Origin of the sequence: Leifsonia sp. NCR5, from assembly GCF_002105485.1 — a bacterium.
Classification (GTDB): Bacteria; Actinomycetota; Actinomycetes; order Actinomycetales; family Microbacteriaceae; genus Leifsonia.
Genome location: NZ_NCSR01000017.1, coordinates 1 through 96,504, shown reverse-complemented (window position 1 = coordinate 96,504; position 96,504 = coordinate 1). Strand labels below are relative to the sequence as shown.

The window sequence follows — 96,504 nt, the reverse complement described above, 5'->3', positions numbered from 1 at the left end:
GGGCAGAAGTGGGAGGAGCGGTTCATGAACTGCTCGCGCACGATCGGCGTGCCGCAGCGCGGGCACGGCTTGCCCTGCTGGCCGTACGCGTTGAGGCTGTGCGAGAAGTAGCCGGAGGCGCCGTTGACGTTGACGTACTGGGCGTCGAAGCTGGTGCCGCCCTCCGCCAGCGCCTTCTGCAGCACCAGGCGCACCTCCGCCAACAGGCCCCGGATGCGCGCCCGCGAGAGCGACGACGCCGGCTGCGCGTAGTGCAGCTTCGCCGCCCAGAGGGCCTCGTCCGCGTAGATGTTGCCGATGCCGCTGATCAGGGTCTGGTCGAGCAGCGCGCGCTTGATGCCGGTATTCTTCCGGGACAGGGCGGCGGCGAACGCCGCATCCGAGAAGGCGGGGTCGAGCGGGTCGCGGGCGATGTGGGCGACCTGCGACGGCACGAGCGGCTCGTCCGTGCCCAGGCCGCCTGGCGCGCCGTCTGCGGTGGGGATGAGCGCATCCACCGCCATCGAGCCGAAGATGCGCTGATCGACGAAGTGCACCCACAGCTCGCCGTACCCGGGCTGCTCGATGTGCATCCGGATGCGCAGCAGCCCGTTCTCGACGGCGCCAGGCTCCCGCAGGAGGATCTGCCCGCTCATGCCCAGGTGCGCGACGATCGCCGAGCGAGACTCAGAAGCCGAGGCCGCAGCGAGCGGGATCCACAAGAACTTGCCGCGCCGCGCCGGGGTCTCCATCACCCGGCCGGTGAGCAGCGCGTCGAACGCACCGGCGACCGGGTCGTGGCGTTTCAGAGACCGCGGCTCGAAGACTTCGACGCCGAGGATGGTCGCTCCGGTGACGGCGGGCGCCAGGCCCGCCCGGACGACCTCAACCTCGGGAAGCTCTGGCACGTCGCTGCGTGAGGGTGGTCCAGGCGCTGAGCGCCGCGGCCATCTCGGCCTGCTTCTTGCTCGTGCCGTCGCCGCTCGCCGTGACGAGGCTGCCGACGGCGACCGTGGCGTGGAAGGTCTTGGAGTGGTCCGGCCCGCTGTTGGTCACCGTGTAGACCGGGATGCCGGCTCCGCGGTGGGCTGCCGCCTCCTGCAGGCTGGTCTTGGGGTCCATCGCCGCGCCGAAGCGGGCGGGGTCGTCGAGCAGCGGCTCGATCAGGCGCAGCACGAGTGCCGTCGCCGCCTCGCCACCCGCGTGCAGGTATGCGGCGCCGATGATCGCCTCGACCGTGTCGGCCAGGATGGAGGCCTTCTCGCGGCCGCCGCTCTGGTTCTCGCCGCGGCCGAGCAGCAGGTACTCGCCGAGACCGATGCTGCGCGCCACCTCTGCGAGGGCGACGGAGCTGACGAGGCTGGCGCGCCGCTTCGCGAGGTCGCCCTCGTCGAGCTGCGGGTTCTCCACGAACAGCTTGACCGTCACGGCCTGCCCGAGGATCGAGTCCCCGAGGAACTCGAGACGCTCGTTGTTCGGGATGCCGCCGTGCTCGTACGCGTACGAGCGGTGCGTCAGCGCAAGCTCGAGAAGCTCGGGGCCGATATCGACTCCGAGCTTCTCGATGAGTTCTGTACGCGCGACCGAATCCTCGGTCATCGCACGACTCCGTCCGTCATACGACGATCAGACGTCGGCGACCTTGCGGCCCTTGTACTCCATGAACAGGGCGGTGCCTGCGGAGTCCTCGACGACCTTGGCGCGGTGCGGCAGGCTGTACGTGACCTTGCCGCCCTCGACGGTCTTGACGAGCGTGGGGACCTCGGCCTTCCACTGCGAACGACGGGCGTGCGTGTTGGCGCGTGACTTCTTCCGCTTCGGAACAGCCATGGTTATCTCTCTTCTCTGTTACTGCTGCTGGTGGATTCAGTGGTGTCGGAAGCCTGGAAGGCCGCGAGCGCAGACCATCGAGGATCGACAATCGCTGTGGCTTCGCGGTCCGGCACATCCGCCAGCCGCTCCCCTGACTCGGGGTCGAGTCCTGGGCAGTCTGGCCGGCACACCGGCTGAAACGGCAGTGACAGCACTACCGCGTCCCTGATCAGAGGTTCAAGATCCACGTGGTCGTCGTGAACCTCAAAATCAAAAGCTTCGTCAGAAGAATACGCGAAAAGTTCCTGGATATCGACTTTGACAGGCTGCTCGATGTCGATGAGGCAGCGTCCGCAGACCCCGACGGCCGTCGATTCGGCCTCCGCGGTCACCAGAATGCCCTCGTGCATCGACTCGAGCCGGAGGTCGAGGTCGATGGTCGAGCCCTCGGGGACGCTCACCAGCCCTTCGCCCATCTTCTCCGCGACCGGCAGCTGGATGCGCTGCTCGCGCATCTCGCCTGGGCGGTGGATGATGTCGTACACATTGACGGTGTACGGCGTGGTTCTGAACTTGGTCACGAGCGACTATTTTACGCGGGTCTTCCCTGGTTAGGGGCCGGAGACCACGCGGCTGGGATGAGAGACACAGGAATGAGCGCCGCCTTGAGCCGCAGCGCTGCCCCGGCCTGCGCCTCCAGGGCGGCAAGAACGCGCGTCAGATCGTCGCCGAGGCCCACGGCGGTCGCCCGGGTGGGCGGCCCGTACGCATCCCGTTCTCTGACGGCCAGCAGCCTGCGCACAGCGTCCTCCCCCGGCGTTCCGGCCACGGCGGACGCCACCCGCACGGCGAAGGCGCGCGGGGTCTCGGTCGCCGGGACGATCCAGCCCAGATCCCTCGCCGTGTCCCGCAGCTCGTCCCAGGCCGTGGATGCGCCGCCCCACTGGTCGGTCAGCCTCCTCAGCCTGTTCCTGCGTCTCACCCTGCGCAGCACGGCCGGGGTGAGCAGCAGCGCCACGATGAGGAGCGCGACGCCGACGCCTGAGATCACCGGCTGCAGGGTGGACGGCGCCGTGGCCCCCGTCGGGCTGCCGAGGTTCGCCGGGTCGGTCGGCACGATGGCCTTGGAGCCGGCCGTCGAGGTCGAGGTGGAGCCGGGCACGACGGCGGTCGGCGTACTGTCCGGCCGGGTGTAGCTCGGGATGGTGCCGCGGCCGACGGTCGGCTCGAACGCCACCCAGCCGACTCCGGCGAAGTACAGCTCCGGCCAGGCGTGCAGGTCGTCGCTGGTCACCGTGTACTGGCCGGGGTTGTTGGCCGTTCCTCCGCTGGTCGCGCCGGGCAGGTAGCCCTCCGCGACCCTCGACGGGATGCCGAGCGCCCTGGACATCAGCGCCATCGCCGAGGCGAAGTGCACGCAGTATCCGCTCTTGACCTGCAGGAACTTGGCGATCACGCGCCCGCCGTCTCCGTCGAAGCCCTGCTTGAGCGGGGTCTGCGTCGAATACGTGAAGCCGTTGTCGCGGAAGTAGTCCTGCAACGCGACCGCCTTGTCGTACTCGGACACCGCGCCCTTGGTGGCGGAGATGGCGGTGCTGGCGATGATCGACGGCAGATCCGGAGGGAGGAACAGGTCGCGCTCGACCGAGGCCGGCACGAATCCGCCCGCCGCCTGCAGCTGGTCGGCCGTCGGCTGCAGCACGAGGCTGGTCGCCGTGTACTTCTGGCCCTGCGTCGTGGTGTTGATCGCGCCGACGGTGAGGTCGTCGGGATCCCACGACCAGGTGCCGCTCAGCCCGGAGACGCCCTGCACCGGATACGGCACGGGCAGCCAGCGGCTCTGCATGTTGTCGATCTCGACCTTCGTGGTGATCTTGGTGGTCGCGACCGTGTCGGAGAGCCCGAACACCGGCCCGATCGTGTTGCCGCTCGGCAGCCGTTTGGTGTCGCGCTCCCTGTGCTTCCAGACCGACCCGGTGAACTGGTCGAGCGACGCCAGCTTGAGGTACTGCCCGGACGATGCCGTCGTCGTGTACGTGAGCGCTCGCACGGCCGCCGGCCTGCGCAGATCCTTGCCGAGGTCGATCAGCGGCGTCACCGTGCCGCCGATCGAGATGCCCCCCGCCGTGAACGAGGTCGCGCCGCCCCTGTCGAAGCCCGGAGCCGTGCCGCCCAGGATGAGCGCGACCACCACCGCGGCCGCCGAGATCGAGAGGGAGGCCGTCGGCCGGGGCGTCCCCGGCCGCCTGGTGCGCACGTCGCAGCGCAGCAGCCAGAGGAACGCGGCGGCGGACGCCGCGAGCGCGAACGGGTCGAGCCCGTCGCCGAGCAGCGCGCCGGGCACCACGAGCACGATCCCCACCCCGAGCGCCGTGAACGCGGGCACCCGGAACGCGATGGCGAGGGTGTCGAGCAGGATGGCGAGGACGCATCCGCCGCCGACCACCAGGAACATGAACTCCGGCAGGCTCTCCGCCGGGGTGCCCTGCTGGTAGATCGACAGCATGGCCTGGTCGATGAAGTCGCCCCACGCCGCGAAGGTGCGCGGCGTCGGGAGGATGCCGAGCAGGCCGGTTCCCCTTCCGAAGGCCACGGTCATCACCACCGCCGCCTCGGCCAGCAGCAGGAGCGGCACGATGCGCCGGTGCACGCCGGCCGTGCGCAGCGCCGCTCCGGTGACCAGGAGCAGGGCGGCAGAGAACACCAGAGCGAACCACCAGCCCGCGCCCTGGATGAGGCCGACCAGCGCGAAGCTGACGGCGACCACCTGGATGAGCAGCGCCGTCGTCAGCCGCCAGTACCCCTGCCGTCGCTCCCGCACCAGCGGCACGGCGCCGGCGAACGCCTGCTCGCTAGCCACGGTTCACCGCCGCCCTGCGCCGCCCGAGGGCGCGCTGCCAGCTGTCGGCCGGGTCGTCCCCTCCCGAGAACGGCACGCAGAGCCATCCGGCGTCCGCCAGGACGTCCTCGACCTCCTGGGGCGCGGACGCCCCGATGAACGCGACGGCCGGGTCGCACATCGAGCGGACGGCGGCCAGCGCCCCGAGCTCGTTGAGGGAGCCGCCGAGGAGCACGGCGAACACCGGGACGGCGCGGCCGGAGCGGCGGAGCCCCGCCGCGAGTTCGGCGACCGCGTCGTCGCGGGGCACGTCGCTCGGTTCGATGCCGGCGAGGTCGGCGAGCAGCAGCCGGTCGGCGCTGCCGACGTCGTAGGTCGGCGTCGCTGCTCCCAGCGTTCCGGTCCTGCCCGCCCCGCTCCTGCCGGAGAGCTGGCGCGGCCCCGTCTCGACGACGCTGACCACGAAGCCCTCGTCGAGGAGGTGGACGCCGATCGAGGCGACCAGCTCCACCAGGGTCTCGAACTCCGCATCCGGTGCCGAGACGTCCCTGGTGTCCGCGATCAGCCACGCCTCCGGATTGCTGCGGCGCTCCTCCTGCCGCACCATGAGTTTGTCGTGGCGTGCCGTCGCTCGCCAGTGCACGCGGCGCAGCGGGTCTCCCGGCCGGTACTCACGCGCGATCAGCTCGTCGGCGCTCGGGATGCTGTGGCGCAGCAGCTCGTGCTCCGTGCCCTCGCTGCGCGCCACATCCAGGTCGCCGCCCGGCAGGGCCGTCACCCGCGGGGTGACCACGAACTGTTTCGGCTGCCCGAGGGCGTACTCGGCGTACGCCAGCCCGAACGGGTCTGTGCGGCTGACGATGAGCGGGCCGACCGGATGCGATCCCCGGTGTTTGGCGCGCACCTCCTGCCGCAGCACGATGGTGTCCCTGCCGTGGCTCACGTTCTGCTGGTGGGCGCCGAGCCGCGGGAACGGGGCCTGGCCCTGCACCCCGACCGCCGGAGGGGCCGACTCGCGCCAGTTCGCGGCCGGGCTCGGTCGGGGAGACTCGTTGCGGGCCGTCGTCACGACGGTCGCGGTCTCCCCCGCCGCCACGATGTCCGGGTGGAAGCTGCGGGTGACGGTCAGTCTCGGGCGGTCGACGGTCACCGAGATCATCGCCGCCAGCGGCAGGACAGTGAGGAACACGCCGACGAACAGCACGTCGGTGCGCCCGAGCGCGACCGAGGCGACGAGCGCGACGACACCGACGGCGAACAGCGCCCAGCCGCGGACGGTCGGCCGGGGTTTTCTGACCGGCGACGACGTTCGGGCGCGCCGCGGCATGGCTCAGCCCGCCTGCCCTGCCCTGGTCGGGCGGTTCGCACCGTCCGGACGGCCGGAACCCCCCGCTGCCCCGATCGCGCCGGAGCCGACGGGCACGGGGGTCGCCGCGACGATCCTGCGGACGATGTCCGCGATCACCGGCGCGCTCTCGTGGTGGTGGCCGAGCGCGCGGCTGGTCGGCAGCAGCCGATGCCCGAGCACGGGGACGGCGAGCGTGTCGATGTCGTCGGGGAGCACGAAGTCGCGGCCGTCGAGCGCCGCCATCGCCTTCGCCGCCCGCACCAGCTGCAGCGTGGCCCTGGGGCTGCCGCCGAGGCGCAGGTCCCTGTCCTCCCTGGTGGCGCGCACGATGTCGACCGCGTACTGCTTGACCGGTGTGGAGGCGAACACGCTGCGGGCGGTGGTCATCATGGCCCGCAGCTCGTCCGAGGTGACGACCGGCCCGATCCGGGAGAGCGGGCTGGAGGTGTCCCTGGTGGTGAGCATGGCGAGCTCGGAGGCGTCGTCGGGGTAACCCATCGCGATGCGCGCCATGAACCGGTCGCGCTGCGCCTCCGGCAGCGCGTACGTGCCCTCCATCTCGACCGGGTTCTGCGTGGCGACGACGATGAACGGCGCGCTCAGCGGGTAAGTGGAGCCGTCGACCGTGACCTGCCGCTCCTCCATGCACTCGAGCAGCGCAGACTGGGTCTTGGGGCTCGCGCGGTTGATCTCGTCGCCGATGACGATGTTCGCGAACACCGCTCCCGGCTTGAACTCGAACCGCCGCTCCGCCTGGTTGTAGACGGACACGCCGGTGACGTCGCTCGGCAGCAGGTCCGGCGTGAACTGGATGCGGCTCACCGTGCAGTCGACCGACTTCGCCAGCGACTTCGCGAGCATCGTCTTCCCGACGCCCGGCACATCCTCGATCAGCAGGTGCCCTTCGGCGAGCAGCACGGTGAGCGCGGTCTGGACGGCGTCGTGCTTGCCGTCGATGACCGACTCGACGTTGGCGGTGATCTGGGCCGCGGCGCGCCTCAGCTCATCGAGGTCCATCCCGGTGGCGTGGTCCGTCTCATCGGGGGCGACCGACGATTCGGTCGGCTGGCGCGTCGCGTAACTGTTCATGTCTCCTGCAAATACTCGTAGACGGCGGTGGGGACGTATGGACTCACGTCACCCCCGAGCGCGGAGACCTGGCGCACGAGGGAACTGGAGACGTGGGCGTTGGCTGGGTTGGGCAGGATGAACACGGTCTCGACCGCTGCGAGGTGGCGGTTGACGATGGCCATCGGCGTCTCGTACGCCACGTCCACCTGCGACCGGATGCCCTTGACGAGCACGTGCGCCCCGACATCGGTGCAGTAGTCGACCAGCAGGCCGACACTCCAGGATGCGACGACGATGTTCCCGGGGATCCCGGCGTCCGCGATCGAGCGCTCGATCAGGGCGACCCGCTGAGCGATGGGCAGGAGGGCGCTCTTGTCCGGGTTGTGCACGACGAGCACGTGGACCTCGTCGAACAGGCCTGCGGCACGTTCGATGACGTCGAGATGCCCGAGGGTGACCGGGTCGAACGATCCAGGGACAACGGCGATCCTGTTCATAGACCTTCAGACTATCCCGCTGTACCCGGCATTTCGTTGTGAATCCGTTACCAAAGTATGGCCGTGGCGCCGCCCCCTTCCAGGGGCCACCGAGCGGTCAGGATTTGCCGAGGAAGGCCCGTTCGCTCTCGTCCAGTCGCCGTGCGAGGGCGGCGGCCAGTGCGGGGTGCGCGGAGAGCCCTCCGTCGTCGTCCAGCGTCTCCTGCGCCGCCGTCCTCGCCTCCGCGATCAGTTCCCCGTCGGAGGCCACGCGCAGCAGCCGCAGCGACGACCGGCCGCCGGACTGCCTGCTGCCGAGCACGTCGCCCTCGCGGCGCAGCTCCAGGTCGATGTTCGCCAGCTCGAAGCCGTCGAGCGTCGCGGCCACCGCCTCGACCCGCTCCCTGGCGAGCGTCTCCTGCTCGGCGGAGGTGACCATCAGGCAGAGCCCTGGCACCCCGCCGCGGCCGACCCGGCCGCGCAGCTGGTGCAGCTGCGAGACGCCGAACCTGTCCGCGTCGAGGATGACCATCGCCGACGCGTTCGGCACGTCCACTCCGACCTCGATCACGGTGGTGGCGACGATCAGGTCGAGGTCGCCCGCGGCGAACGCGCGCATGATCTCATCTTTGGCGTCGCTGCTGAGCTTGCCGTGCAGCATCCCGATGCGCGCATCCCGGAACAGCGGGTCGGCGCGCACCTGCGCCGTGACGGACTCGACATTGGCGATCGGGCGCACAGGGGCGCCGTCCTCGTCCTGCTCCGCCTCTTCTCCGTCGTCCTCCCTGTCTTTGCCGGTGATCGCCGGGCAGACCACGAAGACCTGTCTGCCTTTGGCGATCTCCTCCGCCGCGCGCTCCCAGATGCGCCGCTCCCAGCCCGGCCGGTCGGCCAGCGGCACGACGAAGCTCTCGATGCCCTGGCGGCCCGCCGGCAGCTGGGCGATGGTCGACACGTCCAGGTCGCCGAACACCGTCATCGCGACCGTGCGCGGGATGGGCGTCGCCGTGAGCACGAGCACGTGCGGAGGCGTGCCGCCCTTCGCCCGCAGCGCCTCGCGCTGCTCCACGCCGAACCGGTGCTGCTCGTCCACCACCACGAGCCCCAGGTCGAAGAACGTCACGGCGTCGCCGAGCAGCGCGTGCGTGCCGACCACGATGCGGGCCTGGCCGGACACCGTGCGCAGCAGCGCCTTCTTGCGCTCGGCGGTGGACAGCTGCCCGGTGAGCAGGGTCGGCATCAGGTCGGCGGCGAGGTCCGGCCCGAGCATCTTCACGATCGAGCGCAGATGCTGTCCGGCGAGCACCTCGGTCGGCGCGAGCAGTGCGGCCTGGCCGCCGGAGTCCGCGACGGCGAGCATCGCCCTCAGCGCCACCAGGGTCTTGCCGGAGCCGACCTCGCCCTGCACCAGCCGGTGCATCGGGGCGGTGTCCGCCAAGTCGCGCGCGATCTCTGCCCCGACCGTGGCCTGGTCGGCGGTGAGCTCGAACGGGAGCACGGCATCCAGCCTGTCGAGGAAGCCGCCCGTCTTCGCCGTGCGCGGGGTCGCGGCGATCGCCCGGGAGGCCGCGCGCTGCTGCAGCAGGGCGGCCTGCAGCACGAACGCCTCGTGAAAGCGCAGCGTGTCGCGCGCCCGCTGCCACTGCGCGTCCTTCTCCGGACGGTGCATGTACTCGTACGCGGTCCGCAGGGCGAGCAGGCCGCGCTCGGCCACGATCCGCTGCGGCACCGGGTCCGAAACGTCGGTCAGCGCCTCCAGGGCGAGCGCGACGGCCTTCTGCACCTGCCAGCTGGCGACGGTGCCGGTCGCCGGGTAGATCGGGATGGGGGTCTGCGCCCAGTTCTTGGCGGCGGCGCTGCCGGGGACGACGGCGTTCTCCGCATCCGGCTCGAACAGTTCGTAGTCCGGATGCGCCAGCTGCAGGGCGCCGCGGTAGTCGGACACCTTGCCGGCGAAGATGCCGCGGACACCGGGGACGAGCTCTTTCGCCCGCCACGCCTGGTTGAAGAAGGTGAGGGTCAGGATGCCCTCTCCGTCGGTGATCTTCACCTCGAGGATGGAGCCGCGGCGGGCGCGCATCGGGCGCTCCTGCACGCGGATGACCTCGGCCACGATGGTCACGTTCTCGTCCAGCGGCAGGTTCGCCAGCGCCGTCAGCTCGCCGCGCTTGGCGTAGCGGCGCGGATAGTGGCTCAGCAGGTCGGAGACGGTGCGCATCCCGAATGCCTTCTCGAACGCGGAAGACGTGCGCCCGCCGAGGACCCCGCTCAGCCGGGAGTCGAGACTGATCGCACCATCGACGGCCGGTGCGGAAACGGAACTCATGGTTCGATCGTATGCGCCGCGTCCGTCAGTGCCGCCAGTTCGGCCGCGACGGCCTCGTCCTCCGGCTGCTCGGCGGCGAGCCGCTGCTGGATGCGCCTGGCCTCCTGGATGCGCCCGAGCTCACGCAGGCAGCGTGCGACGGTCCACGCCGCCGCGAAGCGCTGCTCCGGCGTGCCGTAGCGCTCTGCCGCCTCCTCCGCCGCCTCGAACTCGGCGAGCGCCGACACCGGGGTGCCCTCCTCGAACAGCCGCCAGCCGCGGTTGTTGTGCAGGGCGACCGCCCAGCGCAGTGTGCGCGGGTCGTGGCTGGATGCGAGGTCGGAGAGTCCCTCCGCGGTCCAGTGCTCCGAGCGCTCCGGATCGGAGATGGCGAGCATGTGGGCCGCATCGACGGCGAGGAAGGTCTCTCCCTGGCGCCGGGCAGCACTGAGGGCCTCCTCGAACAGCGCGGTGGCCTCCGCGGTTCGTCCCGCGGAGTTGCGGAGTCGTCCGCGTTCGAGCAGCACGCGCACGGCGAGCGTGTCCGTGGCGGGGATCAGCAGGTCGAGCAGGGCGTCCGCCTCGTCGAAGCGGCGCAGCAGCCCGAGCGCGCGGGCGCGCTGGGTCTCGAGCTCTGCCCTGACCAGTTCGGGCCGGTCGGGCTCTGCCGCCGCTGCGGCGAACCGGTCGGCAGAGGCGACAGGGTCGTCGAAGTTCCAGATGGCGTCGAGTTCTGCCTGTTCCAGGCGATCTACCATCCCTCCATCTTGGCCGCCCTGCCGTCGCTGACGCTAGGCTCGAATTGCCATGACACGTATCGTCGCCGGATTCGCCGGCTCGCTCAGCCTGCAGGTGCCGAAGAGCGGAACCCGCCCGACGAGCGACAGGGTGCGCGAGGCGATCTTCTCCGCGCTCGACGCGCGCGACGCCGTGCACGGCGCCCGGGTGCTCGACCTGTACGCCGGATCGGGCGCGCTCGGCCTGGAGGCCGCGAGCAGAGGCGCGACGCACGTCACGCTGGTGGAGAGGAACGCGGACGCCGCCCAGGTCTGCCGCAGGAACGCGCAGTCGGTCGCGAAGGCCGCGCCGCGTTATGCGGTCCCCGTCATCGAGGTGCGCGGCGCGGCCGTGCAGAGCTACCTCGCCGGGGCCGGCTCGACCTACGACCTCGTGTTCATCGACCCTCCATACGAGGTGGACGACGCCGAGCTGCTCGCCGTGCTCACCGCTCTCGTGCCGCGCCTCGCCCCGCACGCCACGGTGTGCGTCGAGCGCAGCACCCGCACGCCGGAGCCGACCATGCCGGACGGCCTCGTGATCGAGCGCCGCAAGGACTACGGCGACACGGCGCTGTACTGGCTCGAACGCGACTGACGCTACAGACGCCGGTCGTGACCGACCTCGATCTCGCGCCGCTCAGCCCGCGTTGCCGTCCCAGCCCTCGTACGGGTCCCAGCCGCCGCGCGCGTCGAACGGCCGGCCGCCCACCAGCAGGCCGTCGCCCTCCCGCACCGTGCCGATCGCGCGGAAACCGCCCGGCAGCTCCGTCCCGGCCGGGAACGTCGCGAGGAGCCCGTGGTCCTCTCCCCCGGTGAGCGCGGCCTGCACATCGCCGCCGAGCGCTGCAGGGTCGATGTCGAGCGCCACGCCGCTCGCCAGTGCGACTCTGCGGGCGTCGAGCGCCAGCCCGTCGCTCAGGTCGAGCATGGCGGTGGCGCCCGCGACGGCGGCGAGCGGCCCATCCTGGATCGGCGGCTCCGGACGCAGCTGGGCGGCCACCGCATCCGGATGCTCGCGCAGCACCTCATCGAAGCGCGCCCTGTCCGGCTCCCCCGTCTCGTCGACCGCCCGCTCGAACAAGAGGCGCAGCCCGGTCCCTGCACGCCCGAGCGCTCCGGACACCGCCAGCACGTCGCCGGCGCGCGCTCCGCTGCGCAGCACGGGGTCCCGGCCCTCCAGGTCGCCGAACGCGGTCACGGCGATGGTGAACGTGTCCGAGGCGGACAGATCCCCGCCGACCACGCCGCATCCGGGGGCGAGGGAAGCGCAGGCGTCGCGGAACCCGTCGGCGACGCGTTCCAGGTCGTGGACGGGCGTTGCGGACGGCGCGGCGATGGCGACGACCATCGCGGTGGGCACGGCCCCCATCGCCGCTACGTCGGAGAGGTTGGTCGCCGCGGCCTTCCAGCCGAGGTCGTACGGCGTCGACCAGGCCAGCCGGAAGTCCGGGCCGTGCACCATCATGTCCGTCGTCACCACGTACCGGCCGTCCGGAGCCGCGATCACGGCGGCGTCGTCGCCGGGCCCGACGATGGTGGCCGCGGACTCCGGCAGCCGGGGGAAGATCCGCTTCAGAGTCTCCACCTCGGACACCTCGCCGATGGTCGCTCCCGCGGTTCCGCTCCCAGACATCGTCATGCATCAAACGGTAGCCTGAAACCGATGTCCACCCGTCACCGCGCCCAGCGTCGCACAGCAGCCATTCTCACCATCGTCCTCGGCGCAGGCATCGCCCTCGCCGGGTGCGCGCCGATCGTCTCGCTCCAGCCGGCGGCCGACGCCAACGATCCTGGATGCGCGGAGGTCAGCGTCCGCCTGCCCGACAGCGTGGGCGGCAAGGCAGAGCGTCAGACCGACGCCCAGGCGACCGGCGCGTGGGGCGACCCGACCGCGGTGCTGCTGCGCTGCGGCGTGCCGCCGATCGGCCCGACCACCAAGCCGTGCGTCTCGGTGAACGGCGTCGACTGGGTGCTGATGACCGAACCGGATGCGAAGACAATCGTCTACCAGACGTTCGGCCGCACCCCGGCCACGGAGGTCGTCATCGACCACGTCGCCGGCGTCTCGGACGCGTCGGTGCTCCCCGAGTTCGCCAGCGCCATCCAGACCATCAAGCAGACCAGCAAGTGCCTGTCGACGCTCGACACGTCGCTCACCCCGGCGCCGACCCCGACCCCGACGCCGACTCCGACGCGCTAGACGACGGCTCTCGGCTGAGCGCAGTCTGCCCGTCGGCGTGGATGCACCTCGCACAATCGACGGCGGGCTCGACGCGGCGAATGCGCCAGTCCAGACTCATGATGTCCAGTTCCCGGACGTGGTCGGCGAGACCGAGCGGGAGGCCGAGCAGCACCCGCAACGCCTCCCAGGCCGTCAGGTTCCCCACCAGACCGGACACCGGCGCGATGCTCCCGCCGGCGTCGCTCCTCCCCTTGAGCGTCGTCATCGAGAGCCGACGGTGGTCGTCTCGTGTCGCGTCCCGGATACAGCTCCAGCAGACTGTCTTGCCCGGCACGACCGTCACGCCCGGAGAACCGAGGTTTCCTCCGTACGCTCCGCCGACGATGTGAGGGATGCCGGACACCTGCGCGCACTCGGCGACGATGTCGGACAGTGCGAACGGATCGGGCTCGTCTCCGCAGCTGATGACGAGGTCGGCGCCATCGACGAGGTCGGCGAGATGGGACGTCGACTCGACCGACCGCCGGTGCCCAGACACCACGATGCCGTCGGTGATGTCGCCGAGGCGATCGCGCGCGGCGTCGATCTTCGCTGTACCGACCTGCACGGTCGAATACAGCGGCTGTCGGTTGAGGTTCGACAGCTCGACGACATCGGGGTCCACGATGTCGAGCCGACCGACCCCGGCCATCGCCAACGACTGGAGCACCCACGATCCGACACCACCGATACCGACGATGACCACCCTCGCATCGCCGAGTCTGTCCTGCAGGGCTCGCGGCGATGCGGGGAGCTGCGGGAAGGTCGCGATCATCTCCTCGAAAAGCAGTCCCTGGCGGGAGTGGCGGGCATCGCCCGCCCACCGCTCACCACGGCTGAGGAGTCGCTCGTCTCTCAGCACGTCGAGACATGCATCGACCGCGTTCGCGCTGTCGGGGAATTCCGCGACGGCTGTCCGAAGCTCGGCGATGGAACGCGTGCCGTCGATCAGCGGGATCAGCGCGATGACCGCATCCGTTGCCTGGAACTCCTTGACGCGCAGATCGCTCACTGAGATGAACTGAACCGTCTGGTCACGACGGAAGGCGAGGACGCTGCTCCGGAGCCGAGGGTGACTGTGCGATTCATCCATGACAACCTCCTGCATCTGTCGACGACCTACTGCGCGGCCAGAGCGACGACGGTGTCGACCGCACTCGCCCTTCTGGCCGGGCCGATCGAGGCCGTCACGAGGAAGACGACGGTGACCACAGCGATCGCCAGCCAGGCGCCCGGCTCGAACGCCGGGGCAAGACTCACCCCGAGAGAACCCGCGATGACCTTGGTCAAGAGCACACCTGCGAGCTGACCGAGGCAGAGACCGATGGCAAGAGAGGCGAGCGACACACCGATCGCGTCCCACAGCACGAGCCCGGCGACCCCGCGCCGTGTCGCCCCGACAGCGCGAAGGGCACCGAACTCGGCCTGCCTCTGATAGACGGAGAAGGCCATGACACCGGCGATTCCGATGGACCCGAGGCCGAAGGCGATGAGGACGACCGCGAAGGCGGACGCCGAATACGCACCGAGTTCGCTGGTCGCCCGCTCCCGCATCGCGGCCGCCGTGATGACCGTGAGCCCAGGGACGTCGCCGAGCTCGTCCGCGACTGCATCCCGTACCTCCACGGGATGGGCACCCTCGGCGACCGAGGCGTTCCAGCCCGTCTGACCTGACATCCCCAGTGCTCGGGCGATCGGGAGCGGAACGACCACCTGCGTCCCCGTGACCAGCGAATCGAACGTCCCGACGACAGCCAGGCGTTCGGACGCCGTTCCTCGCGTCAGTGTGACTTCGGAACCGACGCCGGCACCGCTGGATGCCGCCAGCGCAGCAGGCAGGACGATCCCGCCCGACTTCTCCAGGGCGGCCGGCGTGGTGTGGTCGTCTCCGGCGTTCCACGGGAGCTGCGCCGTCTGGAAATAGGTGGCCGGATCCACTCCGAGCACGCTGACCGCCGCGGTCTCGCCGTCCGGGCCGGAGAAGGCCCCCCGGTCGGCGATGGTGCCGGAGACGATTCGCACGCCGCTGACGCCCGCGATCCTCTCCGTCGCCTGCGCATCCAGGGGCACCGTGGACGTGACCTGCACGTCGGCCCCGAACTGGCGGGAGATCTGCACAGACATCGCCGTGCTGATTGCCGAGACCCCGATCACAAGCGCGAGGCCGAGACACGCGATGGAGGCGGTCATCGCCGAGATCATGCCCAATGGGTTCGTCCGTTGCAGGCGTCGCGCGGACGCCCGCGCCGACCAGGTCGGCAGCCCGGGCATCCTGGCCAGCAGACGTAGAGCGACCGGCGCCAGGAGCATGGATGCGGCGATCAGGCCCACGAGCGAGGCGATGGTGAGCGCGTCGTGATCGACGAACAGCGTCGCCACCGTCGGTGCCAGCACCGCGACCACGACAAGGAATCGACTCCAGCCGGTCATGCGGCGCCCACGATCCTGCGTGATCGTGGAGATCGGCGGGCGGCGCACCACCGACACGATTGACCTGCACGCCCCGGCCAGACCGGCAATGAGTCCTGTCGCGAACGCGATCGCGACCTGCCAGGGACGCACCTCCATCGGTGGAATCGGCAAGCCGTTGCTGGAGGTCAGGAGCAGGTTGAGCACCGCGCTCACTCCGAACCCCGCACCGATTCCGACGATGGAGCACACCACGCTGAGCATGGTCGCCTCAGCAAGCACGCGTCGCCCAAGCCACGCGCCCGAAGCGCCGACGGTGCGCATGACCGCGTATGTGCTGTCCCGTGCACGGATCGCTGCTCCGAGCGCGACGGCGATCAGGATCGCGGCAACGCCCATCGTCACGGCGGACGCCAGCACGAGGACCAGCGTGATCGTCGACAGGAGGGGTCCGAAAGCAGACGTGACGGCCGAGGTGTCCTGGAGCACCAGCCCGGGCGGGAGCTTCGCCGCGTTCGTCGCTTTCCAGTCGTCGGCAGAGCCAGAGAACGTGAGGTCCACTCTCGTGACCTGCGCCGGGAGGTCGAAGATATCCTGAGCCGTCGGCAGGCTGACGAAGATGTTCTCGTAGGCGAGCACTCCGAGGCTTCGGGGGTCGGCGATCCCGACCACCTCCAGGGCGCGCCGTCCTGTCGTGGCCGCGAGCGCGATGTCGTCTCCGACCGTGACGCCGAGGCGCTCCGCAATATCCGACGGGAGCAGTACTTCTTCGCTTCCCTCCCGTGGGAGCCTGCCCTGGGAGGCGAGCCGGCTGATCGCCTCGTTGAGATCGGTCGAATATCCCGTGACTGTCAGATCGCTGCGCGACCCCCTCGCTCCCTCGACGGACGACCCCCGGCTGAGCGTGGTGACCGCCAGTCCGACTCCTGGCAGCTCCGCGACGGCGGCGGCGTCCTCTTCAGGGATGGCCGCCCCCGGCGTGCTCGACACGATTCCGGCTTGCCCGATTCCGCCGAGCGCGTCGACGCCCGCCGAGAGGGTCGCTCCGACGGACAAGGAGGTGAGGAGGGTACCGAAGAGCAGCGCAACGCCTGCCGTCAGCGCCGACGCTGCGACTGCGTACCGGCGCCCCTCAGCGAAGAGCTGACGCAAGCCACGAGCGAACATGTTCACCCCGCTCGACGTCGGAACGGCCGGCAGTGGCCCTGTCATGGCTCAGCTCGTCGACGATGACGCCGTCTCTGAGCGCGATGACACGATCGGCGAACCCCGCCGCCCGCAGGTCGTGGGTCACCAGGACGCCGCAGCGGACCTCGGAGGCATCGAGTCCGGTACGAAGGAGATTCAGGATGATGTCGCTGTTCTTCGTGTCGAGGTTTCCTGTCGGCTCGTCGGCGAGGAGGACGTCCGGTCGTCCGAAGATCGCCCGGCCGAACGCGACCCGCTGACGCTGCCCTCCGGAGAGCAGGTTCGGCATGCGCTCGGCGTGGTCGACGAGATCGAGTTCCGCGAGCACATCGAGCGCGCGCGGGAACCACTCCGCCCGCTTCGCGTTCGCGACGATCGCCGTGAGCGCCACGTTCTCAACGACGGTCATGGTGGGGACGAGGTGGAACGACTGGAACACGAAGCCGACATGGTCGCGGCGGAACACCGTCCTCTGCCGTTCGGTCTGCGCCGTCACGTCACGTCCAGCGAACGAGATCGTTCCGCTCGTCGCAGTGTCGAGGCCGCCGATGAGCTGGAGAAGCGTGGACTTGCCCGACCCGGACGGGCCGACGATGGCAACGAGTTCGCGTTCATGGACCGTGAGGTCCACTCCGCGGAGCGCCGCGATCTCGTTTCCGCCGGAGTCCGTATACACCCGGGTGAGCCCCCGCACGGCGAGAATCTCCTGCGCACCTGCGATCACGACGCCACCGCCGGACGTTCCGGCTGCATCCGATCGAACTCGTACCACATCTCCCACTCGCCGAATTCGCCATCGAGCAGCGTCGACTCGATGACCGTCCACAGCCTGGCGAGCGCGCTCGCGTCGTCCGTGCTCGTCCGAGGTGCGGGAATCGGCTCGTGATACTCGAGTTGGTAGTGCCCGTCGGCGGAGGAGCGCAGAGTGATGGGCACCATGGGCGCCCCCGCTGCGCGGCTGATGAGAACGGGTCCGAGCGGAGCGTTCACCGTTGTTCCGAGGAAAGGCACCCGCCGATGGTGTTTGTCCACCCCGCGAGGGTCCAGCTCCGGGAAGAGGGAGAAGGCCCGACCGGACCGGAGAACGGCCAGGGCTCGCCGGAAGGTGGACTCGGATCCCAGCTGATGCGCGTCGATGTCGAGTGAGGGGAAGGCGAACCGGTGGAGCGCGTCGAAGTTCATCCGGTTGAACACGAGGCTGACCGGCATATGGTGCGCCATCAACGGACCGATCGGATAGGACGGCCCGACGTGGAGCGGAAGCGCCAGCACGCCGTGACCAAGGCTCTGGGCACGGCGGAGATTGTCCAGGCCCGTAACCGTCACGACCCGATCGAAGAGGGCGTCCGGCTCATTCAGCCAGAGACAGAGGAACGTCGAGTCGAATTGCAGCCGCGGCCCGTAGACGGAGAAACGCCGCGCCTGTTCCGCCTTGTCGAGGCTGTCGAGAGCCGGCGCCTGATCCATGAACGCCACCGTGCGCTCGTAGATGGCGTCCGGGTGTTCCGCAGGAGGGACGTCCTCCAGGTAGGAAGCCTGGGCGTAGTCCGAGAGCTCGGACATCAATGCCCACGCCCGTTCGGGTCCGGCTGCCTTCAGCGAAGCGAAGAGAGCCGGATGGTCCGGAAGCTCGAAGATGTTGAAAAGCGGCATGGCCATGCTGGCGGGATCCCTTCATCGACGCCGATTGTCAGAGAGCGGGCGGCGTGAGTGCGGCGGCGATCACCGCCGCACTCAGACGAGTCAGCTGCACATGCACTGGCTGCCACAGGCGAGCGTCGCTCCGGCCTGCAGGTCGATGTCCTTGACCTTCTCCACGGGAATCACCTCCTCACTGAATCGATGCCCACGACTGGGCGTTGATTCAGTGTTCCGAGGTTAGGTCTGCAATGTCAATCAATGCATTTCTTAGTCTGACATTACATACAGGTATTTATGTTGCGCGCGCGTCGCTCAGGCTGCGGCGCGCGCCAGCGCTACGTCGATGAGCTCGGTGATCAGCGCCGGGTATGCGAGGCCGGACTCCTGCCAGCAGCGCGGGAACATCGAGATCGGCGTGAAGCCGGGCATGGTGTTGATCTCGTTGATGACGAAACCGTCCGCGGTGAGGAAGAAGTCGACGCGGGCGAGGCCCTCTCCCCCGATGGCGTCGAACGCCTTCGCCCCGAGCGCCTGCATCGTGGCGAGCTCGTCGGCGGTCAGGTCGGCCGGGCACACCAGGTCGATGCCGGGCGCATCCAGGTATTTGGCTTCGAAGTCGTAGAAGTCGCGGCCGGTGACCACGATCTCGCCGGCGACGGAGGCGCGGGTCGCCTGTCCGGGGCGGCCGCCGAGCACCGCGATCTCCACCTCGCGGCCGACCAGGCCGGACTCGATGAGCACGCGGTCGTCCTCGGCCAATGCCGTCTCGATCGCCGCGTCGAGCTGCGACCAGTCGGAGACCTTGCTGACGCCGACGCTCGAACCGGCGCGCGCCGGCTTCACGAACGCGGGGAGACCCAGCTCCTCCGCCGTCCTGCGCACCGCATCCTTGTCGGTGCGCCACTCGTACGCGGAGACCGTGCGCCACGGCGCCACGGGGATGCCCGCCTGCTGCAGCACGGTCTTCGTGAAGTGCTTGTCCATCCCGAGCGAGCTGGCCAGCACGCCGCTGCCGACGTACGGCAGGTCGACGAGCTCCAACATCCCCTGGATGGTGCCGTCCTCTCCCCACGGGCCGTGCAGGATCGGGAACACCAGGTCGATGTCGCCGAGCGACCGCGTCTGGCCACCCTCCGTCACCGTGAGTTCGCGCGTAACGGCGCTCTCCGGCCAATGGATGCGCGTGCCGTTGTCCTCGACGGCCGGCAGCTTCTCGGCGTTCAGCGCGAACAGCGCCGCGTCGTCCGGCTGCAGGGTGAACGCACCGTCGCGGGTGATGCCGACGGGGATGACCTCGTAGCGGTCGCGGTCAATCGCGCCGAGCACTCCCGCGGCCGTTGCGCAGCTGATCGAATGCTCGCTTGAACGCCCCCCGAAGAGAAGCACGACCGCGATTCGGTCCGTCATCCGTTGTCCTTTCACCCTGGGGTTCGTCCGAATCGGTGGTGAGATGCGGCGCGATGTCTTTCGGATCGAGCGTACCGGCAAGCACCTGGCTCACCTGGCGCACGATGGGCATGTCCACGCCGCGGGCCTCTGCCAGCGTCAGGATGGGGGCGACGGACGCCAGACCCTCCGCGGTCTGGTTCATCTGCTTCACGACGTCGTTGAAGCTGTAGCCCTGGCCGAGCAGGCGGCCGGCGGTGTTGTTGCGGCTGAGCGACGACTCGCAGGTGGCGATGAGGTCGCCGAGACCGGCGAGGCCGGACAGCGTGACAGCCTCCGCGCCGTATGCCACGGCGAAGTCCGTCATCTCCACCAGCCCGCGGGTGATGATCGACGCCTTGGTGTTCTCGCCGTAGCCGACACCGTCGACGATGCCGATGGCGACGGCGATCAGGTTCTTGAGCACGCCGCCGAACTCGGTGCCGATCACGTCGGTGTTCACGAAGCTGCGGAAGTAGCGGTTGGTGGCGGCCATCGCCACCGCCTGCGCCGTCTCGAGGCTCACCGACGACACGACAGCGGCGGTCGGCTGCTCGCGCGCGATCTCGAGCGCGAGGTTGGGACCGGAGGCCACGGCGATGCGCTCCTGCTCGATCGGCAGCCCCTGGGCGATCACCTCGCTCATCCGGAGGCCTGTGCCCTTCTCGACGCCCTTCATCAGGCTGACGACGATGGTCGACGGGCCGAGGTACGGCGCGATGGCCTCCAGGTTGGAGCGCAGGGTCTGGCTCGGGATGGAGACGAAGACGAGTTCCGCATCCCGCATCGCATCGGACAGCTTGGACGTGGCCTTGAGGTTGCGCGGAAGGTTGATGCCCTCGAGGTAGTCGCTGTTGCGCTTCACCTCGTTGATCTCGCGCGCCAACTCCGGACGGCGCGCCCAGAGGGTCACGTCGGAGCCGCCGTCCGCGAGGATCTTCGCGAACGTCGTCCCCCAGCTGCCTGCGCCGAGGACGGCGATCCTGCGGGGGGCGACGACGGGGCGTCTGCCAGCGCTAGCCTTCAAAACGGCCGGTCTCCTTCTGGTCGTGCTCGGCGGGGTTCCACCGGACTGCAGGCGCCTTCTCGCCGCGGAGGTCTTCCAGCAGCGCAGTGATGGCGTCCATGATGACGGCGGTCGCTTCGTTCAGCGTCGCCGCGTCGAGGTTGCGGCCTCGGAAAGCGGACAGGTCGACGGGGTCGCCGATCTTGACCTCGATGGTCTTGCGCGGGAAGAAGCTGATCTTCTTGCCGTAGCGCGCCATCACGTGCTGGGTCCCCCAGTGCGCGACGGGGATCACCGGCAGGTCGTTCTCGAGCGCCATCCGCGCAGCGCCCGTCTTGCCGCGCATCGGCCACAGGTCGGGATCGCGGGTGAGCGAGCCCTCCGGGTAGATGATGACGATGCGGCCGTCCCGCACGATCTCCTTGGCCGCCGTGAGCGGCGCTGAGCCGCGGGTCGACCCGGCGCGCTCGACCGGCACCTGACCGGACTTGCGCAGGAACCAGCCGACCACCGGGATGCGGAACAGGCTCCCCTTGGCGAGGAACCGCGGCATCCTGCCGAGCTTCCAGGAGACCATCCCGACCATCACCGGGTCGATCTCGCTGTAGTGGTTCGGCGCGACGACGTACGCACCGCGGCGCGGCAGCTTGTCGCCGTCCTGGATGCGGAACCGCACCGCGATGCTCATGATCGGGATGACGATCCCCGCGAGCACCCAGAAGATCGAGGGCCTGCTCGTCTCCTTGCGCGGGAGCTTCACGGGTGTGCTCGGTCGATCGGTTGCCGGGTTCTGCTCTGAAGAGGGTCGGGACACCCCTCCATTATCCTTCGAGAACGAAGTCGGCTCCCAGCAGCTGCAGCTTGGTGATGAAGTTCTCGTAGCCGCGGCTGATGATCCCGACGTTGCTGACGGTCGAGCGTCCCTCGGCCGTGAGCGCGGCGATCAGGTGGCTGAAGCCTCCGCGCAGGTCGGGAACCTCGATGTCCGCACCCTTCAGGTCGGTTGGTCCCATGATGACCGCCGAGTGGTTGAAGTTGCGCTGACCGAAGCGGCACGGGTGCCCGCCGAGGCACTCCTTGTGGATCTGGATCTTCGCACCCATGTCGATCAGGGCGTCGACGAAGCCGAAGCGCTGCTCGTACACGGTCTCGTGGACGATCGAGACGCCCTTCGCCTTGGTGAGGGCGATGACGAGCGGCTGCTGCCAGTCGGTCATGAAGCCGGGGTGCACGTCCGTCTCGATGACGACGGGCTTGAGCTCGCCTCCCGGGTGGAAGAACCGGATGCCGTCGTCGTGGATCTCGAACGCGCCGCCGACCTTGCGGAAGACGTTGAGGAAGGTGAGCATCTCCGGCTGGCGGGCTCCGCCGACGTAGATGTCCCCGCCAGTGGCGAGCGCCGCGGCGGCCCAGCTGGCTGCCTCGTTGCGGTCGAACAGCGCGGTGTGGCTGTATCCGACGAGCTTCTTGACGCCCTCGATGCGGATGACGCGGTCGGTGTCGACCGTGATGATCGCACCCATCTTCTGCAGGATGTTGATGAGATCCATGATCTCCGGCTCGATCGCAGCACCCTTGAGCTCGGTGATGCCCTCGGCGCGGACGGCCGTGAGCAGCACCTGCTCCGTGGCGCCGACGCTCGGGTACGGCAGCTCGAGCTTGGCTCCGTGCAGGCCGTTCGGGGCGGTCATCCTGATGCCGGTGGGCAGCTTGTCGACGATGGCGCCGAACTTGCGCAGCACTTCGAGGTGGTAGTCGATCGGGCGGTCGCCGATGCGGCAGCCGCCGAGGTCGGGGATGAACGCCTCGCCGAGGCGGTGCAGCAGCGGCCCGCAGAACAGGATCGGGATGCGGCTGGAGCCGGCGTGCGCGTCGATGTCCGCCATGTGGGCGGACTCGACGGCGCTCGGGTCGAGGAGCAGTTCGCCCTCGTCCGTTCCGTCGGTGACCTTGACGCCGTGGATCTCGAGCAGGCCGCGCACGACCCGGACATCGCTGATGTCCGGGACGTCGCGCAGCACGCTCGGACCCTCACCCAGGAGGGCGGCGACCATCGCCTTGGTGACGAGGTTCTTCGCGCCCTTCAGCTCGATCCTGCCGCGGAGCGGGATGCCCCCGTTGATCGTGATGCGGTCGCCCTTGAGGCCGACGCGCGCTCCTGCTGCCTGAGCGTCCTGAAGAAGTGAGTTCAAAGTTTCACCGGTAACGTTTTGGGCCGCCAGCTCTCGCGGCGGGCTTCGTATTCTGAAATGCGCGCCTCGTCGCGCAGGGTCAGAGCGATGTCGTCCAACCCTTCGAGCAAACGCCACCTAGTGTAATCGTCGATGTCGAAAGACACCTGGACTTCACCGACGCTCGCAGTCTTGGCAACCAGATCCACCGTCGCGGCTATTCCCGGCTGGGCCTCGATGGCCTGCCAGAGACGCTCGGCGTCCTCCTCCGTGATCTGCCCGGCGAGCAGTCCCTGCTTGCCGGCGTTGCCACGGAAGATGTCGGCGAACCGGGGGCTGAGCACGGCCGCGAAGCCGTAGTCGCGCAGCGCCCAGACGGCGTGCTCGCGCGACGAGCCCGTGCCGAAGTCGGCCCCGGCGATCAGGACGCGCGCGCCCTGGTATGCGGGCTGGTTGAGAATGAACTCAGGATCCTGCCGCCAGGCGTGGAACAGCGCGTCGTCGAAGCCCGTCTTGGTGACGCGCTTGAGGAACACCGCGGGGATGATCTGGTCGGTGTCGACGTTGGAGCGGCGGAACGGGACGGCGACGCCCTCGATCGTTGAGATCTTTTCCATCAGGCGCCCACCTTCTCTCCTGCGCGCGTATCCGAGCCGTCACGGCCCGGCGTGTCGTCACCATCGTCGTGCTCGAGGTCCCACGGGCTGGACAGCGTCCCGCGGATCGCGGTCGCTGCGGCGACCAGCGGGGACACCAGGTGGGTGCGCCCTCCCTTGCCCTGCCTGCCCTCGAAGTTGCGGTTCGAGGTGGATGCGCAGCGCTCGCCGGGAGCGAGCTGGTCCGGGTTCATGCCGAGGCACATCGAGCACCCGGCGAACCGCCACTCCGCGCCGAACTCCTCGACGATCTTGTCGATGCCCTCCGCCTCGGCCTCGATGCGCACGCGGGCGCTGCCAGGCACGACCATGACGCGCACGCCGTCGGCCTTCTTGCGACCCTTGATGACGGAGGCGAAGGCGCGCAGGTCTTCGATGCGGCTGTTGGTGCAGGAGCCCATGAAGACCGCATCCACCGGGATGCTCTTCATCGGCGTGCCCGCTGCGAGGTCCATATACTCCAGGGCCCGCTCGGCCGCAGCACGCTGGTTGGCGTCCTCGATGGTCGCGGGGTCTGGCACGTTCTGGCTGAGCGAGACACCCTGGCCCGGGTTGGTGCCCCAGGTGACGAACGGCTCGATCTCCGCGGCGTCGAGGTAGACCTCGGCGTCGAAGACGGCGTCGTCGTCGGTGGCGAGCGTCTCCCAGTACGCGACGGCGTCGTCCCAGTCCTGGCCGGACGGCGCGTGCGGACGGCCCGTGAGGTAGGCGTACGTCGTCTCGTCCGGCGCGACCATCCCTGCCCGGGCGCCGGCCTCGATCGACATGTTGCAGATGGTCATCCTGCCCTCCATCGAGAGCGCGCGGATGGCACTGCCGCGGTATTCGAGCACGTAGCCCTGCCCGCCGCCGGTGCCGATCTTGGCGATGACCGCCAGGATGATGTCTTTGGCTGTCACGCCGGGGCGCAGCTCGCCCTCGACGGTGATCGCCATCGTCTTGAACGCCTTCAGCGGCAGCGTCTGCGTCGCCATGACGTGCTCGACCTCGCTGGTGCCGATGCCGAACGCCATCGCTCCGAAGGCGCCGTGCGTCGAGGTGTGCGAGTCTCCGCAGACCACGGTGATGCCCGGCATGGTGAGCCCGAGCTGCGGTCCGACGACGTGCACGATGCCCTGCTCCAGGTCGCCGAGCGAGTGCAGCCGGACGCCGAACTCCTCGGCGTTCCTGCGGAGCGTCTCGATCTGGGTGCGGCTGGTGAGGTCGGCGATCGGCTTGTCGATGCCGATGGTCGGGGTGTTGTGGTCTTCCGTGGCGATGGTGAGATCGGGCCGGCGCACCGGGCGCCCGGCCATCCGGAGGCCGTCGAAGGCCTGCGGGCTGGTCACCTCGTGCACGAGGTGCAGGTCGATGTAGATCAGGTCGGGCGAACCGTCTTCGCCCTTGACGACCAGGTGGTCACGCCAGACCTTCTCTGCGAGAGTCAGTCCACGTTCGGAATCGGTACTCATGATGCTCAAGAACTCCTTAGCTTGCTTCCGGATCAGCCGACGACGAACTCCGCGACGAGGGAGGCCTGAAGGATCTAGGACTCGTCGCGGCAGCTAAGGAGGAGCAGACCGTGAAACACGTTGTCAGGTTATCACCGGATGGCGGGTGCTTCCGTCAGGCGAGCTCGACGTGCACCGCGAACCGGCCGAGGTGCACGGTCTCGCCGTGCGCGAGCGGCGCAGGCTCCCCCGGCGTCAGCTCGCGTTCCCGCTGACCCTCTGCCACGACGACGACGCCGTTGGTCGAGTGCGCGTCCGTCACCGTCAGCGTGTCGCCGTGCGCCTCGAAGGCGGCGTGCGTCTTCGAGACGCTCGCGGCCGGGTCGTCGACGGCGACCAGTTCGGCGTCCGTCCACGCCCCGAACGTCACCGGGTTCCTGCCGACCAGCACGGTGCCTGTGACCGGCACGGCGCGACCGCCCGGCAGAAGCAGCCGCCACTGGCGGGCAGGCGCCGCCGCGGTCGGAGCCTGGGCGGCGGCGGGCGGAGCGAACACCGGGAGCGAACGCTCGCGCGACGGCACCCGCACCGTCTCCGTCCCCGTGTCGTGACGGGGAGGGATGAGGTGCGGCGGCGGCACGATGAAGTCGGGCGAATCCACGCAGCCACTATAGGGGAGCTACGCGCTGCCCTTCTTCCCTCTGCTGCCCTTCCCCCTGCCGTCCTTCGCCGCGCGGCGGTAGCGGAACGCGGCCAGGCGCGACCGCAGCCCGCCCGCGGAGGAGCGCGCGTCGCCGATGGCGGCATCGGAGGCGCGCCAGACCGCATCCACTCTGTCCGCGCTGACCTCCGAGCCGTCGAAGACGGCGGCGTCGACGTCGCGGGCGAGCGTGGCGAGGCCGCCCTGCGGCACGCGCAGGTTCTGCTCGCCGCTCTGCGCTTCGAGCGCGGCGGCGGCCTGCAGCCTGGTCGCGTTGCGCGGCACGCTGAGGCCGAGCTCGTCGTAGCCGTCGGCGAGCTCGTCCCACGCGCCCGCCGCCCGGCGGTCGGGCGGTCCGGTCGTCAGCCTGCGCCTGCGCCTCCGCCGTTTGAGGGCGGCGACGATGAGCAGCGGCACGAAGTACAGCACGAGCGGGATGACCACGATGCCGCCGACCACCCACGCCCACGCGGGGATGGCGAAGCCGGTCGCCGACTTCTTGCGCTCGTTGTCCTTCGTCTTCACCGGGGTGAGCAGGTCCTGTGCCTTCGGATCGGCGGGCGGAGGCTGGCGCACCTGCGGCTGCGGTTCGAGCTTCGGCTTGGTGGTCTGGTTCTTGGGGGCGTCCGTCTTGGTGGGCGTCGGGAAGAACGGCACCCAGCCGACGCCGTCGAACGCGACCTCGTCCCACGCCGTCACATCGTTGCCGGTCACCGTCGTCGGCTTCCCGTCGACCACCTTCGGGGCGAAGCCCATCACGACCCTCGTCGGGTAGCCGAGGCGCCTGGCCATCAGGGCGAACGCGCTGGAGTACTGCTCCTGGTCGCCGACCATCGGCGATTTGGCGAACAGGTCGGTCATCCTGTCCGCGCCCTCCCCTGCCCGCGACGGAACAGGATCGGAGGCGCGGCCGTGGCTGAGGTAGCCGAGCGTCTTGAGCGAGCGCTCCAGGTTGCGCAGCTTCTGGATGGCCGTGGTCGCCGAGCCCGCGTACTCCTCCGCCTTCGCGGACACGATGTCCGGGACGTTGGTGACGGGAGGCAGTTCGAGCCTGGCCGGGGCGACCTTGGCGAGCGCCTTGTCGCTCGGGATCTTCTGCGCGGTGGCGTCGACGCTGTAGCGGAGGCCGTCCTTCACCCCGCTGGTCACGGCGGTCGTGCCGGTCGCGGTGTTGACGCGGACCGTCGTGGACGGGTCCGTGCCCTGATACGCGTCGAAGCCGAGCTTGGTCAGGTAGCCGACCGTCGGCAGCCAGACGTCCGAGTACTCCTGGATGTCGATGGTCGCGGTGCTCGTCGAGCCCGGCGTGAATAGCCGGGGTTCCGGGATGGTGCTGCCGAGGAGTTCGAAGCTGCCGGACGCATCCGGGCTGTCCTTCGGGTCGGTGAGCGTCCAGACCACGCCGTCGTAGCTGTCCATCGTGGCGAGCCGGATGACCTGGCCGGAGGTCAGGCCGTCGACCGTGAACAGCTCGGTCTTCTGCAGATCCTTCGTGTACTGGCGGAACCCGGCGAGCGGGCTCGGGTAGTCGAGGGGGTCGAACGGCGGCGTGACCTCCTGGCGCAGCACGAACCGGGATGCGGGAGGCGGCGCGAGCGCCGAGCCGGCCAGCGCGCCGACCACCACGGCTCCGAGCGCCACGGACCCGACCCCGACGATCCTGCGGCGGCGCAGTCCGGGGTCGGCGACGACCTCGACGGCGGCGGAGCGTGCCCGCCGCCAGGCGAGCCAGAGGAGCGTGATGGCCGCGAACGCGACGCCGCGAACGGCGGCGAGGTACGCATCCACGGTCCCCAGCAGGATGCCGGCGACGAACAGGGCGAGCGGGCCGGCCACGAGCACGGCGGCGCGGCCGACGCCGCGTCCCCCGCGCGCCCTGGCGCGCGGCAGCCAGCGCACGGCGAGCGAGACGGACACCAGGGTCACCAGCCAGCCGGCGACGTACGGCACGACGGCGACGTACGGCGGCGCCTCCAGCGGTGCCTGCAGGGTGACGGCGTCGCTCCAGCCGAACACCGCGCCGATGACGAGGCCGGACAGGCTGTCGAGCGACGGGAGGACGCCCAGGGTGGCGGAGCCCGGCATCGCGAGCGGCGTGCCGAACAGGAAGTACGCAGCGAGAGCGACGGCGACGGTGAGCGGCACGGACAGCCGGAAGAGCCGGCAGAGCACCGCGGCGGCTGTTCCGACGACCAGGCCGCCGAACGCCGCGGTGACGAAGGAGAAGTGGCCGAAGGCCGGCTCGAAGCCGAGTATGGCGATGGCGCTCAGCACCACGACGACGGCGACGTCGATCCAGGTCGTCGCCGAAAGCCGGTCGATGGTCGTCGTGCGCGTCATCGGCCAGCCCTCTTCAGCAGGGCGGGAAGCTCGCTCAGGGTCGAGACGGTCGCGAGCATCATGCCGCCGAGCCTGCTCAGCCGCGGCTCGCCAGCGACGTCGACGCGCACGCCGACGGTCTCGGTGTCCGTGCCGTAGAGGCTCGCCGCCGCCCGGATCTGCGCGGGGTCGAGCTGCGAGCCGACCACCATGACGACGAGGCTCGGGGAGGCCAGGCGCATGGTCGACCGGCGGACGAAGTCGCGCAGGCTGTCGTGCATCCCGTCGACGGGCTGGATGCGGCACGAGTCGTCGAGCAGGGCCGTCGGCGTCTCGACGCGCATCGCCTTCTGCTGCCACACAGCGTCGATCTCCGTCTCCTCGCGGATCACCTGGCAGCCGATGGAGGCGAGCACGGAGACGCCCAGCTCGAACTCGTCGTCGTCGGCGAAGTGCGAGCGCTCGGCGTCGAACACCAGCAGGAGCTGCGACCGGCGCGTCTCCTGATACTGCCGCACCATCAGCTGTCCGGTGCGCGCCGACGTGCGCCAGTGCACGTTGCGGATGTCGTCGCCCGGCTCGTACGTGCGCAGCGCGTGGAACGCGAGGTCGCTGTCGGTGATGACCTTGGTGGTCTGGCCCTCCAGGTCGCGCACCAGCCCGCGGGCGGTGGCGGCGAGCCTGGTGGTCTTCGGGTGCACGAACAGCTCGACCTGCTCCGTCCACTCCGTGGTGCGGCGCAGCAACCCGAGCTGGTCGCCGCGGACGGAGAGCGCAGGGCCGGCGAGGATCAGCGCGCGGCGCGCCGTCGGCACGGCGAACAGCTCCTCGCTCTCCTCCCCAGCGGCGAGCCTCGGCACCATGAACTCGGCGACGCCGGCCCCGACGGGCAGCTCCATCCTGGTCGGCAGCACCGGCTTCGATCCCGAGTTCCGCACGACCATGCGGCCGAGTGCTCTGTCGCCCGCCACCACGCGGCGCGGGTTCAGCTCGATCGCCACGTCGTAGGTGGAGCGGCCGAACACGAAGCCGACCGCGATCAGAAAGGCCGCGAACAGCGTCGCCCCGAGGAAGGCGAACTCCGCCCAGCCGAGCAGCAGGAGCAGCAGCAGGGAGACCGCGGCTCCCCCGAGCACGATCCAGCCGAACGTGCTCACCACCCCGAGCACCGGTGCCAGCCATCCGGTGACGGCCCGCCAGGCCGGATGGATGCGGCGGCCGAGCGCACCGAACGTGCCGCGCACGGCGTCGCCCAGCTGCCCGGCCGCGATACCGGCCTGGGACAGCGGGCGCGCCCGTCTGCGGCGCCCGGTGGGTGCTGGGGTGTCCGTCGTCATCAGGCCGCTCGGTAGGCGGGCGGGGTGGCTTCGGCGATGGCGCGCGACACGATGTCCTCGGCCGTCACGCCGGCGAACTCGGACTCCGGGTCGACGATCACGCGGTGCGCGAGCACAGGGAGGGCGAGCTCCCGGACGTCGTCGGGCGTCACGTACGTGCGCCCGGCCGAGATCGCCCAGGTCTTGGCCGCACGGGCGAGCGCGAGGGCGCCGCGGATGCTGACGCCGAGGGCGGAGTCCTTGTCTGCGCGGGTCGCCGAGACGATCTCGCTCAGGTAGCCCATCACCGCCGCGTCGGTGTGCACGTCGGAGGCGAGCTGCGCGAGCGCCGTCACGGAGTCCGAGGCGATGATCGGCCGCACGCCCGCCGCGCGCGAGCGGTTCGAGGAGTCGAGCAGCAGGTTCACGGTGGTCTCGTGGTCCGGGTAGCCGAGCGACGTCTTGATCAGGAAGCGGTCGAGCTGCGCCTCCGGCAGCGAGTACGTTCCCGCCTGCTCCACCGGGTTCTGCGTGGCGATGACCACGAACGGCGCGCCGACGGGATGCCCGACGCCGTCGACCGTGACGACGCCCTCCTCCATCACCTCGAGCAGCGCGGACTGGGTCTTCGGGCTCGCCCTGTTGATCTCGTCCGCGAGCACGACCGAGGCGAAGATCGGGCCGGGGTGGAACTCGAACCGGCCGTTGCTCTGGTCGTAGATGGTCACGCCCGTCACGTCGGACGGCAGCAGGTCCGGCGTGAACTGGATGCGCGACTGCGTCCCCTCGATGGTGTTCGCGAGCGCCTTCGCCAGCACGGTCTTCCCCGTGCCTGGCACGTCCTCGAGCAGCACGTGCCCTCCGGAGAGCATCGCCGTGATGACGAGCCGGATGCTGTGCTCCTTGCCGAGGATCGCCTTGTCGACGTTCGCCACCAGCTGGGAGAAGGCGCCGGCGAACCAGTCTGCCTGTTCCTGCGTTACTGCCACGGTGTTCCATCCATTCTTTACGGGGACCAGTCCTGAACGCTGCTCTGCACGCCGCCTGCCGTCACGTACGCACCCTTGTATCCGCAGTACGCGTGCAGCCCGTTCGGCGCACCTCGGTAGTGCGCGTATCCACTGCCGTTGGTGGTGATCGACTCACTGGTGAGCTTTCCGCCGTTGCAGTAGAAGTTCATCGTGTACCGCGTGTTCGCGCCGAAGTGGTTGAGCGTCACGTCGTAGGTGAAGCTGTGCGCATATCCGGGTTCCAGGTCGCCCTGGGAGAGGTCGATCGACGGCTGGGGGTCCGGCTTCTTCGCCACGGAGACCGTGTTGGAGGTGTCAGCGCCACCGGTCTTGTTGCTGTGGTCGTTGACGGCGCGCACCTGGAACGAGTAGTCGCCGACGCCCTGGTTCGACACCGTCGCGGTCGTTCCCGAGGTGTTGTTCCACGCTCCGCCGTTGAGCCGCCACTGGTACGTCACCGAACCGCCGCCCGTGCCGGAGGGGTCGGACAGACCGTTCCAGCTCAGCCGCAGGTCGCTCGGCGCATACTGGTCGGCGCTGATCGTCGCGCCGCTGACCGCCTGCGGGGTCCCGTACGGCGTGACGGACGCGCTCGGCGCCGACTGCTGGCTCCACCCGTCCGCGTTGTGCGCCCTCACGGTGAACGAGTACGCCGTGCCGTTGGTCAGCCCGCCGATGGTCACCTGGCCGATCGAGCTCGTGGTCACGGCCTTCGGGCCGCCGCGCACCTCGTACTGGTCGATCGGCTTCCCGTTGTTCGCTGGGGCGGCGATGTCGACCGTCGCCTGCCCGTCGCTCGCCTTGGCGTTGCTGGGGGCACCCGGCTTGTCCGGAACGTCGTGGACGGTCACGCGGTACTGCCCGACGGCCGCGGCCGTGCGCTTCGGGTCCTTCGTCGCATCCTGCACGTGGTAGACGATGTTGACGGCGCCGATCGCCGCACCGGAGGCCGCGCTCACCGTGATCGACGACCCGGTGTACGTCACCGTCACCCCGGACGGAGCGCTGCCGGCCTTGGCATCGGTGATGGTGAGCGGATGCCCGGGGAACGGGTTCACCCAGGCCGAGTCGCTCGCGGCGCCGCTCAAGGTCACCGACTTCCCGCGCTGCAGCTCTTGAGTCTGCGGCGGGTTCTTCTGGCTGGCGACCGGCCGGTTGGAGCTCACCACCTGCACGTTGACGGTGCCCGCGATCGTGTGCGTCCCCGAACTGATCGTCACTGCGACCGTCGTCGACTGCCCGGGCTGCACGCCGAGGGGCGCGGACAGGGACAGCGACGAGCCGTTCAGCCCCACCTGGATCTGCTTGTTCGCCCACTGCGGGTTCGAGTACGTGAGCTTCGCCAGGATCGCCGGGTTCGGGTGGAAGCTCGACGCGCGGAGGTCGATCGTCAGCGGAGCCTCCCCCGGTTCGATCTTCTCGCTCGGCGACGTGAAGGTCGGCGCGACATCCGACTGGTCGGGACTGCCGACGGTGATCGGCAGCACCAGCGTCGTGATGCGGTCGGTCGTCTGGCCAGCATCCCGTCCGTCGTTGACCTTGAACGTGATCGCCGCCGGACCCCGGTAGTCCTTCGCCGCGGTGAAGCGGAGCGTCTGCTCGTCGCCGTACGACGAGGCGCCCGTGCTGTTGGTCGCGCTGACCCCGCTCGCTCCGGTGAGCTTGACCGCCCTGCCGGACGGCACATCCAGGATGTCCGACAGCTTCCAGGTCTTGCTCCCGCCCATCTCGACGATCTGCTGCGGCAGCGACTTCGCGATGCTCGGAGGGGCCGTGGCGTCGCCCTTCGGCGGCACGATGATAAACGCGTCGCCGGTGAGGCCGGTCACCGGATCCTTCACCTGGTAGGCGATGGCGAGCCGCTTGGCCGCGGGATGCACGGTGATCGCGCCGCCGGCACCCACCTCGGCCGCTCCCGCGTTCGGGCCGGTGACCGCGACCGTGAGGTCTTCGACGAGGCCGGACGGGTTCGTCGCCCCGGCCAGCGCATCCACCTTCACGCTGTCTTTGTTGGCGACAGCATCCGGTTCGATCAGATGGTCGACCGCGGACGGGTACTGCTCCTTGGCGTTCGGGGTGACGGTCACCTGGATGAAGGCGCTCGCGACACCGCCCTGGCCGTTGCTGATCTGGTAGCGGACGACGTACGCGCCCTCGGTCTTCGGGGCGGTGACGAGGACGACCTTGCCGTGCACGGAGGCCTTGAGGCCGGCATCCACCTGCAGCAGCTTCTTCTGCACGGCGATGGTGTACCCGTTGGGGTCGGAGTCGTTGTCGAGCACCGGGACGGAGACGGTGCGTCCCGGCTTGACCTGCACCGGGTCGTTCCCGGCGATCGGCGGCTGCACGGAGGTCGGCCTCGGGATGACGCCGATGCTGACCGTGCCGGTCGCCGTCTTCCCGTAGGTGTCCTTGACCTGGTAGGTGAACGTGTCCGTGCCCGCCGAATCCGGGTACGCCTCGTAGGTGAACGACGTGCTCGAGCTGTCGGAGATGCGGCCGAGGGTCGGCTGCGTGCCGAGCCCGGCGAGCGTGACCGAGTCGCCGTCCGGGTCGATGCCGTCGAGCGGCACGTCCACCGGCACGGTCGATCCGGCGAACGCCCTGATCGTGAGCGGCTGCGGGCGCGGCGCCTTGTCGGAGCCCTTGTCCGGGGCCGTGACCACGAAGCTCACCGTGGCCTGCGCCTTCTGGCCGAGCTTGTCCGTCACGCCGTAGACGACGCTGTACTGGCCGGGCTGGGTCGGCGCCTGGTATCGCACGGTCTTGCCGCTGACGAACGCGGTGGCGCCCTTGCCCGCCGCCGCGTCGTCGCGGAGGGCCGGGTCGAGCGAGAACGGAGCGTTGTCCGGCGAGTAGTCGTTGTCCATCACCGGGACGGTCGCGATGTCTCCGGCGCGCACCGTCACCGTGTCGTCGACGGCGATCGGCGGCTGGTGGGTGACCAGCGGAGGAACCGGGACGACGGTGATGCCCGCCTTCGCCTCGTGGATGCCGTCCGAGACGGTGTAGACCAGCTGCACCTGCTCGGCGAGCACGGTCGGCGCCGTGATCTTGACGATCGCGTTGTCGAGCACCTCGACGTTGAGGTCGCCTGCTCCCTTGGCCGCGGTGACCGACCGGACGACGAGCACCCGGCCGGACGGGGACACGTCGTTGTCGAGCACGCTGACCGAGGTCGGCTCGCCCGGGCGCACGTATGCGGTGTCCGTGACGGCGACGGGCGGGGCGTCCGAGCCGCCGTCGGCGACCACGTTGACCCGGATCAGCCCGGTGGTCGACTTCGGCCCGGCCCCCAGGGTGTACGTCACGTAGAACTCACCGGGCGCGTTGCTGAGCAGGGTAACGGTGCCGCGCGCGGCGTCCGTGGTCACGTCGGCGGCCGCCTGGCCGTCGATCGAGGCGCCCACCAGGCTGAGCGGCTGCCCGGACGGCGACTGGTCGTTGTCCAGTGGATGCACGACCACCGGCTTCCCGGTGAACCCACCGCCGAAGTCGGGCACGGCGACCGGGTCGAGCGACCCGGCGGGCTTGACCGTGATGAGCAGGCTGCCCGTCGTGCTCTTCTTGCCGTCCGAGACGGTGACCTTGACCTCCTTCGAGCCGGTCTGCCCGGTCTTGCTGGTGAAGGTCACCTCGCCGTTCGGCTTGAACTGGACGTCGTCCTCGGTCGTCGCCGCCGCGGACACGAGAGAGAGGTCGTCGCCGTCCGGGTCGAGCCAGTCGTTGAGGACGTCGTACTTCACGGACTGGCCGACCTCGGCCTGCGCCGTGCTCGCCCTCGTGGAGGCGGGGGCGGCGTTCTGCGCCGGCTGGTGCAGGGTCGCATCCACCTGCGTCGAGGAGGTGCCCCCTCGCCCGTCGTCGACCGTGTACCGGAACGAGATGGTGCCGCTCAGCCCGTCGCCGGGGGTGAACTGGATGGCGCGCCCGCCCTCCACAAGTTCGAGGGTGCCTTGCGCGGCCGGGATGGCGGACACGTCCGAGATCGTGAGCACGTCCCCATCCGGGTCCGTGTCGTTGGCGAGCACGGGAAGCACGGTGGAGCGGCCGGGGCGCACGCCGAACGCATCCGGAACAGCCGTCGGCGGCCTGTTCACCTTCGTGCGCTGCGCGAGGGTGTCGGAGAACGATTGCAGCACCGGCTTCTCCTCGCCGGTGTCGCCCTGCACGGTGGTCTCGTTCGGTTTCAGCTGCGCCCAGTTCTGCACGAGGCGCATGTTCGAGGAGACCACCCAGGCGTTGCCGTCCCGCAGGTTGTTGAGGGCGATCACGCCGTGGTTGACCCGGAACTCGAGGTCGTCACCCTTCACCGGCTGGTCGATGTCGACGCCGATGTCCTTCTTCCCGTCGCAGGCGTACAGATAGCGGGCGGACCCCGCCCACGCGCCGTACGAGCAGCTGCCGAGGCGCACGGGCGCGGAGACCGCGGCCGCTCCCCCGGCGGCCGTCGCACCGGCGGGATGCGCGACGACGGTTCCGCCGCCGAGCGGGACGCTGAGAAGGCTCGACGCCGTCGCGACCAGCGCAGACGGGTCGTCGGCGCTCGGCTGCTGCAGCTTCAGGCCCTTGGCGGGCAGGTCGACCGTCTTCCCGTCTGCCGTGACGATGCGGTTGCCCTGCGTGTCGAGCACGACGGGCCGGTCGCCGACGGCGGAGAGCTGGAACCGTCCGGGAACAGGGAATGACGCCGTCGTCGGCTCCGCCCCGGGATGCTCGACGGTGTAGAGCTTCTTGCCGCTCGGCGCCACCACGAAGGTGGTGCCCGACTTGGTCACGACGAGCTGCGCATCCTGGCCGACCTTGGCCGTCGGCCTGGTCTTCGTCTTGTCGAAGTCGAGCCGGCCGCTCGCGTCGAGCACCCAGAGCTGCCCGGCCGGCGAGAGCACGGAGAGCGTGTTCCCTCCGTAGCCGAGCTGGGACTTCTCCGGGATCTGGATGCGGCCGCCGAGCGAGACGAACGCCGGGTCGATCTTGTCCACGGTCCCGTGCGGTGCGTCGGTGAGGAAGTACGCGGAGCCGTCCTGGAGCACGTCGAGGTCGGAGCTCGCCCCGGTGACCGCGGCATCCAGTTCGTTGATCTGGTGGTTGAGACGGCCGCCCATCAGCTTGTCGCCGTTGGTCACCCAGACGTCGCGGGTGTCGAGGTCGACGGCGTTCACCGGGAAGCCGTTGTGGAGCACGGCAATGGTCAGCGGGACTCCCGCGACCACGGCGAGAGCGGTGACGGATGCGAGCGTCTTACGCTTCCGTATCCATGCGCTCAGCGATACCAAAACTCTAAAATCCCCCCGGGTACGAGACGACGACTACGCTAACACGGCGCAGCGCGCACGCCGATGGGCAGCGCTGCCCATCGGGCGCCGAGGAGGATCAGTCGTCGGCGTCCGGCGCCGAGCCCTGCTCCTTCTCCGCGTCGAGCAGCGCCAGATCGTCGAGCCCGACCAGGCGGGTGGTGACCGCGTACTCCACCAGCCGCGCCCTGCGATTGGTGGCCAGCTTGCCCTTGCCGCCGCGCAGCCCGGCGACGCCGAGCTTGTCGAGCTTGTCGCAGACGTTGTCGAGCTTGCGGTTGAACGTGGTCATGCTCCAGCCCAGGCGTGCAGCGGCCTCCGCCGAGGTCGGGATGGTGCCGCGGCCGGGCACGGCCTGGGTCAGCACGCCCTCCGAGAGGGCGACGATCAGCTGGCGCTGGCTGGTGGTGAGCGTCACCGGCAGGATCGTGGTCGACCCGCCGGAGTCGTTCACGGTCACGGCCGTGTTGAAGAAGTCGTCCTCGCTGCTGATCGTGAAGTCGTACGTCGTGGCCCCAGCGCTGAACATGACGTGCATGGTCTGGAACACGATCGGCAGCTTCGCCCCCGGAGCGAGCCACGCCTGCACGGTGCCGGTGGAGTCGCTGACCGTGGCGGTGAGGAGCGTTCCGACGTTGGAGAGCCACCACATCCCGAAGTCGCTGCTGATGGTGAGGAAGCGGCGGTGCAGGTACGGGTTGTCGTCGATGCTCAGGTCGGCCTCGCGCCCGATGCCGAACTCGTCCGGTCCCGTGACCGTGTACAGCTCTCCGCAGTAGTCGACCGTCAGCGGTTTCATTTGGCGCACGCCTTCAGCGGTTCGGAGGTGCGGCCGGAGCGCACCGTGGCGACATCGATGCAGACGGGGACGCCCGCGGTCAGCCCGGTCAGCTGCGCCTTCGGGGCGGCGGTGACGGTGGGAGGGTCCGTCGTGCCCTCGCGCACCCACTGGTACTGGTCGCCCTTCTCGGGCTTGGCCGTCTTCCAGACGATCGTCGCCGTCGTGCCCGACGCGTCCCTGGTGGCGGAGACGAGGGTGGGCGGGGGCACCACGGTGACGGCGATCGTCCCGTCCTGATCCGTGCCGGCCCGCTGCGTCGGAGAGGCGGCAGGGCTCAGCGACGGGACGAGCACGGCCGCGAGCACTCCGCCGGCGACCACGAGGACGGCGGCGGCCGCGATCACCGGAAGCAACCAGCGGGGACGGGAGGTGCCGGGACGGGATGCGCGGGGCTCGTGCTCCGCATCCGGCGCATCGGTATCCGTCCCCTCCGCTTCGCCGGACGCCGTCGCCGCGGCGCCGCGTGGCCGCAGCATCGTGTGCTCGACGGGCGCTGACTCGCTCTGCTGCTCGGGATGCACGGTCGGCATGGCGCCGCGCACCACGGTCGGACCGGCCAGAAGCTCGGGAGGGACCTCCACCAGCCCCGGTCGCGTCTCCGTGCGCTCGTTCGCCGTCGGGGAGGGAGAGGGTCGCGTGGCGGGGCGGAGCCCCTGTGCGTCCACGGTCTGCACCGACCGGGCGCGCGTCTCGTCCTCTCCGGACGCCGGAGGCGACTCGTCGAGCACGCGCAGGTTGGGCACGTCGATGCTGGTCGGGGCGAACCCGAGTTCCAGCTCCACCCGCTGCAGCGCCCTGGCGAAGTCGACCGCCGTGGCGAACCGGTCGTCGCGCTTGGTGGCCATGCCCTTGCGCAGCACGGCGACCAGCGACGGGGGCAGGTCGTCCCTGTCGATCGGGGTGATCATCCCGCGCTCGATCCTGCCGATCAGGTCGAGGGTGCCGTTGGCGCGGCCCGGCACCTCGAACGGCGTGCGCCCGGCGAGGATGGTGTGGATGGTCGCGGCCAGCGAGAACACGTCGCTGCGCACATCCGGTTGGGGGTCGTCGTCGAACATCTCGGCGGGCGACCACGGAACGCTGAGCCCGACGGATCGGCTGCCGCTCGTCCCGGTGTCCGCGTCCCCGCCGCGCAGCGAGCCGAGCGACGCGGTGTGCACGGGAAGCTCTTCGAGCGCGGAGGCGATGCCGAAGTCGGTGAGCGCCGGCCAGCCGAAGTCGGTGGTGAGCACGTTCGCCGGCTTGATGTCCCTGTGCAGGATGCCGACGCTGTGCGCGGTCGCGATGGCGCTCGACAGCCGCACGCCGGTGCGCAGGGCGTCCTCGACGGTGAAGCGCTCCCGCTTGAACCGGTCGCCGAGCGACGGGCCGGAACAGTACTCCATCACCAGGTACGGACGTTCGTCCGCCGACACGTCCGCGTGGTGGATCGTGACGATGTACGGATGCGCGGACAGCTGCGCCATCACGTTCGCCTCCGCCACGAACCGGGCGCGGGCGGCGTCGTCGACGCTGTCGGTCAGCAGCACCTTGACGGCGACGCTGCGCTTCGGGAGCTCCTGCTCGTACAGGAACACGTCGGAGAACCCTCCGGAGCCGAGCAGCCGGATGAAGTGGAAGCCCGGCAGCGCGGGCGGCTGGGAGGCGAGACGCCTCATGCGTCCTCACCGACCGTGAGCGTCACACCGCTGCCCAGATCGACGACGGTGCCCGCGATGACAGCGGTCGGCTCGCCGCTGCGCAGCTTCTGCGGCGGCTTGCCCGGCAGGACGATCATGGTGCCGTTGCGCGAGTGCAGGTCGGTGACCACGACCGTGTCCCCCTCGACCGCGATGGTGGTGTGCGACCGGGAGATGTCGCGCTCCGCACTGTCGACGGTCACCGGCCGCGGAGCAGGACCGCGCGCGGTGGTGGAGGCGACGGGAGCGCGGCCGACGACGATGGGCGGCTCCAGGTATTCGCGCCTGCCGTCGGCGAGGTCGACGAAGAAGCGCGGGGAGGGAGCGGCGGGCGGCTGCGCCTCCTGCGCGCCGTCCGCCGCAGTGTGCTGCGCACTGTCCTGCGCGCGGAGGCCGTCGAGGCTGCCGGACATGATCGTGAGGCCGTCGTGGTCGCCCGCCTCTGCGCTCGGGCGCGCCGGGGCGGAGTCCGTGATGAAGCGCGGCAGGTCGATGCGCGCCGGCTCCGCCTCCTCCGCGGGGCGCACGGCGGCGTCCTCGACGCTGCGCATCATGGTGGCGCCGAACAGGTGGTCGTAGCCGGTCGCGTCCGGTTCGGCCGCGTCCGCGTGGGTCACCTCGCTGAGAGTCGCGTCCGGGATGCGGGTCTCGCCGGCCTCGACCTCGGGCTCCGCCTGTGGAACGAGCACGGGCTCCGGCTCCGGCTGCTGCTCCGGGTCCGCTGGCGCCTCCACCAGCACCGGGGCCGTGATCGGGGCACGCTTCGCCTCTGGCGCCGCGACGGGAGCGGCGGCCTGCACCGCAGTCTGGCCACCCCAGCTCACGCCCGCCGCCCACACGATCCCGTCGGCCAGCGGCAGAGCTGGGCGCGCAGAAGCAGCACCATCCGCCAGCCCCGTGACGGCGAGCGTCACCGAGGTGGCCTCCGCCACCTGCTGCTCCAGCCAGGTGGAGACGCCGTCCGCGTCGATGCTGCGCTCCCCCTCGTGCGTGTGCACGGTCGCCGTCACCGGGCCACGGACGGCGATCATCGCGCGTCCGGCGGCACCCTCGATCAGGCCGAACGACGGTGTCCGGGCGAACCCGTCGGCCGCGAGCGCTTCGAGCGTCTCTGCGAACCCGGAGGAGACGGCGGCGGCGAGGCCGCGCAGCGCCGTGGCGTCCTGCCCTTCGACGATGAGTGCGCGCGCTCCGGCGGCGACCACCGCCCAGTCCCCGGCTGTCGTCTGCTGAACGTCGAACACGTCGGTGAAACCTACCCTCTCGGCTGCGTGTCTTCGAGAGAGCGGCTTCCCTCCGGCCTGTCCTTCGTGACATCCGATGCCGGTTCCGCGTCCCCCGCCGTCGATTCAACCACGACCACGGTGACGTTGTCGCGCCCGCCCGCCGCGATGGCCGCATCCACCAGCCGGTCGGCGATGTCCGCACCCCCGTCGGCGAGGACGCGCGCGATGGTCTCGTCGGAGAGTTCCTTGGTGAGCCCGTCGGAGCAGATCAGGAACGTCTGCCGCCCGGTCACCGGCAGCAGCAGCGAGTCCGTGTCGACGAAGTCCTCCGCTCCCAGCGCCCTGGTGATCACGTTGCGCTCGGGATGCACGGCGGCCTGCGCCTCCGTGATGAGGCCGGCGTCCACCAGCTCCTGCACCGCGGAGTGGTCGACGCTCAGGCGGGTGAGCTCCCTGCCGTCCCAGAGGTAGACGCGGGAGTCGCCGATGTTGACGACCATCCACTGCTCGTCGAGGGTCTCTTGCACCCGCACCCGCACCACACCGGTGAGGGTGGTGCCCGCGACGGCGACGCCGGACTCGTCGGCGCTCGACAGGGAGCGCACGGCCGCGTTGGCCTCGTCGATGGCGGCGATGACCTCCTCCGGCGTCGGCCGCGTGCCGGCCGGGAGGGTGCGCGCGAGCGACTCCACCGCCGTCTGGCTGGCGGCGTCCCCGCGGGCGTGCCCGCCCATCCCGTCCGCGACGGCGAACACCGGATCGGCCGCGATCATGCTGTCTTCGTTGACGCGTCGTACCGCACCCACATCGCTGCGTACGCTCACGCCGACGGTTGACGTCATGTACCGGTTTCCTCCTGCGTCTTCGCGGCCGAGGCCGGTGCGCGCCCGGTGCTGTCCGCTCCGGATGCGCCACCCTGGTCGTCCACGTCGTCCTGATCGTCGCCGTGGATGGCATCGGCGACGGAGGTTCCGCTGAGCTTCAGCTTCACCAGACTTGCAATCGTAGCGACTGCCATCGCCCCGACGATCACGCCGAGCGACATCATCGTGCTGATGTCGGGCGCCCACTCGATGTGCTGGCCCCCGTTGATGAACGGCAGTTCGTTCTCGTGCATCGCGTGGAACACCAGTTTGACGCCGATGAAGGCCAGGATGAACGCGATCCCGTACTTGAGGTATTCGAGCTTGTCGAGCAGGTGCCCGAGCAGGAAGTAGAGCTGCCGCAGCCCCATCAGCGCGAAGACGTTCGCGGCGAACACGATGAACGGGCTCTGCGTGATCCCGAAGATGGCCGGGATGGAGTCGAGGGCGAACAGCAGGTCCGTCGTGCCGAGGGCGAGGAATACGATGATCAGCGGGGTGAACATCCTGGTGCCGTTGACCGTGGTGCGCAGCTTGTTGCCCTCGTACTGGTCGGACACCTTGAGGCGCTTGCGGGTGAAGCGCACGAACCAGCTGTCTTTCGTGCCCTCCTCGTCGTCGTGCTTGCTGAGCGCCTGGTGGATGGCCGTCCAGAGCAGGAACGCACCGAAGATGTAGAAGATCCAGCTGAACGTGGCGATCAGCGACGCACCCAGGATGATGAAGACGCCGCGCAGCACCAGGGCGATGATGATGCCCACCATCAGCACTTCCTGCTGGTACTTCCTCGGCACGGAGAACCTCGCCATGATGATGACGAAGACGAACAGGTTGTCGATGCTCAGGCTGTACTCGGTCAGCCAGCCCGCGACGAACTGCCCGGCGTGCTCGGCGTCTCCGATCAGGAGCATCGCCAGCGCGAACAGCAGCGCGAGCGCCACGTAGAACGACACCCACAGCGTCGACTCTTTGGGGCTCGGGATGTGCGGCCTCTTGAACACGATCAGCAAGTCGAACGCCAGGATCAGCAGCAGGACGATCATGGATCCGATTTCGAACCATGCGGGAAGAGCAAGCTCCACGGGGGGACAACCTTTCGAAGGGCACCGGCAACGGGTCCGAAAGTCTCTCCCGCACCCATCGTTCGGGTGCCGCTGTGCCCGGGCTCGAAGACTCGAACCGTGATGACGTCCACAGCGCCGACCCGTCGTGGGTCGTCCGGGATACTCCCCTTCGCTCTGGACAGCCTACCGGATGCCCGGCGGCCGCGCTCGCCCTCGCCCGACCACACAAAAAAGCCCGGATACCAGTAAATTACTGGTATCCGGGCTGTTGTGACCCCAGCGGGATTTGAACCCGCGTTACCGCCGTGAGAGGGCGACGTCCTAGGCCGCTAAACGATGGGGCCGTTTTTGCAACTCAATGAGTATGCCACACCCTCCGCTCAGGTTCCAAAACGGCGGGTGCATCCCGGGCGTGGCGCGCGGGCTGCGGTCAGGCGAGCACGAGCAACGCGCCCGGAGAGACCGAGACCTCGACCGGCAGTGGGCCGATCCGCTCCCCGTCGGCGTACGCCACCACATCCGGAGCGTCGATCGTGACCGTGCGCGCCGGGAGGAATGAGACCTCGTCGATCTCCGTATGCGTTCCGGAGAATACTTTCGGGAACAGGCGCAGGAACCGCCACTTCGGCATGTCCCTGACGACGAAGAGGTCGAGCATCCCGTCGTCGAGGCTGGCGTGCGGCACCACGCGCATCCCTCCCCCGATGGAGCGGTTGTTGGCGACGGCGATGAGCAGCGCGTCGGTGTCGAGCGGCACACCGTCGGCGACCACGCGGTACGGGATGGGGCGGAGCGTCGCGAGCTCGCGGAGCAGGGCGAGCACGTAGCGGCTTCGGCCGCGCGGGCGGGTCATCAGGTTGGCGCGCTCGTTGACGGTGGCGTCGAACCCGGCGGAGAGCACACAGCCGAACCAGGTGCTCAGGCCGCCGTGCCGCACGATCCCGGCGTCGATCCGGCGCGGCGGCTTCTGCAACGCAGCGAGCAGGAGGGCGATGGCGGCCTCGGTGTCGGAGACCGGGATGCCCAGGCCGTCCGCCATGTCGTTGCCTGTGCCGCTCGGCACGATCCCGAGCGGGATGTCCGTCTGCGCGACGATGTTGATGCCGAGGTTCACCATGCCGTCGCCGCCGACCACCACGAGAGCGTCGGCACCGGCAGCGACGGCGCGTTTTGCTTCGCGCCGCAGGAGCTCGACGTTCGCCTCGTCGAGCGCGACCACCGAGTGACCGGCAGCGCGGAGCCGCTCGACCACGCGCGGGCCGACCTCCCGTCTCTTCCCGAACGACGCCATCGGATTGACCGCGACGACGACGGTGCGGGGGGAAGCGGCCATAGTGCACGATTATGGCGGACCAGCCGTGCGCGGCCGGGAGTAGACGTGGCTGTCCCCGTGTCGCGCGCGGGGGCGTGCCGGGCGTCCGTTCGAGCGGACTCCCAGCACGACACGCCGCGCCCGACTCTGCCCCAGCGGAGTTCCCGCAGCGAGCAGCACGCGTCTTCCGCCCGGACGGAGCTCGCGGCCGAGCCCACGGAGTCCGCCCGGGCGGAGTTCTCGGCCGAGCCGCGGAATCCGCTTGAGCGGAGTTCTCGCGGCCGGGGGCCCGCCCATTCCTTTCCAGCGGAGTCTTCCGCGGCGTGTCGCGCCGGGACTCCGCCCGGGCGGAGTTCGCGCCGCGGCCTAGAGGCGCACGCGCCGCAGCAGTTGCGCGTTCAGGGCCACCACGATGGTGGACACCGACATCAGCACGGCGCCGAACGCGGGAGACACGACCACGCCGATTCCGGTCGCCACGCCCGCCGCGAGCGGCAGCGCGATCACGTTGTACCCGGCGGCCCAGGCGAGGTTCTGCAGCATCTTGCGGTAGGTGGCCCTCGACAGCGTGATGACCCTGGCGACGCCGCGCGGGTCGCTCGACGCGAGCACGATCCCGGCCGACTCGATCGCCACGTCCGTGCCCGCGCCGATCGCGATGCCGACGTCCGCCTGTGCGAGCGCGGGAGCGTCGTTGACGCCGTCGCCGACCATCGCCACCTTCGCGCCGCCCTGCTGCAACTGCGCGACGGTGCCCGCCTTGTCGCCGGGCAGCACCTCGGCGAACACCTCGTCGATGCCCAGCCGGGCGGCGACGGCCTCGCCCACGGCCCGCGAGTCGCCGGTCAGCATCGCGACGCGCACTCCGCGGCTGTGCAGGATGCGCACCGCCTCCTCCGACTCGGGCCGCACGACGTCCGCGAGCGCGATCATCCCGGCCACCTGCATCCCGGCGGCGCCATCCGCACCATCCCCGTGCAGCACGTACACCACGGTCTGTCCCTCCGCCTCCGCCGCACGCGCGGCCTCGGCAACCGCAGCGTCGGGCGTCAGCCCCCGCTCGGCGAGCAGTCTCGGTGCCCCGACGGTCACGGCGACACCGTCGACCGTCGCCGTCGCTCCCCGACCGCCCAGCGCCTCGAAGTCCGCAGCGGCGGAGACGGTGAGCCTGCCCTGCTGCGCCTCGGCGACGATCGCCCGGGCGATGGGATGCTCGGCCGGTGCCTCGGCCGACGCGGCCAGCGCGAGCAGCGCATCCACGTCCCCGTCGGTGGCCTCCACGGACGCGACGCCCTGGCGGCCCTCGGTGAGCGTCCCGGTCTTGTCGAACAGGACGACGTCGATCAGGCGGGCGTCCTCCATCGCGTGCCTGTCGCGGATCAGCAGGCCGTTCTTCGCGCCGATCGCCGTGGAGATCTGGGCGACCAGCGGAATGGCCAGGCCGAGGGCGTGGGGGCAGGCGATGACGAGCACGGTCACGACGCGTTCGAGCACGAAGCCGGGCTCGTCCGGCCGCAGGATCGCCCACACGACCAGGGTGAGGGATGCGGCGGCGAGCGCCACGTAGAACAGCAGCCCGGCCGCGCGGTCGGCGAGGATCTGCGTGCCGGACTTGCTGGCCTGCGCGTCGGAGACGAGGCGCATGATCCCGGCGAGCGCGGTGTCTCCCCCGGTCTTCGTCACCCGGACCACGAGTGACCCGCTGCCGGAGATGGAACCGGCGACCACCTGCTCGCCCACTCCGCGGGTGACCGGCTTCGACTCGCCGGTGAGAAGCGATTCGTCCACGTCGGACCGTCCGTCGACGATCTCCCCGTCCACGGGCACCGCGGCGCCGGGGCGGACGCGCACGAGGTCGCCGACGGCGAGCGCACTGACGGGTACGAGCTCGGACGTGGACCCGTCGCCCACCCGCTCCGCCTGGTCGGGCAGGAGCTTCGCGAGCTGGCCCAGCGCATCCTGGGCGCCCATCACCGCCGACATCTCGATCCAGTGGCCGAGCAGCATGATCAGGATGAGGGTGGCGAGCTCCCACCAGAAGTCCATGCCGGGCAGGCCGAACGTGACGGCGAGGCTGTAGCCGAACGCGACGACGATGGCCAGCGAGATGAGGGTCATCATGCCGGGCTGGCGGCTCCGCAGCTCGGTGACGGCTCCGCGCAGGAAGACGAGGCCGCCGTAGAAGAAGATGGCGACGCCGAAGACCGCGGGGATGTACTGGCTGCCGGGGAACCGGGGTCCGCCGAGCCCGAGGATCTCCTGCAGGCCGGGCGAGAACACCAGAGTGGGGATGGTGAGGACCAGGGTCAGCCAGAACTTGCGCCGGAAGATCGCCGGATCGTGCCCGGCGTGGGCGCCGTGATCGTGACCGCCCTGGTCGTGACCGCCGTGGTCGTGCGCCGAGTGATCGTCGGCCGCGCCGCCGTGACCCGAGTGCTCGTGCGCCCCATGATCGTGCGCGTCGTGTGGCTGGTGCGTCTGATTCGTCGTCGTCTCGTTCATATCCACCCTTGAACAGTACCCCCCAGGGGTATATTCCTCAAGTTGCACGACCACCCTTTTAGGTATTTCCTGGTGCCATGAGACTGACGAAGTTCGAACACGCCGCCCTGCTCCTCGAAGAGTCCGGAAAGAAGCTGTTCGTCGACCCGGGGAGCCTGACCTCCCCGCTCACCGACACGAACAGCACCGTCGGCGTCGTGATCACCCACGAGCACGCCGACCACTGGACCCCCGAGCAGCTGAACCGCATCCTCGACCTCAACCCGGATGTGCCGATCTTCGCCCCGCAGGGTGTCGCCGCCGCAGCCCCCGACTTCGCCATCACCGTCGTGCACCCCGGAGACACCGTCGAGGCCGGGCCGTTCACCCTGCGCTTCTTCGGCGGACGTCACGCGGTCATCCACGAGAGCATCCCCGTCGTCGACAACGTCGGCGTGCTCATCAACGACGTGCTCTATTACCCGGGCGACTCGTTCACCATCCCGGAGGGCGTCGACGTGGATGTGCTCGCCACCCCGGCGGGCGCCCCCTGGCTGAAGATCGCGGAGACCATCGACTACGTGCTCGCCGTCAAGCCCAAGCGCAGCTTCCCGACGCACGAGATGGTGCTCTCCCGCGGAGGCAAGGACATGGCGAACGCCCGCATCAAGTGGGCGACGGAGCAGAACGGCGGCGAGTTCTTCCCGCTGGAGCCCAACGACACGCTCGACCTCTGAGCGCGTGAGCGAGCAGCACGCCGCAGCGTCCGGATCCCGCCCGGCGGTCGTCTGGTTCCGTGACGACCTCCGGGTCGCAGACAATCCGGCACTGACGGCCGCCGCCGGCAGCGGGATGCCCGTCGTCTGCGTCTACGTGCTCGACGACGAGTCGCCCGGCGTGCGAGCGCCGGGCGGCGCGTCCCGGTGGTGGCTGCACCACAGTCTCACCGCGCTCTCCGCAGCACTGGATGCACTGGGAGCCTCCCTGACGATCCGTCGCGGCCCTGCCGAACGCGTCATCGGCGACCTGCTCGCCGAGACCGACGCCGCCGCCGTGTTCTGGAACAGGCGGTATGGCGAGGCGGAGCGCACGGTCGACGAAGCCATCAAGACGCAGGCCAGGGACGACGGACGCGAGGCGTCCAGCTTCGGCGCGAACCTGCTCTTCGAACCGTGGACCATTCGGACGGGCTCCGGCACGCCGTTCTCCGTCTACACCCCGTTCTGGCGCGCCTGCCTCGCCTCGCCAGAGCCGCGCAAGCCGCTGGATGCGCCCGGGAGCATCGCGGGCGCTCCCCCGCTGGACGGCCTCACGGTCGCCGACCTCGGGCTCCTGCCGACGCATCCCGACTGGTCGGCCGGCCTGCAGGAGACCTGGGAGCCGGGAGAGGACGCCGCGCACGAGGCCCTCGCGCGCTTCCTGGACGAGGACGTCGCCGCATACAAGGCGGACAGGGACACCCCGGGGATCGACGCCACCTCACGACTGTCGCCGCGGCTGCGCTGGGGCGAGCTCAGCCCGCACCAGGTCTGGCACGCCACTGCCGCCGCGCGCACCCGCACGAACGCGGAGGGCGCGGCCACCTTCCTCTCCGAGCTGGGCTGGCGCGAGTTCGCGTACCACACGCTGTTCCAGCGGCCGGCGCTGGCGACGGAGAACATCCGCAGCGAGTTCGACGCCTTCCCCTGGCCGCGCCTGCACCCGACGGCGCTGCGCGCGTGGCAGCAGGGCCGCACCGGCATCCCGCTGGTCGACGCCGGGATGCGGGAGCTCTGGCACACCGGCACGATGCACAACAGGGTGCGCATGGTCGTCGCGTCGTTCCTGATCAAGAACCTGCTGATCGACTGGCGGCTGGGCGAGCAGTGGTTCTGGGACACCCTGGTCGACGCCGACCCGGCCAGCAACCCGTTCAACTGGCAGTGGGTCGCGGGAAGCGGGGCGGACGCCGCACCGTACTTCCGCGTGTTCAACCCCGAACTGCAGCGCGAGAAGTTCGACAAACACGGCGACTACGTGCGCCGCTGGGTGCCGGAGTGGCAGACGGACGCGTACCCGGAGCCGATCGTCGACCTCGCGGAGACGAGGAGGGCGGCCCTCGCCGCCTACGACGTGGTGAAGGGGCGCTGAGCGTCAGCGCCCGTGCTCGGCGAGGATCTGGTCGACGTCGATCCGCTTGAGCAGGCCGTTCCAGTCGATCCTGCGCGCCTCGTCCGCCTTGTCCTCGTCGGCGAACACCTTGCCGCTGCGCTCCACGACGATGCCGACGGGGAGCATCCTGTTCAGTTCGGCGAGGATCGCGTCGTCGACGGCTTCGGTGTCGAAGTCGGCTCCGACGGTGGCGTAGTAGTCGCCGGACAGGGTGTACGACACGATTCCGGTCTCGATTCGGCTCATGGGCGGCAGTGTAGTCCCGGCATCCGACGGGAGCGTACAGTGCGCGGCATGAGCGATCAGGATGAGCCCACCACTGGCCCCGATGCAACCGGCCAGGACACCCAGCAGAGCCAGGAGCCCGCAGCGCCGCGCGACGCCGACGAACTGACCGACGCCGTCACCGAGCTCGGCGCAGACGACGAGGAACGTCTCGACGCCGTCGCCGAGCACAACGCCTCGCTCGAAGAGCGGCTGCCCGGCGACGACGAGCTGCCCCTCACCAAGGGGTAGTCCACCCGGAGCGCGCCCTGGTTGGGGGCCTGGAAGGGCTCCCATCCGCTCGGTACGGTGGCGCGGTGGACAACAGTGGACGGATGCGCGACAGGGTCGCCGGATACGCGGTGATGGAGCAGGTCGTCCGGTTGCACGGGGACGTCCCTCCGCGGTCGGCCGTCGCCCGTGCGTTCGGGGTCCGCCCGCTCAGCGCCGGCACCCGGCCCTGGTTCGACGGCGCGCTCGGCGAGCGCGAGGTGGGGGCGATGCTCGACCGCCTGCCGGACGGCTGGACCGTCTTCCACGCGCTGCCCGTCGGGAACGGGGATGCGGACATCGACCATCTCGTCGTCGGCCCCGGCGGTGTATTCGTCGTGAACACCAAGAACCACCAGGGTGCTGAGGTGTGGGTCGGCGAGCGCGCCGTGCTCGTGAACGGGGCGAAGAAGCCGTACCTGCGCAACTCCGAGCTGGAGGCGTCGCGCATCCGGCAGGTGCTCGCCACCGCGGGCCTGGTCGCCCCGGTGAACGCCGTGGTCGCGGTGCTCGGCGCAAAGAAGCTGACGGTGCGTCAGCAGCCCGCCAGGGTCGCCGTGCTCGCCGCCGGCGGGCTGAACCGCTGGCTCACCCGGCGTCCGGCCGGTGTCGATCAAGCGACCGTGGATGCGATCGTGCGCATCGTCGACGACCCCGCCACCTGGCGACCGGCGCACGGCCCGTCCGGCGCAGGCTCGGCCACCGTCGAGCGGTTCGACGCCATCGCCCGCGAGGACAGGGCGGCGCGCGTCGTCCGGCTGGGCTGGCTGCTCGCGGTCGCGCTCAGTGCGCTCGCGGTGGCTCTGCCGTTCCTGCCGCACTGAGCGTCGCAGCGGTGCGCATCTGGAGTTCGAGCGCACCCTCCGCCTCGTGGAGGTCGAGGTCGACCGTCACCGACGCCAGCTCGGAGAGCGAGCGCAGGTGCGTTCCTCCGCACGGGATCTCGACGGTGCCGTCCGGGAGGTCGCAACGCCAGGTGCGCCGCTCCCCCAAGCCGTCTCCGTCGCGCGCGATCGACACCGCGGCTCCGGTCGCCAGCCATCCGGCGAGCAGCTCGTTCGCTGCGGCCTGCACGCTGTCCAGCACTCCGGCGAGGTCTGCAGCCTGGAACCCCTTCTTCCGCAGGCTCTTGCCGATGCGGTACGTGTCGAGCGAGCCGTCCGGCAGGATGCGCGACTCGGTGATCGCGAGCTGGTCGAAGTTCGGGTTGCCCCTGCCGTCGAGCTGCACCTCTTTGCTCCACAGCCCGGTCAGCGCCGCGTTGAGCGCCAGCGACGCCAGGTGGCAGCCGGTGTGCCCGGCGGAGAGCGCGCGGCGCAGAGCGGGGTCGACGGTGACGGTCACCGGCGTGCCCGGGGTGAGCCCGTCCGCGTCCTCCACGACATGGCAGACGACGAACGCCCAGCCCTCCGTGCCCGTCCGCACCGGGGCGTCGCCCACGAACAGGTTCTCTCCGTCGATCGCGCCGACCACCGCGCCGACCACGGGATGCACGACACCGTCCACCGACAGCGTGCCGTCATCGGCGGGCTGGTCCGGCCAGACCGGGTCGACGGCGTGGAACGCCGTCCTGTCGAGGACGATCGCGGTGCGGCCGTCCCCGACCGGCTGCGCGATGAGCACAGTGCCGGTCGAGGTCAGGTCGCCGTCCGGGTACGTGACGATGGTGTCCGCGTCGATCCTGGTGGTGTCGACGGGATGGGCGAGAGGGAAGCTCATCCCTCCAGCGTACGAGGTCGCGCTCAGTTCGTGAGCGCGTCGACGTACTCCTGGTGCTCCGTCATCCACTTCGTGACGATGGGGTCGTAGTCGTCCGTCTTCGCGCCGTTGAACATGTCGTTCTCGAGCGAGTAGAGAAGCTTCGAGTCGAGCTTGAAGGACTTCACCCAGCCGGCCACCTCCGGGTACTTCTTCTCGAAGTCCGTGCTGGCGATCGAGTGCAGGGATTCCGCCGTTCCGAGCGTGTTCTTCGGGTCCTTCAGATCCTTCAGGTCGAACTGGTCGTACGCCCAGTGCGGTCGCCACAGGGTGACGGCGATGTTGTCCTTGCTCTTCATCGCGCTGGTCAGCTCGGCGAGCATCGCCGGGGTCGACGACGTCGTGAAGTCGAGACCGCCGAGGCCGTACTCCGGGATGACCTTGTTCTGCGTCGCCTCGGTGAGGCCTGCGCCCGGCTCGATGCCGACCAGCCGGTTGCCGAACTCGTCGGCGTGCGCCGCGAGCTGGTCGAGCGAGTCGATCGGGGCGTCCTTGTTCACAGCGATGGTGAGCTTGGCCTCGTTGTTCCAGGCGCCGAGGTCGACGAGCGAGTCTCCGTACTTCTTCAGGTAGGCCTCGTGCGTGGTGGGCAGCCAGCCGTCGAACGCCACGTCGTAGTCGCCCGTGCTGAGACCGGCGAACGCCGGGCCGGCGTCGGCGTACTCGAACGTCACGTCGTAGCCCTTCTCCTCCAGCACGTGCTTCCAGAGGTAGGACACCGCCTCGCCCTCCGGCCAGCCGTTGAAGACGGCGACCTTGATCTCGCCCTTCGACGCGTCCGCCTGCGAGACGGCGGCGATGCTGGTGCCGCCGACCGCCACGAGGGCTGCCGCCCCGAGGGCCGCCAGCGCGCGCTTCGGCATCCGCTTGCGGGCTGCCCCCACGGAGGCCGTGAGCCGATCCAGGATGATCGCGATGATGACCACGGAGAGGCCGGCCTCGAAGCCGAGGCCCACATCCACCCGGCTGAGCGCCTGGACGATGTCGCGGCCGAGGCCGCCTGCGCCGACCATTCCGGCGATGACGACCATCGAGAGCGACAGCATGATCACCTGGTTCACCCCGGCGAGGATCGACGGCATGGCGAGCGGCAGCTGGATCTGGCGCAGGATGCGCCGGGGCGACGAGCCGAACGCCCGCCCGGCCTCGACGATCTCGCTGTCGACGCCGCGGATGCCCAGCTCCGTGAGACGCACGCCGGGAGCCATCGCGAAGATGATCGTCGCGACGATGCCGGGCACGACACCCACCCGGAACAGGATGAGGGCCGGGATGAGGTACACGAACGCCGGCATGGTCTGCATGAAGTCGAGCACGGGACGGATGATCGCCGACGCCGTCTTCGATCGTGCGGCCAGAATGCCGAGCGGGACGCTCAGTGCGACGGCGATAGCCGCGGCGACGAGCACGAGCGCGAGGGTGTCCATCGCGTTCGTCCACTGGTCGATCCCGGCGATGACGAGCAGCCCGACCACCGTTCCCGCACCGAACACCCAACCGCGCAGCCAGACGGCGAGCACGGCGAAGATCAGGATGATGCCCCAGAACGGAGGCGTCTGCAGCAGCCAGTCCATGCCCGTGTACAGCGCGGTGAAGACCGTGCGGATCACGTCGAACACAGGACCGAAGAACTCGGTGACGAAGTCGACGGCGCTGGTCGCCCAGTCGCCGAGGGGAAGTCGCACATCCATCAGCGCACCTCCTCGAGCTCAGGCTCTCCGCCTTCTCGCGCGCCGACCCCCGGTGCGGTCTCGAGCAGTGTCTGGTTCATCACGTCGACCGGGATGGTCGCCCTGGGCTCGACGATGATCGGGATCTCGGTGGTCTCGCTGGTGACGTTGCCGAGCGCCGCGAGCAGGGTCACCCGCGGGATGACGCCGAGAAGGCGCTGGTTGTCGTCGACCACCGCGAGCGGCAGGTCGCTGCCGACGGACAGCTCGACCAGCTCGCTCAGCACCTCGTCGCGGGAGACGGACGCGATGCCGTCGTCGATCACCGCGGAGAGGTCGGACTGGCCGTCGCGCACCTGGCGCATCACGTCGCGGTCGCGCACGGCGCCGAGCAGGCGGCGTCCGTGGCCGACCACGAAGGCGGCGGAGGTCTGCAGGTCGCGCATGGTGCGCACGGCGGCGCGCGGTCCAGCGGCCACGGTGACGAGCGCGCGCACGGGCTCCATCACGCTCGCCGCCGTCAGCACGCGGGCACGGTCCACATCCTGCACGAAGCTCTCGACGTAGTCGTTGGCCGGGTCGGTGAGGATCTCCTCCGGCGTTCCGATCTGCACGACGCGACCGTCGCGCATCACCGCGATCCTGTCCCCGAGGAACATCGCCTCGTTGAGGTCGTGGGTGATGAACACGATGGTCTTGCCGAGCTGGCTCTGCAGTTCGAGCAGCTGCTCCTGCATCTCGCGCCGGATGAGCGGGTCGAGTGCGGAGAACGCCTCGTCCATCAGGAGCACGTCGGTGTCTGCCGCGAGTGCCCTGCCGAGGCCGACGCGTTGCTGCATCCCGCCGGAGAGCTCTCCGGGGAGCTTGTCGCCCCAGCCGGACAGCCCGACGAGGTCGAGCACGGTCTCCGCCTTGGCGCGGCGCTCCGCGATCGGCACGCCCTGCACTTCGAGGCCGTATGCGAGGTTGTCGAGCACGGTGCGGTGCGGGAGGAGGGCGAAGTGCTGGAACACCATCGAGATGTGCTTCTGCCGCACATCCCGGAGCTTCTTGGGCGGCAGGCCCGTGATCGTCGTGCCCATCACCGCCACGTCGCCGGCGGTCGGCTCGAGGAGCCCGTTCAGCAGGCGGATCAGCGTGGACTTGCCCGAACCGGACAGACCCATGACCACGAAGATCTCGCCGGGGCGCACGGAGAAGCTCGCGTCGATCACCGCTGCGGTTCCCGAGCCTGCGACCTCGTCGCGGGTCGCCCCGCCCTGCAGCCGGCGAACGACGTCGCCGGGTTTACGTCCGAACACTTTGTACAGATTGCGCGCTTCGACGGCGGCAGATTCGCTCACTTTTCCTCCGTGGCACGCGCGGCGATGCCCTGGTGCGTGCCCGTGATTGCGCCCGGGTGGGCAGCGTGAACAGCTGGTCGACTCAAGCGGATCGTCCGATCCGCGAATCACCGGCTGCCGACGCGCCATCGGGGCACGCCCACACCGCCCGACCGTACGCTCCGGCGTGCGGGGCCGGTGTACACCTCGGCCCCTCATTCCCGGAACGCGGGCTGGGTTGTTGCGGCCCCGTCTCTGCCGGTCTCGGCCAACGGGGCGACTCGACGTTATCAATGGGTTTGTACAGAAAGCCAATCGAGATTCTGCATTTCACGGCACATTCCGTCGACGGCATACACCAACATCCGCGTGCTGATGCGGATCGCTCGGGCCCTGCCATCGTTACCTTTCCGTTACCTGAGTGCGGCCGCTCTTCCTGCGGACCGGGGATGTGCGGCAGACTCTCCCCATGACCTCCGACACCGGCGACCACGCCTGGCAGCGCGTCCCGATCGACGCCCAGAGCGTCGATGCCCCGCTCTCCCGTTCCGCCGTTTTCCTCGTGGTGTCCGTCGCGGACTCCGACGAGGCCTTCTCCACGGTGAAAGACGTACTCTCCGACCTGTCCGGCCTGGTCAAGACGGTCGGCTTCCGCGACCTGAACGCCCACCTCTCCTGCAACGTCGCGATCGGCGCGGGCATCTGGACGAGACTCACCGGGCGCGGTCTCCCCCGCGAGCTGCACCCGTTCACCGAGATCCGCGGACCGGTGCACACCGCCGTGTCCACCCCGGGCGACCTGCTGTTCCACATCCGGGCGGAGCGCGGCGACTTCACCTTCGAGTTCGAGCGGCTGCTGCTGGACGCCCTCGGCGACAGCGTCCAGGTGGTCGACGAGGTCACCGGTTTCCGCTACTTCGACTCCCGCGATCTGCTGGGGTTCGTGGACGGCACCGCGAACCCGGCCGACGGGGAGATGGCGTCGTCGACGCTCGTCGGAGACGAGGACCCCGAGTTCGCAGGGGGCAGCTACGTCGTGGTGCAGAAGTACCTGCACGACCTCACGAAGTGGGGCGCGCTGCCGACGCCGGCCCAGGAGGGCGTGATCGGCCGCACCAAGCTCGACAACGTGGAACTGGACGACGCCGAGTACGGCCAGAAGTCCCACAAGACCCTCGCCACGATCACCGACGAGGCGGGCGTCGAGCACGACATCCTGCGCGACAACATGCCGTTCGGCCGGGTCGGGCACGGCGAGTTCGGCACGTACTTCATCGGATACTCGCGAGCCCTCTGGGTGATCGAGCGGATGCTGCAGCGGATGTTCGTCGGAGACCCGGAGGGCAGCTACGACCGCATCCTGGACTTCTCCACGGCGGCGACGGGAACCACGTTCTTCGCGCCGCCCCGCGCCATCCTGAACGCGCTGGGCGACTGACCGCCGCGCCTCCGGCGTAACACTGTGACCGGCCGCGTTGCCCGCGCGGCGCGGGATGCGCCATGCTGAGAGACCCGCACGCACCCCGCCCCCGATCACAGCCCGGAGTCGCCATGTCCCGCCGCATCCTCACCGTCGCCGCCGTCGTCGCGGCCGCAGCGCTCGCCCTCACCGGATGCGCGTCCGGCTCCGGATCCACCGGCTCGGCGAGCACGAAGGCCGACGACGCGTACGTCACGCCCGGCAAGCTCACCATCGCCACGGCCGAGCCCGCATACTCGCCGTGGGTGATCGACGACAAGCCGGAGTCCGGCAAGGGCTTCGAGGCCGCCGTCGCGTACGCGGTCGCAGACAAGCTCGGCTTCGCGAAGACCGACGTCACCTGGGTGCGCACCACGTTCGACCAGGCCATCGCCCCCGGACCGAAGACCTTCGACTTCAACCTGCAGCAGTTCTCCATCACCGACGAGCGCAAGAAAGCCGTCGACTTCTCCTCTCCGTACTACGAGACCACGCAGGTGGTCGTCACCACCGGCGCCTCCCCCGCGGCGAAGGCCACCTCGCTCGCCGACCTCAAGAAGCTCTCCATCGGCGCCCAGTCCGCCACCACCAGCTTCACGGCGGCGGAGAAGCAGATCGCGCCCTCCGGCGGCGTTCAGGCGTTCAACTCCAACGACGACGCCAAGCTCGCCCTGGAGAACAAGCAGGTGGATGCGATCGTCGTCGACCTCCCGACCGCCTTCTACCTGCGCGACGCCGAGCTGAAGGACGGCAAGATCGTCGGTCAGCTGCCGAAGGCGTCCGGACAGGACGGCGACCAGTTCGGCCTGGTGCTCGCCAAGGGCAGCCCGCTCACCGCGAAGGTGACGGCCGCCGTCGACGCGCTGCGCACCGACGGAACCCTGGACACGCTGGCCGCGAAGTGGCTCGCCACCGACGGCAACGCCCCGGTGCTGAAGTAGCGGCCGACCGGCTAACGTTCAACGGGTGAGCACCATCCAGGAACCGGGCGCCGCCGGGCAGCCCAGCGACGTCGACCAGCCCAGCGCCGTCGAGCTCGGCCGGCGCACGTTCCGGCGCAGGCAGACGACGCGCTCCGTGCTGATCAGCCTCGCCAGCACCATCGTCGTCGCCGTCGTCGCCTGGTTCTTCGTCATCAACACCCCCGGCTGGGCCGCCGTGCAGCAGACCTTCTTCGACCCCGCCGTGGCCGTGCAGGCGTGGCCGCGAGTGTTCGAGGGGTTGCTGCTCAACATCCGGGTGCTGATCGTCGCCGCGATCGGAGTGCTGATCGTGAGCATCCTGATCGCCACCACGCGCACCCTGCGCGGGCCGATCTTCTTCCCGCTGCGCGCGCTGGCGGCGGGCTACACCGATCTGTTCCGCGGGATGCCGCTGATCATCGTGCTGTACCTCGTCGGCTTCGGCCTGCCGGGGCTCGGCGTCTTCCCGCGGATGCCCGCCGAGTTCTGGGGCACCATCGCGCTCATCCTGGTCTACTCGGCATACGTGTCCGAGGTGTTCCGCGCCGGGATCGAGGCCGTGCATCCCTCGCAGCGGCTGGCGGCCCGCGGCCTCGGCCTCAGCCACTACCAGACGCTGCGACTGGTGATCCTGCCCCAGGCGGTCCGCAAGGTCACGCCCGCGCTGATGAACGACTTCGTCGCGATGCAGAAGGACGTCGGCCTCATCTCCATCCTGGGAGCGGTGGATGCGGTGCGCGCCGCGCAGATCGAGACGGCCGCCACATACAACTTCACCCCGTACGTGCTCGCCGGGCTGCTCTTCGTGGTGCTGGCGCTTCCGATGATCCGGCTCACCGACTGGTATTCGGCGCGGGTGCGCAGGCGCGAGCAGATCGGGAGCGTCGTATGAGCGACCAGGACACCGCGGAGCCCGTGCTCCGGCTGACCGGGCTGCGCAAGCGGTTCGGCGACACGGAGGTGCTGCGCGGCATCGACCTGGACGTGCACCGGCACGAGGTGGTGGCTTTGATCGGCGCGAGCGGGTCAGGCAAGTCGACGCTGCTGCGCACGATCAACCTCCTGGAGCCCATCGACGACGGGCAGATCTTCCTCGTCGGGGACGACATCAGCGATCCCCGCACCCGGATGGATGCGGTACGCGGCCGCATCGGCGTGGTGTTCCAGCACTACAACCTGTTCCCGCACCTGTCCGTGCTCGACAACGTGACGCTCGCCAGCCGCCGCGTGCACCGCATCCCGCGCAGGGCGGCGGAGGCGAAGGCGCACGAACTGCTGGCGGCGATCGGCCTCGGCGACAAGGCGAAGGAGTTCCCGGACCGGCTCTCCGGCGGTCAGCAGCAGCGCGCCGCCATCGTGCGCGCCATTGCGACCGACCCGGAGCTCCTGCTGCTCGACGAGGTCACCAGCGCCCTCGATCCCGAACTGGTCGGCGAGGTGCTGGAACTGGTGCGCGATCTGAAGGCGTCCGGCACGACCATCGTCATGGCGACGCACGAGATGGCGTTCGCGCGCGACGTCGCAGACCGCGTGGTGTTCCTCGACGCGGGCGTGATCGCCGAGCAGGGGTCGCCGTCGGAGCTGTTCGGTGCGCCGCGCGAGCAGCGCACCCGCGAGTTCCTCGCCCGGTTCTCCGGCTGGGTCGCCTGACGGCCGCCGCTGTCGCTACGCGGCCGACGTGGCCAGCGCGTCCTCCAGCGCCACCCACGGCAGCATGGCGCACTTGATGCGCGTGACGTACTTCGAGACGCCGGCCAGGGCGACGGCGTCGCCGAGCAGCTCCTCGTCACCGTCGATCGTGCCCTTCGACTGCATCAGCTCGCGGAACGCGGCCACCGCATCGGCCAGCTCCTCGCGCGACACGTCGTGCGCGATGTCGCTGAGGAGCGACGCCGACGCCGTCGAGATGGAGCAGCCGTGCCCCTCCCAGCTGATCGACGCGACGCCGCCCTCCGCCGATGGATGCACGTTGAGCGTCACCTCGTCTCCGCACGTCGGATTGAGCTGGTGCGAGCTTCCTGCCGCATCCGGTCGCAGGCCGTAGCCGTGCTTCTCCTTGGCGTGGTCGAGGATGACCTGCTGGTAGAGGTTCTGAAGGTCGGACGTGCTCATCGGTCGACTCCGAAGAAGGAGCGGGCGTCGGCGACGGCCGCGACGGCCGCATCCACCTCGTCCGCAGTGCTGTAGAGGTATGTGCTGATGCGGGTGCTGGCCGTCGCGCCGAAGCGGCGGTGGACCGGCTGCGCGCAGTGGTGGCCGACGCGCACCGCGATGCCGCGGTCGTCGAGGAACTGGCCGACATCGTGCGAGTGGATGCCGTCCACCACGAAGCTTGCGAGCCCGACCCTCGGCACGTCGCGCCCAGGTCCGAGCACGCGCACGCCGGGGATCTCGGCCAGCCCGTCCAGGATGCGCGCCCCCAGCTCCTCCTCGTGCGCCTCGATGGCGGCCATCCCGACCGCGTCGAGGTAGTCCACAGCGGCAGCGAGCGCGACGGCCTGGGAGACGCGCTGCGTCCCCGCCTCGAACCGCTGCGGCGCCGGGAGGTACTCGGCGCCGGTGAGGGTGACGGTGGTGATCATGGAGCCGCCGGTGAGGAACGGCGGAAGCGCATTCAGCAGTTCGCGGCGGCCGTAGAGCGCGCCGATGCCGGTGGGCCCGAGCATCTTGTGGCCGGAGAACACGGCGAAGTCGACGCCGGCGGCGTGCAGGTCGAGCGCCAGGTGCGGCGCGGACTGGCAGGCGTCGAGCACGGTGAGCGCACCGACCTCGCGGGCGAGGGCGACGAGCGTCTCGACCGGATTGATCGCGCCGAGCACGTTGGAGACGTGGGTGAACGCGACGATCTTCGTGCGCGGCGTGATGACGGCGGCGGCCTCGTCGAGGCGGAGCTGTCCGTCGTCGTGCAGGCCGATCACCGAGAGGGTCGCCCCGGTCCTGGCGGCGAGCTCCTGCCACGGCACGAGGTTCGCGTGGTGCTCGGACTCCGTGACGACGATCTCGTCGCCCTCCCCGATCCTGAACCGCGCCGCCGCGTCTCCCCCGCGCCCGAGCGACGCGTTCGAGATGCTGTACGCGAGCAGGTTGATGCCCTCCGTCGCGTTGGACGTCCAGACCAGCTCGTCGGCGTCGACGCCGACGAAGGAGGCGACGCGTGCGCGGGCGTCCTCGAACAGCTCGGTGGCCTCGCCGGCGACGGTGTGCGCGCCGCGGTGGACGGCCGAGGTGTACTGCTCGACGAAGGAGCGTTCGGCGTCGAGCACCTGGCGCGGCTTCTGCGAGGTCGCTCCGGAGTCGAGATAGACGAACGGGTGCCCGTTGACCTCGCGGCCGAGGATCGGGAAGTCCGCGCGGATTCGGGTGAGATCGATGGTGTCGGTGTGCATGCGTTGAAAACCTTACTTCCTCAAACTGCAATGCAGTCGAGGGTTACGGCATTCCCGGATGCGCAGACTCCGCCCGTCAGGAGTCGCGGCCGACCGGCGGTTCCCCGACGAACTGGTGCGCCTCGGAGGCGAGCTCCTGCCAGTCCTCCACGTCGCCGATCGCGACCCACGAGCCGCGCGCATCCACCACCCCTCCGGATGCGGGAGAGGCGATCCCGCGGTCCACCAGATCGAGCGCCCTCGCGGCCGGCAGGTCGACCACCAGGGCGTCCCCGTCGAGGAACGCGAACAGCTTCCCGTGGACGTTCAGGCCCTTCTCCGTCGCGACGACGTCGTCGTCCGGGTCGTCGAGCAGTCGGGTGGTGAGCAGGTCGAAGGCCACGGTCGGCGATGCGTCGGTCATGGCGAGATGCTAGGCCACCCGCGATCCGCCGGACAAGCCCCGGCCCGGGGAGCCGCGGTCGCCCGCTCATTCGCGCGGGGCGCTCGCGCGCGTCTGGCGCGTCAGACCGCATCCGGCTAGTGTGCTCCCAGACCCCCGTTCGGGGGTGGACCCCCTCGATCGATTGGTGTCTGCAATGTTGCTCAGGTCCACCGAGAGAACCGCACATCCGCGCCGTACCCGCCTCGCCGCCGGGGCCGCGGGCGTGCTGGCCATCGTCGTCGGCTTCGGCGTGGTCGACGTGTCCGCCGCGTCCGCCTGGGACCCGGGACCGGGGCACGGAGCCGGCCACGGGCAGCAGCTCGCGCCGCGCACCTCCTTCACGATGGCGCCGGACGGCACGAGCGGCGCGACGCAGGGAGGGGAGGGCATCCCGAACATCGACTCGGTCAAGAAGACCATCGCCACCTACTACGGCGACCCCGGCACCGGCATAGCGAACAAGACGGCGTCGCCGTACATCAGCGAGATGTCGACGATCGTGGCCGGCGAGACGGCGAAGCTGCAGGCCGAGTACGCGGCGGCGAAGGCCAGGGGCGAGAAGCCCGCGATCGTCTTCGACGCCGACGACACCACGCTGTGGACGTACGACATGGAGGTGGCGGACATGCACTTCACCTTCAACCCGGCCGAACAGGACGTCTGGGTGCAGGACCAGCGCTTCCCCGCCACCCCGGCGATGGTCGCCTTCGTGAACAAAGCCGCGGCCATCGGCTTCAGCGTGTTCGGCCTCACCGGCCGCAACGACGACCAGAAGGCCGCCACCCTCGGCAACCTGTCCAAGGTCGGATACACGCCGTTCACCGCGGAGAACTTCTACACCAAGTGGACCGGCGTCGGCGCCTCCCAGCAGCCGTCGTACATCACCTGCGCCACGGCGAAGTGCACGACGGTCGAGTACAAGGCGCTCACCAGGAAGCACATCCAGGACCTCGGATACACGATCGACCTCAACGTCGGCGATCAGTGGTCCGACCTGCAGGGCGGATACGCCACGCGCGCACTGAAGCTGCCGAACCCCACGTACTACCTGCCCTCCCCCGACCTCCCCGGCGTGAACGAGCCGGCCCTGTCGCCGCGCACGCACTTCACGATGGCGCCCGACGGCACGAGCGGCGCGACTCAGGGCGGGGAGGGCATCCCGAACATCGACTCGGTGAAGTCCACGATCGCCACCTACTACGGCGACCCGGGCACGGGCATCGCGAACAAGACGGACTCCCCGTACATCCGCGAGATGCGCAGCCTGGTGCTCCGGCAGCTGCCGGTGCTCGCCGCGACCTGCTTCGTGGAGAAGAAGCTGCACAGGAACCCCGCCATCATCCTCGACGCCGACGACACCACCCTGTGGACGTACGACATGGAGGTGGCGGACATGCACTTCACCTTCAACCCGGCCGAACAGGACGTCTGGGTGCAGGACCAGCGCTTCCCCGCCACCCCGTCGATGACCACGCTCGCCGCGGTCGCCCAGAAGTCCGGATGCACGCTGATCGGCCTCACCGGACGCAACGACGACCAGAAGGCCGCCACCCTCGGCAACCTCGCCAAGGTCGGATACACCGGCTTCACCCCGCAGAACTACTACACCAAGTGGACGGGCGTCGGCGCCTCCCAACAGCCGTCGTACATCACCTGCGCCACGGCCAAGTGCACGACGATCGAGTACAAGTCGCAGACCAGGGCCCACGTCGAGTCTGCCGCCGGCGGCAAGTACGACATCGTCGCCAACTACGGCGACCAGTTCAGCGACCTGATCGGCGGCTCGGCCGACCGCGCGGTGAAGCTGCCGAACCCGACGTACTACCTGCCGTAGATCGCCCCTGCCGGGCTCGGCGTCCAGTACGCTGACTCCGGCAAGGGAGGTGCGGATGCGGAAGCCGCTCAGGATCACGACGGTGCGGGGCAAGTGGGCCTACGCGGTCGTCGGGTGGTGCGTCGTCGGGCTCGGGGTGCGGGCGATCATCGCGACCACCGGCAACTCGCTGGCGTGGGTGGTCTTCTCCACCGTCGCCGACCTCGCGCTCTATCTGGTCGGCGCGCGGATCTTCCGCGGAGCGGACGAGCTGCGCGATCCTCCCCGGCCCTGGTGGCGGATGACCGCGAGGGCGAAACTGAGCCGCCGCCTGGGGATCCTGTTCGGCTTCCTCACCGTCATGACCTCGCTCAGCCTGTTCGTCGGGAACAGCCGCCACCCGCTAACGGAGACCGCCACGGCGAGCGCTGTTGCCGGGGCGATCGAGTTCCTCGTCCTCACTGTGCTGTACGTCACCTCCGGACGCCGCCTCAAGCGACTCGAGACCCAGCAGCCCACACCGGAGAAGGTCGATCCAGCCCTCTCCGCCCCCTTCGACGACGGGTGGCCCCGCGCGCGGTGACCGCACCGGTATCCTCGTGAGCATGGTCGAGCGCACGAACGGTTCCCCCTGGTTCTTGATCGGCGGCATCCTCCTCGTCGCCGTCGGTCTCGGCGCGCCGCTGATCTTCGACGCCGCGACCGGCCAGACCCAGTGGATCGTGCGCGGGATCGGCGTACTCGTGGCGATCGGCGGCGGCGTGCTGATCGGGTTCTGGGTGCGTCACAGGCAGGGGCGCTGAGCCAGTACTGTCTGACTATGCGCCTCGGAGTTCTCGACGTCGGTTCGAACACCATCCACCTTCTCGTCGTCGATGCTCACCCCGGCGCCCGCCCCATCCCGGCCGCCACCCACAAGTCCGTGCTGCGGCTGATGCGCTACATCACCGCGGACGGCGCGATCAGCGACGAGGGCTGCCAGGCCATCCTGGACGCCATCGCGTCTGCGATGCGCGTGGCGGAGCAGGAGGGCATCGAGGAACTGCTGCCGTTCGCCACGTCCGCCATCCGCGAGGCCAGCAACGGCCCTGAGCTGCTCGCGCGCATCACTGCGGAGACCGGCGTCGACCTGCAGGTGCTGTCCGGCGAGGATGAGGCGAAGCTGACCTTCCTCGCCGTGCGCCGCTGGTCGGGCTGGTCGGCCGGCGACCTGCTGCTGTTCGACATCGGCGGCGGTTCGCTGGAGATCGCCTCCGGCCGCGACGAGTACCCGGACATCGCGGTGTCCGTCCCGCTCGGCGCCGGCCGCAGCACCATCGGGTTCCTCCACGACGACCCGCCCACCGCATCCCAGGTCGACGCGCTCCGGATGCACGCCCGCTCGGTCCTCCAGGATGCGGTGTCGCGGTTCGGCTCCCGCGCATCCGGCAGCCATGTGGTCGGCACCTCCAAGACCATCCGGTCCCTGGCCCGCCTCGCCGGGTCGACGGCGCCCGGCCCCGGCGGAACGGAGCGCAGCCTGCTGAAGCGGTCGGAGCTGTCCGACTGGGTGCCGCGCCTCGCGCAACTGCCGGCCGATGCCCGCACGGCGCTGCCCGGGATCACCGCGGACCGCACGTTCCAGATCGTCGCAGGCGGCGTCGTCCTCCGCGAGACGATGCGCGCCTTCGGCGTGGATGAGCTCGAAGTGTGCCCGTGGGCGCTCCGCGAGGGCATCATCCTGCGCTACCTCGACCACCTGGGCTGACCCGGCTGGGCCCTCGTGGCCGATTGTGGACAGGATGCGTCCCACACGGGATAGTCGCGGCCTTTTCCCGCCGCCTAACCTTGCGAGCAATATCCGTGGACATCGGCCCCAACCCGACGTGGGCCGTAGCCGCATCTTCCGCACGGGATCCCCGTGCACACCCGGGAAAGCTCCATCGTCATGCCCTCCGTACCTCCTCGCCATCGCGCCAGCGCCGGCACGCCTATCCACCACCGCCACCGCCGCCACGCGCGCCTCCCCCGCCTCGCGGCCCGCGCGCTGACCGCCACCGCCACCGCTGCGCTGCTCGTCGTCGCCGGCTGGGCGCCCGCCGCCCTCGCCGCGACGGCAGCCCCGGATGCTGTGGTGAACATCGCGACCGACCGCACCACCGTGGGGTGGCACGACACCTCGACGTTCACGTTCACCGTGGAGAACTCCGTCGCCGTGCCGCTCACCGACGGCGACGTCACGCTGATCGTTCCGACGTTCGACGGCACAGACGCCTCCGGGAAGCCGGTCGACTGGTGGACGGCGGGCATCCACTGCACGGCCACCGGCGGCGCCGTCTGCCCGACCGGGCGGTGGACCTTCGCCACAGCCACCGGGGCCGTCAGCGCCACCGGGATCGCGGTGCCCCAGGGCGGGAAGCTGACCTTCACCGCCACCGCACAGCACATCGCGACCAGCACGCAGTCGGCGCGCGCGTCCATCGAGGTCTCCTCGCCGCTCGGCGACCTCGCCCCGCGCACGAACACCGCCGACCTCACCTACCAGTACACGCTCGCGGGCTTCGCGCACGGCGTCGCCGTCACCCTCGACGACCACGACCCGGCCGGCCTGGTCGCGGACGTGACCATCACCAACACTGGCTCGCAAACCTTCGACCTGCTCACCGCGCAGTGGTCCTCCGGCATCCCGGTCGCGGCGGCTGCCCCCGCGAGCCCGGGCGATCCGGCGTTCTCGGGCGTCAGCTGCGACCAGGCGGCGTCCACCGGCGACTGCTCGGCCGTGACCGGGGTCGGCGGTGGCCCGATCGCCGCCACGACAGCGGGAGGCGGCGCGCAGGTGTCCGGTCTCCAGCCCGGTCGCAGCATCGTCCTGCGCGTCACGTACACGCGGGGAACCCCCGGCTGCGGCAGTGCGCCGGTGACCTGGCCGTTCGACGTCGACACGCTCGCGGGTGTCCCGGCGGAGACCGACGGCTCTGTCGCGGACAACACCGCCCACGCCGAGACGACGTGGACGCCGCCCGCCTGCCGGAACTTCGACCTGCGGACCGACGCGGCGGACGCCGTCCCCGCGGCCGGAGCGTGGGCGCCGGGCGGACCGTTCGCGTACACGGCCACGTACTCCAACGCCGGGCCGGACGGCATCACCGAAGCGTACCTGCAGGCCGAGGCGCCCGCCCGGCTCTCCGGCGCGGCCTCCACCTTCGACCTGGCCGCGATCACCTGCACCGCGACCGGCGGGGCCAGCTGTCCAGCATCCTGGGCGGTCGACGGAACCGGCGCGACGCCGGAGAGCGAACGCATCCGGAGTGGCTCTGTCAGCGTCCCCGCCGGCGGCACTCTGACCGTCACCTATCACGGCACGTATCAGAACATCGACGACGCGATGCTGTGCCGCCCGGCGACGGTGGCGTTCCGCACCCTCGTCTGGACGGACGCGGGAACCGACGCCCATTCGACCGGGGACGACGACGTGTTCGGCACGTTTCAGGGAAACAACGGCCGCGTCGTGCGCTCCGACGCACTGCAGGGTCGGGACTGCGCGTCTCGTCCATACGACCTGGGCGTGGTGAAGACCGGGCCGTTCCTCGATGCCGCAGCCACGACCCCCGCCGGGGCGTTGCGTCCCGGGCAGCTGGTCTACTTCCTGCTCGACGTGACCAACAACTCGGTCGACAGCACCGACCTCACCGAGTACACCATCGACGACCAGGCCAGCATCGGCTTCAACCCGATGTACCAGCCGGCAACGGGGACGAGCGGGACAGGCATCGTCGCCGACAAGATCACCTGCCAGTCTGTCGCCAACGGCGCCGCCTGCCCGACCGCTCCCCCGGAGACGGACGGGAACCCGGACTTCTGGTTCGACCCGGCCACCAGGATGACCGACACCGAGCTGCTGCACTACGACATCTCGACACCGGCAGGCGACCCCGCCGCGATGCCGGTCGGCGGCGAGATCCGCCTCACGGTGCCGTACCGCGCCCCGCTGATCAAGCCAGAGTTCGCGCAGTGCAGCCCGCAGAGCGCGGCCATCGCCGGCAATAACTTCGTCAGCGTCCCGACCGGGATCGCCCCCGACCTCGTCGACCGGGACCCGTACGGCAACAACTCGGACTTCGTCGAGTTCTCGGTCGACCATCCCACCTGCACCACCTCGCTGAGCGTGGTGAAGACCGCGAACTCTCCGTACTTCGACACCGACGGGGACGCGACCTTCACGATCACGGCGACCAACACGTCCACCTCGGGACTCGAGGTTCCTCGCCTGCGGGACGCGTTCACGAGCGCGGCCGGGCTGTCCCTGGCGGAGGTCGACCTCGCTCACACGACGGTGACCTGCGTGGCAGGCGCGGGAGCGTCCTGCCCGGACTACACCGTGCACCCCGGGTCCCGTCAGGGCGTCGACGGGGCGACCTCTCCGGTCGGGCAGGACGCCGACCCGTCGTTCGCCGCACTCTTCGACGCATCCTGGTCCACGCCTGGCGACGGTGCAGCCACCATGTCCGCGGGATCGTCGGTGACCTTCACGGTGACCATGGCCCTCCCGCGCACTCCGTCCGGCGACCTCACCAACCGGGCGATGTTCGGAGCATCCGACGACGACCCTCTGAAGTGGCCGACCGTGATCGACAGGGCGACCGTCGGTCCCCGCCCTGGCAGCGCCGGCCTGTCGGTGACCAAGACGGTCGACCCGACGGTCGCGTACGCAGGCGAGACCATCGTGTACACGTCGGTTTTCACGAACTACTCCGACCAGAGCCGCACGGCCTCCCTCGCCGACCCGCTGGATGCGACCCTGCGCGCCGACAACCCGACGGGGTTCGGCGCGGTGACCTGCTCCCCGTCGCCGCGCGCGACGGACGGCGTCGTCGGCGCGACCTGTCCGGCACCGCTCACCTCGGCCGCCGACGGGATCACCGCTGGACCGTTCACGATGCCCGCGCACTCGTCGTTCACGATCACGTACACCGCGACGGCGCCGCTCGGCGGGTATTCGAGCGCCCCGAACAGCGTCCGGTTGTTCCAGTCGCCGGATGCGGTCAGCGACGGCGACGCCCAGGCGCAGGCCAACGCGGCGTTCCTCAGCCGGGCATCCCTCGCGGGGACCGTCTTCGTCGACACGGACTACGACGACGCGCTCAGCGCGCCGGACTCCGGACTGCCCGGCGTCCTCATCACGCTCACCGGCACCGACGAGCGCGGCGCCGCCGTCACCCTGTACGCGTGCACCAACGCCTCCGGGTACTACGCGTTCGCCGCAGGTGAGACGGTGTACGCCGACCGGCCGGACTGCGCGCATCCTGCGACGGCCCCCGTTGCCGGTTTCGTCGGCCTCATCCCGGGAACGTACGCGGTCACCCAGACCCAGCCGGACGGGTTCACCTCCACCACCCCGTCGTCGTTCGTCGGGAGCCACGGTGGCACGTCGGGCACGGACACCGTGACCGGTGTGACCCTGACTGCAGGAGACGCGGCGATCCACTACGACTTCGGCGAGCAGCAGTTCGGCTCGATCGGAGACACGGTCTGGCTGGATGCGAACGCGAACGGCCTCCAGGATGCGGGCGAGCCCGGCGTCGACGGCTTCGCGGTCACCCTGAGCGGCACCGATGTCACGGGCGCGCCGGTCTCGGCGACCACGAGCACGGACGCCCTCGGCCACTACGTCTTCGACCACCTGCGACCGGGCAGCTACACGGTCACGTTCTCCCCCGCCAGCCTGGGCGCCGGGCAGGCGTTCACGACGGAGGGAGCGGGCGGGGACCCCGCGCTCGACTCCGACGGCGACCCAGCTACGGGCGTCACTGGGACCATCGCGCTGGGGGCGGGCGAGCACCGCAGCGATATCGACCAGGGCGTGGTGGGGCCGGCGATCGCGGCGCCGCCGGCACCGCCAGGTCCGCCCGCGCCGCCAGGACCGCCCACGCCGCCGGTGCCGCCCCTGGCGCCCCCTGTGTCGCCGGTGACGCCGCTGCCGCCCGTGGGTACGCCCGACGCGCCCTCAGCGCCCTCCGGCGCCTCCGCTAGCCGCCTCGCAACCACCGGCGCGGACATCAGCGGTGGCCTGACGTCCCTCGCCCTCGCGGCGGTGCTAGCCGGCGCGGTCCTGCTCGCGACGCGCAGGAGGCGCAGGCCCGGCCGGGGGTGAGCGCCGCGGCGCTCCGCGCCGGGCCTCGCCGCGCCGAACCTCACCGCACCAACAAGAAAACCCCCGGGCGACCGGGGGTTTTTCACTGCTGGGGTACCTGGACTCGAACCAAGAACAACGGTACCAGAAACCGCCGTGTTGCCAATTACACCATACCCCACTGTCCCGAACCGAAGCCCGGGCACGAGAGTCAACTTTATCCTACGCCGACCCTCAATTACAAAACGGCGATCCCGGGCGCGCCGTCGATCGCGAGTCCGATGAGGTCGCGGTTGATCGCCGAGGCCGCGACCGCTCCGGAGCCCGCGGCCACGATGAGCTGCTGGGGGCCGGGAGGCGTCGTCTCGCCGACCGCGTACACCCCGGGCACCGAGGTGCGGCCGTGGGCGTCCGTGAGCAGGTAGCCGTCGCTGTCCGCGTCCAGGTCGAGACCGGCCGCGTACGCGAGCGACGGCGTCCAGACCGGGCGCACGAAGCCGCCCGCGCGGTCGATGACCGTGCCGTCCGCCAGGCGCACGCCCGTCATCGTCCCTCGCTCCCCCACCACGTCGTCGATCGCGCGGCGCTCGACGCGCACGCCGAGCCGGGAGAGCACCCGCTCGTCGTCGTCGCCGACCGTGCCGACGCCGTTGGTGAAGACGATCAGGTCGTCGGTCCACTGGGTGAGCAGCATCGCGCGCTCCGCGAGGTCGTCCGTCTCGCCGATCAGGGCGAGCGGCGCATCCGCCTTCTCGTAGCCGTCGCACTCCACGCAACTGTGCAGCTGGGTGCCGTAGTACGCGCGGATGCTCGGCACGGCGGGCAGCGTCTCCTGCAGTCCCGTCGCGATCACCACCGTCTGCGCGAGCACGTCGATGTCCGCTGCTCCCCTGACGCCTTTCGCGCGCACCCGGAAGCCGTCGCCCTCCACCTCGATGCTCTGGGCGAGGGCGAACGTCACCTCCCCGCCGTCGTACGCCTCGACCTCTTCGCGGCCGAGGCGGCGCAGTTCGAGCGGGGCGATGCCGTCGCGGGTCAGGTAGCCGCGGGCGACGAGGGTGGCCGCGTGCCTGGGCCGGTTGCTGTCGACGACGAGCACGTCGCGGCGCGCCCGCACCAGGTTGAGCGCGGTGGACAGCCCGGCGGGGCCGCCGCCGACGACGACGACCTCGTGTGACTCCCGTGGCACGGCGCGCCTATCCGAGCGCGGCGGACAGCTTGTCGAGGCGCGCGATGCTCTCGGCCTTGCCGAGGATCTCCATCGACTCGAACAGCGGCGGCGAGATGCGGCGGCCGGACACGGCGACGCGGAGCGGGCCGAACGCGACACGCGGCTTCAGCCCGAGTGCCTCGATCAGCGCATCCCGGAGGGCGGACTCGATGTTCGTGTGGTTCCACTCGTCGAGCGGCACCAGTTCGAGCGCGCCGATGGAGGCGGCGAGCACCTCTCCGGCGTTGGCGGGCAGCGAGGCGCGCGCGTCGTCCTGGATCTCGAGCGACGCAGCGTCGGTGAACAGGAAGCCGAGCATCGCCGGCGTCTCGCCGAGCAGCTGCACGCGCTCCTGCACCAGCGGGGCCGCCTCGGCCAGGATGGCGCGCTGGGCGTCGGTCAGCGGCTCCGTGAGGATGCCGTCCGCCACCAGGTACGGGATGGTCCGCTCGGCGAAGTCCCCGACCTCCAGCAACCGGATGTGGTCGCCGTTGATCGACTCCGCCTTCTTCTGGTCGAAGCGCGCAGGGTTGGGGTTGACGTTCACCACGTCGAACGCCGCGACCATCTCGTCGATCGAGAACACGTCGCGGTCGTGCGTGAGAGACCAGCCGAGCAGCGCCAGGTAGTTGACCAGCCCCTCCGGGATGAACCCGCGGTCGCGGTGGTGGAACAGGTTGGACTCCGGGTCGCGCTTGGAGAGCTTCTTGTTCCCCTCGCCCATCACGTACGGCAGGTGGCCGAAGCGCGGCACGAACGTGGTGATGCCCGCGTCGATCAGCGCGTGGTACAGCGCGATCTGGCGCGGCGTCGACGAGAGCAGGTCCTCGCCGCGGAGCACGTGGGTGACCCCCATCAGCGCGTCGTCCACCGGGTTCACGAACGGGTAGAGCGGGTGCCCGTTGGGACGCACGACGACGAAGTCGCTGAACGATCCGGCCGGGAAGGTGATCTCGCCGCGCACCAGGTCGTCGAAGCTGAGGTCGTCGTCCGGCACGCGCAGGCGCAGAGCCGGCTGGCGGCCCTCTGCACGGTACGCGGCCTTCTGCTCGTCGCTGAGGTCGCGCTCGAAGTTGTCGTAGCCGAGCTTGGGGTCGCGGCCGAGCGAGACGTTGCGCGCCTCGATCTCCTCGCCGGTGGCGAAGCTCTCGTAGATGTGACCGGACGCCTTCAGCTTCTCGATCACGTCGCGGTAGATGTCGTAGCGCTCCGACTGGCGGTATGGACCGTCGGGTCCCCCGACGTTCACGCCCTCGTCCCAGTCGAGCTTCAGCCAGGTGAGCGCCTCGATGATCTGGCCGTAGCTCTCCTCGCTGTCGCGAGCCGCATCCGTGTCTTCGATGCGGAAGATGAGCTTGCCGCCGGTGTGCCGCGCATACGCCCAGTTGAACAGGGCGGTGCGGATCAGGCCGACGTGCGGCGTGCCGGTCGGCGACGGGCAGAACCGGACGCGGACGTCGGAGCCGGTTGCGGTGGAGAACGGGTGCGAAGTGGAGTCAGACATACTCCCTCAATCCTACTTGGCGGCCCGCACCGGATTCACGAGCGAGCCGACGCCTTCGATCTCCACCTCGACCGTGTCTCCCGCGACGATCGGGCCGATGCCGGCCGGCGTCCCGGTGAGGATCACATCCCCGGGCAGCAGCGTGAAGACGCTCGACGCGTACTCGACGATGGACGGGATGTCGTGCACCATATCCGCGATCGTGGCATCCTGCTTGAGCTCGCCGTTGACCCGCGTGCGCAGGTAGGCGTCCGGCTTCAGCTCGGTCTCGATCACCGGGCCGAGCGGGCAGAACGTGTCGAAGCCCTTGGCGCGCGTCCATTGGCCGTCGGTCTTCTGCAGGTCGCGGGCGGTGACGTCGTTGGCGACCGTGTATCCGAAGATGTACTCGTGCGCGTCCTTCGCGGAGACGTTGCGGGCGATCTTTCCGATCACCACGGCGAGCTCCCCCTCGAAGTCGACCTGCTTCGACTGGGGAGGCAGCACGATGGCGTCGCCCAGCCCGATGACGGCGGTGTTCGGCTTGAGGAACAGAAGCGGCTCCTCCGGCGCGTCGCCGCCCATCTCCGCGGCGTGGTCGCGGTAGTTCTTGCCGACGGCGACGACCTTCGAGCGCGGGATGACCGGCGCGAGCAGCGCGCCGACCTTGCTGAGCGGCACCCGCTCCCCCGTGGTGTCGAATCCGGCGAACATCGGGTCTCCGGCGAGGACGACGAGGGCGTCCTCGTCGACGATGCCGTAGTCGATGGATCCCTCATGGCTGAAGCGCGCGATTTTCACGCTCCCGAGCCTACTGCCCCGCCATCAGGCAACGCTCAGCGCACTCACGATCCGCTCGACCGCCGGGGTCGGGATCCCGTTGGCCTCCCCGATCCTCAGCAGGGCGCCACCGAGGGCGTCCAGTTCGTTCGGCGCACCGGCTGCGAGGTCCTCCTGCAGCGAGGTGCGCATCCCGCCCGGCACCCCGGACAGCGTCTCGACGAGCTGCAGCGTCGTCGCGGGGACCCCGGACGCGTTCGAGCACGCCACCACCTCGGAGAGCAGCGCCTCCGTCAGCTCGGGGTCCTCGCTGAGGGCAGCGGCAACCGGCTGCCGCCAGTACGAGGTGAGCAGCGCGATCGACGCGAGCATCCGGAACTTGCCCCAGAGCACCTCTCCCTCCGTCCCGCGCACGCGCACGGCCGGGCCGGCCGCGGTCAGCGCCGCGACCGACGCGAACCCGGCAGCGGGCTCCGGCACCTCGATCCGCACCCACGGGCTCCGCAGGTCGATCACCGACGGGGATGCGCGGAGCGCGGACACCGCGATGCTTGCGCCGGCAACGGGCACGCCGGGCAGCGCATCCCGCAGCTGCCCCATGTGCTCGACGCCGTTGAGCAGCGACATCACCTCGGCGGGCCGCGCCGCGGCGATACCGGGCAGCACGTCGTCGAGCCCGTACGTCTTGGTCGCGACGATGACGCTCGCTCCCTCCGGCACGTCGACGCTGGCGGGCACCCGCTCGACGCCTGTGCCGAACTTCTCCGCGGCGGCCCCTCCCGTGTCGCGCAGCTCGATGCCGTTCGCCGCGACGGCGGAGACGGTCGCCGGCCGCCCGACCGCGACCACGTCTTCCCCTGCGCGGTGCAGCAGCCAGGCGACGAGTCCGCCGACCGCCCCCGGTCCGACGACGGCGATCACGGGACGCTGCTCGGTGCTCATGACACTGATGCTAGCGACCAGGCGGCCCCGTCGAGCTCGAGCAGTGCGGAGGCCGTGCTCGCGATGGCGGGCACCGCGTCGGCGCCGACGGCCCCGACCAGGTTCACCGTGCGGTGGTCGTGGTTGACGGTGGGCCGGATGACCACCCCGTCGTTGTGCCCGGCGGAGCCGATGGCGAGCGACGGGATCAGCGCGACGCCCACGCCCTCGGCGACCATGCTCACCACCGCGACGAAGTTGTCCGTCTCGTAGGCGATACGCGGCACGAAGTCGCGCGCGTCGGTCAGTTCGAGCAGGTGGCCGCGGCAGCGCGGGCAGCCGGCGATCCATGACTCCGTCGCCAGGTCGGCCAGGTCGACCGCCTCCGCGTCGGCGAGCCGGTGCCCTGCGGGGAGCACGAGCAGCATCTCGTCGCGCCAGACCGGGATGACCGCGAGTCCGCGCGCGCTCTCCCGGTGCGGGTCGACCCGGTCCCCCGGATAGCTGAACGTGATCGCGAGATCTGCTGTCTGCGCGCGAACGGCAGCGACGGCCTCGGGCGGCTCCGCCTCCGTGTACGTGATCCTCACCCCGGGATGCGCCGCCCCCATCGTGCGCAGCAGCCGCGGCACGATGGTCGACGACGCGGACGGGAACGCCGCGAGCCGCACCCGCCCCGACCGGAGGCCCTGCAGGTCGGCGAGCTCCCCGGCCGCGGCATCCAGTGCCGTCGTGACGGTCGTGGCGTGACGGGCGAGCACCCTGCCGGCCTCGGTCAGCCGCACACCGCGTCCCGCCCGGGCGACCACGGGCATCCCGAGCCGGGCTTCGAGCCGTTTGAGGTGCTGGCTGATGGCGGGCTGACTGTAGCCGAGCGCATCGGCGGCGCGGGTGATCGAGCCGTGGTCGGCGATGGCGCGCACGACGCGCAGGCTGTGGGAGTCGAGATCGTCGAGGGACACACGCACACATAACCACAGGTGATGGATGCGATTCAACACCTGCTCTTCTCGAATAGGTCCGGGAGCGGCACGCTGGAGGCATGCCAGCACCCGTCATCGTCCCGCAGCCGCTCGCCGCCGCGCGCGCCGCCTTCGTCGGCGGGGCCGGCTACCTGGCCGCCTGCACCCAGGGCCTTCCGCTGCGGGCGACGCTCAGCGCATCCCGGGGCGAACTGGACGCCTGGGAGCGCGGAGAGGCCACCCCGGCCGCGTACGGCGCCGCCGTCGAGGAGGCGCGGGCAGCGTTCGGCAGCATCGTCGGCGTCCCGGCCGACCGGGTGGCGATCGGCTCGCAGGTCTCCGCCATCGCCGCGACCGTCGCCGCATCCCTCCCGGACGGCGCGGAGGTGGTCTGCGTCGACGGCGACTTCAGCTCGATGGTCTTCCCGTTCCTCGCGCAGCAGCACAGAGGCGTCACCGTCGTGCACGCGCCGCTCGACCGCGTCGCCGACGCCATCGGCCCGCGCACCAGCCTGGTCGCCTTCTCGCTCGTGCAGTCAGCGACGGGGGCTGTCGCGGACTCCGACGCGATCATCGCCGCGGCGGCCACGCACGGCGCGATCACCTTCGCCGACCTCACCCAGGCCGTCGGCTGGCTCCCGGTCGACGCCTCCCGGTTCGACCTCACCGCCTGCCACGCATACAAGTGGCTGTGCGCCCCGCGCGGCTCGGCCTTCCTCACCGTGGGCGACCGGATGCTCGACGAGCTGCGACCCGTGCAGGCCGGCTGGTTCGCCGGCGACGACCCGTGGGCGTCCTGCTACGGCCCGGACATGCACCTGGCCCGGGATGCGCGCCGCTTCGACGTCTCCCCCGCCTGGCCGGTCTGGCCGGGAACCGCCGCCGCCCTCGCGTTCTTCTCCGGCCTCGACCAGGTCGCGGTGCACGCATACACGAGCGGCCTCGGCGACGCCCTCTGCGACCACCTCGGCCTTCCGGCCGTCGGGCAGGCGATCGTCACCTGGCCGGATGCGGACGGCTCCGACCTCGCGGCTCTGACCGCATCCGGGATCCGGGCGTCCGGACGCGCCGGGCGTGCCCGGGTGGCCTTCCACCTCTGGAACACGCCCGACGACGTCGCACGGGTCGGCGACGCGCTTCCCGCGAAGGATCGCGGAAGCGCGGGGCCGGGGCCGTCAGGCTCCTAGCCGTCGAGACGCATCATCCAGTTGTGGCGGTCGCGCACGCGGCCGTACTGGATGTCGGTGAGCTCCTCGCGCAGCGACATCGTGAGTTCCCCGGGAGGGGCGGTGATGTCGCCGACGGTGAAGGTGTCCGACTTGAGCTCGCCGATCGGGGTGATCACGGCGGCGGTGCCGCAGGCGAACACCTCGACGATGTCGCCGGACTCCACGCCGACGCGCCACTCGTCGATCGTCACCTTGCGCTGCTCGACCTTGTGACCGCGGTCGCGGGCCAGCTGCAGCACGGACTCGAGGGTGATGCCCTCCAGGATGCTGTCGGACTCGGGGGTCACCAGGGTGCCGTCCTTGTAGACGAGCACCACGTTCATCCCGCCGAGCTCTTCCAGGTACTTGCCCTCCACCGAGTCGAGGAACAGCACCTGCGCGCAGCCGTGCTCGGCCGCTTCGGCCTGGGGAAGCAGGCTGGAGGCGTAGTTGCCTCCGGTCTTCGCCGCTCCCGTTCCACCCTTGCCCGCGCGGGACCAGTGGTCGGAGAGCCAGATCGACACCGGGTTCACTCCGCCGGAGAAGTACGCGCCGGCCGGGCTCGCGATCAGGTAGTAGGCGACCTTGTTCGCCGGGCGGACGCCGAGGAACGCCTCCTTGGCGAACATGAAGGGACGCAGGTAGAGGCTCGTCTCCGGCTGGCTCGGCACCCAGTCGCCGTCCACGGCGATGAGCTGCTTGAGCGAGTCGATGAAGTATTCGACCGGGAGCTCCGGCAGCGCGAGGCGGTATGCCGAGCGCTGCATCCTGGCGGCGTTCGCCTCCGGGCGGAAGGTCCAGACCGAGCCGTCCTCGTGGCGGTAGGCCTTCAGACCCTCGAAGATCTCCTGCGCGTAGTGCAGGACGGCGGCGGACGGCTCCAGCTGGATCGGGCCGTACGGCGAGACGCGCGGCCGGTGCCAGCCACCCTTGACCGACCAGCACAGATCCACCATGTGGTCGGTGAAGTAGTTGCCGAAGCCTGGGTTCGCGAGGATCTCCTCACGCTCGGCTGCGCTGCGCGCCTCCTCGTTCCTGGTGACGGCGAAAGCGAGCCCGCTGGGGGTCGGTGCTCCCGTGAGGGTGATGCTGGTCGGAGATGTCATGAGAATCCTTTGCGCTGCGCTCGTTCGAAGCGGATGAACTAATTCTGCGCCACGGCGGTGGCGATCGCGTCGCCGATTTCGGCGGTGGCGCGGGATGCTGTGCCGCGGCTGGCGAGGTCGGCGGTCACCGCCTGCTCCACCCGCTCCGCGAGCTCCACCCGTCCGAGGTGTCGGAGCAGGAGTGCTACGGAGAGGATCGCAGCGGTGGGGTCGGCCTTCTGCTGGCCTGCGATGTCGGGGGCCGATCCGTGAACCGGCTCGAACATGCTGGGGAATTCGCCTGCAGGGTTGATGTTGCCCGAGGCCGCCAGTCCGATGCCGCCGCTGATTGCGGCCGCGAGATCGGTGAGGATGTCGCCGAAGAGGTTGTCTGTGACGATCACGTCAAATCTAGCAGGATTCGTGACCAGGAAGATCGTGGCGGCGTCGACATGCAGGTAGTCGACCGCCACCTCCGGATGCTCGGCGGCGACAGCGTCCACGATCCGTTTCCAGAGCGAGCCGGCGAAGGTGAGCACGTTGGTCTTGTGCACCAGCGTGAGCTTCTTGCTGCGCTGCTCCGCCTGGTCGAAGGCGTAGCGGACGACGCGCTCGACGCCGTACGCCGTGTTCACGGAGACCTCGTTGGCGATCTCGTGCGGCGTTCCCTGGCGGATGGCGCCGCCGTTGCCGACGTACGGTCCCTCGGTGCCCTCGCGCACGACGACGAAGTCGACGTCGCCCGGGTCGGCGAGCGGGCTGGCGATGCCGGGGAACAGCGTGGTCGGGCGCAGGTTGACGTAGTGGTCGAGCGTGAAGCGCAGCTTCAGCAGCAGCCCGCGCTCGATGTTGGCCCCGGCGAGGCGAGGGTCGCCCGGCACGCCGCCGACGGCGCCGAGCAGGATGGCGTCGTGCTGCTTGATCGCATCCAGATCGGTGTCGGTGAGCACGTCGCCGGTCTCGAGGTAGCGCTGAGCGCCCAGCGAGAACGGGGTCTTCGAGAAGGTGAGTCCGCTGCCCTCCGTGACGGCGTCGAGCACCTTGACCGCCTCGGCGACGACCTCCGGTCCGATCCCGTCTCCCGGGATGACGGCGAGCTTGACGACGGACGGGGACTCGGACATGGCACTCCTGCTGTTCGTTGCGGGCGGACCATCCCAGACTACCGGCGAGCGACCGGGTGGATGCGCGCCCGCCGGATCGCGCCCCAGCGGCCGGATCCGCGTCAGCGGCCGGATCCGCGTCAGCGCCCGATATTCCGCAGCGAGAACACCGCGAGGGCCGCCGCGGCCACCATGAGCCCGACGCCGATGCCCGCGGTCAGGGCGACACCGGAGTCGAACGCGGCGCGCGCGGACGCCAGCAGCTGCTCGCCCAGGTCGCCGGGCAGCTGACCGGCCACGGTCGTCGCACCGCCGAGGGTCTCCCCCGCCGCGTGCGCCTGCGCACTGGTGAGGCCATCCGGCAGCACGACCGCCGAACGGTACGACGCGGTGAGGATCGTGCCGAGCGTCGCCGTTCCGAGCACGGCGCCCAGTTCGTACGCCGTCTCGGACACCGCGGAGGCCGCACCGGCCTTCTCGGCGGGAGCGCTCGTCAGGATCAGCTCGTTCGAGACCGTCTCGGCCGCGCCGATCCCGAGCCCGAGCAGGACGAACGACAGGATGAGCACCCCGGCCTGCGCATCCCCTCCCGACAGAGCCACCACGAGGTAGCCGACCGCCGAGATCAGCAGGGCGACAGGCACCACGATCGCCGCCCGTACGCGCCGCGCGATCGGCACCACGACCAGCCCGGCCACGATCATCGTGGCGAGACCGGGGATGAGCACGAGGCCTGCGTCGATCGGGCTGAGGCCGAGCACCAGCTGCAGGTGCTGCGACACGAAGAACAGGTAGCCGACGAGCGACACCACGCTCAGCAGGTTGATCAGCACGGCGCCGCTGAACGACGCCCGCCGGAACAGCCGCATGTCGAGCATCGGGATGGGCCTGCGCAGTTGCCTGCGCACGAACAGCCAGCCGGACACGGCCCCGATCACGATGGCGAGCACCCCAGCGACGGAGAGGCCGTCGGAGGCGAGCGACTTGATCCCGTACACGATGGGCGCCATCGTCAGCAGCGACAGCAGGATGCTCGGGACGTCGATCGGCCCGGGATTCGGGTCGCGCGACTCGCGCACCAGCAGCGGAGTGAGCACGAGCAACGGGATGAGCACGGGAACCGCGAGCAGGAACACCGATCCCCACCAGAAGTGCTCGATGAGCACGCCGCCGACGATCGGGCCGAGGGCCGAGCCAGCCGCGAACCCGGATGCCCAGACGGCGATGGCGAGCCTGCGCTGCTCGCGGTCGGTGAAGATGCTGCGCAGCAGCGACAGCGTGGACGGCATCAGCATCGCGCCGAAGAACCCGAGGCTGGCACGCGCGGCGATGAGCCATTCGGTCGTCGGAGCGAAGGCGGCGCCGACGGACACGACCGCGAACCCGGTCGCGCCGATCAGCAGCAGCTTGCGGCGGCCGATCCGGTCGCCGAGGCTGCCCATCGAGACGAGGAGTCCCGCGAGCACGAGCGGGTACGCGTCGATGATCCAGAGCATCCCCGTGCCGCTCGGTTCGAGCGCCTGGGAGATGGCGGGCAGCGCGAAGCTGAGCACCGTGTTGTCGACGGAGACCAGCAGCACGGGAAGCATCAGAACGGCGAGCGCCACCCATTGACGCGCACCGGCGCGGGGCGCGACGGCGGGCGTGGGCGTGGTGATGCTCGGCGTGGACATGTATTTACTGTACCGTCTGGACGGTACAGTAATCAAGCCGGAGCGGCTACCATGTGCACATGGCAGAAACCCCCTCCGCCCGCGACCGCATCCTCGACGCGTTCGAGGAACTGCTCGCCGAGCAGAGCGAACGCGCCGCGACCCTCGACGCCGTCGCCGCCCGCGCCGGCGTCTCCAAGGGCGGCCTGCTCTACCACTTCGCTTCGAAGGACGCGATGGTCGACGGCGTCCTCGCCCGGCTGAGCGCGCACGTCGACGCCGACCTCGACCGGATGCGCTCCGCCCCGGAAGGCCCCGTCGCCTACTTCATCCGCACCTCGGTGCCCACCGACAACGACCTCGAGCGCTCCATCGTCGCGGTCGCCCGCCTCGCCCAGAGTGCGGACAGCAGGGCACGGGATGCGCTGTCCGCGATGCAGCGCTCCTGGCTGTCGATCCTCGAATCGTCGGTCGGCGACCCGCTCGTGGCCCGCATCATCATGCTGATCGGCGACGGGATGTACTACAACACCGCTCTCCTGCCGGACACGAACGCCGTCCTGCGCAGCGAGACGGACATGGACAGGGTGATCGAGCTGGTGAAGCGGCTGGCCGACTCCTAGGAGCCGAGCCCGCTCCCGCCGCCGAGCCCGTCGAGCCGGGCCTGCAGGAACCGCCGCACCCGCGCATCCTGGGCGGCCTCGATCGCCGCGGCGTACGCGTCCGCCGCCCGCGCGTCCCCCGCCAGCCGCAGCAGGTCGGCGCGCACCGCGAGCGCCTGCGCGGCGACCACCCCGTCGAACAGTTCGGGATGCGCATCCAGGTCGGCCAGCGCCGCCTCCGGCCCCGCGTCCGCGCTGTAGCCGCGCGCCACGACGCGCCCGAGCTGCGCGGCAGCGGACGGCCACCCCAGCACGAGCCCGTCGTAGAGCCGGGCGATCGCCGGCCAGTCCGTGGCCTCCCAGGTCGGCGCGATGCCGTGCAGCCCGGCGATGGCCGCCTGCAGCGCGAACCGGCCGGGCAGCCCAGCCGCCCCGCTGAGCGCGACGGTGGCGAGGCGCTCCCCCTCCGCCAGCATCCCCGCGTTCCAGCGCGACCGGTCGGCGTCGGCGAGCGTGACGAACTCGTCGGCGTCGGAGATCCTGGTCGTCTGCCGCGCCTCGGTGAGCAGCAGCAGGGCGAGCAGCGCAGCCGCCTCCTCGTCGTGCGGGCGGAGACGGTACGCGTCCCTGGCCAGTTCGATCGCGTCGGTGCGGAGCCGCCCGTCCGCGCGGGCGTGGCCGACGGTGTAGAGCAGGTAGACGGTGGTGAGCGCATCCGGCAGCCTGGCCGTCAGAGCCGCGTCGTCGCCGGCGGTGAACCGCAGCCGGGAGTCGTGGATGCGCTTCTTGGCCCGCGTGAGCCGCGCGGCCATCGTCGGCTCCTGCACCAGGAACACCTCGGCGACCTGCGCCGTCGGCACGTCGCAGACGAAGCGCAGCGCGAGCGCCACCCGCGTCTCCTCTGCGACGTGCGGGTGGCAGACGAGCAGGATCAGCTCCAGTCGCTCGTCGCCGGTGAACACCTCGTCAGCCTGCATGTCGATCTCCGCCTGCCGGTCGGCCGCGCGCGCAGCCTCGGCGGCGAGCATCGGCGCCGCGCGAACGGCGGTGCCCTCGCGCCGCCGCATGTCGACGGCGATGCGCTTGGCCACCGTCGTGATCCAGGCGGCGGCGTTCGCGGGCTCCCGTCCGGCCGCTTCTTCGGCGACGGCGCGGGCGAACGCCTCCTGCACGGCGTCCTCCGCGACCTGGAGGTCGCCGGTCGAGCGGGCGACAGCGCCCAGGATGCGCGGCGCATCCGTGCGGAAGGCACGCTCGGTGGCGGTGGTCACAGCCCATTCAAGCAAGCGGTGACCACCGGCACAATCAGTTGACCGAGCTCAGGACGAGCACGGGGAACAGCTCGTTCCAGCCCTCCGTCGGCACGAGCGCAGCCAGCTCACGGGCCTGCTCCGGGGTGGCGGCGGTGAAGTTGTAGAACCCGGTGACGACCTCTTTGGTCTCGCCGAACGGCCCGTCGGTGAAGAGCGGGCTGTCGCCGTCCCTCGGGGTGATCCTGGTGGCGGCGCTGATCGGCTGCAGGGCGGCGCTCGCGACGATCTTCTCGCCGGCGGCGACCACCGCATCCTGGAACGCCCGGTGGCCGGCCATGCCTGCCGCCCACTGCTCCTCGGTCATCGCGGCCGGGTCCCAGTTCGGTTCCTTGATCAGCAGAACGTACTCGTCGGACATGATGTCTCCTTACGTCTCGCGCTCGCGCGCATCGGTGTGAACACCACTACGACGTCAGTCAACCGCGAAAATCGACAGCCCGCCCCACTTTTTTCTCGGCCCGCCTCCTCGGGCGCATCCGTTCTCGCGGAGATCCGGCCGGCAGAACGACGAAACTCCGCCCGAACGGAGTCCTCGGCGGCGTGGCGGCCGGAGACTCCGCTCGGACGGAGCGAGAACGAGTGCGGGTCCGGTCAGGACTCGGTGATGTCGATCTCCTGCATCAGGTCGGCGTCGATGGCGATGCGCACCTTCTCGAGCAGCCCATCCGGGATGCGCGAGTCGACCGTGAGCACACTGAGCGCCTTGCCGCCCGCGGAGGTCCTGGCGATCTGCATGCCGGCGATGTTGATCTCCGCCTCGCCGAACTCCTGGCCGTAGACGGCGACGATGCCGGGACGGTCGTCGTAGACCATGACGATGAGGTGCTCCGCGATCGGGACCTCCACGTCGTAGCCGTTGATCTCCACGACCTTCTCGATCTGCTTGGTGCCGGTGAGCGTGCCGGACACCGACACCTGCGAGCCGTCGCTGAGCGCGCCGCGCAGGGTGATCAGGTTCCGGTACTCCTCGCTGACCGAGTCGGTGATGAGGCGCACCTCGATGCCGCGCTGCTCGGCGAGCAGCGGCGCGTTCACGTAGGAGACGGTCTCGCTGACGACGTTGGTGAAGATGCCCTTCAGCGCCGCAAGCTTGAGCACGCTCACGTCGTAGTCGACCAGTTCGCCGCGCACCTCCACGTCCACGCTGGTGAGCGGGCTGTGAGCGAGGCCGGAGAACACCTGGCCGAGCTTCTCGACCAGCGGGATGCCGGGGCGCACGTACGGGTCGATGACGCCGCCGGCGACGTTGACCGCATCCGGGACCAGTTCGCCGGACAGCGCCAGCCGCACCGACTTGGCGACGGACACGCCGGCCTTCTCCTGCGCCTCGTCGGTGGATGCTCCGAGGTGCGGGGTGACGACGACGTTCTCGAGCGCGAGCAGCGGAGACTCGGTGGGCGGCTCGCTGACGAACACGTCGAGCCCGGCGCCGGCGATGGAGTTGGTGGACAGGGCGCGGTAGAGCGCGTCCTCGTCGATCAGCCCGCCGCGGGCGACGTTGACGATGAACGCGGTCGGCTTCATCAGCGCGAGCTGGTCGTCGCTGATCATGCCGGTGGTCTCCGGCGTCTTCGGCATGTGGATGGTGATGAAGTCGGCCTCGGCGAGCAGTTCGTCGAGCGTGACCAGCTGAACGCCCAGCTGCTGCGCGCGGGCCGAGGTGACGTACGGGTCGAACGCGATCACGCGGGTGCCGAACGCCTGCAGGCGCGCGGTGATTAGAGCGCCGATGCGGCCGAGCCCGATGATGCCGACGGTCTTCTCGTAGACCTCGGTGCCGGTGTACTTCGACCGCTTCCACTGCCCCTGCGCCAGCGCGTTGTGCGCGGCCGGGATGTGCCGGGCGAGGCTCAGGATGTGCCCGACGGTGAGCTCGGCGGCGGAGATGATGTTGGAGGTCGGCGCGTTCACGACCATGACACCGGCGTTGGTCGCCGCCTTGATGTCGACGTTGTCGAGCCCGACACCTGCACGCGCGATGACGCGCAGCTTGGGAGCGCCACCGATGACCTCTGCGTCGACCTTCGTCGCCGACCGCACCAGGATGGCGTCGGCGTCGGCCACCGCGGAGAGCAGTGCAGCCCGGTCGGTCCCGTCCACACTGCGGATGTCGAAGTCCGGCCCGAGGGCGTCGACGGTGGCGGGCGAAAGTTCTTCGGCGATCAGCACGACCGGCTTTGTCACGTGGCAGTTCCTTAGTTTCGGAGCAGACTTGGGAGAAAGCGCCACTGGCCATTGGGGCGCGGATCGCAACAACTCTACCGGCTGGGCGGGGGTGCCTTTCGCCGCGTTACGTACATTGCATCCATTGTCATATATCGACAGTCGTACTATCGTCGAGCCCCATGACCTCAGAACTGCGCGAGCCGACGTTCTACGTGCTGGCCGCCCTAGCCGACGGACGCAAACACGGCTACGGCATCATCAAAGACACCGTCGAACTCTCGGGCGGACGGATCTCGCTCAATGTCGGGACCCTGTACTCGGCACTCGAACGGCTGAGCGGCGACGGGCTGGTCGCCCGTGACGGCGAAGAGGTGGTGGACGGCCGGCTGCGCCGCTACTTCCGCCTCACCGACGACGGCGCAGCCCTGCTCGCCGAGGAGGCCGACCGGCTCGCGGCGCGCGCGGCCAGCGCGCGCGAACGGCTCGCGCACCGACGACCGGCTGCGTCGGCCGGAGCGGCCGCGGGGGCGCTGTCGTGAAGCCGTCACCCACCCTCGAGGACCGCTACCGCCGCGCCCTCCGCTGGTACCCGCCGCTCTGGCGCGCGCGCACCGAGTCCGCGATGCTCGGCACCCTGTTGGAGCGCGCCGAGGACGAGTCGCGCACCGAACCGGCGCGGGGCGAACTCGCCGACCTGCGCGTCAACGGGTTGCTTCAGCGCATGAATGCCGTCGTCACAATCGTCCCCGCGGACGGCAGACGAGCGGTGTCGTCGGCCGCGCTCGGCCTGGGGGCCGGTTTCTCGCTGTTCTTCCTCGTCGTCTTCGAGCTCGATCCTCTCCGGGTCGTCGGTCCCGCCGATTACGGCATGAGGACGTTCGGTCCCGTCCTGACGCCCGGTGTCGTGGTCTACGCACTTTGGCTGGCGGCGTTCCTGTTCGCCGCGTTCGACTGGGACCGCACGGCCCGCATCCTGCTCGCTGCGAGCATGGCGGCGTCTGCGCTCCTCTACCCGGTCGCGGGCGCAGCCTTTAGAACGCACCTGGCAGGCCCGGATCCCGCCTCGACGGTCGCGATCAGCTTCCTGCCCGCTCCGGCCACACTGCTGTTCCTCGGCGTGATCGCCGTGGTCGGGATGCTGTCCAGAGCACCGATGCCGTCACGCCCTGCCGCCCTCTGGGCCTTCGGCATCACCGCTCTCGCGCTCGTCGCCATCACGCTGACCAACCTGGTTCGTACGAACATGCTGCGGTTCGACGACGCCTGGCTGTGGCGCGACGAACGCGGCCTCGCCGTCGCGATCGGCATCCTGCTCGTCGTCGCGATGATCCTGCGCAGGCGTGCCGGCGCGGCAGCAACCGCCTGCACTGCGATCGCCGCCCTGCTGTTCGGGATGCTCGCGGTCACGCTCGCCGTCGCCAAGGCCGACTCCCCCGGCGTCAACGCGGTCATCGCCATCGCGGGCGCGGCGGTGGTGACGCTCGCCGTCGTGGTCGTCGCGATCGTGGCCTTCCGGCGCCGCCTGGCGCGCAGCGGCGCATCCGGCAGGGCAGACTGGGAGGCGTGACCGCCTTCGAAACCGTCCAGCTCGTCGTGCGGATCGCGCTCGCGTGCGTGTTCGTGGGGATGGGCGTCCTGCACTTCGTTCCCGGGCCCGCCCGCGGAATGGCCGCGATGATCCCGCCCCGGATGCGCTGGGGCGCGCCGCTCAGCCCACGCGTCCTCGTCGCACTGACCGGCGTGTGCGAGCTGGCGGGCGGGATCGGGCTGCTCGTGCCGTGGACGCGGGTGGCGGCGGCGATCTGCCTCGCGGTCTTCCTCGTCGCGGTGTTCCCCGCCAACGCGTACGCGGCGCGGCACAAGGAACGGTTCGGCGCGTTCGGCACGCCACTCATCCCGCGCCTGCTGCTGCAGGTGCTGCTGATCGGGCTGTGCGTGTTCTGCGCGCTCTAGGCCCAGCGTCCAACGCGCTCCTCCAGTGCCAACTGCTGCTAATCGCGCAGTGCGCGTCAGCGCGCCCTGAAACCTGCGTCCACCGCGCCAATCACGCGCCGACTCGCGCCGATCACGCGGTTCGCGTTCAGCGCGCCCTGAGCACCGCCTCCAGCGCGGCGACCACCGTGGCTGCGCGGGTCACGTCGGCGGCGACCGCCGCGCGCAGGCGCGCGACCGGCGTGCGTGCCGCGAGTTCGCGGCGCAGGGCGACGGCCTGGATACCTGTCAGCCCGACGAGCGCCGTGGCTGCGATCCGCGGCTCAGGGTCGGCGGCTTCGAAGCCGTAGCGGGCGGCGAGCGACCCGGCGGCCAGGGCGACGAGCGCATCCTGTTGCTCGCGCTGGTGGGCGCGCAACGACGGCGTCTCGGCGATGAGGGCGCCGAACCTGGCGGTCTTGTCGTACGCCGCGCGCTCATCCGGTTGGGCGGCGATCCAGTCGGTGAGACGTCCGAGTTCCCGGTCGAGCATCGTCGCCACCGCGGCGGCGGGCGGGGTGGTGTGGTCGGCCAGCGCGCGTCGCAGTCCGCCCTCGGTGGCGTCGCCGCGGTCGAGCAGCAGGGCCTCTTTGCTGGGGAAGTAGTTGAACACCGTCTTCTCGGAGACGCCGCAGACGCGGGCGATCTCAGCGACCTGGACTGCGGCGAACCCGCGCTCGACGAACAATTCGGTGGCGGTGTCGGACAGCAGCCGACGCATCCTGCGCTTCTTCTGCTCGCGGAGGCCGAGCTGCTCCCCCGCGTCGTCGTGGTCCCAGACCACCGTTCGGTCGCTCATGCTGTTGATTTTACAGCAACCATATTTATACTGTCACTGTAATTATCGAAAAGGGGTTCGCGTGTCCGCTCTTCTGGTGGCCGGCATCGTGCTGGTGGGGTTGGTCGTCGGCGTGTATTGGGGGCCGTGGATCGCGCTCACCCGCACCATCGCGACGTTCGAGCCTGCTGTGCTCCTGCCGCTCGTCGCGCGGCTCAGCGCGAACCTCGCTCCCGTGATGACCGTGCTGATGCCGCTCGCGCTGCTCGTGGTGGCGGCCGTGGTCGCGGTCGCGGCGTTCGGGCATCCGGTCACGCTCATCCTGGGTGCGGTCGCGTTCGTGCTCCTGGCGCTCACGCTGGTGGTGACGATTGCGGTCGAGGTGCCGATCGTCAAGACCATCGAATCCTGGACCGTCGACACGCTCCCACCCGACTGGCGCGCACGCCGCGACCGCTGGGTGTCGTTCCACCTGTTGCGCGTGATCCCGGGCGTCGTGGCGCTCGCGCTGCTCGCCACGGCCGCGGTGACCTACCCGCTCTGACCCTGCCAACCACGCTCCCCCGCTCAGTACGCGGCGGCCAGCGCCTCCCGCACGACCGCGGCGTCCGTCACGTCGTACGAGGCCGCACCGCCGCCGGGACCGGACGGCGAGCCCGTCACGGTCGTGCGCGCCGAGAGGTGCACCGCATCCACGCCGGTCGCCGCGATGCCTGCGATGTCGGTGACGCCGACTCCCCCGCCTGCCATCACCTGCACGCGGCCGGCGGACTCGGCGGCGAGGGCGGCGAGCATCCCGACGCCGTCGATGCTGCGGGATGCTCCTCCCGACGTCAGGATGCGGCGGACGCCGAGCGCGGCGAGCGTGTCAAGGGCGCCGAGAGGGTCCGGCGCGATGTCGATGGCGCGGTGGAAGGTGACGTCGAGGTCGCCGGCCTCGGCGACGAAGCGGGCGACCGCGTCCGTGTCCACGGCCCCGACGGCGTCCAGTGCGCCCACCACGACACCGGATGCGCCGGCGCGCCTGGCGTAGCGGATGTCGGCCAGCGCCAGCTCCACCTCGTCGGCGTCGTAGACGAAACCTCCGGCGCGGGGGCGGATCAGGACGTGCACGAAACCGTCGCGCCCCGCGCTCTGCGCTTCGGCGACCGCCGCCTCGATGAGGCCGGCGGAGGGCGTGAGGCCGCCGACGCCGAGCGCGGAGCAGAGCTCGATGCGGTCGGCGCCCGCCTCCAGGGCGACGCGAACGCCCGCCCTGTCCTGGACAGCGATCTCGACGGCGAGACGACGGGACACGGGAACCTCCGGGGTGTGAGCGCGGAACGCGCGCGATGAGAGCGTGAAAAGCAGAAGAGGTGCCGACCTCCGCCGGAGCGGAAGCGGCACCTCTTCACAGTAGCCAGTCGGTCGCTAGGCGACGATCAGCGCGCGACCTCGCCGTCGACGTAGTCGTCGTCGTTCGACGCGTTCCAGGCGAACAGCTTGCGCAGCTCGCGGCCGGTGGCCTCGATCGGGTGCTGCTCGCCCTTCTTGCGGAGCGCGAGGAACTCCGGCGCTCCTGCATCCTGGTCGGCGATGAAACGCTCGGCGAACGCGCCGGACTGGATGTCGGCGAGAACGGCCTGCATGTTCTCCTTGACGTGCGGGTCGATGACGCGCGGGCCGGAGACGTAGTCGCCGTACTCAGCGGTGTCGGAGACGCTCCAGCGCTGCTTGGCGATGCCGCCCTCCCACATCAGGTCCACGATGAGCTTGAGCTCGTGCAGCACCTCGAAGTATGCGACCTGCGGCTGGTAGCCCGCCTCGGTCAGAGTCTCGAAACCGTACTGGACGAGCTGCGAGACACCGCCGCAGAGCACGGCCTGCTCACCGAACAGGTCGGTCTCGGTCTCCTCGGTGAAGGTCGTCTTGATGCCGCCGGCGCGGAGGCCGCCGATGCCCTTGGCGTAGCTGAGGACGAGGGGCCACGCGTTGCCGGTGGCGTCCTTCTCGACGGCGACGATCACGGGGACGCCACGGCCGGCCTCGTACTCGCGGCGCACAGTGTGGCCCGGGCCCTTCGGGGCGACCATGATGACGTCGACGCCCTCCGGGGCCTCGATGTAGCCGAAGCGGATGTTGAAGCCGTGGCCGAAGACGAGCGCGTTGCCCTCTTCGAGGTTCGGCTGGATGTCGTCGGCGTAGAGGTGACGCTGCACCTGATCCGGCGCGAGGATGACGATGACGTCGGCCCACTTCGCCGCGTCCGCGGCGCTCAGGACCTGGAAGCCTGCCTCTTCGGCCTTGGGCTTCGACTTCGAGCCCTCCTTGAGGCCGATGACGACCTCGACGCCGGAGTCGCGGAGGTTCTGCGCGTGCGCGTGACCCTGCGAGCCGTAGCCGATGACGGCGACCTTCTTGCCCTGGATGATCGACAGGTCAGCATCGTTGTCGTAGTAGATCTCAGCCACTGGGGGATTCTCCTTGTTCGTGTGGTTCTGCAGAAACGGTTAGTTCTTGAAAACGCGCTCGGTGATGGACTTCGAGCCGCGGCCGATCGCGAGGAGGCCGGACTGCGCCATCTCCTTGATCCCGTACGGTTCGAGCACCTTGAGCAGCGCCTGGGTCTTTCCGCTGTCGCCCGTGACCTCGATCACGAGGGCGTCCGTGGCCACGTCGACGACGCGGGCGCGGAACAGGTTGACGGCTTCGAGCACCTGCGAGCGGGTGGTGTTGTCGACGCGCACCTTGATCAGCAGGTGCTCGCGCTGCACGGACTGCGCAGGGTCGAGCTCCACGATCTTGATGACGTTGATCAGCTTGTTCAGCTGCTTGGTGACCTGTTCGAGCGGGAGGTCTTCGACGTCGACGACGACCGTGATGCGGGAGAGGCCGTCGACCTCGCTCGTACCCACCGCCAGGGATTCGATGTTGAAGCCGCGGCGTGCGAACAGACCGGCGACACGGGTCAGCAGACCCGGCTTGTCCTCGACGAGGAGGCTCAGAACGTGCGTGCTCATGTCTACTCCTCTCCGAAGGCGGGGCTGTGGTCGCGGGCGTACTGGACGTAGCTGTTGCTGACGCCCTGCGGGACCATCGGCCAGACCATCGCGTCCGCGCTCACGACGAAGTCGATGACCACGGGACGGTCGTTGGTCTCCAGCGCCAGCTTGATCGCCGCATCCACTTCCTCTTCCTTCGTGACGCGGATGCCGAGAGCGCCGTACGCCTCTGCCAGCTTCACGAAGTCGGGGACGCGCACGGTGTCGTGGCCGGTGTTCAGGTCGGTGTTGGAGTACCGGCCGTCGTAGAACAGCGTCTGCCACTGGCGGACCATGCCGAGCGACGAGTTGTTGATGATCGCGACCTTGATCGGGATGTTGTTGATCGTGCAGGTGGCGAGTTCCTGATTGGTCATCTGGAAGCAGCCGTCGCCGTCGATCGACCACACCACGCGGTCGGGCTGGGCCACCTTGGCGCCCATCGCGGCGGGCACCGAGTATCCCATCGTGCCTGCCCCACCCGAGTTGAGCCACGCGTTCGGCCGCTCGTACTTGATGAACTGCGCCGCCCACATCTGGTGCTGGCCGACTCCGGCGGTGTAGATGCCCTCCGGTCCGGTCAGCTCGCCGATCCGCTGGATGATGTGCTGCGGGGCGAGCAGGCCGTCCGTCGTCGGCGAGAACCCGAGCGGGAACTCCTCGCGGAGCCCGTTCAGGTACGTCCACCATTCGACGGTGTCGGGCGCCCGGTCTTTCGCGGCCTCTTTGAAGGCGGCGGTCAGATCGACGATGACATCTTTGGCATCGCCGACGATGGGCACGTCGGCGATCCGGATCTTGGAGATCTCAGCCGGGTCGACATCGACGTGGACGACTTTCGCGTTCGGAGCGAACAGCGAGGTGTTGCCGGTGACGCGGTCGTCGAACCGCGCGCCGAGCGACACGATGAGGTCGGACTCCTGGAGCGCGAGCACCGCGGGGACGGTGCCGTGCATCCCGGGCATGCCGAGGTGCTGCTTGTGGGAGTCGGGGAACGCGCCGCGCGCCATCAGCGTGGTGGTGACGGGCGCCCCGGTGACCTCGGCGAGCTCGAGCAGCTCCTGGGAGGCGCGGGAGCGGATGACGCCGCCGCCCACGTAGAGGATCGGCTTCTTCGCCTCGGCGAGCAGCTGCGCTGCCGCGAGGATCTGCTTGCCGTGCGCCTTGGTGATCGGACGGTAGCCGGGCAGGTCGACCTTGGGCGGCCAGATGAACGGCACCGTGTTCTGCTGCGCGTCTTTGGTGATGTCGACGAGCACCGGGCCGGGGCGGCCGGTTCCCGCGATGTGGTACGCCGCTGCGATGGTGGACGGGATGTCCTCCGCGCGCTTCACCAGGAAGGAGTGCTTGGTGATCGGCATGGTGATGCCGACGATGTCCGCCTCCTGGAACGCATCCGTACCCATCAGGGTGGAGAAGACCTGGCCCGTGATGAACACCACGGGGACCGAGTCCATGTGGGCGTCCATGATGGCCGTGACGAGGTTGGTCGCTCCGGGACCGGAGGTGGCCATCGCCACGCCGACCTTGTTGCTCGACGAGGCGTAGCCCTCTGCGGCGTGGCCGGCGCCCTGCTCGTGCCTGACCAGGATGTGACGGATCTTGGTGGAGTCCATGATCGCGTCGTAGATGGGGAGGATGGCTCCACCCGGGAGCCCGAAGACGTCGGTGACGCCGAGGAGTTCCAGGGTGCGGACCACGGACTGGGAGCCCGTCAGCGATTCGGGCGACGCCTTTCCAGGCGTCGCGGATGGCAACACGGTACTAGGAGAACTGGGTTCCGAGGACATGTGTGGGCGAGTCCCTTACGTACGAAACGGATGATGCGAGGAAGCGGAGCTACCCCGTGACCGCGCCCTCCGCAGCGGAGTGCACGAGCTTGGAGTACTTCGCGAGAACGCCACGGGTATAGCGCGGGGGAAGAGGCGCCCAGCCTTCACGGCGGGCGGTCAGCTCTGACTCATCGACAAGTAGGTCGAGGGAGCGAGCCGCGATATCGACCCGTATCAGATCACCATCGCGCACGAAGGCGATGGGACCTGCGTCCACCGCTTCGGGTGCTATGTGGCCGATGCAGAGGCCGGTTGTGCCGCCTGAGAATCGTCCGTCCGTCAATAGTAGTACATCCTTGCCGAGGCCCGCGCCCTTGATGGCGGCGGTGATGGCGAGCATCTCGCGCATCCCCGGGCCGCCCTTCGGGCCCTCGTAGCGGATGACCACGACATCGCCGGCCTTGATCTTGCCTTCCGTCAGAGCATCCATTGCTCCGCGCTCGCGCTCGAACACGCGGGCGGGACCCTCGAAGACCTCGGCGTCGAAGCCCGCGGTCTTGACGACGGCGCCCTCAGGAGCGAACGACCCCTTGAGGATCGTGATGCCGCCGGTGGCGTGGATGGGGTTGTCGAGGCTGCGCATGACCTCGCCGTCCGGAGCGGGCGGGTTGATCTCCGCGAGGTTCTCCGCGACGGTCTTGCCGGTGACGGTGAGGCAGTCGCCGTGCAGGAGACCGGCGTCGAGCAGCGCCTTCATGACGACGGGCACGCCGCCGTGACGGTCGACGTCGTTCATCACGTACTTGCCGAACGGCTTGAGGTCGCCGATGTGCGGGACCTTGTCTCCAATGCGGTTGAAGTCGTCGATCGTGAGGTCGACCTCCGCCTCGCGGGCGATGGCGAGCAGGTGGAGCACGACGTTGGTGGAGCCGCCGAACGCCATGGCCACCGCGATGGCGTTCTCGAACGCCTTCTTGGTGAGGATGTCGCGCGCGGTGATGCCGAGCTTGAGCAGGTTGACCACGGCTTCGCCCGAGCGGTGGGCGAAGTAGTCGCGGCGGCGGTCTGCCGAGGGCGGCGCTGCCGAGCCGGGGAGGCTCATGCCGAGCGCCTCTGCGACGGAGGCCATGGTGTTGGCGGTGTACATGCCGCCACAGGCACCCTCGCCCGGGGCGATGGCGCACTCGATGCGCTTGAGGTCTTCTTCGCTCATCTTGCCCGCCTTGCAGGCGCCGACGGCCTCGAAGGAGTCGATGATCGTGACGTCCTTCTCCGTGCCGTCGGAGAGCTTGACCCAGCCGGGGGCGATCGAGCCCGCGTAGAGGAAGACGGCGGAGAGGTCGAGACGCGCCGCGGCCATCAGCATGCCGGGGAGCGACTTGTCGCAGCCGGCGAGCAGGACGGTGCCGTCGAGGCGTTCCGCCATCATGACGGTCTCGACGGAGTCGGCGATGACCTCACGCGAGACGAGGGAGAAGTGCATGCCCTCGTGGCCCATCGAAATGCCGTCGGAGACGGAGATCGTGCCGAACTGCAGCGGGTATCCCCCACCGGAGTGGACGCCCTCTTTCGCGCCCTGTGCGAGGCGGTCGAGCGACAGGTTGCAGGGGGTGATCTCGTTCCAGGAGCTCGCGATTCCGATCTGCGGCTTCTCCCAGTCGGCGTCGCCCATTCCGACAGCCCGAAGCATCCCGCGGCTCGTGGTTGCTTCGATTCCGTCGGTGACGACGCGCGAACGCGGTTTCCAATCGATGTCTGGCATGGATCAACTCTAGGACGTTCGGGATGCCGCTCTGAACATATGACCGAGACCGGTGGATAACCCGCGAAGAGGTCAGGCTGTGGAGGACTGCCTGGCGTCCGCGAGCAGGCTCAGCATCGTCGCGACGGCGGTCTCGTCGGCGAGGCGGAACTGCGCTGCCGTCTCCCCTTCGCCCACCTTGATGCCGACGTCCCCGGCGCCCGGGCGGAGCACCGCGAAGCCGTCCTCGTCCGTCACGTCGTCTCCGGCGAACAGCACGGCCGTCGCCTTCGTGTACTCGCGCAGGCGCTCGATGCCGTCGCCCTTGTTGGCGCCGCGCACCGAGAACTCGATGATGTCCTTGCCGTCGCGGATGGTGAGCTTGTCGCTGACCGAGGCGGCAGCGGCGTACGCGGCCTCGACCACCTTCTTGCCCTCCTCCTCGCCGAGCAGCCGGTAGTGGACGCCGTAGCCGACGGGCTTGGTCTCCAGGCGCGTTCCCTCCGTGGACGACACGAGCGCGCCGAGCACGTCTCCGAGCTTCTGCAGCGTCTCCTGCTCGTCGATGCTGAGGTCGAGCGATACGCCGTCGCGGCCGAACCGGATCTCGACGCCGTGCGAGCCGATGAGCAGCGCATCCGGATCGGCCTCCGTCACGATCTCGAGGCTCGACAGCGGTCGGCCGGAGATGTACGCGACCCAGGTGTTCGGCAGGGCTTCGAGCCTGTCGAGCGCCTCCTTGGCCTGCGGGAGCATCCTGGCCGCTTTGGGACGGTCGACGAACGGCGCGAGCGTGCCGTCGAAGTCGAGGGCGAGGAGGACGCGCTCCTCCGACGCGAACGCGCGGAGGGCGTCGACGAGGGCGACGGCGGAGGCGGACGGTGTTGCGGGGGCTGTCTCTGTCATGCTTCTTTCTCAGGTGATACTGCGGCTGGGTACGCGCCGGTCAGCGACGGTTGACGGGCGGGTTCTGCAACGGGTGGTCTCCGTGCGCGCTGCGCGTCAGAGCATCCAGGAAGGATGCGGACCACTTGGCCACGTCGTTGGTGAGGACGCGCTTGCGCAGGGCGCGCATCCTGCGTGTCCTCTCCCTCCTCGGCATCGCGATCGCCTGCTGGATGGTCTCCTTCAGCCCCTCGATGTCGTGCGGGTTGATGAGGAGCGCCTGGCGCAGTTCGTCCGACGCCCCGGCGAACTCGCTGAGCACCAGCACGCCGTCGTCGTCCGCGCGGGTGGCGACGTACTCCTTGGCGACCAGGTTCATCCCGTCGCGGAGGGCGGTGACGAGCATCACGTCCGCCGCGAGGTAGAGGGCGACCATCTCCTCGCGCGGGTAGCCGTGGTGCAGGTAGGCAATCGCGGTGTGGCCGAGGGTGGAGTAGTCGCCGTTGATGCGGCCGACGGTCAGCTCGATCTCGTCGCGGAGCTGCATGTACGTCTCGACGCGCTCGCGGCTGGGGCTGGCGACCTGCACGAGCGTGACGTGCTCCGAGTCGAGCTTGCCTTCGGCGAGGAGTTCGCCGAACGCCTTGAGCCTGTGCCCGATGCCCTTGGTGTAGTCGAGCCGGTCGACGCCGAGCAGGATCTTCTCCGGGTTGCCGAGCTCTTCCCTGATCTGCCTGGCGCGCTCCTGGATCTCCGGCCGCTTCGCCAGCTCCTGGTACCGCTCGGCGTCGATCGAGATCGGGAACTGCCTGGCGAGGACGGTGCGGGCCAGTCCCCCGTGCTTGTTGGTGGTCACGTGCCGGTGCGACCCGGCATCCGGATCGTCGGTGTCGATCGGCACCTCGATGATCGGGCCGCGCGTCTCGTAGCCTTTCAGGCGCCGGACGGCGCGGGAGAAGTTGCCGGCGTCCGCGACGCGCTGGAAGCCGATCACGTCCGCGCCGAGCAGGCCGTCGATGATCTGCCTGCGCCACGGCAGCTGGGAGTAGATGCCGTACGGCGGGAACGGGATGTGGTTGAAGAACCCGATCACGAGGTCGGGGCGCTGCGCCCTCAGCATGGCGGGGACGAGCTGCAGCTGGTAGTCGTGCACCCACACCACGGCGCCCTTCGCCGACACGGCGGCGGCGGCATCGGCGAAGCGCTGGTTGACCTTCACGTAGGTGTCCCACCACTCGCGGTGGAAGCTCGGCTGCGCGATCACGTCGTGGTAGAGCGGCCAGAGGGTGTCGTTGGAGAAGCCCTCGTAGTACTCCTGCAGATCCTGCTCGCTGAGGCGCACGGGCAGGATGTTGATGCCGTCCGCCTCGAACGGGTCGATGTCCTCGTCCGCGACGCCCGCCCAGCCGATCCAGACGCCGTCCTCCGCCCGCATGACGGGCTCCAGAGCGGCGACGAGTCCCCCGGGAGACGGCCGCCAGCTGGCCGTTCCGTCGTCGTCGGTGACCCGGTCGACGGGGAGTCTGTTGGAGACGATGACGAGATCGTACGTCTCGGTGTCCGTCGTCGTTTCCGTGCTGGTGGAGGAGGTTCGGTGGGGTGAGATGGTGTGTCCAATCCGTCGGGTCGCGGCCATTGCGCACTGTATGCCAGGGTACCAGCGTGTTCTAGCCCTCCCCAGGGGCGGCGGCCCGGCGGCGGGCCAGCGGCGGCGGCGCGGCTCGCGTTCGCGCGGCGGTCATGCTGCGTTCAGCGCGCGTGGGTACAGTGTCGCGCGTGATGCGAATCGGCATGAGCACGTCGTGCGTCTACCCGCTGGCCGTCGAGCACGGTTTCCGTCTGGCGGCCGAGGCGGGCTTCGACGGCGTCGAGGTGATGGTCACCCGCGACGAGACCACCCAGTCCCCGGATGCGCTGCTCGCCCTCTCCGACAGCTACCGGATGCCCATCCTCTCCATCCACGCGCCCGTGCTGCTCCTGACGCACTTCGTCTGGGGCCGCGACCCGCGCGTGAAGCTGGAGAAGTCGGCCGAGCTGGCGGCGGAGGTCGGCGCGGACACGGTGGTCGTGCATCCACCGTTCCGCTGGCAGTCCGGCTACGCGGAGGACTTCCTGGCGATCGTCCGCGAGACCGCCGACGCGAGCGGCGTCAGCATCGCGGTGGAGAACATGTTCCCGTGGAAGCTGGCAGGCCGTGCGCTCGCCGCGTACTCCCCCGGCTGGAACCCGGCGGCGATGGACTGCGACGCGGTCACGCTCGACTTCTCGCACGCGGCACTGAGCGGCGTCGACTCCCTCGCCCTGGCCACCGAACTCGGCGACCGTCTGCGCCACGTCCACCTCTGCGACGGGTCGGGCCCGCTCGACGAGAACCGCGTGTTCGACGAGCACCTCCTCCCCGGCCACGGCGGCGAACCGGTCGCCGAGGTGCTGAGGATGCTCGCCGGCCGCCGCTGGTCGGGCAGCATCGTCGCCGAGGTCAACACCCGCAAGGCACGCACCGACGACGAACGCCTCGGGATGCTCCGCGAGACCGCCGCGTTCGCCCGCGAGCACACGGGGTCGGCTACTGCGCCTTCCCCAGCGTCCTGACGAGCGCCCGCGCGTACTCGCGGTATCCGGCGGCCGTCGGGTGGAAGGCGGCGAACCCCGAAGTGTTGACCCACGGGTTCTTGTTGCCGATGCCGTGTCCCTCGAAGTCGACGCCGACGAACGTCATCGGCACGCCTTTCGCCCTCTGCTCGTCGACCGCGGTGCGGATGACCTCGTTGAGGCCGATGGTCGCCGCGTTGATGGCGGCGGCCATCCCGAAGTCCGGGGCGTTGGGGTCGGAGGCGTCGTACATGACCGCGTAGCCGGTGACGACGATGCGCGCGTTCGGCGCGGCCTTCGCGACCGCCGCGTAGACCGCATCCAGCCGGTCGGGAAGCACGTTCAGCAGGGAGAGCGCGCTCGACAGCTCGTTGCGGCACGGGATGGCCTTGCCCGCCGCACAGTCGGACGCGATGTCCGCGACGCCGAGGTCGTTCCCTCCGATGCTGAGGGTGACGAGGTCGGTGCGGTCGTCGAGCGCGATCAGCTGCCGCTTGAGCAGATCGGACGTGGTGGCGCCGCTGCACGACGCATTCGCGATCAGGTCGACGCCGGACTCCTCGGCGAACACGTCCGGGTAGCTCTTCATACTGCTCACGCACTTGCCCGTCTCGCCGCCCGCGCCCATCCCGGCCGCGAACGAGTCGCCGAGCGCGACATAGCGGGTCTCCGGGGTGAGCGGCTCATCCGGGAACGGGTCGACGGTGGGCGTGGGCGTCGGCGTCTCGCGCGCGGCGACGGGGCGTCCGTCCTGGGAGTCGTGACGCGCGTTCGAGGTCGCCGACCACGCGAAGGCCGCTGCGCCGGCGAGCACACCGACGACGACCACGGCGATGATCGGGATGACGATGGCTCTGCGTCGCATCCGATCAACGTTACCTGCGCATCCTTGGCGCCCGCTCGACGTCCGCCGTGGCTGGGCTCAGTGTGCGCTGTGCCTCACACCCGCTCGGTCAGCGCCAGCAGCACCGCGGGCACGCTGGCCGACAGGCGCTCCGAGAAGGCGCGCTCGTCTCCGGTGAGGAGCGCCCTGGCCTCGGCGTTCGCGCAGAGTTCGGCGATCACGCGCACCGCTTCCTCCGGCGCGATGGTGAAGCGGCGGTGGGCCGTCTCGAGTGCTGCCTCGACGATCTCGGTGAGTTCGGAGAAGAAGCCGTCCTGGTAGCGCACGAAGTCGGCTGCGATGGCGGGGTCGCGCATCGCGAGGAGCAGGAACTCGGACTGGACGAGCCACCAGCGACGGTCGTCGGACTGCAGTTCGAGCACCTTGGCGACGATGTCGACCACGTCGTCGTCTCCGATGGTCCTGCCGTCGCCGACCTTGGGCGCCAGGTACTGGGCGACGCCGGCGTTCAGCTGTTCGATGCGCATGGTCTTCTCGCGCTCCATCAGCGCGAAGAAGAGCTCCTCCTTGGTGGAGAAGTTGGAGTAGAAGGCGCCGCGGGTGAAGCCGGCCGCCTCGGTGATCATTTCGACGCTGGCCGCGTGGACGCCGTGCTCGGCGAAGATGTCGAAGGCCGCGTCGAGCAGGCGGGAGCGGGTCTTCTGGCGGCGCGCCGACTCGGCCGGCGCTTCGTCTCTGAGAGCTGTCGTTTCCAAGCTGAAACCTTCCTGAATCGAGTTCCAGATACACGAGTGTATCGGATACATTCGGGTATCGGATACAACGGTGTATCGAACCCCCGTACTGGATCTGTAGCCGATTATGTAGGAGAACGCGTGTCCTCGATTCTGTATTCGATCGGCCGCTGGGCGTTTCGTGCCCGCAAGCTCGTCGTCTCCCTGTGGATCGTCCTCCTCGTCGCCCTCGGCGGCGGTGCCGTGCTCTTCAACCAGGGCACGGACAACTCGTTCAGCATCCCCGGCACGGAGTCGCAGGAAGCCCTCGACACCCTCAGCCGCACGTTCCCGCAGGTCAGCGGCACGTCGGCGCAGCTCGTCGTCGTCGCTCCGAAGGGCGAGACGGTCACCGACGCGTCCGTGAAGCAGCCCGTCGACGCCGCCGTGACCGACCTCGCGAAGCTCGACGGCGTCGCGGGCGTCACCTCCCCGTACAGCAAGCAGGTGAAGGGCTCCATCTCCGACGACGGGTCCGCCGCCATCGTCACCGTGCAGCTGAAGGGCCAGATCACCACCGTTCCCGCCGAGACCAAGACGGCACTCCAGAATGCGGGGGCCGACCTCCAGAAACAGCTTCCGGATGGGTCCCAGGTCGCCGTGGGCGGGCAGCTGTTCTCGCAGAGCCTGCCGACACTCAGCGTCACGGAGCTGCTCGGCGTGGGCATCGCCCTCGTCGTCCTGATCCTCACCTTCGGGTCGTTCCTGGCGGCGGGAATGCCGCTCCTCACCGCGCTGCTCGGCGTCGGGCTGTCGATGGCGCTCATTTTCATCGCGACGCTGTTCGGGCCGATCTCCTCGACGACGCCGCTGCTCGCCCTCATGCTGGGGCTCGCGGTCGGGATCGACTACTCGCTGTTCATCATCTCCCGGCATCAGAGTCAGCTGAAGGCCGGCGTCGATCCGGAGGAGTCCGCCGCCCGCTCGGTCGCGACGGCGGGGTCCGCGGTGCTGTTCGCCGGGATCACGGTCATCATCGCGCTCGTCGGGCTGTCGGTGGCGAACATCCCGTTCCTGACGACGATGGGCATCGCGGCGTCGGCGGCGGTCGCCATCGCGGTGCTGATCTCGCTGTCGCTCACCCCCGCTCTGCTCGGCTTCGCGGGAGCGCGGATCACGCCGGGACGGCGCGCGGCGAAGCGGGCGGCGCGGCGCGCTGCGAAGGCGGCGGGGGCATCCGGGGCGGCGGGCGCA

84 protein-coding genes and 2 tRNA genes are annotated in these 96,504 nt (G+C 70.0%); 23 read left to right on the top strand and 63 right to left on the bottom strand.

What is annotated here, in order from left to right:
• The 10 genes from mutM to B7438_RS14575 form a co-directional block, all read right to left on the bottom strand.
• Positions 1–887: bifunctional DNA-formamidopyrimidine glycosylase/DNA-(apurinic or apyrimidinic site) lyase (gene mutM / locus B7438_RS14620; protein ID WP_085370367.1), on the bottom strand; the 887-nt coding region annotated here is incomplete at its 3' end.
• Positions 865–1,578, bottom strand: a complete 714-nt coding sequence (gene rnc / locus B7438_RS14615; protein WP_085370365.1) for a ribonuclease III — start codon at positions 1,576–1,578, stop codon at positions 865–867. The genes mutM and rnc, both read right to left, overlap by 23 nt.
• Positions 1,579–1,605: 27 nt before the next feature.
• Positions 1,606–1,809, bottom strand: a complete 204-nt coding sequence (gene rpmF / locus B7438_RS14610; RefSeq protein WP_055893012.1) for a 50S ribosomal protein L32 — start codon at positions 1,807–1,809, stop codon at positions 1,606–1,608.
• 2 nt (positions 1,810–1,811) lie between these two features.
• Positions 1,812–2,372, bottom strand: a complete 561-nt coding sequence (locus B7438_RS14605; protein WP_373270201.1) for a DUF177 domain-containing protein — start codon at positions 2,370–2,372, stop codon at positions 1,812–1,814.
• A gap of 11 nt (positions 2,373–2,383) precedes the next feature.
• Positions 2,384–4,651, bottom strand: coding sequence for a DUF3488 and transglutaminase-like domain-containing protein (locus B7438_RS14600; RefSeq protein WP_085370364.1), 2,268 nt, complete (start codon positions 4,649–4,651; stop codon positions 2,384–2,386).
• The gene (locus tag B7438_RS14595) at positions 4,644–5,957 is read right to left on the bottom strand and encodes a DUF58 domain-containing protein (protein WP_085370362.1); all 1,314 of its coding nucleotides are present in this window, start codon (positions 5,955–5,957) and stop codon (positions 4,644–4,646) included. The genes B7438_RS14600 and B7438_RS14595 overlap by 8 nt, the downstream gene beginning before the upstream one ends.
• A gap of 3 nt (positions 5,958–5,960) precedes the next feature.
• Positions 5,961–7,067: a MoxR family ATPase gene (locus tag B7438_RS14590; protein ID WP_085370360.1), complete on the bottom strand. Its 1,107-nt coding sequence runs from the start codon at positions 7,065–7,067 to the stop codon at positions 5,961–5,963.
• On the bottom strand, positions 7,064–7,546 hold the full coding sequence (coaD, locus tag B7438_RS14585) for a pantetheine-phosphate adenylyltransferase (RefSeq protein ID WP_085370359.1): 483 nt from the start codon (positions 7,544–7,546) through the stop codon (positions 7,064–7,066). Before coaD ends, B7438_RS14590 begins: the two co-directional genes overlap by 4 nt.
• Before the next feature lie 97 nt (positions 7,547–7,643).
• Positions 7,644–9,851: an ATP-dependent DNA helicase RecG gene (locus B7438_RS14580; RefSeq protein ID WP_085370357.1), complete on the bottom strand. Its 2,208-nt coding sequence runs from the start codon at positions 9,849–9,851 to the stop codon at positions 7,644–7,646.
• Complete coding sequence (locus B7438_RS14575; RefSeq protein WP_179150835.1) at positions 9,848–10,588, bottom strand: hypothetical protein; 741 nt, start codon at positions 10,586–10,588, stop codon at positions 9,848–9,850. The genes B7438_RS14580 and B7438_RS14575 overlap by 4 nt, the downstream gene beginning before the upstream one ends.
• 49 nt (positions 10,589–10,637) lie before the next feature.
• Between B7438_RS14575 and rsmD the strand changes: the two genes are divergently transcribed.
• Entirely contained in the window at positions 10,638–11,204 is a 567-nt protein-coding gene (gene rsmD / locus B7438_RS14570) for a 16S rRNA (guanine(966)-N(2))-methyltransferase RsmD (protein WP_085370356.1), read from the top strand.
• A 42-nt stretch (positions 11,205–11,246) separates the two neighbouring features.
• Here rsmD and thiL read toward each other — a convergent pair whose 3' ends face one another.
• Positions 11,247–12,248: a thiamine-phosphate kinase gene (gene thiL / locus B7438_RS14565; protein WP_085370354.1), complete on the bottom strand. Its 1,002-nt coding sequence runs from the start codon at positions 12,246–12,248 to the stop codon at positions 11,247–11,249.
• A 24-nt stretch (positions 12,249–12,272) separates the two neighbouring features.
• Between thiL and B7438_RS14560 the strand changes: the two genes are divergently transcribed.
• The gene (locus tag B7438_RS14560) at positions 12,273–12,809 is read left to right on the top strand and encodes a DUF3515 family protein (protein WP_085370353.1); all 537 of its coding nucleotides are present in this window, start codon (positions 12,273–12,275) and stop codon (positions 12,807–12,809) included.
• Here the strand turns inward: B7438_RS14560 and B7438_RS14555 are convergent.
• The 23 genes from B7438_RS14555 to B7438_RS14445 all read right to left on the bottom strand — a co-directional run bounded on the left by B7438_RS14555 (position 12,763) and on the right by B7438_RS14445 (position 44,882).
• A complete protein-coding gene (locus B7438_RS14555; protein ID WP_179150834.1) occupies positions 12,763–13,842 on the bottom strand; it encodes a ThiF family adenylyltransferase in 1,080 nt (359 codons plus the stop codon). The two genes, B7438_RS14560 and B7438_RS14555, sit on opposite strands and share 47 nt — an antisense overlap.
• 107 nt (positions 13,843–13,949) lie before the next feature.
• Positions 13,950–16,451: an FtsX-like permease family protein gene (locus B7438_RS14550; RefSeq protein ID WP_085370349.1), complete on the bottom strand. Its 2,502-nt coding sequence runs from the start codon at positions 16,449–16,451 to the stop codon at positions 13,950–13,952.
• Complete coding sequence (locus B7438_RS14545; protein ID WP_085370348.1) at positions 16,372–17,151, bottom strand: ABC transporter ATP-binding protein; 780 nt, start codon at positions 17,149–17,151, stop codon at positions 16,372–16,374. Before B7438_RS14545 ends, B7438_RS14550 begins: the two co-directional genes overlap by 80 nt.
• Positions 17,148–18,086 (bottom strand): lysophospholipid acyltransferase family protein, encoded by a 939-nt coding sequence (locus B7438_RS14540; RefSeq protein WP_085370346.1) that lies wholly within the window; start codon positions 18,084–18,086, stop codon positions 17,148–17,150. Before B7438_RS14540 ends, B7438_RS14545 begins: the two co-directional genes overlap by 4 nt.
• A gap of 294 nt (positions 18,087–18,380) precedes the next feature.
• Positions 18,381–19,475, bottom strand: coding sequence for a D-alanine--D-alanine ligase family protein (locus B7438_RS14535; protein WP_085370345.1), 1,095 nt, complete (start codon positions 19,473–19,475; stop codon positions 18,381–18,383).
• Positions 19,378–20,520, bottom strand: coding sequence for an NAD(P)H-dependent glycerol-3-phosphate dehydrogenase (locus tag B7438_RS14530; RefSeq protein ID WP_085370343.1), 1,143 nt, complete (start codon positions 20,518–20,520; stop codon positions 19,378–19,380). Before B7438_RS14530 ends, B7438_RS14535 begins: the two co-directional genes overlap by 98 nt.
• Positions 20,510–21,259, bottom strand: a complete 750-nt coding sequence (locus tag B7438_RS14525; RefSeq protein WP_247597368.1) for a 1-acyl-sn-glycerol-3-phosphate acyltransferase — start codon at positions 21,257–21,259, stop codon at positions 20,510–20,512. Before B7438_RS14525 ends, B7438_RS14530 begins: the two co-directional genes overlap by 11 nt.
• Positions 21,260–21,320: 61 nt before the next feature.
• Positions 21,321–22,691: a UDP-N-acetylglucosamine 1-carboxyvinyltransferase gene (murA, locus tag B7438_RS14520; RefSeq protein ID WP_085370341.1), complete on the bottom strand. Its 1,371-nt coding sequence runs from the start codon at positions 22,689–22,691 to the stop codon at positions 21,321–21,323.
• A complete protein-coding gene (gene leuD, locus B7438_RS14515) occupies positions 22,688–23,287 on the bottom strand; it encodes a 3-isopropylmalate dehydratase small subunit (RefSeq protein ID WP_085370339.1) in 600 nt (199 codons plus the stop codon). Before leuD ends, murA begins: the two co-directional genes overlap by 4 nt.
• Positions 23,287–24,777 carry a 3-isopropylmalate dehydratase large subunit gene (leuC, locus tag B7438_RS14510; protein ID WP_085370338.1) on the bottom strand — a complete coding sequence of 497 codons (1,491 nt, stop codon included), beginning with the start codon at positions 24,775–24,777 and terminating at the stop codon, positions 23,287–23,289. Before leuC ends, leuD begins: the two co-directional genes overlap by 1 nt.
• Positions 24,778–24,931: 154 nt before the next feature.
• A complete protein-coding gene (locus B7438_RS14505; protein WP_085370336.1) occupies positions 24,932–25,417 on the bottom strand; it encodes an FHA domain-containing protein in 486 nt (161 codons plus the stop codon).
• A gap of 18 nt (positions 25,418–25,435) precedes the next feature.
• Positions 25,436–27,796: a transglutaminase domain-containing protein gene (locus B7438_RS14500; protein ID WP_085370334.1), complete on the bottom strand. Its 2,361-nt coding sequence runs from the start codon at positions 27,794–27,796 to the stop codon at positions 25,436–25,438.
• Positions 27,793–29,112, bottom strand: coding sequence for a DUF58 domain-containing protein (locus tag B7438_RS14495; protein WP_085370333.1), 1,320 nt, complete (start codon positions 29,110–29,112; stop codon positions 27,793–27,795). The genes B7438_RS14500 and B7438_RS14495 overlap by 4 nt, the downstream gene beginning before the upstream one ends.
• Positions 29,112–30,080, bottom strand: coding sequence for a MoxR family ATPase (locus B7438_RS14490; protein ID WP_085370331.1), 969 nt, complete (start codon positions 30,078–30,080; stop codon positions 29,112–29,114). Before B7438_RS14490 ends, B7438_RS14495 begins: the two co-directional genes overlap by 1 nt.
• A 17-nt stretch (positions 30,081–30,097) precedes the next feature.
• Positions 30,098–35,314: an Ig-like domain-containing protein gene (locus B7438_RS14485; RefSeq protein WP_085370330.1), complete on the bottom strand. Its 5,217-nt coding sequence runs from the start codon at positions 35,312–35,314 to the stop codon at positions 30,098–30,100.
• Positions 35,315–35,474: 160 nt separating this feature from the next.
• Positions 35,475–36,194 (bottom strand): hypothetical protein, encoded by a 720-nt coding sequence (locus B7438_RS14480; RefSeq protein WP_085370328.1) that lies wholly within the window; start codon positions 36,192–36,194, stop codon positions 35,475–35,477.
• Entirely contained in the window at positions 36,191–37,894 is a 1,704-nt protein-coding gene (locus B7438_RS14475; protein ID WP_085370326.1) for a serine/threonine-protein kinase, read from the bottom strand. The genes B7438_RS14480 and B7438_RS14475 overlap by 4 nt, the downstream gene beginning before the upstream one ends.
• Positions 37,891–39,159, bottom strand: a complete 1,269-nt coding sequence (locus B7438_RS14470) for an FHA domain-containing protein (RefSeq protein WP_085370325.1) — start codon at positions 39,157–39,159, stop codon at positions 37,891–37,893. The genes B7438_RS14475 and B7438_RS14470 overlap by 4 nt, the downstream gene beginning before the upstream one ends.
• Positions 39,160–39,170: 11 nt before the next feature.
• Positions 39,171–39,983 carry a PP2C family serine/threonine-protein phosphatase gene (locus B7438_RS14465; protein ID WP_085370323.1) on the bottom strand — a complete coding sequence of 271 codons (813 nt, stop codon included), beginning with the start codon at positions 39,981–39,983 and terminating at the stop codon, positions 39,171–39,173.
• Positions 39,980–41,086 carry a TerC/Alx family metal homeostasis membrane protein gene (locus tag B7438_RS14460; protein ID WP_143465958.1) on the bottom strand — a complete coding sequence of 369 codons (1,107 nt, stop codon included), beginning with the start codon at positions 41,084–41,086 and terminating at the stop codon, positions 39,980–39,982. Before B7438_RS14460 ends, B7438_RS14465 begins: the two co-directional genes overlap by 4 nt.
• A gap of 253 nt (positions 41,087–41,339) precedes the next feature.
• A tRNA-Glu gene (locus B7438_RS14455) sits at positions 41,340–41,412 on the bottom strand.
• Positions 41,413–41,498: 86 nt separating this feature from the next.
• Entirely contained in the window at positions 41,499–42,401 is a 903-nt protein-coding gene (locus tag B7438_RS14450) for a YegS/Rv2252/BmrU family lipid kinase (protein ID WP_085370320.1), read from the bottom strand.
• Positions 42,402–42,746: 345 nt separating this feature from the next.
• Positions 42,747–44,882: a copper-translocating P-type ATPase gene (locus B7438_RS14445; protein WP_085370318.1), complete on the bottom strand. Its 2,136-nt coding sequence runs from the start codon at positions 44,880–44,882 to the stop codon at positions 42,747–42,749.
• A 77-nt stretch (positions 44,883–44,959) separates the two neighbouring features.
• Between B7438_RS14445 and B7438_RS14440 the strand changes: the two genes are divergently transcribed.
• The gene (locus B7438_RS14440; protein ID WP_085370316.1) at positions 44,960–45,598 is read left to right on the top strand and encodes an MBL fold metallo-hydrolase; all 639 of its coding nucleotides are present in this window, start codon (positions 44,960–44,962) and stop codon (positions 45,596–45,598) included.
• 4 nt (positions 45,599–45,602) lie between these two features.
• Entirely contained in the window at positions 45,603–46,991 is a 1,389-nt protein-coding gene (locus tag B7438_RS14435) for a deoxyribodipyrimidine photo-lyase (protein ID WP_256922054.1), read from the top strand.
• 3 nt (positions 46,992–46,994) lie between these two features.
• On the opposite strand, the gene B7438_RS14430 is transcribed toward B7438_RS14435, so the two are convergent.
• Positions 46,995–47,258, bottom strand: a complete 264-nt coding sequence (locus B7438_RS14430; protein WP_085370315.1) for a hypothetical protein — start codon at positions 47,256–47,258, stop codon at positions 46,995–46,997.
• A gap of 48 nt (positions 47,259–47,306) precedes the next feature.
• Between B7438_RS14430 and B7438_RS14425 the strand changes: the two genes are divergently transcribed.
• Positions 47,307–47,528, top strand: coding sequence for a hypothetical protein (locus B7438_RS14425; protein WP_143465956.1), 222 nt, complete (start codon positions 47,307–47,309; stop codon positions 47,526–47,528).
• A gap of 65 nt (positions 47,529–47,593) precedes the next feature.
• Complete coding sequence (locus B7438_RS14420) at positions 47,594–48,370, top strand: nuclease-related domain-containing protein (RefSeq protein WP_256922053.1); 777 nt, start codon at positions 47,594–47,596, stop codon at positions 48,368–48,370.
• Here the strand turns inward: B7438_RS14420 and B7438_RS14415 are convergent.
• Genes B7438_RS14415 through B7438_RS14405 form a run of 3 tightly spaced genes read right to left on the bottom strand, consistent with a single transcriptional unit; the run spans position 48,330 to position 52,317 of the window.
• Positions 48,330–49,265 (bottom strand): metal-dependent hydrolase, encoded by a 936-nt coding sequence (locus tag B7438_RS14415; protein WP_085370309.1) that lies wholly within the window; start codon positions 49,263–49,265, stop codon positions 48,330–48,332. The two genes, B7438_RS14420 and B7438_RS14415, sit on opposite strands and share 41 nt — an antisense overlap.
• Positions 49,266–49,288: 23 nt before the next feature.
• Positions 49,289–50,995 (bottom strand): ABC transporter permease/substrate binding protein, encoded by a 1,707-nt coding sequence (locus B7438_RS20985; protein ID WP_085370308.1) that lies wholly within the window; start codon positions 50,993–50,995, stop codon positions 49,289–49,291.
• Entirely contained in the window at positions 50,995–52,317 is a 1,323-nt protein-coding gene (locus B7438_RS14405) for a glycine betaine/L-proline ABC transporter ATP-binding protein (protein WP_256922052.1), read from the bottom strand. Before B7438_RS14405 ends, B7438_RS20985 begins: the two co-directional genes overlap by 1 nt.
• 448 nt (positions 52,318–52,765) lie before the next feature.
• On the opposite strand from B7438_RS14405, the gene B7438_RS14400 reads away from it, so the two are divergent.
• The 4 genes from B7438_RS14400 to B7438_RS14385 all read left to right on the top strand — a co-directional run bounded on the left by B7438_RS14400 (position 52,766) and on the right by B7438_RS14385 (position 56,367).
• Complete coding sequence (locus B7438_RS14400) at positions 52,766–53,734, top strand: Dyp-type peroxidase (RefSeq protein ID WP_085370305.1); 969 nt, start codon at positions 52,766–52,768, stop codon at positions 53,732–53,734.
• Between the two features lie 113 nt (positions 53,735–53,847).
• Positions 53,848–54,696 carry an ABC transporter substrate-binding protein gene (locus B7438_RS14395; RefSeq protein ID WP_085370303.1) on the top strand — a complete coding sequence of 283 codons (849 nt, stop codon included), beginning with the start codon at positions 53,848–53,850 and terminating at the stop codon, positions 54,694–54,696.
• A gap of 25 nt (positions 54,697–54,721) precedes the next feature.
• A complete protein-coding gene (locus B7438_RS14390; RefSeq protein ID WP_256922051.1) occupies positions 54,722–55,609 on the top strand; it encodes an amino acid ABC transporter permease in 888 nt (295 codons plus the stop codon).
• The gene (locus tag B7438_RS14385; protein ID WP_085370301.1) at positions 55,606–56,367 is read left to right on the top strand and encodes an amino acid ABC transporter ATP-binding protein; all 762 of its coding nucleotides are present in this window, start codon (positions 55,606–55,608) and stop codon (positions 56,365–56,367) included. The genes B7438_RS14390 and B7438_RS14385 overlap by 4 nt, the downstream gene beginning before the upstream one ends.
• A 15-nt stretch (positions 56,368–56,382) precedes the next feature.
• On the opposite strand, the gene sufU is transcribed toward B7438_RS14385, so the two are convergent.
• The 3 genes from sufU to B7438_RS14370 all read right to left on the bottom strand — a co-directional run bounded on the left by sufU (position 56,383) and on the right by B7438_RS14370 (position 58,506).
• Entirely contained in the window at positions 56,383–56,829 is a 447-nt protein-coding gene (gene sufU, locus B7438_RS14380) for a Fe-S cluster assembly sulfur transfer protein SufU (RefSeq protein ID WP_085370300.1), read from the bottom strand.
• Positions 56,826–58,103: a SufS family cysteine desulfurase gene (locus B7438_RS14375; protein WP_085370298.1), complete on the bottom strand. Its 1,278-nt coding sequence runs from the start codon at positions 58,101–58,103 to the stop codon at positions 56,826–56,828. Before B7438_RS14375 ends, sufU begins: the two co-directional genes overlap by 4 nt.
• 76 nt (positions 58,104–58,179) lie before the next feature.
• Entirely contained in the window at positions 58,180–58,506 is a 327-nt protein-coding gene (locus tag B7438_RS14370; protein WP_085370297.1) for a hypothetical protein, read from the bottom strand.
• A gap of 175 nt (positions 58,507–58,681) precedes the next feature.
• Between B7438_RS14370 and B7438_RS14365 the strand changes: the two genes are divergently transcribed.
• The 5 genes from B7438_RS14365 to B7438_RS14345 all read left to right on the top strand — a co-directional run bounded on the left by B7438_RS14365 (position 58,682) and on the right by B7438_RS14345 (position 66,470).
• Positions 58,682–60,361: an HAD family acid phosphatase gene (locus tag B7438_RS14365; RefSeq protein WP_085370296.1), complete on the top strand. Its 1,680-nt coding sequence runs from the start codon at positions 58,682–58,684 to the stop codon at positions 60,359–60,361.
• Positions 60,362–60,416: 55 nt separating this feature from the next.
• Positions 60,417–60,923 (top strand): hypothetical protein, encoded by a 507-nt coding sequence (locus tag B7438_RS14360; RefSeq protein ID WP_085370295.1) that lies wholly within the window; start codon positions 60,417–60,419, stop codon positions 60,921–60,923.
• Positions 60,924–60,945: 22 nt separating this feature from the next.
• Positions 60,946–61,143: a hypothetical protein gene (locus B7438_RS14355; protein WP_085370292.1), complete on the top strand. Its 198-nt coding sequence runs from the start codon at positions 60,946–60,948 to the stop codon at positions 61,141–61,143.
• A 17-nt stretch (positions 61,144–61,160) separates the two neighbouring features.
• Complete coding sequence (locus tag B7438_RS14350) at positions 61,161–62,087, top strand: Ppx/GppA phosphatase family protein (RefSeq protein WP_085370291.1); 927 nt, start codon at positions 61,161–61,163, stop codon at positions 62,085–62,087.
• Between the two features lie 180 nt (positions 62,088–62,267).
• Complete coding sequence (locus B7438_RS14345; RefSeq protein ID WP_085370290.1) at positions 62,268–66,470, top strand: SdrD B-like domain-containing protein; 4,203 nt, start codon at positions 62,268–62,270, stop codon at positions 66,468–66,470.
• An 88-nt stretch (positions 66,471–66,558) separates the two neighbouring features.
• Here B7438_RS14345 and B7438_RS14340 read toward each other — a convergent pair.
• From B7438_RS14340 to B7438_RS14315, 6 genes are all read right to left on the bottom strand, one after another.
• Positions 66,559–66,630: transfer RNA gene (locus B7438_RS14340), tRNA-Gln, on the bottom strand.
• Between the two features lie 57 nt (positions 66,631–66,687).
• Positions 66,688–67,638, bottom strand: coding sequence for an NAD(P)/FAD-dependent oxidoreductase (locus tag B7438_RS14335; RefSeq protein ID WP_085370288.1), 951 nt, complete (start codon positions 67,636–67,638; stop codon positions 66,688–66,690).
• A gap of 7 nt (positions 67,639–67,645) precedes the next feature.
• Positions 67,646–69,163 carry a glutamate--tRNA ligase gene (gene gltX, locus B7438_RS14330; protein WP_085370287.1) on the bottom strand — a complete coding sequence of 506 codons (1,518 nt, stop codon included), beginning with the start codon at positions 69,161–69,163 and terminating at the stop codon, positions 67,646–67,648.
• 12 nt (positions 69,164–69,175) lie between these two features.
• Complete coding sequence (locus tag B7438_RS14325; protein WP_085370284.1) at positions 69,176–69,943, bottom strand: fumarylacetoacetate hydrolase family protein; 768 nt, start codon at positions 69,941–69,943, stop codon at positions 69,176–69,178.
• Positions 69,944–69,967: 24 nt separating this feature from the next.
• Complete coding sequence (locus tag B7438_RS14320) at positions 69,968–70,864, bottom strand: ketopantoate reductase family protein (RefSeq protein ID WP_085370283.1); 897 nt, start codon at positions 70,862–70,864, stop codon at positions 69,968–69,970.
• Positions 70,861–71,811: a LysR family transcriptional regulator gene (locus tag B7438_RS14315; protein ID WP_085370281.1), complete on the bottom strand. Its 951-nt coding sequence runs from the start codon at positions 71,809–71,811 to the stop codon at positions 70,861–70,863. Before B7438_RS14315 ends, B7438_RS14320 begins: the two co-directional genes overlap by 4 nt.
• 74 nt (positions 71,812–71,885) lie before the next feature.
• Here B7438_RS14315 and B7438_RS14310 point away from each other — a divergent pair, with 74 nt between their 5' ends.
• Complete coding sequence (locus tag B7438_RS14310) at positions 71,886–72,992, top strand: aminotransferase class V-fold PLP-dependent enzyme (RefSeq protein WP_085370280.1); 1,107 nt, start codon at positions 71,886–71,888, stop codon at positions 72,990–72,992.
• Here the strand turns inward: B7438_RS14310 and B7438_RS14305 are convergent.
• From B7438_RS14305 to B7438_RS14295, 3 genes are all read right to left on the bottom strand, one after another.
• Complete coding sequence (locus tag B7438_RS14305) at positions 72,989–74,119, bottom strand: branched-chain amino acid aminotransferase (protein ID WP_085370279.1); 1,131 nt, start codon at positions 74,117–74,119, stop codon at positions 72,989–72,991. The two genes, B7438_RS14310 and B7438_RS14305, sit on opposite strands and share 4 nt — an antisense overlap.
• Before the next feature lie 38 nt (positions 74,120–74,157).
• Positions 74,158–75,222, bottom strand: a complete 1,065-nt coding sequence (locus B7438_RS14300) for a 3-isopropylmalate dehydrogenase (RefSeq protein ID WP_085370277.1) — start codon at positions 75,220–75,222, stop codon at positions 74,158–74,160.
• Positions 75,223–75,341: 119 nt separating this feature from the next.
• Positions 75,342–76,874, bottom strand: coding sequence for an MFS transporter (locus B7438_RS14295; protein ID WP_085370276.1), 1,533 nt, complete (start codon positions 76,872–76,874; stop codon positions 75,342–75,344).
• Positions 76,875–76,933: 59 nt separating this feature from the next.
• Between B7438_RS14295 and B7438_RS14290 the strand changes: the two genes are divergently transcribed.
• Positions 76,934–77,476 carry a TetR/AcrR family transcriptional regulator gene (locus B7438_RS14290; RefSeq protein WP_143465954.1) on the top strand — a complete coding sequence of 181 codons (543 nt, stop codon included), beginning with the start codon at positions 76,934–76,936 and terminating at the stop codon, positions 77,474–77,476.
• On the opposite strand, the gene B7438_RS14285 is transcribed toward B7438_RS14290, so the two are convergent.
• The 3 genes from B7438_RS14285 to serA all read right to left on the bottom strand — a co-directional run bounded on the left by B7438_RS14285 (position 77,473) and on the right by serA (position 80,952).
• Positions 77,473–78,726 (bottom strand): RNA polymerase sigma factor, encoded by a 1,254-nt coding sequence (locus B7438_RS14285; protein ID WP_179150833.1) that lies wholly within the window; start codon positions 78,724–78,726, stop codon positions 77,473–77,475. The two genes, B7438_RS14290 and B7438_RS14285, sit on opposite strands and share 4 nt — an antisense overlap.
• A gap of 34 nt (positions 78,727–78,760) precedes the next feature.
• A complete protein-coding gene (locus tag B7438_RS14280) occupies positions 78,761–79,126 on the bottom strand; it encodes a YciI family protein (protein ID WP_085370273.1) in 366 nt (121 codons plus the stop codon).
• A 233-nt stretch (positions 79,127–79,359) separates the two neighbouring features.
• The gene (gene serA / locus B7438_RS14275) at positions 79,360–80,952 is read right to left on the bottom strand and encodes a phosphoglycerate dehydrogenase (protein ID WP_085370271.1); all 1,593 of its coding nucleotides are present in this window, start codon (positions 80,950–80,952) and stop codon (positions 79,360–79,362) included.
• Positions 80,953–81,113: 161 nt separating this feature from the next.
• Between serA and B7438_RS14270 the strand changes: the two genes are divergently transcribed.
• Genes B7438_RS14270 through B7438_RS14260 form a run of 3 tightly spaced genes read left to right on the top strand, consistent with a single transcriptional unit; the run spans position 81,114 to position 82,887 of the window.
• Positions 81,114–81,473 (top strand): PadR family transcriptional regulator, encoded by a 360-nt coding sequence (locus B7438_RS14270; RefSeq protein WP_085370270.1) that lies wholly within the window; start codon positions 81,114–81,116, stop codon positions 81,471–81,473.
• Positions 81,470–82,501, top strand: coding sequence for a hypothetical protein (locus tag B7438_RS14265; protein WP_085370269.1), 1,032 nt, complete (start codon positions 81,470–81,472; stop codon positions 82,499–82,501). Before B7438_RS14270 ends, B7438_RS14265 begins: the two co-directional genes overlap by 4 nt.
• Positions 82,498–82,887: a DoxX family membrane protein gene (locus B7438_RS14260; RefSeq protein WP_256922050.1), complete on the top strand. Its 390-nt coding sequence runs from the start codon at positions 82,498–82,500 to the stop codon at positions 82,885–82,887. Before B7438_RS14265 ends, B7438_RS14260 begins: the two co-directional genes overlap by 4 nt.
• A gap of 127 nt (positions 82,888–83,014) precedes the next feature.
• Here B7438_RS14260 and B7438_RS14255 read toward each other — a convergent pair whose 3' ends face one another.
• On the bottom strand, positions 83,015–83,704 hold the full coding sequence (locus B7438_RS14255) for a TetR family transcriptional regulator (protein ID WP_085370267.1): 690 nt from the start codon (positions 83,702–83,704) through the stop codon (positions 83,015–83,017).
• A 61-nt stretch (positions 83,705–83,765) separates the two neighbouring features.
• Here B7438_RS14255 and B7438_RS14250 point away from each other — a divergent pair, with 61 nt between their 5' ends.
• Complete coding sequence (locus tag B7438_RS14250; RefSeq protein ID WP_085370266.1) at positions 83,766–84,227, top strand: anthrone oxygenase family protein; 462 nt, start codon at positions 83,766–83,768, stop codon at positions 84,225–84,227.
• A 23-nt stretch (positions 84,228–84,250) separates the two neighbouring features.
• Here B7438_RS14250 and B7438_RS14245 read toward each other — a convergent pair whose 3' ends face one another.
• From B7438_RS14245 to otsA, 7 genes are all read right to left on the bottom strand, one after another.
• Positions 84,251–84,979: a copper homeostasis protein CutC gene (locus B7438_RS14245; RefSeq protein WP_085370265.1), complete on the bottom strand. Its 729-nt coding sequence runs from the start codon at positions 84,977–84,979 to the stop codon at positions 84,251–84,253.
• A 125-nt stretch (positions 84,980–85,104) separates the two neighbouring features.
• Entirely contained in the window at positions 85,105–86,133 is a 1,029-nt protein-coding gene (ilvC, locus tag B7438_RS14240) for a ketol-acid reductoisomerase (RefSeq protein ID WP_085370264.1), read from the bottom strand.
• 39 nt (positions 86,134–86,172) lie between these two features.
• Complete coding sequence (gene ilvN, locus B7438_RS14235; RefSeq protein WP_055892785.1) at positions 86,173–86,682, bottom strand: acetolactate synthase small subunit; 510 nt, start codon at positions 86,680–86,682, stop codon at positions 86,173–86,175.
• A gap of 2 nt (positions 86,683–86,684) precedes the next feature.
• Positions 86,685–88,493: an acetolactate synthase large subunit gene (locus B7438_RS14230; protein WP_256922049.1), complete on the bottom strand. Its 1,809-nt coding sequence runs from the start codon at positions 88,491–88,493 to the stop codon at positions 86,685–86,687.
• A 49-nt stretch (positions 88,494–88,542) separates the two neighbouring features.
• On the bottom strand, positions 88,543–90,237 hold the full coding sequence (gene ilvD, locus B7438_RS14225) for a dihydroxy-acid dehydratase (RefSeq protein WP_085370262.1): 1,695 nt from the start codon (positions 90,235–90,237) through the stop codon (positions 88,543–88,545).
• A gap of 72 nt (positions 90,238–90,309) precedes the next feature.
• Positions 90,310–91,122, bottom strand: coding sequence for a trehalose-phosphatase (gene otsB / locus B7438_RS14220; RefSeq protein ID WP_085370261.1), 813 nt, complete (start codon positions 91,120–91,122; stop codon positions 90,310–90,312).
• Between the two features lie 40 nt (positions 91,123–91,162).
• Positions 91,163–92,737 carry an alpha,alpha-trehalose-phosphate synthase (UDP-forming) gene (otsA, locus tag B7438_RS14215; RefSeq protein WP_085370260.1) on the bottom strand — a complete coding sequence of 525 codons (1,575 nt, stop codon included), beginning with the start codon at positions 92,735–92,737 and terminating at the stop codon, positions 91,163–91,165.
• Positions 92,738–92,880: 143 nt separating this feature from the next.
• On the opposite strand from otsA, the gene B7438_RS14210 reads away from it, so the two are divergent.
• On the top strand, positions 92,881–93,693 hold the full coding sequence (locus B7438_RS14210; protein WP_373270202.1) for a sugar phosphate isomerase/epimerase family protein: 813 nt from the start codon (positions 92,881–92,883) through the stop codon (positions 93,691–93,693).
• Here B7438_RS14210 and B7438_RS14205 read toward each other — a convergent pair.
• Positions 93,668–94,558 (bottom strand): SGNH/GDSL hydrolase family protein, encoded by an 891-nt coding sequence (locus B7438_RS14205; RefSeq protein ID WP_085370259.1) that lies wholly within the window; start codon positions 94,556–94,558, stop codon positions 93,668–93,670. The two genes, B7438_RS14210 and B7438_RS14205, sit on opposite strands and share 26 nt — an antisense overlap.
• A 74-nt stretch (positions 94,559–94,632) precedes the next feature.
• The gene (locus B7438_RS14200) at positions 94,633–95,292 is read right to left on the bottom strand and encodes a TetR/AcrR family transcriptional regulator (RefSeq protein WP_256922048.1); all 660 of its coding nucleotides are present in this window, start codon (positions 95,290–95,292) and stop codon (positions 94,633–94,635) included.
• 120 nt (positions 95,293–95,412) lie between these two features.
• On the opposite strand from B7438_RS14200, the gene B7438_RS14195 reads away from it, so the two are divergent.
• Positions 95,413–96,504 (top strand): MMPL family transporter (locus tag B7438_RS14195; protein WP_179150831.1); only part of this gene is annotated, 1,092 nt, incomplete at its 3' end.

Bases quoted from the DNA above. Each gene is read 5' to 3' on its own strand.
- rnc (WP_085370365.1), bottom strand. From the start codon at position 1,578: ATGACCGAGGATTCGGTCGCGCGTACAGAACTCATCGAGAAGCTCGGA.
- rpmF (WP_055893012.1), bottom strand. From the start codon at position 1,809: ATGGCTGTTCCGAAGCGGAAGAAGTCACGCGCCAACACGCACGCCCGT.
- B7438_RS14595 (WP_085370362.1), bottom strand. From the start codon at position 5,957: ATGCCGCGGCGCGCCCGAACGTCGTCGCCGGTCAGAAAACCCCGGCCG.
- B7438_RS14590 (WP_085370360.1), bottom strand. From the start codon at position 7,067: ATGAACAGTTACGCGACGCGCCAGCCGACCGAATCGTCGGTCGCCCCC.
- coaD (WP_085370359.1), bottom strand. From the start codon at position 7,546: ATGAACAGGATCGCCGTTGTCCCTGGATCGTTCGACCCGGTCACCCTC.
- B7438_RS14580 (WP_085370357.1), bottom strand. From the start codon at position 9,851: ATGAGTTCCGTTTCCGCACCGGCCGTCGATGGTGCGATCAGTCTCGAC.
- B7438_RS14575 (WP_179150835.1), bottom strand. From the start codon at position 10,588: ATGGTAGATCGCCTGGAACAGGCAGAACTCGACGCCATCTGGAACTTC.
- rsmD (WP_085370356.1), top strand. From the start codon at position 10,638: ATGACACGTATCGTCGCCGGATTCGCCGGCTCGCTCAGCCTGCAGGTG.
- thiL (WP_085370354.1), bottom strand. From the start codon at position 12,248: ATGACGATGTCTGGGAGCGGAACCGCGGGAGCGACCATCGGCGAGGTG.
- B7438_RS14560 (WP_085370353.1), top strand. From the start codon at position 12,273: ATGTCCACCCGTCACCGCGCCCAGCGTCGCACAGCAGCCATTCTCACC.
- B7438_RS14550 (WP_085370349.1), bottom strand. From the start codon at position 16,451: ATGACAGGGCCACTGCCGGCCGTTCCGACGTCGAGCGGGGTGAACATG.
- B7438_RS14540 (WP_085370346.1), bottom strand. From the start codon at position 18,086: ATGGCCATGCCGCTTTTCAACATCTTCGAGCTTCCGGACCATCCGGCT.
- B7438_RS14535 (WP_085370345.1), bottom strand. From the start codon at position 19,475: ATGACGGACCGAATCGCGGTCGTGCTTCTCTTCGGGGGGCGTTCAAGC.
- leuD (WP_085370339.1), bottom strand. From the start codon at position 23,287: ATGGAAAAGATCTCAACGATCGAGGGCGTCGCCGTCCCGTTCCGCCGC.
- leuC (WP_085370338.1), bottom strand. From the start codon at position 24,777: ATGAGTACCGATTCCGAACGTGGACTGACTCTCGCAGAGAAGGTCTGG.
- B7438_RS14500 (WP_085370334.1), bottom strand. From the start codon at position 27,796: ATGACGCGCACGACGACCATCGACCGGCTTTCGGCGACGACCTGGATC.
- B7438_RS14495 (WP_085370333.1), bottom strand. From the start codon at position 29,112: ATGACGACGGACACCCCAGCACCCACCGGGCGCCGCAGACGGGCGCGC.
- B7438_RS14480 (WP_085370328.1), bottom strand. From the start codon at position 36,194: ATGAAACCGCTGACGGTCGACTACTGCGGAGAGCTGTACACGGTCACG.
- B7438_RS14475 (WP_085370326.1), bottom strand. From the start codon at position 37,894: ATGAGGCGTCTCGCCTCCCAGCCGCCCGCGCTGCCGGGCTTCCACTTC.
- B7438_RS14465 (WP_085370323.1), bottom strand. From the start codon at position 39,983: ATGACGTCAACCGTCGGCGTGAGCGTACGCAGCGATGTGGGTGCGGTA.
- B7438_RS14450 (WP_085370320.1), bottom strand. From the start codon at position 42,401: ATGGCCGCTTCCCCCCGCACCGTCGTCGTCGCGGTCAATCCGATGGCG.
- B7438_RS14445 (WP_085370318.1), bottom strand. From the start codon at position 44,882: ATGAACGAGACGACGACGAATCAGACGCACCAGCCACACGACGCGCAC.
- B7438_RS14440 (WP_085370316.1), top strand. From the start codon at position 44,960: ATGAGACTGACGAAGTTCGAACACGCCGCCCTGCTCCTCGAAGAGTCC.
- B7438_RS14430 (WP_085370315.1), bottom strand. From the start codon at position 47,258: ATGAGCCGAATCGAGACCGGAATCGTGTCGTACACCCTGTCCGGCGAC.
- B7438_RS14425 (WP_143465956.1), top strand. From the start codon at position 47,307: ATGAGCGATCAGGATGAGCCCACCACTGGCCCCGATGCAACCGGCCAG.
- B7438_RS14415 (WP_085370309.1), bottom strand. From the start codon at position 49,265: ATGAGCTTCCCTCTCGCCCATCCCGTCGACACCACCAGGATCGACGCG.
- B7438_RS20985 (WP_085370308.1), bottom strand. From the start codon at position 50,995: ATGGATGTGCGACTTCCCCTCGGCGACTGGGCGACCAGCGCCGTCGAC.
- B7438_RS14400 (WP_085370305.1), top strand. From the start codon at position 52,766: ATGACCTCCGACACCGGCGACCACGCCTGGCAGCGCGTCCCGATCGAC.
- B7438_RS14395 (WP_085370303.1), top strand. From the start codon at position 53,848: ATGTCCCGCCGCATCCTCACCGTCGCCGCCGTCGTCGCGGCCGCAGCG.
- B7438_RS14385 (WP_085370301.1), top strand. From the start codon at position 55,606: ATGAGCGACCAGGACACCGCGGAGCCCGTGCTCCGGCTGACCGGGCTG.
- sufU (WP_085370300.1), bottom strand. From the start codon at position 56,829: ATGAGCACGTCCGACCTTCAGAACCTCTACCAGCAGGTCATCCTCGAC.
- B7438_RS14375 (WP_085370298.1), bottom strand. From the start codon at position 58,103: ATGCACACCGACACCATCGATCTCACCCGAATCCGCGCGGACTTCCCG.
- B7438_RS14370 (WP_085370297.1), bottom strand. From the start codon at position 58,506: ATGACCGACGCATCGCCGACCGTGGCCTTCGACCTGCTCACCACCCGA.
- B7438_RS14365 (WP_085370296.1), top strand. From the start codon at position 58,682: ATGTTGCTCAGGTCCACCGAGAGAACCGCACATCCGCGCCGTACCCGC.
- B7438_RS14360 (WP_085370295.1), top strand. From the start codon at position 60,417: ATGCGGAAGCCGCTCAGGATCACGACGGTGCGGGGCAAGTGGGCCTAC.
- B7438_RS14355 (WP_085370292.1), top strand. From the start codon at position 60,946: ATGGTCGAGCGCACGAACGGTTCCCCCTGGTTCTTGATCGGCGGCATC.
- B7438_RS14350 (WP_085370291.1), top strand. From the start codon at position 61,161: ATGCGCCTCGGAGTTCTCGACGTCGGTTCGAACACCATCCACCTTCTC.
- B7438_RS14345 (WP_085370290.1), top strand. From the start codon at position 62,268: ATGCCCTCCGTACCTCCTCGCCATCGCGCCAGCGCCGGCACGCCTATC.
- gltX (WP_085370287.1), bottom strand. From the start codon at position 69,163: ATGTCTGACTCCACTTCGCACCCGTTCTCCACCGCAACCGGCTCCGAC.
- B7438_RS14320 (WP_085370283.1), bottom strand. From the start codon at position 70,864: ATGAGCACCGAGCAGCGTCCCGTGATCGCCGTCGTCGGACCGGGGGCG.
- B7438_RS14310 (WP_085370280.1), top strand. From the start codon at position 71,886: ATGCCAGCACCCGTCATCGTCCCGCAGCCGCTCGCCGCCGCGCGCGCC.
- B7438_RS14305 (WP_085370279.1), bottom strand. From the start codon at position 74,119: ATGACATCTCCGACCAGCATCACCCTCACGGGAGCACCGACCCCCAGC.
- B7438_RS14300 (WP_085370277.1), bottom strand. From the start codon at position 75,222: ATGTCCGAGTCCCCGTCCGTCGTCAAGCTCGCCGTCATCCCGGGAGAC.
- B7438_RS14295 (WP_085370276.1), bottom strand. From the start codon at position 76,874: ATGTCCACGCCGAGCATCACCACGCCCACGCCCGCCGTCGCGCCCCGC.
- B7438_RS14290 (WP_143465954.1), top strand. From the start codon at position 76,934: ATGGCAGAAACCCCCTCCGCCCGCGACCGCATCCTCGACGCGTTCGAG.
- B7438_RS14280 (WP_085370273.1), bottom strand. From the start codon at position 79,126: ATGTCCGACGAGTACGTTCTGCTGATCAAGGAACCGAACTGGGACCCG.
- B7438_RS14270 (WP_085370270.1), top strand. From the start codon at position 81,114: ATGACCTCAGAACTGCGCGAGCCGACGTTCTACGTGCTGGCCGCCCTA.
- B7438_RS14255 (WP_085370267.1), bottom strand. From the start codon at position 83,704: ATGAGCGACCGAACGGTGGTCTGGGACCACGACGACGCGGGGGAGCAG.
- ilvN (WP_055892785.1), bottom strand. From the start codon at position 86,682: ATGAGCACGCACGTTCTGAGCCTCCTCGTCGAGGACAAGCCGGGTCTG.
- B7438_RS14230 (WP_256922049.1), bottom strand. From the start codon at position 88,493: ATGTCCTCGGAACCCAGTTCTCCTAGTACCGTGTTGCCATCCGCGACG.
- ilvD (WP_085370262.1), bottom strand. From the start codon at position 90,237: ATGCCAGACATCGATTGGAAACCGCGTTCGCGCGTCGTCACCGACGGA.
- otsB (WP_085370261.1), bottom strand. From the start codon at position 91,122: ATGACAGAGACAGCCCCCGCAACACCGTCCGCCTCCGCCGTCGCCCTC.
- otsA (WP_085370260.1), bottom strand. From the start codon at position 92,737: ATGGCCGCGACCCGACGGATTGGACACACCATCTCACCCCACCGAACC.
- B7438_RS14210 (WP_373270202.1), top strand. From the start codon at position 92,881: ATGCGAATCGGCATGAGCACGTCGTGCGTCTACCCGCTGGCCGTCGAG.
- B7438_RS14205 (WP_085370259.1), bottom strand. From the start codon at position 94,558: ATGCGACGCAGAGCCATCGTCATCCCGATCATCGCCGTGGTCGTCGTC.